This window comes from Rothia nasimurium, from assembly GCF_928382285.1.
GTDB classification, from domain to species: domain Bacteria; phylum Actinomycetota; class Actinomycetes; order Actinomycetales; family Micrococcaceae; genus Rothia; species Rothia nasimurium_E.
The window spans coordinates 56,925-154,405 of sequence record NZ_CAKMSS010000006.1 but is presented as its reverse complement, the minus strand read 5'-3'; the positions used below and the strand labels follow the sequence as shown (position 1 = coordinate 154,405).

Annotated in this window: 79 protein-coding genes; 36 read left to right on the top strand and 43 right to left on the bottom strand. The window is 59.4% G+C overall.

The genetic code is table 11. The annotated features are described in order from the left end of the window. Nucleotides 1–529 precede the first annotated feature (529 nt). The 10 genes from L6758_RS08200 to nhaA (L6758_RS08155) all read right to left on the bottom strand — a co-directional run bounded on the left by L6758_RS08200 (nucleotide 530) and on the right by nhaA (L6758_RS08155) (nucleotide 14,665). The gene (locus L6758_RS08200) at nucleotides 530–1,468 is read right to left on the bottom strand and encodes a DUF808 domain-containing protein (protein WP_237205362.1); all 939 of its coding nucleotides are present in this window, start codon (nucleotides 1,466–1,468) and stop codon (nucleotides 530–532) included. Between the two features lie 132 nt (nucleotides 1,469–1,600). Next, a complete protein-coding gene (locus L6758_RS08195) occupies nucleotides 1,601–2,665 on the bottom strand; it encodes an NAD(P)-dependent alcohol dehydrogenase (RefSeq protein WP_237205363.1) in 1,065 nt (354 codons plus the stop codon). Nucleotides 2,666–2,731: 66 nt separating this feature from the next. After that, a complete protein-coding gene (locus L6758_RS08190; protein WP_237218642.1) occupies nucleotides 2,732–3,067 on the bottom strand; it encodes a PLD nuclease N-terminal domain-containing protein in 336 nt (111 codons plus the stop codon). Nucleotides 3,068–3,221: 154 nt separating this feature from the next. Then, complete coding sequence (locus L6758_RS08185) at nucleotides 3,222–5,510, bottom strand: 5'-nucleotidase C-terminal domain-containing protein (RefSeq protein ID WP_237205365.1); 2,289 nt, start codon at nucleotides 5,508–5,510, stop codon at nucleotides 3,222–3,224. A gap of 102 nt (nucleotides 5,511–5,612) precedes the next feature. Beyond that, nucleotides 5,613–7,031 (bottom strand): TIGR01777 family oxidoreductase, encoded by a 1,419-nt coding sequence (locus L6758_RS08180; protein WP_237205366.1) that lies wholly within the window; start codon nucleotides 7,029–7,031, stop codon nucleotides 5,613–5,615. A gap of 233 nt (nucleotides 7,032–7,264) precedes the next feature. Continuing rightward, nucleotides 7,265–7,723 carry a hypothetical protein gene (locus L6758_RS08175; RefSeq protein WP_237205367.1) on the bottom strand — a complete coding sequence of 153 codons (459 nt, stop codon included), beginning with the start codon at nucleotides 7,721–7,723 and terminating at the stop codon, nucleotides 7,265–7,267. A gap of 455 nt (nucleotides 7,724–8,178) precedes the next feature. Then, nucleotides 8,179–9,681 carry an APC family permease gene (locus tag L6758_RS08170; protein ID WP_237205368.1) on the bottom strand — a complete coding sequence of 501 codons (1,503 nt, stop codon included), beginning with the start codon at nucleotides 9,679–9,681 and terminating at the stop codon, nucleotides 8,179–8,181. Nucleotides 9,682–9,859: 178 nt separating this feature from the next. Beyond that, nucleotides 9,860–11,413 carry an alanine/glycine:cation symporter family protein gene (locus L6758_RS08165; RefSeq protein ID WP_237205369.1) on the bottom strand — a complete coding sequence of 518 codons (1,554 nt, stop codon included), beginning with the start codon at nucleotides 11,411–11,413 and terminating at the stop codon, nucleotides 9,860–9,862. Nucleotides 11,414–11,724: 311 nt separating this feature from the next. Then, on the bottom strand, nucleotides 11,725–13,083 hold the full coding sequence (nhaA, locus tag L6758_RS08160; RefSeq protein ID WP_237205370.1) for a Na+/H+ antiporter NhaA: 1,359 nt from the start codon (nucleotides 13,081–13,083) through the stop codon (nucleotides 11,725–11,727). Between the two features lie 232 nt (nucleotides 13,084–13,315). Further along, nucleotides 13,316–14,665, bottom strand: coding sequence for a Na+/H+ antiporter NhaA (gene nhaA / locus L6758_RS08155; RefSeq protein ID WP_237205371.1), 1,350 nt, complete (start codon nucleotides 14,663–14,665; stop codon nucleotides 13,316–13,318). Between the two features lie 369 nt (nucleotides 14,666–15,034). Between nhaA (L6758_RS08155) and L6758_RS08150 the strand changes: the two genes are divergently transcribed. From L6758_RS08150 to L6758_RS08135, 4 genes are all read left to right on the top strand, one after another. Next, the gene (locus L6758_RS08150; protein ID WP_237196564.1) at nucleotides 15,035–15,553 is read left to right on the top strand and encodes a MarR family winged helix-turn-helix transcriptional regulator; all 519 of its coding nucleotides are present in this window, start codon (nucleotides 15,035–15,037) and stop codon (nucleotides 15,551–15,553) included. Between the two features lie 11 nt (nucleotides 15,554–15,564). Next, a complete protein-coding gene (locus L6758_RS08145; protein ID WP_237205372.1) occupies nucleotides 15,565–16,854 on the top strand; it encodes a polysaccharide deacetylase in 1,290 nt (429 codons plus the stop codon). Between the two features lie 586 nt (nucleotides 16,855–17,440). Continuing rightward, complete coding sequence (locus L6758_RS08140; protein ID WP_135012588.1) at nucleotides 17,441–18,073, top strand: superoxide dismutase; 633 nt, start codon at nucleotides 17,441–17,443, stop codon at nucleotides 18,071–18,073. Nucleotides 18,074–18,236: 163 nt separating this feature from the next. Next, nucleotides 18,237–19,268, top strand: a complete 1,032-nt coding sequence (locus tag L6758_RS08135) for a thermonuclease family protein (protein ID WP_237205373.1) — start codon at nucleotides 18,237–18,239, stop codon at nucleotides 19,266–19,268. A 96-nt stretch (nucleotides 19,269–19,364) separates the two neighbouring features. On the opposite strand, the gene L6758_RS08130 is transcribed toward L6758_RS08135, so the two are convergent. From L6758_RS08130 to L6758_RS11020, 8 genes are all read right to left on the bottom strand, one after another. Continuing rightward, on the bottom strand, nucleotides 19,365–20,186 hold the full coding sequence (locus L6758_RS08130; RefSeq protein WP_237212054.1) for a thermonuclease family protein: 822 nt from the start codon (nucleotides 20,184–20,186) through the stop codon (nucleotides 19,365–19,367). A gap of 38 nt (nucleotides 20,187–20,224) precedes the next feature. Next, nucleotides 20,225–21,046 carry an NUDIX hydrolase gene (locus tag L6758_RS08125; protein WP_237199674.1) on the bottom strand — a complete coding sequence of 274 codons (822 nt, stop codon included), beginning with the start codon at nucleotides 21,044–21,046 and terminating at the stop codon, nucleotides 20,225–20,227. A gap of 322 nt (nucleotides 21,047–21,368) precedes the next feature. Further along, nucleotides 21,369–21,689 carry a putative quinol monooxygenase gene (locus L6758_RS08120; protein ID WP_237205375.1) on the bottom strand — a complete coding sequence of 107 codons (321 nt, stop codon included), beginning with the start codon at nucleotides 21,687–21,689 and terminating at the stop codon, nucleotides 21,369–21,371. A gap of 126 nt (nucleotides 21,690–21,815) precedes the next feature. After that, nucleotides 21,816–22,667: an anchored repeat-type ABC transporter permease subunit gene (locus L6758_RS08115; protein ID WP_237205376.1), complete on the bottom strand. Its 852-nt coding sequence runs from the start codon at nucleotides 22,665–22,667 to the stop codon at nucleotides 21,816–21,818. 149 nt (nucleotides 22,668–22,816) lie between these two features. Next, complete coding sequence (locus L6758_RS08110) at nucleotides 22,817–23,608, bottom strand: anchored repeat-type ABC transporter ATP-binding subunit (RefSeq protein WP_237205377.1); 792 nt, start codon at nucleotides 23,606–23,608, stop codon at nucleotides 22,817–22,819. Then, on the bottom strand, nucleotides 23,605–24,645 hold the full coding sequence (locus L6758_RS08105) for a choice-of-anchor M domain-containing protein (RefSeq protein WP_237205378.1): 1,041 nt from the start codon (nucleotides 24,643–24,645) through the stop codon (nucleotides 23,605–23,607). Before L6758_RS08105 ends, L6758_RS08110 begins: the two co-directional genes overlap by 4 nt. A gap of 225 nt (nucleotides 24,646–24,870) precedes the next feature. Beyond that, complete coding sequence (locus L6758_RS08100) at nucleotides 24,871–26,475, bottom strand: anchored repeat ABC transporter, substrate-binding protein (protein ID WP_237205379.1); 1,605 nt, start codon at nucleotides 26,473–26,475, stop codon at nucleotides 24,871–24,873. Beyond that, nucleotides 26,441–28,537, bottom strand: coding sequence for a TIGR03773 family transporter-associated surface protein (locus tag L6758_RS11020; RefSeq protein WP_272878580.1), 2,097 nt, complete (start codon nucleotides 28,535–28,537; stop codon nucleotides 26,441–26,443). The genes L6758_RS08100 and L6758_RS11020 overlap by 35 nt, the downstream gene beginning before the upstream one ends. Before the next feature lie 124 nt (nucleotides 28,538–28,661). Here L6758_RS11020 and L6758_RS08085 point away from each other — a divergent pair, with 124 nt between their 5' ends. Together L6758_RS08085 and L6758_RS08080 are read left to right on the top strand one after the other, a co-directional pair. Then, on the top strand, nucleotides 28,662–31,415 hold the full coding sequence (locus tag L6758_RS08085; protein WP_237205380.1) for a choice-of-anchor M domain-containing protein: 2,754 nt from the start codon (nucleotides 28,662–28,664) through the stop codon (nucleotides 31,413–31,415). Nucleotides 31,416–31,601: 186 nt separating this feature from the next. Beyond that, nucleotides 31,602–32,837, top strand: a complete 1,236-nt coding sequence (locus L6758_RS08080; protein ID WP_237205381.1) for an NRAMP family divalent metal transporter — start codon at nucleotides 31,602–31,604, stop codon at nucleotides 32,835–32,837. Nucleotides 32,838–32,923: 86 nt separating this feature from the next. Here the strand turns inward: L6758_RS08080 and L6758_RS08075 are convergent, their stop codons facing one another. From L6758_RS08075 to L6758_RS08055, 5 genes are all read right to left on the bottom strand, one after another. Continuing rightward, a complete protein-coding gene (locus tag L6758_RS08075) occupies nucleotides 32,924–33,610 on the bottom strand; it encodes a GntR family transcriptional regulator (protein WP_237205382.1) in 687 nt (228 codons plus the stop codon). Nucleotides 33,611–33,728: 118 nt separating this feature from the next. After that, nucleotides 33,729–34,538 carry a hypothetical protein gene (locus L6758_RS08070; protein WP_237205383.1) on the bottom strand — a complete coding sequence of 270 codons (810 nt, stop codon included), beginning with the start codon at nucleotides 34,536–34,538 and terminating at the stop codon, nucleotides 33,729–33,731. A 176-nt stretch (nucleotides 34,539–34,714) separates the two neighbouring features. Further along, nucleotides 34,715–36,523: an acetyl/propionyl/methylcrotonyl-CoA carboxylase subunit alpha gene (locus L6758_RS08065; protein ID WP_237205384.1), complete on the bottom strand. Its 1,809-nt coding sequence runs from the start codon at nucleotides 36,521–36,523 to the stop codon at nucleotides 34,715–34,717. Between the two features lie 8 nt (nucleotides 36,524–36,531). Further along, the gene (locus tag L6758_RS08060) at nucleotides 36,532–38,298 is read right to left on the bottom strand and encodes an urea amidolyase family protein (RefSeq protein WP_237205385.1); all 1,767 of its coding nucleotides are present in this window, start codon (nucleotides 38,296–38,298) and stop codon (nucleotides 36,532–36,534) included. Between the two features lie 152 nt (nucleotides 38,299–38,450). Then, the gene (locus L6758_RS08055) at nucleotides 38,451–39,212 is read right to left on the bottom strand and encodes a LamB/YcsF family protein (RefSeq protein WP_237205386.1); all 762 of its coding nucleotides are present in this window, start codon (nucleotides 39,210–39,212) and stop codon (nucleotides 38,451–38,453) included. A 144-nt stretch (nucleotides 39,213–39,356) separates the two neighbouring features. Here L6758_RS08055 and L6758_RS08050 point away from each other — a divergent pair, with 144 nt between their 5' ends. Next, on the top strand, nucleotides 39,357–40,595 hold the full coding sequence (locus L6758_RS08050; protein WP_237205387.1) for an MFS transporter: 1,239 nt from the start codon (nucleotides 39,357–39,359) through the stop codon (nucleotides 40,593–40,595). A 40-nt stretch (nucleotides 40,596–40,635) separates the two neighbouring features. After that, nucleotides 40,636–41,124 (top strand): hypothetical protein, encoded by a 489-nt coding sequence (locus L6758_RS08045; RefSeq protein WP_237205388.1) that lies wholly within the window; start codon nucleotides 40,636–40,638, stop codon nucleotides 41,122–41,124. An 83-nt stretch (nucleotides 41,125–41,207) separates the two neighbouring features. Here the strand turns inward: L6758_RS08045 and L6758_RS08040 are convergent, their stop codons facing one another. Beyond that, entirely contained in the window at nucleotides 41,208–42,386 is a 1,179-nt protein-coding gene (locus tag L6758_RS08040) for a Gfo/Idh/MocA family protein (protein WP_237205389.1), read from the bottom strand. Between the two features lie 202 nt (nucleotides 42,387–42,588). On the opposite strand from L6758_RS08040, the gene iolC reads away from it, so the two are divergent. The 5 genes from iolC (at nucleotide 42,589) to L6758_RS08015 (ending at nucleotide 49,228) form a co-directional block, all read left to right on the top strand. Beyond that, nucleotides 42,589–43,560, top strand: a complete 972-nt coding sequence (iolC, locus tag L6758_RS08035) for a 5-dehydro-2-deoxygluconokinase (protein WP_237205390.1) — start codon at nucleotides 42,589–42,591, stop codon at nucleotides 43,558–43,560. Between the two features lie 17 nt (nucleotides 43,561–43,577). Then, nucleotides 43,578–44,486 (top strand): Cgl0159 family (beta/alpha)8-fold protein, encoded by a 909-nt coding sequence (locus L6758_RS08030; protein WP_237205391.1) that lies wholly within the window; start codon nucleotides 43,578–43,580, stop codon nucleotides 44,484–44,486. Between the two features lie 48 nt (nucleotides 44,487–44,534). Next, nucleotides 44,535–46,451, top strand: a complete 1,917-nt coding sequence (gene iolD, locus L6758_RS08025; RefSeq protein ID WP_237205472.1) for a 3D-(3,5/4)-trihydroxycyclohexane-1,2-dione acylhydrolase (decyclizing) — start codon at nucleotides 44,535–44,537, stop codon at nucleotides 46,449–46,451. Nucleotides 46,452–46,593: 142 nt separating this feature from the next. Then, complete coding sequence (locus L6758_RS08020) at nucleotides 46,594–48,099, top strand: CoA-acylating methylmalonate-semialdehyde dehydrogenase (protein WP_237205392.1); 1,506 nt, start codon at nucleotides 46,594–46,596, stop codon at nucleotides 48,097–48,099. A 214-nt stretch (nucleotides 48,100–48,313) separates the two neighbouring features. Continuing rightward, entirely contained in the window at nucleotides 48,314–49,228 is a 915-nt protein-coding gene (locus tag L6758_RS08015; RefSeq protein WP_237205393.1) for a sugar phosphate isomerase/epimerase family protein, read from the top strand. Between the two features lie 134 nt (nucleotides 49,229–49,362). Here L6758_RS08015 and L6758_RS08010 read toward each other — a convergent pair whose 3' ends face one another. The 3 genes from L6758_RS08010 to L6758_RS08000 are packed head-to-tail and all read right to left on the bottom strand — an operon-like array spanning nucleotide 49,363 to nucleotide 52,342. Continuing rightward, complete coding sequence (locus tag L6758_RS08010; RefSeq protein ID WP_237205394.1) at nucleotides 49,363–50,283, bottom strand: ATP-binding cassette domain-containing protein; 921 nt, start codon at nucleotides 50,281–50,283, stop codon at nucleotides 49,363–49,365. Then, nucleotides 50,280–51,311 (bottom strand): ABC transporter permease, encoded by a 1,032-nt coding sequence (locus L6758_RS08005; RefSeq protein WP_237205395.1) that lies wholly within the window; start codon nucleotides 51,309–51,311, stop codon nucleotides 50,280–50,282. Before L6758_RS08005 ends, L6758_RS08010 begins: the two co-directional genes overlap by 4 nt. A gap of 11 nt (nucleotides 51,312–51,322) precedes the next feature. Then, complete coding sequence (locus L6758_RS08000; protein ID WP_237205396.1) at nucleotides 51,323–52,342, bottom strand: substrate-binding domain-containing protein; 1,020 nt, start codon at nucleotides 52,340–52,342, stop codon at nucleotides 51,323–51,325. A 363-nt stretch (nucleotides 52,343–52,705) separates the two neighbouring features. Between L6758_RS08000 and L6758_RS07995 the strand changes: the two genes are divergently transcribed. Beyond that, nucleotides 52,706–53,581: a TIM barrel protein gene (locus L6758_RS07995; protein WP_237205397.1), complete on the top strand. Its 876-nt coding sequence runs from the start codon at nucleotides 52,706–52,708 to the stop codon at nucleotides 53,579–53,581. Nucleotides 53,582–53,683: 102 nt separating this feature from the next. Here the strand turns inward: L6758_RS07995 and L6758_RS07990 are convergent, their stop codons facing one another. Together L6758_RS07990 and L6758_RS07985 are read right to left on the bottom strand one after the other, a co-directional pair. Beyond that, nucleotides 53,684–54,460, bottom strand: a complete 777-nt coding sequence (locus tag L6758_RS07990; RefSeq protein ID WP_336603551.1) for a TIM barrel protein — start codon at nucleotides 54,458–54,460, stop codon at nucleotides 53,684–53,686. A gap of 73 nt (nucleotides 54,461–54,533) precedes the next feature. Continuing rightward, on the bottom strand, nucleotides 54,534–55,514 hold the full coding sequence (locus tag L6758_RS07985) for a Gfo/Idh/MocA family protein (protein WP_237186349.1): 981 nt from the start codon (nucleotides 55,512–55,514) through the stop codon (nucleotides 54,534–54,536). A gap of 243 nt (nucleotides 55,515–55,757) precedes the next feature. Between L6758_RS07985 and L6758_RS07980 the strand changes: the two genes are divergently transcribed. Beyond that, complete coding sequence (locus L6758_RS07980) at nucleotides 55,758–56,636, top strand: sugar phosphate isomerase/epimerase family protein (protein WP_237205398.1); 879 nt, start codon at nucleotides 55,758–55,760, stop codon at nucleotides 56,634–56,636. A gap of 43 nt (nucleotides 56,637–56,679) precedes the next feature. Further along, nucleotides 56,680–58,131 carry a sugar porter family MFS transporter gene (locus tag L6758_RS07975; RefSeq protein WP_237186345.1) on the top strand — a complete coding sequence of 484 codons (1,452 nt, stop codon included), beginning with the start codon at nucleotides 56,680–56,682 and terminating at the stop codon, nucleotides 58,129–58,131. Nucleotides 58,132–58,181: 50 nt separating this feature from the next. Here the strand turns inward: L6758_RS07975 and L6758_RS07970 are convergent, their stop codons facing one another. The 3 genes from L6758_RS07970 to L6758_RS07960 all read right to left on the bottom strand — a co-directional run bounded on the left by L6758_RS07970 (nucleotide 58,182) and on the right by L6758_RS07960 (nucleotide 60,663). After that, on the bottom strand, nucleotides 58,182–58,931 hold the full coding sequence (locus tag L6758_RS07970; protein ID WP_237205399.1) for a sulfite exporter TauE/SafE family protein: 750 nt from the start codon (nucleotides 58,929–58,931) through the stop codon (nucleotides 58,182–58,184). 86 nt (nucleotides 58,932–59,017) lie between these two features. Further along, nucleotides 59,018–59,911, bottom strand: a complete 894-nt coding sequence (gene iolB / locus L6758_RS07965; protein ID WP_237205400.1) for a 5-deoxy-glucuronate isomerase — start codon at nucleotides 59,909–59,911, stop codon at nucleotides 59,018–59,020. 14 nt (nucleotides 59,912–59,925) lie between these two features. Beyond that, nucleotides 59,926–60,663: a GntR family transcriptional regulator gene (locus L6758_RS07960; RefSeq protein WP_237205401.1), complete on the bottom strand. Its 738-nt coding sequence runs from the start codon at nucleotides 60,661–60,663 to the stop codon at nucleotides 59,926–59,928. Between the two features lie 167 nt (nucleotides 60,664–60,830). Between L6758_RS07960 and L6758_RS07955 the strand changes: the two genes are divergently transcribed. Further along, entirely contained in the window at nucleotides 60,831–61,235 is a 405-nt protein-coding gene (locus L6758_RS07955) for a tautomerase family protein (RefSeq protein WP_237205402.1), read from the top strand. A gap of 77 nt (nucleotides 61,236–61,312) precedes the next feature. Here L6758_RS07955 and L6758_RS11125 read toward each other — a convergent pair whose 3' ends face one another. Then, entirely contained in the window at nucleotides 61,313–61,765 is a 453-nt protein-coding gene (locus tag L6758_RS11125; protein ID WP_369126954.1) for a DUF805 domain-containing protein, read from the bottom strand. Between the two features lie 253 nt (nucleotides 61,766–62,018). Here L6758_RS11125 and L6758_RS07950 point away from each other — a divergent pair, with 253 nt between their 5' ends. From L6758_RS07950 to L6758_RS07935, 4 genes are all read left to right on the top strand, one after another. Continuing rightward, on the top strand, nucleotides 62,019–62,489 hold the full coding sequence (locus L6758_RS07950) for a hypothetical protein (RefSeq protein WP_237205403.1): 471 nt from the start codon (nucleotides 62,019–62,021) through the stop codon (nucleotides 62,487–62,489). Between the two features lie 217 nt (nucleotides 62,490–62,706). Continuing rightward, nucleotides 62,707–64,131, top strand: coding sequence for an efflux RND transporter periplasmic adaptor subunit (locus L6758_RS07945; protein ID WP_237205404.1), 1,425 nt, complete (start codon nucleotides 62,707–62,709; stop codon nucleotides 64,129–64,131). Nucleotides 64,132–64,133: 2 nt separating this feature from the next. Further along, entirely contained in the window at nucleotides 64,134–64,823 is a 690-nt protein-coding gene (locus L6758_RS07940) for an ABC transporter ATP-binding protein (protein ID WP_237205405.1), read from the top strand. Next, the gene (locus tag L6758_RS07935; RefSeq protein ID WP_237205406.1) at nucleotides 64,820–66,121 is read left to right on the top strand and encodes an ABC transporter permease; all 1,302 of its coding nucleotides are present in this window, start codon (nucleotides 64,820–64,822) and stop codon (nucleotides 66,119–66,121) included. Before L6758_RS07940 ends, L6758_RS07935 begins: the two co-directional genes overlap by 4 nt. A 109-nt stretch (nucleotides 66,122–66,230) precedes the next feature. Here the strand turns inward: L6758_RS07935 and L6758_RS07930 are convergent, their stop codons facing one another. Beyond that, the gene (locus tag L6758_RS07930; RefSeq protein ID WP_237205407.1) at nucleotides 66,231–67,061 is read right to left on the bottom strand and encodes a nucleotidyl transferase AbiEii/AbiGii toxin family protein; all 831 of its coding nucleotides are present in this window, start codon (nucleotides 67,059–67,061) and stop codon (nucleotides 66,231–66,233) included. Beyond that, a complete protein-coding gene (locus L6758_RS07925; protein WP_237205408.1) occupies nucleotides 67,051–67,608 on the bottom strand; it encodes a type IV toxin-antitoxin system AbiEi family antitoxin domain-containing protein in 558 nt (185 codons plus the stop codon). The genes L6758_RS07930 and L6758_RS07925 overlap by 11 nt, the downstream gene beginning before the upstream one ends. 121 nt (nucleotides 67,609–67,729) lie before the next feature. Here L6758_RS07925 and L6758_RS07920 point away from each other — a divergent pair, with 121 nt between their 5' ends. Continuing rightward, nucleotides 67,730–68,350: a hypothetical protein gene (locus L6758_RS07920; protein WP_237205409.1), complete on the top strand. Its 621-nt coding sequence runs from the start codon at nucleotides 67,730–67,732 to the stop codon at nucleotides 68,348–68,350. Nucleotides 68,351–68,420: 70 nt separating this feature from the next. Here L6758_RS07920 and L6758_RS07915 read toward each other — a convergent pair whose 3' ends face one another. Next, entirely contained in the window at nucleotides 68,421–70,070 is a 1,650-nt protein-coding gene (locus tag L6758_RS07915) for a thiamine pyrophosphate-binding protein (RefSeq protein ID WP_237205410.1), read from the bottom strand. A gap of 257 nt (nucleotides 70,071–70,327) precedes the next feature. On the opposite strand from L6758_RS07915, the gene L6758_RS07910 reads away from it, so the two are divergent. Further along, nucleotides 70,328–71,392 (top strand): sugar phosphate isomerase/epimerase, encoded by a 1,065-nt coding sequence (locus L6758_RS07910; RefSeq protein WP_237205411.1) that lies wholly within the window; start codon nucleotides 70,328–70,330, stop codon nucleotides 71,390–71,392. On the opposite strand, the gene L6758_RS07905 is transcribed toward L6758_RS07910, so the two are convergent. The 4 genes from L6758_RS07905 to L6758_RS07890 form a co-directional block, all read right to left on the bottom strand. Continuing rightward, on the bottom strand, nucleotides 71,289–72,326 hold the full coding sequence (locus tag L6758_RS07905; protein ID WP_237205412.1) for a GNAT family N-acetyltransferase: 1,038 nt from the start codon (nucleotides 72,324–72,326) through the stop codon (nucleotides 71,289–71,291). The genes L6758_RS07910 and L6758_RS07905 overlap by 104 nt on opposite strands. Beyond that, nucleotides 72,319–73,737, bottom strand: a complete 1,419-nt coding sequence (locus L6758_RS07900) for a sodium:solute symporter (RefSeq protein WP_237205413.1) — start codon at nucleotides 73,735–73,737, stop codon at nucleotides 72,319–72,321. Before L6758_RS07900 ends, L6758_RS07905 begins: the two co-directional genes overlap by 8 nt. A 203-nt stretch (nucleotides 73,738–73,940) precedes the next feature. Further along, nucleotides 73,941–75,350: an MFS transporter gene (locus tag L6758_RS07895; RefSeq protein WP_237205414.1), complete on the bottom strand. Its 1,410-nt coding sequence runs from the start codon at nucleotides 75,348–75,350 to the stop codon at nucleotides 73,941–73,943. A 27-nt stretch (nucleotides 75,351–75,377) separates the two neighbouring features. Then, a complete protein-coding gene (locus L6758_RS07890) occupies nucleotides 75,378–78,443 on the bottom strand; it encodes a glycoside hydrolase family 2 TIM barrel-domain containing protein (RefSeq protein WP_237205415.1) in 3,066 nt (1,021 codons plus the stop codon). Nucleotides 78,444–78,689: 246 nt separating this feature from the next. Between L6758_RS07890 and L6758_RS07885 the strand changes: the two genes are divergently transcribed. The 13 genes from L6758_RS07885 to L6758_RS07825 all read left to right on the top strand — a co-directional run bounded on the left by L6758_RS07885 (nucleotide 78,690) and on the right by L6758_RS07825 (nucleotide 93,135). Continuing rightward, nucleotides 78,690–79,460 (top strand): DeoR/GlpR family DNA-binding transcription regulator, encoded by a 771-nt coding sequence (locus tag L6758_RS07885; RefSeq protein ID WP_237205416.1) that lies wholly within the window; start codon nucleotides 78,690–78,692, stop codon nucleotides 79,458–79,460. Beyond that, nucleotides 79,457–80,581, top strand: a complete 1,125-nt coding sequence (gene galT, locus L6758_RS07880) for a galactose-1-phosphate uridylyltransferase (protein ID WP_237186316.1) — start codon at nucleotides 79,457–79,459, stop codon at nucleotides 80,579–80,581. The genes L6758_RS07885 and galT overlap by 4 nt, the downstream gene beginning before the upstream one ends. Nucleotides 80,582–80,593: 12 nt before the next feature. Continuing rightward, nucleotides 80,594–81,928: a galactokinase gene (gene galK / locus L6758_RS07875; RefSeq protein ID WP_237205417.1), complete on the top strand. Its 1,335-nt coding sequence runs from the start codon at nucleotides 80,594–80,596 to the stop codon at nucleotides 81,926–81,928. A gap of 6 nt (nucleotides 81,929–81,934) precedes the next feature. Next, nucleotides 81,935–82,867 (top strand): aldose 1-epimerase family protein, encoded by a 933-nt coding sequence (locus L6758_RS07870; protein WP_237205418.1) that lies wholly within the window; start codon nucleotides 81,935–81,937, stop codon nucleotides 82,865–82,867. A gap of 386 nt (nucleotides 82,868–83,253) precedes the next feature. Next, nucleotides 83,254–84,273 (top strand): agmatinase, encoded by a 1,020-nt coding sequence (speB, locus tag L6758_RS07865; protein WP_237205474.1) that lies wholly within the window; start codon nucleotides 83,254–83,256, stop codon nucleotides 84,271–84,273. A 2-nt stretch (nucleotides 84,274–84,275) separates the two neighbouring features. Further along, on the top strand, nucleotides 84,276–85,547 hold the full coding sequence (locus L6758_RS07860) for an aminotransferase-like domain-containing protein (protein WP_237205419.1): 1,272 nt from the start codon (nucleotides 84,276–84,278) through the stop codon (nucleotides 85,545–85,547). 269 nt (nucleotides 85,548–85,816) lie between these two features. After that, the gene (locus L6758_RS07855; RefSeq protein WP_237205420.1) at nucleotides 85,817–86,893 is read left to right on the top strand and encodes a Fic family protein; all 1,077 of its coding nucleotides are present in this window, start codon (nucleotides 85,817–85,819) and stop codon (nucleotides 86,891–86,893) included. Then, entirely contained in the window at nucleotides 86,890–88,458 is a 1,569-nt protein-coding gene (locus L6758_RS07850; RefSeq protein WP_237205421.1) for an McrB family protein, read from the top strand. The genes L6758_RS07855 and L6758_RS07850 overlap by 4 nt, the downstream gene beginning before the upstream one ends. Before the next feature lie 2 nt (nucleotides 88,459–88,460). After that, a complete protein-coding gene (locus tag L6758_RS07845; protein WP_237205422.1) occupies nucleotides 88,461–90,020 on the top strand; it encodes an McrC family protein in 1,560 nt (519 codons plus the stop codon). Between the two features lie 145 nt (nucleotides 90,021–90,165). After that, a complete protein-coding gene (locus tag L6758_RS07840) occupies nucleotides 90,166–90,897 on the top strand; it encodes a glycerophosphodiester phosphodiesterase family protein (RefSeq protein WP_237205423.1) in 732 nt (243 codons plus the stop codon). A gap of 50 nt (nucleotides 90,898–90,947) precedes the next feature. Continuing rightward, nucleotides 90,948–91,151, top strand: a complete 204-nt coding sequence (locus L6758_RS07835) for a type II toxin-antitoxin system HicA family toxin (protein WP_237205424.1) — start codon at nucleotides 90,948–90,950, stop codon at nucleotides 91,149–91,151. Nucleotides 91,152–91,155: 4 nt separating this feature from the next. Beyond that, a complete protein-coding gene (locus L6758_RS07830) occupies nucleotides 91,156–91,530 on the top strand; it encodes a hypothetical protein (protein WP_237205425.1) in 375 nt (124 codons plus the stop codon). A gap of 111 nt (nucleotides 91,531–91,641) precedes the next feature. Then, nucleotides 91,642–93,135: a DUF1846 domain-containing protein gene (locus L6758_RS07825; protein ID WP_237205426.1), complete on the top strand. Its 1,494-nt coding sequence runs from the start codon at nucleotides 91,642–91,644 to the stop codon at nucleotides 93,133–93,135. Between the two features lie 101 nt (nucleotides 93,136–93,236). Here the strand turns inward: L6758_RS07825 and L6758_RS07820 are convergent, their stop codons facing one another. From L6758_RS07820 to L6758_RS07810, 3 genes are all read right to left on the bottom strand, one after another. Beyond that, nucleotides 93,237–93,638, bottom strand: a complete 402-nt coding sequence (locus L6758_RS07820) for a cupin domain-containing protein (RefSeq protein WP_237205427.1) — start codon at nucleotides 93,636–93,638, stop codon at nucleotides 93,237–93,239. A gap of 82 nt (nucleotides 93,639–93,720) precedes the next feature. Next, nucleotides 93,721–94,338, bottom strand: a complete 618-nt coding sequence (locus L6758_RS07815) for a lytic transglycosylase domain-containing protein (RefSeq protein WP_237205428.1) — start codon at nucleotides 94,336–94,338, stop codon at nucleotides 93,721–93,723. Nucleotides 94,339–94,476: 138 nt separating this feature from the next. Continuing rightward, entirely contained in the window at nucleotides 94,477–97,317 is a 2,841-nt protein-coding gene (locus tag L6758_RS07810) for a multicopper oxidase domain-containing protein (protein ID WP_237205429.1), read from the bottom strand. Between the last annotated feature and the right edge of the window lie 164 nt (nucleotides 97,318–97,481).

Here is a 97,481-nt window from a genome sequence, read left to right as displayed (position 1 = left end):
GCGTCTTGGGTTGCTTGGTGGAATGCTGGTCGGTTGCATCAGAGTCTTGGTTATCGGACTCCGCAGGAGGTGGTTGATGGTGCTTTAGTGGTCTTATAATTGTCGGAACTAAAGCCAGTACATATCAATCCTTGCTATACCGGGCTAGTTTTAACGGTACAAATGACCCACAGAGAAGAAAAACCCGTTTTTCCTAGTAAGAGCTAGGGAAAACGGGTTTTTTCGTGCCTGAAAATGGGGCCGTGGTGCTTCTGTGATACTCGTTTATCCGGCAGCTGGGCGCCACGGCGGGTGCGGGCATTCTTGCTTGCCTCCCCCGGCGCTGGCCAGAAGGTATATGTGCCGACAGCCGCCAAATGTGGTGGTGTCAGTGCCACATGTGGCGGGCAGTGCCACAGTTACTGTTGAAATGTACCGTGCCCTGCCCGTTTTTAGCGTCAAAAACGGGCAGGGCACGGTACAAACTAGGGGAGGGGTTCGTAGGGGCGAGCGTGATCCTGCAGGACCCCTCCACGAGGAGCTACAAAGCCTAGTGGTGCTTCTTGCCGGGCAGGAAGTGAACCACAGCGGCAATAATGCTGCCCCAGATCAGGCCGATCACCATAGAGCAGAAGGTGTTGATCAGCCAAGCTGCTACTCCGCCCAGGGCGGGCAGGTGGTGGCCGTACTCCTCAAGATGGTGCACGAACTGATAGGGAGCCTCCCACCAGTGCATATCGTAAAGGCCCAGCAGAATAATGTGGCCACCCACCCAGAGCATGGCGAACGTACCCACGACAGAAATAACGTTCATGACCACGGGCATAGCCTTCACCAGGCCCATGCCAAACTTCTGCGCCCCGGCAGATTCACGCTGAGCCATGGCCAGGCCGATGTCGTCCATCTTAACCAGCAGGCCCACGGCACCGTACACCAGAATGGTGATGCCGATACCGACCACAGCCAGGATAACGGCGCGGGACCAGAAGCCCTCAGAGGCGACCTCGTTCAGGGCAATCACCATGATCTCGGCGCTCAGAATGAAGTCGGTGCGCACAGCCCCCGAGATAATCTTCTTCTCGGCGTCCTCACCCTGCACCACCGCGGGGGTTTCTTCCGCGGCGTGCTCCTTCTTCGAGAACATCTCGATGACCTTTTCGGCGCCCTCAAAGCAGAGGTAGGTGCCGCCCAGCATAAGCAGGGGGGTGAGCATCCAGGGCAGGTACTGGCTCAGCAGCAGGGCTGCAGGAAGAATGAAGACCAGCTTGTTGCGCAGGGACCCTACCGCAATTTTCTTGATGATGGGCAGCTCACGCTTGGGTTCGATATTGCGCACGTACTGCGGGGTGACGGCGGCGTCGTCCACCACCACACCGGCTGCCTTCACGCTGGCGCGGCCAGCCGCCGCTGCCACGTCGTCCACGCTTGCAGCTGCCAGCTTGGCAAGAGCCGCTACGTCATCTAAGAGAGCCGCTAAACCACCGGCCATAGAAATCTCCTCGGGAATGAAAGGTTGTCTTGTTCCTAAGAATACTGCCCGGCGGCCCTAGGCAGGCTAAGACCCCGCACACACTTTGGCGGGCGGGGTCTGAGCTATATAGATTAGGACGCCGGTGGTCGGCTAGGCGCTGACCTCAGCGCTGTCGAAGGTTGCGGTGTCGATAACCACGCGGAACTGCACATCACCGTCTACAACACGCTCATAGGCGGCATCAACCTCGTCCACGCCGATTTTCTCAATCACAGCGCCGATGCCGTGCTCGGCGCAGAAGTCCAGCATCTCCTGGGTCTCGGGAATACCGCCGATGTTGTTACCGGTCAGCACCTTGCCGCCGCCGACCAGGCTGAACATGTGAACGTCCAGGGATTCCGGGGGCAGGCCAACAACCGAGAGAATACCGCGGGGCTTAAGCAGACCCAGGTAGGCGTCCAGGCTGATGGGGGCTGAGATGGTGTTGAGAATCAGGTCGAACTCACCGCGGTGTTCGGTGAAGAAACCCTCGTCGGTGGTAGCCAGGGTGCGGGCGGCACCCAGCTTGGCTGCGGCGTCCGCCTTCTTGAGGTTGCGGGAGAGCACGGTGACCTCAGCGCCCATGGCGGCAGCAATCTGCACGCCCATGTGCCCCAGGCCGCCCAGGCCCATCACGGCTACCTTCATGCCGGGCTTAACGCCCCAGCGGGCCAGGGGTGAGTAGGTGGTGATGCCGGCGCAGAGCAGGGGCGCTGCCACGTCGAAGTCCAGGGCGTCGGGAATGCGCAGAACGAAGCGCTCATTGACGGTGACCTTCTGGGCGTAGCCGCCCTGGGTGATGGTGCCGTCTACGTCCTTGGAATTGTAGGTGCCCACAGAGCCGTTCAGGCAGTTATTCTCGAAGCCAGCGGCGCACTGCTCGCACTCGCCGCAGGAGTTGACCAGGCAGCCAACGCCCACGCGGTCGCCCACCTTGAACTTGGTGACGGCAGAGCCGACAGCCTCAACAGTACCCGCGATCTCGTGGCCTACGGCCAGGGGGAAGTGGGCTTGGCCCCACTCATTGTGGATGGTGTGAATGTCGGAGTGGCAGATACCGGCTGCCTCAATCTTGATGACGACATCGTCCTCGCGGGGGTCGCGACGCTCGATTTCGGTGACTTTGAAGGGCTGGTCGGGGCCAAATTTTTGCAGGGCCTTGACGGTGATAGGCACGGGGGTCTCCTTGAGTGAAGTGGTCTTGTCACCTCTCACTTTACGCCTGCCTGCAGGCTGCGCTACCTACTGCCCGTCCGGTTCGCTCTCAGAGTGAGCGGTTATGCCTTCGGTGCGCTCGCGTCGGTCAGAGCGCATGCGCAGCCAGTAGGCTAGGGGGCCAACGATAGGGATAAAAAGGGTGAAGAGCAGCCACTTGAGCTTCTGGATTTCACTCAGGTGGGGCTGGCGGTGCACGGTGAGCACGCAGAAAATGGCCAGGCCCATGGCAAGAAAGAGCAGGGGGTAGAAGAACCAGCCGAAGAGGCTGAGCTGGGTTCCGGTTTCTTCAGCGGCGCGGACGCCCGCAGCAAGTAGGCCTGTAGGGGAAAGGGCGGGGGTGGAAAAGACATCGAGGGGCATAGTGTCCATGGTAGCGGTCAGAGCAGAGAGAAAGGGACCAGATTACTCCCATAGTCCTTGTACACAACGCATACAATTCAGAGTAATCTGGTCCCTTTGTGAGGGCAGACTAGGTGTTCACCGTTCTAGGGCGTGGAGCCTGCGGTGTAAACCTCTAGGCCTTGCGGCGGCGGTTAGCTACCAGGGCAGCGCCACCGGCAAACAGGGCCAGGGCACCAGCACCAGCAACCATGGCTGCGGTGAAACCGGTGTTAGCGAGTGAGCTGCCGGTCGAAGAGGAAGAGCTGCTTGACTCCTGGCGTGAAGAGCCGGCATTGCTGATGTCGCTGCTGTCGGAGCTAGGAGCTACGGTCGGCTCGGTAGTCGGCTCAACAGAGGGGGCGGCAGTGGGCTCTTCGCTGGGAGCTACAGTCGGCTCTTCAGAAGGAGCGGGAGTAGGTTCCTCAGAGGGGGCAGGGGTGGGTTCGGCAACCGCACCGGTGAAGTTCGCAGAGAGGCGGACGGTGGTGCCAGCAACGCCGGTCGCATCAGTCAGAACAACCTCGTGGGTGCCGTTGGTGATGCCCTTACCTGCCAGGTCAAGGGAAACTGCCGCGGTGCCGTCCTCAGCAACAGCAACGGTGCCAACCTCAATGCCACCCACGGTGACCTTCAGCTCGGTCAGGGCGGGTACGCCGTAGCTACGGACGTTCAGGTCAGACAGGGAGAAGGCCAGGGTGCCGTTGACATCGTAGCTCTTAGCCAGGTCGGCAACGCGCACAGCCTGCTTAGCGAAGTTGGGGTCAACGGTGCCAGCGTTCTTGAAGTATTCAACGAAGGCGTCCGAATCTACCAGGGCGGTGTCCTTGGCGTTAGCGCCCTGGGAGAGGGTGCCGAAGTTGTCGCCGCCACCCAGCAGGAAGCTGGGGATAGCGACGGTGTAGGTGTCGGCGTCCTCAACCTTTGTGCCGTTGACGTACACATCGAGCACGTTGGAGCCGCGGCTTGCGTAGCCCTCAGCGTCGGGGGAGCCGGTGTAGGTGTAGGTGACGTTTGAGGAGAAGCCCAGCTGCAGGTAGGGGCGGGTTGCCATCTCGCCTGCCGAGTTCTGCTGCCACTGCTCTTCAAGCACGGTCTTGAGCTGGGCGCCGGTGAGCTCGGTGGTCCAGAGGTTGTTGGCGAAGGGGGTCACATTGATGATGTCCATGACGCGCACATTCTTGTTCACGGCCAGGCCCAGTGAGGTGCGCAGGCCGCCGGGCAGCTCATCGCGCAGGCCGCCGGGGTTGACGATGCCGATATCGGCGGGGGTGCGGCCGGTGGAGTTAGCGGCAGCCAGGTACATATCCGCTACCAGGTGACCCATGGTGGACTCGTAGTTGCGCATGTCAAAGCCACCCTGGGTGTCCTTGGCAGAGTCAAAACCGGTGGTGATGGGAGCACTGACCTGGCCAGCTACCACAGAGCCCTGCTCGGTGGCGTAGGCGTTAGCCTCTGTGACGATAGTGTTTACGTTAGCCAGGACGGGATCAACTGCAATCTGCTCGGCGGTGGGGGCGCTCATGCGCTTGACCAGCTCGGAGGAGTAGGCGGTGACGTTCTTGTCGGCATCCAGGGTCAGCACAACCTTGCCCAGGTTATCGCCGTAGTTGCCGGTCTGAATGACGGGGCGGGTCTTGCCAGTCTGGCCGGGAACCGCACCGTCAATGACGTATTCGGCGTGGGTGTGGCCGGTGAAAATAGCGTCTACAGCGGCGCTGGTCTGGTTGATGATCGCGTCTGACTCGGGGGCTGAGGTATCTACACCCTCGTGGTACTCAGCGATGATGACGTCGGCCTCGCCGTTGCTCGCATCGCCGTCGGAGAGCTGCGCGGCGTACTTGTTCACGGCCTCAATGGGGTCGGTGAACTGCACGGACGCCAGCGCCGACGGGTCGGTCAGTTGCGGGGTCTCGGTGGTAACAGCACCGATGACAGCCACGGTAGTGCCGTTGACCTCGGTGGTGTAGTAGGGCTCCAGGGCGGGGGTGCCGTCAGCCTTAAGGACGTTGGCGCCCAGGTAGGTGAAAGAGGACGCGGGAATGATGCGGTTAACCAGGTCGTCCATACCGGCATCGAACTCGTGGTTACCCACGGCGCTGGCAGAAAGGCCCAGTGCGTTCAGGTAGTCCAGGGTGGGCTGGTCCTTCTGAACACTGGAAACGTAGAGTGAGGCGCCCACGTTATCGCCAGCAGACAGCAGCAGGGAGCCATCGGTGGCAGCTGCGCGCTCGGTCTGGATGGTGTTGGCCAGGCCCATGGCGATGCTGGTGGAAATACGACCGTGGAAGTCGTTAATGTTCAGCAGGGTCAGAGTGGTGGTATCGGCTGCACCTGCACCCGGAACGGGGGCAACAACCAGGGCAACAACGGTCGTACCGCTGGCTGCCAGGCTAGCAAGGCGGCGGGAGAGAGAAGAAGACATGCTTATCTTTCGGTGAGAATGATGATGTGTGTCATTCAACAGAATAGCCCGCTTCGTGCCCTCCCGCCGCTGTTTTAGATGACATTTCAGTGAATTAGAAAACTAGCGGACGAGCTCATGGGCCAGGGCCTGCTCAAGTTCTGGCTCAAAGAAAACGTAACCGCTGGCCAGTAGCTTATCTGCGCTGGCGCGCTGGCTTGCTAGCGCTAATTCCTTAACCCCCTCCTGCCCCAGGGCCAGGGCAGGTACGGCAGCAGGGATAGGTAGCAGGATGGGTCGGCGCAGCACCTTTCCTACTGTCTTGGCCAGGGTCTTTGCCGTTACCGGCGTGGGGGCCACCGCGTTCACCGGCCCTTCTAACTTTTCAGTGAGAACAGCGTGCATGTAGATACCGGCAATATCGTCCAGGCTGATCCAGCTCTGCATCTGCTTACCTGAACCAATCCAACCACCGGTCCCGCTCAAGAAAGCCGGCAGCTGCAGGCGCAACATACCACCCAGGGCAGACTGCACCAGGCCGGTGCGCACGTTAACTACTCGAAGTCCAGCCTCACGAGCAGGTTGGCAGGCAGCCTCCCACGCCTGGCATACCTGCGCCAGGAAGCCGCTCCCGGCGTCCTGATCCTCGGTCAGCACCTCGTTGCCCCGGTCAGGGCCATAAAAACCTACCGCGGAGGCACACACAAAAACGTGCGGGGCGGCGTCCGCACTCCTCTGCCGCACCAGGCTGGCCAGGGTAGTTGCCAGCAGGGTCGTGGACTCAACACGGGAGGTAAGAATCTTCTTCTTATTCTCCTCGGTAAAGCGCTGGTTGATGCTGGCCCCGCCCAGGTGAATCACGGCGTCCGCACCCTCAAAAGCGGCGGTATCAATCTCACCAGCAGACGGATCCCAACGGAACTCGTGCTCGGCCTCGGGTGCGCGGCGCACCAGCGTACGCACCGTATGCCCGCCCCCGGTCAGCAGGGCAACCACCTGGCGCCCCACCATGCCGGACGCCCCAGCCACCACGACCGTCAGGGGGTCACTTTCATAGCGCTGCTGAAAATCAAGATCAGCACCGATACGGCGCTCGCGGGCAGCAAAAACCTTCTCAAGCTGTTTCTGAGCAGCCACCTGAGCCAGTCTCTCGGCGCCAGCCCCCACCTTTTCTACGGGGGTAGGGGCTGTGGGGAGCACCCTAAAAGTAATACTGTCACGCACCACCGTATCGCCCGGGGTGGGCAGGAAATCGTGGGTGTGCTCCCAGGCCGAAAGGGGTCCGCGGGTCAGCTCATCGGTAAAGGAATCGGCGGACGCCCGAGTGTGGCGAACTGCCCACGGCAGGGTCAGCAGGCCCGAGGTCAGCGGCAGGGCCACCCGGGTATGAGCGGTACTTCCCGGCTCCTGGGGACTGCCCTCCTCAACCACCGACCCAGCCCAGTGAGGGGTCGCCCGGGTCAGGGCACCCGGGCGCATAAACCAGGTGCGCACAGTTTCCTCGGCGTAGGGGTAGGCGGCGGTGTAGGTAAAGTCAGCCATGGAAGCCCTCCTGGAATCAAAGGAATTTTAAGCAACCTTACCTTTTGGGAGGGGTAATGCGTAGCAGGCACGCGCGATTGATAGAAAAGAAAGCCGACCTAGAGACCTATTCATTAAGGTGGGTGGAGCAGGCTCACAGCGAAGCTGCTGGCTCGGCGGCTGGCGTGAATCGCCTTGTGAGCGAAGCGAACCAGGCGAGAGGGTCGGCAGCGAGCGTGAGCCTGCGGAACCCCTTAGATAGCCAGAGCGGTTAGTTTCGCCTCCACAGCCTCAATCAGCTCAGCCAGCGTGGTGATGTAATACTTCTCAGCCAGGGTCACCGCATTCTCACCCGGCAGGCCATCCGTAGCGAAAGATCCCAGGCCAAAACCCGCCCCCGTACCAAAGCTGCTGGGTGCGGGTGCCTGGCCGCCCGCGTCCTGACCAAAAGCGCCCACACCAAAGGCGGACGCCGGGGCGCTCGCCGCCTCGCGCGTGAGGGTGTACCCGTAGGCGGTCGAATCGGCATAACTGATATTGAGCACATACTCCACCTGCACGCCGTCCTCGGAGCGCTCCACCGACAGGTCAGCATCGTCAAGAAACTCACCGTCGAGCTCCAGACCACCGTTGTACTCAAGGGCCCACCCAAACTTACGGGCCAGCGCAAAGGCGGTCTCTTTAATCTGGGTGTGCTGCGGATCAACGGCCATTGATACTCCTTGCCGAGGCGGATGTTTCGTATCTACTGTACTCGGAGTCAAAGAAAGGGGATAAAGAGAAGTGGAGACGAGCCCTTCCCAGGGGGCCCGCCTCCACTTCGATGCACTGCCCACACCCCTGCGGGCAGCTATCAGAGACGATAAATTTGAAACACACTCATACTCTGAATCGCAGGTCTGTCAGCCCAAACTCTTCCAGACCTACTACACCAAGTATGACATCTGAACCTCTGCAAAACCTGAGATTCTGTAGGTATAAAAGGGGATAAAAACTAGGCAGGCACATAGGGTTGCCCCCTGATTTGGGTCTGGCAAGGTCAAATAAAAGTACCCCTAAATAGTGCAAATTTTATCTATCTGTAAAAAATTTCTAGACTTTCAGGGCGTGTTGCCCTCTCTGTCACACGCTTGACCGGTGCTAGAGAGGGCATGGTGGTACAGTCGCTCTATTTCACCTCGTCCAGGTCAGCAGACTCGGGTACCTTGACCCGGGTATCCATATTCAGAGTCTCACCCCGGAAGAAGGGCTTGAACTCATCCCGGCCCATCAACAGCGCCATCAGGCCAAAACCAATCACAAACGAAGCTACCGCAGTGACAAAGACACCGCTGGTACCCAGCATCTGGGTATAGCCGTACTCCGGGTCAGCCATATTGACCAGAGAAATCACCAGAATCGCGGTCATCATCACGCCACCGGTTGCTGGAATGATTAAACGGAAGACCACATTGCGGGCGCTGGTGAAAATATCGCCCCGGTAGTACTTGATGCAGGCGAAGGACGTCACTGCGTAGTACAGGGCCACAGCCACGCTGGCGGCCTCAATCGTATCGGCCAGCATGTTCTCGCTGATGTAGGTCATGCCCGCGTAGAAGAGAGCCGAGCAAACACCCATGTAGACGGTAGAAGTCTTGGGGGTCTTGAACTTGGGGTGAACATCGCCGAACTTAGCCGGAATTGACCGGTAAACCGCCATAGCGAAAATACCGCGGGACGAAGGCAGAATCGTGGTCTGGCAGGTCGCCAGGGCAGAAACAGCCACCGCCAGAATAATAACCCAACCCCAGGAGCCCAGGGCGGCGTCCTTAAAGGGGGTGAAGACGTCGTCCGAATTATCGGGGTTAGCCAGGCCAATGCCGCCCGAACCGGCACCCGCATACATCAGGGCTACCACGGTCACGAAAACATAGGTGACCACCAGAATAGAGCTGGAGAGGACGGCCGCGCGGCCGGGAGTGCGGTGAGGGTCCTTGGTCTCTTCGGCAATGGCCAGGCAGGTATCCCAGCCCCAGTAGATGAAGATAGCAATCAGCACGGCCTGAATCATGCCGTCAAAACTCGCTTCAAAGGGGTTGAACCAGCTGGCTTCAAACTCATAGCCGGTCACAGCCCCCGATGCCAGGGAATTAAAGACACCCAGGGCCAGCAAAACAATCGCCACGTATTGAATGCCCACCAGCAGCCACTGGGTCAGTGAACCGGCCTCAATATTGCGGTAGGAAATCCAGGTGGTCAGGGCAATCACCAGAACACCGGTTGCCACAATGACGTGCTTGTTCTGGGCCAGGTCGTCCTGCCCCACCAGCAGCCAGAAGTAGATAGCCGCAATCTGGGTCTGATTCGCCATAGCAATCACACCCGCAACAATCACGCCCCAGCCAGAAATCCAGCCGGTCTTCGGCCCAAAAGCTTTAGCGCCCCAGGTGAAGACCGTGCCCGAATCCGGCACCGCCTCGTTCAGTTCCTTATAGGAGAGCGCCGTCAGGAGCATAGGGATAAAGCCCAAAATCAGGGCTATCGGGGCTTGATAGCCCACGGCTATCACGATGAAGCCGATAGAGGCAGCCAGTGAGTACATGGGGGCGGTTGATGCAACCCCGATGACGGTTGAAGAAGCTAGCCCCAGGCGCCCTGCGGCGAGGCCTTTGTGGCGGAAGTCGTTGGTCATTGTCGCTAAAGATCATCCTCTGCGGTGGAGCAGACCTAAGCAGCCTGCCCCGGTGGCGGTTAAGAACAGCTTTCAGTATAGGGGTTTAAAACCAGGACGCCGCCGCTCACCATCCCTGCTGCGGGGCAGGGTGGCGGGCGACGGCGTCCTTGCGGGTTAACTACTCGGGGGCTTGAGCCTACTTGCCGCGGGCGGCGCGCTTTTCAGCCTGCTCGCGGTCGAAGTTCTCCCAGTATTCGCGCTGGGTGAGCTCGTCGGTGCCGTCCCAGGCGTCCAGGTTCTTAATCTCGGGCAGATCAGATGCCTGGAAGATCGGCTCGAGGCCGGCCTTGCGCTGAGCCTCGTAGTTGCGGAGCACCTTCATGACCTTAGGCATCAGCAGGCAGACCGCGGTCAGGTTGACGATAACCATACCGCCGTTGAGCAGGTCAGCCAGGTTCCACAGCAGATCCAGCGAAGCGATAGCACCGAAGAATACGAACAGAATCACAATGACGCGGAAGATGTTCATGGGCAGGTGCTTCTCGGTGACGAAGCGGATGTTGGACTCGCCGTAGTAGTAGTTACCGATAATCGACGAGAAGGCAAAGAGGGCAATCGCTACGGTCAGGAAGTGAACTGCCCAGGGACCCAGGTGGGTTGAGAGAGCGGTCTGGGTGAGGGTGCCGGAGGCATCGCGGTTGCCGTAGGGGATATCGCCTGCAACGAGCACGATGAAGGCGGTCACGGAGCAGACCAGTATGGTATCGAAGTAGACACCCAGAGCCTGCACGAAGCCCTGCTTGGCGGGATGGGAGACGGACGCGGTGGCACCGGCGTTGGGGGCGGTACCCATACCGGCCTCGTTGGAGAGCAGGCCGCGGCGCATGCCGTGAATGATAATCATGCCGACGCCGGTGCCGGTGACGAATTCCTTCAGGCCGAAAGCACCTGCGAAGATATCTGCCAGGATGCCGGGGACGGCACCCAGGTTCATTGCAACAATGATTAGACCCAGAATTAGGTAGAGAACTGCCATGAAGGGAACCAGCACCTCGGTGACCGAGGAAATGGTGCGGATGCCGCCGAAGATAATAAAGCCTGCAATGACCGCGATGATAATACCGAGGGTGACGCGGAAGCCCATGCCGTTGGTGCCGGTGACGTCAATGCCGAACGAGCCTGCGGCCGCACCAACGATAGCGTTGGTCTGCACGGCGACGAAGACGAAGGCGTAGGTGATGACGATGAAGGCAACGAAGATGAGGCCTAGCCAGCGGGCGTTGAGGCCGCGCTGCATATAGTAGGCGGGGCCACCGATGTAGGAATCCTCGCCCTTGCGCTTGTAGAGCTGGCCCAGCAGGGACTCTGCGAAGGCAGAGGCAGCGCCGATGGAGGCGATGACCCACATCCAGAAGACGGCGCCGGGGCCGCCCAGGATAATAGCCATGGCAACGCCGACGATATTACCCACACCCACGCGGGAGGCTGCCGAAACTGTAAAGGCGCGGAAGGCTGAGATGCTCTTCTTGCCGTTGTACTCGGTGCCGGCGGGGTCCTTGAGGGTGCGGAACATTTCGCCGATGAGGCGGAACTGCACACCACGTGTGGCAATCGTGATGCCCAGGCCTGCTGCTACCAGGACAAAAAGAAGAAAGTAGGCCCAGAGTGCATCTGAGATGCCGGTGATAACCTCGGTTGCTCCAGCGGTGGATTCGTTGATCCAGTTCACTGCATTGAGCAGAGTATCCATGTGTACTCCAAATCGGTAAGAGGCCGGGCCGGCCCGGGGTATAGGTGGGCGCGGTGGCACGTGGTGGGGCGCCTTAGCTGCTGCATGGTGGGCAGCAAGGGCGGAGAATCACCGGCGCTAGGGCGGTGAACACTAGGGGTAATTCTCACAGCTCGCTTGCGATTGTGCAAAACAGGTACGGTGTGATGTTGCCGTTTCGCTCTTATGAATTCACCCTAGAAGGGGACCGCAAAACCTAAAAGGGACCACGTGATATGCGGTCCCTTTTAGGTTTTGCGGTCCCCTTGCAGGTGTGCTGGGGCGGACGGACGCTAGGCGCCGGGGCGGGGCGCGTCCGTATTGTCGGTGAAGACGTCGGGGATGCCGTCCTGGTTCTCGTCCACGCTTTCCTTCAGCGCAATTTCCTTGTAGTGCTTGTTGCGAATCGACAGGATGGCGGCACCCAGAAGTGCGGCAATGAGGGAGCCGATCATGATGCCGACCTTGGCGTCCTCGGTGTGCAGGGAGCCTGCCTCGAAGGAGAGTTCGGCAACCAGCATGGAGACGGTGAAGCCGATACCGCCGGTGACTGCCAGGCCAATGACATCGATCCACTTAATATCGGGGTCGAGATTAACCCCGCGGAAGCGGGTAATGAGCCAGGTGGTGCCGGTAATGCCAACGGTTTTACCCAGCACCAGGCCGACCATAATACCGATAGCAACGGAATCTGCCAGGGCGGTCTTAAGGCCGTCCCAGCCGCCAACGGCTACACCGGCGGAGAAGAAGGCGAAGACGGGGACGCAGAAGCCGGTGGAGAGCGGACGCAGGCGGTGCTCCAGGGTCTCGGCCAGGGAGGCGTGGGCGTCGGCCTGCTTAGCCTGGGCGGTCATGCGGACGGGGACGCAGAAGCCCAGAATGACGCCCGCGATGGTGGCATGAATACCGGACTCCAGGAAGAGGGCCCAGGTGATAAGCCCCAGGGGGAGCAGGATAACCCAGGCCGCCCACTTGTGATTGTGGAACAGCTTTTCGTGCTTGTGGGTCAGCCAGAAATATAGCCCGATAGGAATGATAGAGATAATCAGGTACCAGGCGTGGAAGTTACTGGTGTAGAAGAGGGCGATAATGACGATGGCAATCAGGTCATCGACCACAGCCAAGGTCAGTAGGAAGGTGCGCAGGGCCGCGGGCAGGAAGGTGCCCACACCAGCCAGGACGGCCACCGCGAAAGCGATATCGGTAGCGGCGGGAATAGCCCAGCCGTGCACAGCGGTCTCATTGCCGTGGTTGATGGCGAAATAGATAATAGCCGGGGTCATGGCACCGCCGAAGGCGGCCGCGATGGGGACGACGGCTTTACCCGGGTCACGTAGGTCGCCCACCACGAACTCTTTTTTGAGTTCTAGGCCGGTGAGGAAGAAGAAGACCGTGAGCAGGCCGTCAGCGGCCCACAGGTGCACGTTCATCATCAGGTGGCTGAAGCCGGGAATGTTCAAGCCCAGCTCGGTATCGCGCACACTCTCGTAGAAATGTGCGGCTTGGGAGTTAGCCAGAATAACGGCGAGCACGGTGGCGGCGAGCAGAATAAAACCACCCACCGATTCCTTGCGCATAATCTCTGAGACGCGGCTGGTCTCGGCGTACGATCCGCGGGAAAAGAGCGGGTCCTTGTGAGGCGCTTCAGTCATGCCTCTCCTTAGGTCAGGTGTGTCTTCGCTTGCTTCAGGTTCCATTATGCTCCTTTAGCCCAGCTAATGCCGGAATCTGAGATGCAGAACTGCACACCGGCGTCCGCCCCGTTTGAAAAGCCTCCGCGCATCTGACCCGCACACAAGGGGACCGCATAACCTAAAAGGGACCGCAGATTATGCGGTCCCTTTGAGGAAATAAGGTCCCCTTGAGGTAGCGGGTGGACGGATGCTAGGCGCCGGGGCGGGGTGCGTCCGTGTTGTCGGTGAAGACGTCGGGGATGCCGTCCTGGTTTTCGTCCACAGTCTCCTTGAGCGCAACCTGCTTGTAGTGCTTGTTGCGAATCGACAGGATGATGGCACCGAGCAGGGCGGCGGTGACCGAGGCAGTCAGAATCGCGACCTTAGCGGCGTCGTTGTAGTCTGAGCCCAGGCCGAAGGACAGCTCGGCAATCAGCAGGGAGACGGTGAAGCCGATGCCGGCCAGGGTGGCCACGCCGATGACGTCAATCCAGGCGATATCGGGATCGAGGTTGGCGCGGCGCAGGCGGGTAATGAGCCAGGTAGAGACCGTAATGCCAATCATCTTGCCGAAGATCAGGGCCAGAATGATGCCGTAGGCGATGGGTTCGGTTACTGCGTCCAGGAAGCCCTGGAAGCCGCCGATGGCCACACCGGCTGAGAAGAAGGCGAAGACAGGCACGCAGAAACCGGCGGAGAAGGGGCGCACACGGTGCTCCATGACCTCTGCCAGGCCGTGATGGGCGTCCGCTGCTTCGGTGCGCTTGTTCTTGCGCACGGGAATCATGAAGGCCAGAATGACGCCCGCGATGGTGGCGTGAATACCGGAGTTGAGGAAGAGTACCCAAACCACAAAACCGATGGGCAGCAGGATGAACCAGGACGCGGCGGGGGAGAGGTGGAAGAGCTTCTCGCCCTTGCGCGCGATGAGGGCGTAGAGGGCAATCGGAATGATAGAGAGCGCCAGGTAGCCAATCTGTAGGTCAGAGGTGTAGAAGAGGGCGATGATGGTGATGGCGATGAGGTCATCGACCACGGCCAGGGTGAGCAGGAAGGTGCGCAGAGCAGAGGGCAGGTGGGAGCCAATGACGGCGAGGACGGCCACGGCAAAGGCGATGTCGGTTGCCGCGGGAATAGCCCAGCCCCCGAGGGCCTCAGAGCTGCTATTGAGGTTGACCAGTACGTAGATGATGGCGGGCAGGGCAACGCCGCCTGCCGCTGCCACGATGGGTACCAGGGCCTTGCCGGGGTTGCGCAGGTCGCCCTCGACGAATTCTTTTTTGAGTTCTAGACCGACCAGGAAGAAGAAGACTGCTAGCAGACCGTCGGCTGCCCAGTGGCCGATGGAGAGTTTAAGGTGCAGGCCCCAGAAGTCTGCGCCCAGGTAGGTGTCGCGCAGGCCGAAGTAGTGCTCGGCGGCGGCTGAGTTAGCAAAAACGAGGGCGAGGACGGTGGCAACTAACAGGATGATGCCGCCGGTGGATTCCTTGGAGAGAATCTCTGAAATGCGCTGGGATTCCTTGTAGGATCCGCGCGATAGGACGGTGTTTTCTGATGACATAAACGCTCTTTGAGGTCGATGAGTAACGATAAACCGCCTACTCGCCACACGCTTCTGAAGGGGGAGCGGCGGTGAGTTGGGCGGGCCGACCAGTCTTCCCGGCACACCTTAGTAATCCAGCTTATCAAATGGATGGAGCGGTGAGGAACTAAATGACGTGAATAGGTTTTGGGAGCGAGCCATGCTAACAAACAGGGCCGGTGTAGGGTGTTCCACCAACTCTCAGGTGTAAAATTAGCGCTAAATAATCTATATTTTTCGTAAATCGCCTCAACACGGCTGCACCAGAAGCAGAAACCCTTTCGAAAGAAACTTAGACTGGGTATAGACAACCCCCACTTTTACCTACAAGTGTAGACCAGAGGAACCATGAGCGAAGAAACCCCCGCAGTCGCTAGCGACACCACTCGCTGGCTGAATGAAGAAGAGCGCGAAGGCTGGCTCTTTATCTCCTCCATTATGTTTAACCTGCCCGGTCAGCTTGAAAGCCAACTGCAGAAGGATTCGGGTCTCAGCTTTGTTGAGTACATGGTTCTTGCTATGCTCTCAGAATCTCCCCAGCACAAGCTCACCATGACCGATCTGGCTCGGCAGACCAACACCCTGCTGCCTCGACTGTCACGGGTGGTAACCCGCCTGGAGAAAGACAACCTTGTTGAGCGCAGCATCTGGGAGAAAGACCGCCGTGTCTCTATCTGCCACCTGCTGCCCGGTGGTCTGGCTAAGGTTCAGGAGGCTGCCCCCGGCCACGTCGAAGCTGTGCGGCGTATCATTTTTGACCAGCTTAACGCCCGCCAAGTGAAGTCCTTAGCTAAAATCGGTGAATCAGTACTGGGGGATAAGCCCAGCACGGTCATTAACGTCTCGAATGTAGCCTCTCTCGACTAAGTGAGTTATCTATGTTCTTTTCAACGTTTCCCACTCGTCTTGTAACTTCGGTTGCTGTTTCTGCCCTGGCTCTTGCAACCTTCTCTGGCTGCGGTGGTTCAGGTGCGCAGACAGCGGCAGAGCACAATAGCTCTGCCAGCGGTAACACTTCACCGTCCATCGCTCCTGAAGAAGCGGCGCTGAAGACCGCAACGACCCTAGCTGCTTCGTATGATTACGCTGAGGCGCTTGCTGCATTAGAGGGTTTCTCGGGTGAGAGCATTGACCGTGCCCGCTCTGAAATTAGCGCCGCTCGTGATGCCGCTGTCCTGTGGGAAGATAACTCAAAAATTGCGCATGTTTTTGTGCATTCGCTGATTGTCGATACGTCTTTGGCGTATGACGGAGACTATGAGTCGACAGGCTATGACGACTATATGGTGAGCATCGAAGAGTTCGAGGCTATTCTGGAGCAGCTGTATGCCAACGACTACGTGCTGATTAACCCCGAATACATCTCTCAGTCTGTCAACGGCGAGATGACCTACCAGGATATCTACCTACCTGCCGGTAAAAAGCCCCTGGTTCTCTCCCAGGACGACCCTAACTACTACGAATATATGGAGGGCGATGGCTTTGCCGCTAACCTCACCCTGAATGAGGAGGGACAGGTCAAGGCTACCTACGTTCACCCGGACGGGCGTGAGGAGGTTGGCGACTTTGATATGGTTCCTATCGTTGACCGGTTTGTAGAGGAACACCCCGATTTCTCATACCGGGGTTCTAAGGGAGTTCTGGCAGTAACCGGGTATAACGGAGTCTTTGGTTACCGCACTTCAGAGATCGCCTACCCAGATTCCACCACCAGGGAAGCCGATATTCAGAAGGCTACCGATGTTTCGGAAGCTCTCAAGGCAGATGGGTGGCGTATCGCCTCCCACTCATGGGGGCACCCGGGCTACGGCGATATTGACCCTGCAGCTCTAGCTGAGGACGCCCGCAAGTGGGATACAGAGGTTCGCCCGATTGTAGGGGACACGAACCTGCTGATTTACCCCTTCGGGTCAGATATCGCGGGGGTAGAACAGTACGCAGGGCCCAAGTGGGAGACTCTTTCAGGTTACGGATTTGATACCTACTTTAACGTTGATGCCTCGACCGTAGGGTGGGCTCAGCTTTACCCCGAATATCACCGCCAGGCCCGTATCAACCTTGACGGTATTCGCTTCAAGTACGCTTTGGACGGCAAGGAAGATATTTTGAATGAGATTCTGTCTGTTGAGGAAGTGGTGGACTACAACCGTCCTAGCCTGCAGGATTAGTGTGAGAGGTTCTATGCACAGCACTTATCCACAGATATAAGTCTGGATTATCTAGTAAAAGATGCCCCGGTCAGCCTGTTTAGGCGACCGGGGCATCTTTTATCCCCACCTGTGGATAACTCTGTGAACAATATCCACTTAAAACGTGGAAAACTCTGCTCCCTGTGGGTAAAAGTGCGGTATCCACAGAGTTAAAGTGCCTCAAAACCCTGTTTTCCACAGCACTTATCCACACCCGTGGATAAGTGACACCGATGTGATTTTCGAACAACACCGGTGTATTTTCGAACTTTGTACCCGCCAACCACCCCGTTTTGCCCCCTTGTCCCTCGAACATCTTCGAAACTCCCACTCGTGTAATTCGAATATCCCCAGTTTTATCCCCACCTGTGGATAACTTTCCTGGCTCTTAAGTGGAAAACTGTGGAGAACCTGCCTCGGGCGTCCGTCCGCCCAGATCCGGGTCATTTTGCCCACGGCTAAACAAGGGGACTTATCAAGTAACCTCCCGTGACCCCGCGCGCCCCAGTGTGTAGAGTTAAACCCAGAAAGACCCAAAGAAGGGCCTTCGACGAAAGGAATGACCATGTCAGAAAAGTACGTTCTCCCCGAACTCGACTACGACTACGCAGCCCTCGAGCCCCACATCTCAGCCCGCATCATGGAGCTGCACCACTCCAAGCACCACGCCACCTACGTTGGCGGCGCTAACACCGCCCTGGAGAAGATGGAAGAAGCCCGCGAAAAGGGCGACTTCGCTAACATCGGCAAGCTCTCCAAGGACCTAGCCTTCAACCTGGGCGGCCACACCAACCACTCCATCTTCTGGAAGAACCTCTCCCCCGAGGGCGGCGACAAGCCCGTCGGTGAGCTGGCAGCAGCTATTGACAACGACTTCGGCTCCTTCGACGGCTTCCGCGCCCACTTCGAAAACGTAGCCCTCACCATCCAGGGTTCCGGCTGGGCCATCCTGGCCTGGGACACCGTCGGTAAGCGCCTCGTCATCGAGCAGCTCTACGATCAGCAGGGCAACATCTCCGTTGCGCTGATTCCCGTCCTGCAGCTGGACATGTGGGAGCACGCCTTCTACCTGGACTACCAGAACGTCAAGGGCGACTACGTCAAGGCCTTCTGGAACATCGTCAACTGGGAAGACGTCGCAGCCCGCTTCGACCGCGCCGTCTCCCAGACCAAGGGCCTCATCATTCCTGAGGCCTAAACCCCTCGCACCCCGTGTGCGGGTAAAAAGCCGGGTGCCGGCGTCCGCTCCAATGAGAGAAGGACGCCGGCACCCGGCTTTTAAGGGCCGCACCGGCCCCGTAATACTGGCAGCTCAAGCGCTGGGGCACCTAGTATGGTGAGCAACACAAAGGAGTAGACCCATGCGCCCTGCCCGAATTTTCACGCCTGCCGTCCTGACCGCTGGCATGCTCATCCTTACCGGCTGCGGCCTCTTCGGCAGTAACGCCGAACCGGTCAGCACCGCCACCCCCAGCGCTACAGACAGCACCTCCGTAGCTCGTGTTGTACGCGTCATCGACGCCGACACCCTCAGCCTGGAAAGGGACGGCACTACTATCACCGTTAACCTGCTGAATATGGTTACCCCGCAGGCCATGCACGATAATGAGGATATGCGCTGCCTGGCTACAGAGGCCACCGAGTACCTGACCAAGCTGCTACCTATCGGCTCACCCGTCACCCTTACGTACGATGAGGCCCTAGGGGCGGGGGAAACCAGCCAGCCAGAGCCCTCCGCCAGCCCCACCGTTAAGGTTGCGGCGGGAGTCACCCTGCCCGATGGGCGACTACTTAACGCTGAGATGGCCAGAGCGGGCTTCGGCGTAGCCGTTACCGAGGGTAGCTCCACCCTCTATGAAACTATCAGCGCAGCCCAAGATGAGGCTGATCAGCAACAGGCAGGTATCTACAGTCGAAGCGTTGATTGCGCGCTCCCGGCCCAGCTAAATTCTGCTCTCACAAGTGTAAATAACACCCAGGGAATAGGTCTTAAAGAGCCCCTAGAAGCCGCAGATTCTCTCACTCGCCGCCTTGAAGAGTACGAAACTGCCAGCGACCTGCCCCTGCTCTCAGGTGTTGCCCAAACCCAATCCGTCAAAACCCTGCGTGATACCCTCCTGCGGGCTCGCGACAGCAAACGCATCGTCTACAACCTAGCCGAAGAAGCCGAACGAGAAAGACTAGAAGACGAAAAAGCAGAAAAGGACGCCAAGGGCGAGCCCCCGGCCGAAGCTAGCCAGCCGCCAGCTTCCGACAAGCCTGCTGCGCCAGAAGAGACCCCGGCGTCAGAGCAGCCGCCAGCTCCCGAACCCACCTCAGCCAACCCGGACAACACCCACCCGGGCGATACACCCCACCCCGAAGACCCGGAAAGCTCCACTTCAGCCCCCTAAATTCACCCACCAAACCAAACACAAGGACGCCGCCCCTCACCCTCCTGCCTACAGGCACGGAGGTGAGGGACGGCGTCCGCTACGTTCAAGCATTGTCTAGGAACCCGGGCGTACCGGAGTAGCCTCGGCCTCAGCCTTCTTCTGCTGATTCACGCTAGTACCGTTTTCAGGGTAGAAATCATCGCCCAGGAGCGAGCGAAGTTCATTCAGCTGTGTGTTTACAGCATCTAGGGTCACAATTGACCCCACCCACTGAGCAGGGGCTTTAGTCTGGTCTTCTAAATCCTTGTAGAGGGCAGAGGCATTTTGGTAGATGGTCTGGCGTTCAGCTTCACGTTGCCTCTGTTCTACCGGTGCTTCGGCTGACGTGTCTACTTCCCAGCTTTTAGCATCTTCTACAGCTGTTTTTTGTGCTTGAATTTGTGCGGGAATCGTGCACTCAATGTCTTTGGAGTATAGGCCGATACCTTCGTTGGCGGCATCCTGCTGGGCCTGAGAGATCTCGCCGTAGAATTCATCTGTGGCGGCAGTAAAAGTAGTCGCTACCATGCCGGCACGCGCCATATCACGGTTGATAAAAGCATCACCCGCATACACCGCAGCCTCAACATAGCCGGTTGCACCGCGCTGGGACTCATCAAAATTCAGAGTCACCTGGCTACCCTCGGGTAGCTTCTCCGAAAGAAGAGCTTTGGACTCATCAACAAGGCAGGTGCTTGATAAAGCAACGCCATTGCTGGAAGGAGCTGCGGTGTTGATTAACCGAATTTCCTTCTCAACTCCATCGATATTGGCGGTAAATGTGTTAGCGGACTCCACGGAAACTACAGTGGCGGTCATGCCATCGGTGTATGTAATGGTGGGGTTCGCTTCAGGGGTTGCTTCTGTGGATGAGCCGCATGCAGATAAAGCGAGCACAGTGACTGCTACTAAGGGCGCTAGGCGCTTCATAAATTTTATTTCCCCTGTTCGGCATGATAGGCGGCCTCGCGGTACATGCCCAGAGGGCCCTGGTCCGCAAAGGCGCGCGAGTGGTTGTAGCGGTAAAGGCGCGGCGGGCGGTGGCGGGTGCCCTCAACACGCTTACCTGTATCAATAATAGACTTGGACGCCGCAATCTGGCGGCGGAAGTTTGCCGGGTCAAGTGCCCGACCCAAAATCGCCTCGTAGACCTCACGCAGCTGGGCGAGCGTGAACTCCTCACCCAAGAAGGAGTGGGCGATACGGGAGTACTCCACCTTATTCTGCAGGCGGTAGAGGGCGTACTCAACGATTTCGTTGTGGTCAAAGGCCAGGATAGGGAGCTCGTCGATGGGGAACCAGCGGATATTCTCGTGCACGCGGGTACGGTTCACCTCGGTTTGGGGGATCGACGCCCAGTAAATCACCGACACCACCCGCTCATGCTTATCTTCCTCAGCAGGAACAGGCAGAGAGCCACCCTCACGCATAATCTTGTAATCCGGGGTACGGTGCACATCACCAAAAGCATAGAGCTGCTCAAGGTAACCCGGCACCAGGCCGGTTGCCCGCTGAAGGGTATAACCAGCAGCCTCTTCAAGCGACATATCGGGCTGAAGCGGGCCACCCGGCAGGGCCCATTGGCCCTTATAGGGCTCACGCAAGCGACGCACCAGCGGCAGCCACAGCGAATGGTGAGACTCGCCCTCCTTGCGGCGCAGAGCCAAAATCACGGTAGAAACAGCAAGCGAAACCGACGTATGGTCAGCATCAAGATGCTCATCGTGGTGGGCCTGGGCGGCGTTCGGCAAAGTCATATGGCTCCCCGGTCGTAGGCAGTAAAAATCAGGACGCCCCACGGCGACCTCTACACCCATTCTAGTCAATCGGTCAAGAGATAATCCCCGCCCAACACCCCGGGCGCAAGCCCGGGAACAAAAACAAGGACGCCAGCAGGCAGTTACCTGCCCACCGGCGTCCTGGCGCGGAGCAAGCTACGAAATTTTCCAGCCTCGCAAGCTTGGCTGATTCGGCCAATGCCTGCGGCTCCGCAGGCTCCGCCGATTCGCCAGAATTGCTATTTCGCTTCGCGGAAATTCTGGCTCATCCCTTCGGTCGAGCTGAAAATTTCTTCGCAAGCTACGAAATTTTCAGCTCTCCCATCTCATCCCAGTCGTTGCCGTCGATAGTGCGGGAAATGATCTTGGGGGTCTCGGTCAGCCAGGGCTTCATGGCTTCTAGCCCCTTGGCGAAGTGGTCTGACTCTACGTGAGCTGCCGCGGCGTTGTCCTCAAAAGCCTCAACGAGAACAACCTCGTTGGGGTCCTCCACGCTCAGCGACCACTCAAACCACTTATTACCCGGCTCGGCGCGGGTAGCCTCGGTGAACTCGCGGGTGGCAGCCAAAAAGCCCTCGCGGTCGCCGTCCTTAACCTGGTACTTCACAACAATGAAAATCACGGGTGCTCCTTCACTCGATTGATAACAGTTCACTTACTATCTTTCCGAGGTAAGGGGCCAAAAGCAAGCAGAGGGTAAATCTCCCCCAGAAGATGCCATCGGAAAAGTGCAGGTGCCTGTCACTTTTTAACGGGAAGTTGCACTTTTCAGAGGGAACTGCCCGCGGACCAGCCATGTTAGCAGGAACCCGGCAATCATGGTCAGCACGATGACGCCGCCGGTGGGCAGGTTGAAAGCCCAGGAAAGATAAAGCCCCACCGTGGATGTCACCGCCCCGAAGGCCGGTGCAAAGACCATCATGCGCCCCAGGATAGAGCAGAGCAGGCGGGCGCTCGCCGCCGGAACCACCAGCAGGGCCAGTACCAGCACATTGCCCAGGGTCTGCAGAGAAATCACAACAGATACGGTGACCACCACGTAGAGCAAGATATCCAGGGCCAGTACCGGCAGGCCCGCCGCTTTGGCGCTCTCCTTATCGAGTGATACCGCCACAATTTCCTTATGGAAGAGCCCCAACACAAGCGCCAGCACAGCAGCAATGGCTGCCGCCTGGGCGACGTCCGCCCCCGAAATACCCACGATGGAACCGAACAAAAAGTCCTGCACCGACCCCGAATACCCCGGGGCCAGGGAAATGATGGTGATACCCAGGGCGAAGGAACCGGCAAAGAAAATACCGATGACCGAGTCCTCTTTGAGCTTCTGGTTCTGGCTAAAAATCGCCACCAAAATAGCGGTGATGACGCCTGCCACCAGGCCGCCCACGACCAGCGACCCACCCACGACAAAGGCCACCGCCAGGCCTGGGAAGACCGAGTGGGCAACAGCGTCGCCGATGAAGACCATGCCGCGCATGACCACATGGCAGCCCACCAGCCCGGTAATCAGGGAGGCAAGGACGACCGCCGCCAGTGCTCGCGCCAGGAAAGCCAGGTTGGGGTTGAAAAGGTCTTGGATAAATTCGTAGGGAGTAATCATGTGTTTGTATCGGTGGGGAATCTGGAGATGAATCGTACGAGGCGTGAATGGACGCCCCCGAAAGCCGACTGGCTGGGGCTGGCATGAATTGCGTGTGAGCGCTAGCGAACCCGCAAGAAGGTTAGTCGGCGCGGGGGCGTCCTGAGCGCCTAACTTATATGCTTGGCATCCCTCTCACACCCTTCGTGCTGGCCGTGCAGGAAGGCGTAGAGTTCTTCGATGCTGTGTTGCTGGGTGGGGGCGTCCACGGCGAGGTGGCCGCGCACCCCGACGATGCGGGTGCACCAGGTGCGGGCGGCGATCATGTCGTGGGTGGACATCAGAATGGTCATCCCCTCGGCGGCTAGCGCCCGGTAGAGGCGGTTGAGGGAGTCCTGGGTGGGGGCGTCCACGCCGGTGAAGGGTTCGTCGAGAAGCAGGAGCTTGGGGGCTGACGCCAGGGCGCGGGCCAGCAGGACTCTCTGCTTTTGCCCGCCGGAGAGTTCGCCCACGGGGCGGTCTTTGAGGTCGGTCAGCTCTGCCTTGTCGAGGGCGGAGTAGACTGCCTGCCAGTCGGCGCGGCGGGGGCGGCGGAACCAGCCGATGGTGCGGGTGCGCCCGCTCATGACGGCGTTTTCAACGGTGATGGGGAAGTCCCACTGGAAGAGGTGCTTTTGGGGTACGTAGCCGATGTGGGCGCGGGCTTTGAGGGGCGGTTCGCCGAGAATGTCGATACGCCCTTTACTGGTCGGCACAAGCCCGAGTAGGGAGCGCAGCAGGGTGGTTTTGCCTGCGCCGTTTGCTCCGATCAGCCCGACAAATTCGCCGGGGTGCAGGGTGAGGTTGAGACCGGCGAGGACGGGCCGCCCCGGGTAGCCTGCGTGCAGGTCGGTGATGGTGACGGTGGGGGCGGACGCCGCTGCGCCGGTTTCTCGCACGGGGGTAGGTGAGGCGGTGGTCATGCGCGGCCCCCGGTGGACTGCTCGAAGGCTTCAGCCTTAGCGGCTGCGGAGCGACGGGCTAAGAGAACACCACCGACGATGAGGGCCAGAAGTAGCGCGCCACCACCGGCCATGAGGCCAACCGGCAGGGTTGAGTCGCTGTTCTCTGTTTCGTTGCTGGTGCTTGAATCGCTAGCCGCCGCAGCGGTGGAGGTTGCCTCGGTTGCCGGGGCGCTCGCGTCCTGGTCTTCCCCCTGGCTCTCGCCCCCTGCGCTGCCCTCGCCAACCGCACCGAGGGCGTCCGCCCCGGCAAAGACCTGCTCGTTAGTCACGGTCGAGCCAACGGCGAAGAGCAGGCGGGCGGTGTCGCTGACCACGGTGCCATCAGCCAGTTCAGCGTGGGCACGCACGGTCAGGTAGTAGGCCCCGGGCTGCGTGAAGACCCAGTTGGCGTGGGTGTGCACGTTGGGTTCTACGAAGATGTCCTGGGGGTTGGTGGTGTCGGAGGTCCACAGCACTTCCGGCGCCCCAAAGGTGCCGTTTTCCAGGTACATGGAGAAGCCGCCGGGGCCCTCTACCCCTTCAAGAGTGAAGGTAACACCGCGGCCCAGACGCTCCACCACCTGGGGGTTCTGGGTGTTCCAGCCGGGCCAGACCACACCGGCCAGCTCGGTCTGGGGGATCACATAGACCTGCTCACCGGCGGTTGCCTGCACAAAGGAGTAGCGGGGGTCATCGGGCACGGGCATCATAGCGGTGTCGTTACCGCGCAGCACCACATCGGCGGGGTCGCGCCAGACCGGCTCGGCAGTTGAATCGTCGCGGAACATGAGCTCCCAGGAGCCCTCAACGAAGGCCGGGCCCATATCAACGTGCCCGGCGGCAATCTCGTGCTGGCCGGTTACTACCGGCTCGTCAGGGGAGAGGGTCTGTTCCAGGGCACGCTCCTCGGCGCTCTTGTTCTCTTCGGCCGCGTAGGCTGCGGGGGTCAGCGCGGACGCCGGCACCAGCAGGGCTGCCAGGGCCAGGGCGGTAGTGAATCGGGGAGAGATTTTCATGGAAATCCTTGGGTTAGGTGGAACAGGCACTAGAGGCTCACAGCGAAGCTGCTGGCTCGATGGAGTGAGCGGGTGCGTCAGCACACAAGAGCGAACGGAATCCGCCGCAAGGCGGGGCGTGAATCGCCTTATGAGCGCTAGCGAATCAGGCGAGAGAGTCGGCAGCGAGCGTGAGCCTCTAGCGCCTATCTACATATCTTTTTTCTTTTTGACCATGCTTCGGCCTTATCTGGCAGTGGAACAGTCAGTAATAGCCTGCGCGTTGGCCAGCATCATCTGGGAGTAGCTGGGGGCATCTGCATCGAGGGAGTCGGAGTAGAGCTCGCACACCCGCACCCCGGCCTCCTGGCCTACCTGCTGGAGTACCGGCGTCCTGTTCATGGACCCGTGTTCGGTGTAGAGGGCGGGTACGGCCAGGTCGTCGATGGTGCGGCGTAGGCGCTCGCGTTGCTGGATGCTGGGTTCTACGCCCGCACCGGGGGAGACGTAACCGGCGACGGCCAGCCCGTAGGTTGAGGCTAAATAACGGTAGCCGTCGTGGGTGGTCACCAGATTTTTACTCTCTGCCGGTAGCTGCCCGTAGATGCGGTGGAGTTCCCGGTCGGTGTCTGCCAGTTCGGTGAGCAGGGCTTCGGTGTTGGCCCGGTAGGTGGCGGCCCCGGCGGGGTCGGCGGCGGTGAGGGTGTCGCGTATGAGCTGGGCTGCGGCCATAGCGTTGGGGATCGAGTGCCAGATGTGGGGGTCGATTTCGCCGTGGACGTGCTTGCCCAGCACCGCCTGGGCCAGCAGGTAGACCTGGTCGCCGGGCTTGCCGAGGAAGCGGTACTGGGGCCCGGCGGGGAGTTCCTGCAGGGTGCGGGAGGGTACCGCAATGACGGTGGTAGCGGGGTCGTGTTCGGTGACCTGCCCGTCGGAGTCGGTGCGAATCACCAGGCGGCCGGTGTCGAGCTGGGCGGTGAGGTCGGCATGCCCGGCATCGAGGACGGTGATGGGCTGGCCGGTGGCCTCCTGTAGGGCGCGTGCCTGGGCGTCGGGGGAGACGCCGACGGCAAAGTGCACGGTGGTTGGGCGGACGTCGGTGAGGCCGTCCAGGGCCGCGCCGTCAGCGTCGCGGGCCTGGGCTTCAAGCTCCAGGGAGTATATACCCGGTTGAGTATATGCCCATGAAAGATGGGTATGGGCCTGAAGGGGGAGGGCGGTTTCCCCCAGGTTTCCCGCCTGTGTGCCGCCGTCCGCACCGGAGTCCGCTACCTTCTCAACTGACCCGAAGGTGCCGGTAATAAAGGCGGCGAGCTGGCCCGGCCCGCTGGCAGCAGTGGCCCTGAATGTGACCGAGGCGTCACGACCCAGGTCGGCATCGCGCGGGGCGCCAGAGGTGCGCAGGCCCAGCCAGATGGAGTCGAGGGAGGCGTCCTCAACAATCGGAATCAGGCTGCCCCCGTAGCTCTCAATCTCTTCGGCAACCGCCACCGAAAGCGCCCCCTCGGGCAGGTTGGCGTCGACCGTGCGCACCAGCTTCTGCTGCTCCAACAGCAGGCCGTTGGTGAAGGCTATATCGGCGTAGGCTACGTCGCGAACATCGCGTAGGGAGGGCTCGTAGGTGTGGGGGTCAGCCCCGGCAGGGACCAGCGAGGTCACCCGGGCCCTGTCCCCGGCAACGGCCGAGGTCAGGTCGGCCACAATGGGGGTGGAAGCCACCACCTGCAGGCCCTCCCGGCCCCGATCCCCTGTACCGCCACAGCCGGTGAGGGTCAGCAGGGCGGTCAGCAGGAGAGGGGCGAAGCGGCGAAAACGGTTACGCTGCACGGCGGGCAGAGCGGCGACGAACAAAGAGCAGGACGCCCGCCCCGGCCAGCAGGGTCAGGGTACCGGCTGCGACGAGGGCGCCAGTGGAAGAGGTGCCGGTGTAGGCCAGCTCGCCCCGGGCTGAGGCCTGCTGGGCCTTGGCGTGCTCATCCTCGCTCAGGGTGCAGTCACGCCCGTCGGCGGTCTTGCCCACGATGCGTACCTGGGAACCATCGGGGCGGGTGACCAGGCCAGTGGCGCTATCAACCGAGCCCTGCCCATCGCCTGCGGGGGCCTGGGTGCTAGAGCCGCTACCGGCGTCCTGCTGCTGGGTCTGCTGTTGGGCCTGGGCCATGTCGCCCACCTCAAAATTCAAAGTGCCGCTAGCGGTTGCCTGCCCGCCGCTCTTGAGCGGCACCGTCCAGGTGAGGGTTGCAGAGTAGACACCGGGGGCCGTGAAGACCCAGTTGGCGTGCTGGTGAGTATTGAGCGGTACCGAGAAGGAGTCGCCCACCCCGTTAAAGACGGTGGTCCCGGCTGATCCAAAGTTGCCCGAGAGGAAAACCGACAGTCTGCCCGGGCCCTGCAGGTCGGTCAGGGTGAGGGTTGCTGGACCGGAAGCCTGGGCAACGAGCTCGGGGTTCTGGGTGTTCCAGCCGACCCAGGGAACGGTGGCCTGCTGGGTTGCCCCAATCAGGTAGACCTCGGCGCCTGCCGGGGCGATATGGCCCATGCCGCCGGGCATGGTGGTCTTGGCGCCGTCACCCAGCACAAAGGTCAGGGCGCCGGGCTGCTTCCAGGCTGCGGGGGAGGTGCGGTCGTCCTTGATCTGGGCCGAGAGGTTGCCGCCGCTCAGCACTGCCCCGAAGTCGAAGTGGCCGCTGGTGGCTTTGTTGGTGCTTGTATTGACGGCCTTTTGGATGGTGAAGGCGGGCTTATCCAGGGTGCGCGCGGACGCCCGGTTAGCCGTACCTGCCTCACCCTGCTGAGCCTGCTCGGCAGGTTTGACCAGTTCCTCGGTGGCCAGGCACTGCTGGGGCGCGGCGCCCCCGCTACCGCCTGCCGCTGAGTGCTGCTGGGCGGGGTGCTGCTGAGCTGGATTCTGGGCGGTCGGTGCTCGGTGAACCTGGTTGCTGCTTCCCGCCGCCGGGGCTGCATGCTGCTGGCTGGTCTGGGTGCTGGCGCTTTCCTGGCTACCGCCGGGGGCCGGTGCCGGGTTGAAGGGAGCGTAGCTTGGTGCTGCCGGTGCGGACGCCGGTGCTTCGGTTGTCTCTACCGGTGCGGGTGCGCTGGGCTCGGGGCTAGTAGATGAAGGTGTCTCGGGTGCCGTGCTGGGGGAGGGGGTGGCGGTCGGCTGGGTTGCCTCGGTTGGGCCGCCCAGTTCGGCGGGGAGCTGCCCCACCACAAAGGTGTAGGTCTGCTCGGTGCTGACGGGGGTGCCGTCCGCCCGGGTGGCGCTGGCGCGGAAGGTGAGCTCGTAGGTTCCGGTGGCGGTGAAAGCCCAGTTGGCGTGTACGTGGGAACCAACCGGCTGTTGCAGGGCGGGCAGTTTCTCGCGGGAGCTAAAGACCCGTTCGGTGCCGAAGGGGGAGGACTGGAAGACCTCGACCGCACCGCCTTCGGGGGCCTTGGTTTTTACGAGTTCTAGGGTCAGTTTGTCGCCGGCTAACTCACCGGGGTGGATCCCCTCGGTATTCCAGCCGGGCCAGAGCACCCCGGCTACCTGGGTCTGGGGTGCCAGCCAGATGGTTGACCCCTCGGCACCCAAAAAATCGAACCCTGCGGGCACGCTGACCCTGGTGTCAGCACGGTCTTGCAGGTTGAAGACTGTCTGGGCGGGGTCAAGGCGGGTGCGGGGGGCACCGGGTAGGTCGGCATAGGTGAAGAGGTCTAGCTGCCCGTTGGCTAGGGCCATAGCCAGGGCGTCGGTGTGCTCGACGGTGAGGACGGTGCGCGCCGCGGCTTCTTCGCCTGCGGTGGGGGTTGCCTGGCTGGCGGTAGGGGCAGGGTCGCCCTGTTCGGCTACTGCGGGGGAGGCTGCCAGGGGGCCTGCAAGCAGGGCCACGGAAAGGGCTGCAACCGAGAGGGCGCGGGGGAACTGGTGCATGGTGTGCTTTCTAGCTGTGTGTTGTTTGGCTTTTCTCGACACATAGAATATCGTTAATGATAATCATTCTCAACTTATGGGTGGTTTTCTCGCCACCCACCCCGCACACACTAGAAAGACCGCAATGCAGACCCAAGCACCCGCGTCCTCCCCCTCACTACGCCCAGTTGCCCGCCGGCGTCCTTACCGTGCCCTCACCCTCTCGGCCCTGGCCATCGCCACCCTGGTCGGCTCAGCCCTGCCCGCCACTGCCGGGCCCGACGACGGCAAAATCGTGGGCACCCAGGCCCACATCGACGCCCCGCAAACCGTCTGGGAAAACAACGGCTTTAGCCTCTACGGCAAGATGCCCCACGGCGACAAAAATGACGCCCTCGTGCCCTTTGATCGGTCGGTTCTCTGGCTGGGCAAGGGCTACTCCGCCCGCGCCGAGGCCAAAAACCAGTACATCTTCACCGTGCCCGATTCGCCCAACGCCAGCTTCCTGGGTAAGCCCGGCGACAAGCTCTATATGGCCCCCTCCCTGCCCTACGGCAACCACAACCCGGCCTGGATCGGCTTCGGGGCAGACACTAACATTCCCGTTGAAAACTTCCGCGACGGCACCTTCACTCTCGACCTGCTGAGCGTCAATGGCCCCGGCGTCATGGAGATGTTCACCTACCGCTCCAACTACTTCCCCAACGACGTGCGCCGCATGCTCAGCTCCACCGACCCCGATTTCCAGTCGGCCGTGCTCACCCCCGGTGCCCACACCCACAACTTCACCACCTTCTCCCGCCCCGGCCGCTACGAGGTCACCTACCGCACCGTAGCCCGCGGCCTCGACGGCCAAACCATCGAATCTAAACCCACTACCGCCATCTGGCAGGTGGGCGGCAACCGCCCCGTGGACGGCGCTGGTGTTGCAACTGAGGCACCCCTGATTGATACCTACAACAAGGCCCTGACTACCGCCCTCACCAGGGAAAACTACAGCCTGACCCTGGCTCCCAAGGCGAACCCTGAAAAGGACGGCGACGACGCCCTCACCGACATCACCTTCGATGCCGGGCGCACCGACGTCTCGGGCACCCTGACCCTCTACAACCAGGGCTACTTCCTCACCGACGTGCGCGTTGAGGGCGGTAAGGCCACCTGGTCAGAGATGCTGGGTTCCCTAGATTCCCAGATTCAGGGCATCTTTATTCCGGACGGCGCCGCGGCGGCTTCCGGTGCCAAAGCCGCCAAGTGGGTCACCCCCGCCCTGACCTACGCACCCGGGGGGAGCGCGTCCGTACGCTCAGATGCGGGTGAAGGACGCTGGCCCGCCCCCACCGCTGACCCCGGCAACACCGTGCTCCCCACCGGTCACCACGCCCTGACCAGCGGCGACTACACCGTCACCATCAAACCCTCAGACCATGAGGGCTACAACCTGGTGCAGATTAAATTTGCCGACCCCACCGTGCGCGGCTACGTTTCAGGCGGTATGTTCCGCCGGGCCGAGGACGCCTCGGGCGCCGCCAACTGCCACGCCCACATCGACAACGGAGTCGCCAGCTGCTACCTGAGCGCAGCCAGCTGGCTCAAGGGCTACCACGCCATCTTCAACATCACCCCCCACCCCGACATGGACGCCCGCACCGACCGCCACACCGTCACCAGCGACTATGTGCCCGGCCAGGAATATAGCTCCAGTGGCTCCCTTACACTCACCGACCCCGTGGTAGCTCCTAGCCAGCCTGCCCCTAGCCTCGAACCTAGCCCTGAGTCCAGCTCGCCTGCTCCTTCACCGAGCAACCCGGATCCAAGCCCGTCCGCCCCGGTTCAGCCTGAGCCCACCGCTAGCCCTTCCACCCCCGCCCAGCCTGAGCCTGATGCCCGCCAGTGCCGGGCACCTGAGCTCGAAGGTCGCTACCTGCTCACCGACGGGCACGTCGATATCAAGGCATCCCTGGCAGGCGGGGTGCTGAAGCTGGCGCTGAAGGACGAGACCGGGGCTGTCACCCGCGAAGCTGCCGAGCGCTCCCTGAATGATGTGGTGCTGGGCCTGGGTGATAACACCCGCTTTGCCCGCCAGGAGCAGATGATGGCCCCCGAGCTGGACTTCCTGGGCGAGGCCGGTAGCGAGTTCTACGGCCTGCCGCAGACCCAGCAGGCCGGTATTCTCTGGCCCGGCTGGAACACCCAGGACGTTGACTACGCCCAGCTTGCCGGGCCGGTCACCCTGCACCTGGTGCCGGTTGAGATGCCGGACGGCGCTGCCTACGGGGTCTACGAGCAGGACTTCGCCGGGGCCGTCACCCTGCACGCCGGGGGTGCTACCAAGGACACCACCATCGACATTGATTTTGCTACCCACGCCCATGCTAACTGGGTCTTTACCGATCCCGGGGTCTACGGGTTCGACGTCTACTACAGCGCCCCGCTGCCCGATGGAACCACAGCGCGCAGTGAGACCCAGCGCGCGGTCTTTGCTGTAGGTGGCGCGGCGATTGACGACTGCCTGGCTGCGGCTGAGAACGCCCCCAGCCCTGAGCCCAGCCAGCAGCCGACTGCCCAGCCCGCGGCGCAGCCCTCAGGGGAGTCTTCCGCACAGCCCAGTGATCAGCCTTCCGTACAGCCCGGTAATCAGCCGACCGTCGGGGTGGGTGGGCCTGGCTCCACCTCGCCGGGGGCAGGGGAGCCGGCGGACGGCGTCCGCGCAGCTGACAATGACGGCACAAGTGGCGGTGCCGGGGCGGCCACCGGCCAGTCTGGCACCGGTCAGAGCCAGCAGGCCTCGGGCAGTGGTGGCAGCCTGGCCTCAACCGGCGCGTCGGTGCTGGGTGTAGCTGCCGCCGGTGCCCTGGCACTGGGGGCGGGCGTCCTGACGCTGCGCCGCCGTCAGCGCTAACCCCCTGCTGAACCCGCCCCCTTAAAAGTGCAACTGCCCTTCACTAAGTGACGGGCAGTTGCACTTTTAAGATGGCACGTGCGCGAGCTCTCCTCTTGCGATTGTTCAACAATTGTGTAATCTATGTCTATGACCTAGCACGCACTATGACGCCCCCGTCGCGTGCCCGCACCCCCAAGGAGAGACATGGCAGACGCAAACGCCCTGATCACCCCCAAAGACCAGGCCGCCAAGGGGCGCCGTACAGCTCTGCTCGGCTCCCTCTTCCTCATGGCCACCAGTGCCATCGGCCCCGGCTTCATCACCCAGACCGGCCAGTTCACCTACCAGATGGGCGCAGCCTTCGCCTTCGCGATTCTGGTATCGATCCTCATCGACATCGCCGTGCAGCTCAATGTCTGGCGCGTTATTGGCGTCTCCGGCATGAAAGCCCAGGAACTTGCTAACTCCGTCCTTCCTGGCCTCGGCATCTTCCTCGCTATCCTGGTAGCCCTCGGCGGCTTCGTCTTCAACGTCGGTAACGTCGCCGGCGGCGGCCTGGGCCTCAACTCCATGCTCGGCATGGACGCCACCACCGGCGGCATCATCACCGCCGCCCTCGCTATCGGTGTCTTCCTTTCCAAGCGAGCCGGCGTCGCCCTGGACCGCATCGTCGTGGTACTCGGCGCCGTCATGATTCTGGCAACCCTCTACGTCGCGATTGTCTCCAACCCACCCGTCGGTGAGGCCCTCAAGAACACCGTTATTCCCAGTGAAGTGAACTTCACCGTCATCACCACCCTGGTCGGCGGCACCGTGGGCGGTTACATCACCTACGCCGGTGCCCACCGCATGCTGGACGCCGGTATCCACGGCCCCGAGTACGTCAAGGACATCTCCCGCTCATCCGTCACCGGCATCGTCATCACCGGCATCATGCGCTTCCTACTTTTCCTCGCCATTCTGGGCGTGGTCGCTACCGGCGTAGCCCTCGATACCGACAAGTCCATCGCCGGTCAGGCCTTCGGCATCGCCGCCGGTGAAATTGGAACCCGCCTCTTCGGTCTGATTCTCTGGGGCGCAGCAATCTCGTCCGTCATCGGTGCGGCCTTTACCTCGGTGTCCTTCCTGACCACCGCCAAGACTTCCGTAACCGTCAAGAACACCCTGACCATCGGCTTCATCGTCGTCTCAACCGTCGTCTTCATCGTTGCGGGCAAGGCCCCCGCCACCCTGCTAATCGTGGCAGGTGCCGTCAACGGCCTCATCCTGCCGGTAGGTTTTGCGGTGCTTCTCTTCGTGGCAACCTTCCGCGCCAAAACCCTGCTGGGCGGCTACCGCTACCCCGTCTGGCTTATCGTAATCGGCTGGATTTCCTGGCTGCTGACCATCTACCTGGGCTACAAGTCCCTCAGCGGTATCGCCGCCCTCTGGGCAGGCTAAGCCCCCGGGTCTGCCCCAGCCGTGGGTAACAAGGACGCCCCCGCCTCACCTTTCACCACGAAAGGCGGGGCGGGGGCGTCCTGACTTTAAAAACCCTGGGTGAAGTAGTTGCGGGACTCCGCCAGGTAGTCCCGCAGGTAGGCGCGGGCGGCCTCTCGCTGACCTGATTCGACCAGGTTCAAGAGGTGGGCGTTGCGCTCCACATAGGGGGCGTGGAAGCCCGGCACTGTCACCTGAGAAAAGAAGAGCAGACGCATTTCAGCTAGGATGCGCGACATTGCCTGGGTCAGGCGAGCGGAGCCTGCATGATCGACCAGGGCTCGGTGAAAATCCTGGTTGGCCCCCGCCATGCCCGCGACCGACCCGCGCTCCCGGGCCTCCTCAGCCCGGGCTAGGGCTCGGTGGGCCAGGGGGATAGGGCCGGTAGCTGCTACATCAAGGGCAGCAGCCTGAATCGCCCAGCGCTCAATAAATAAATCGGCCACCTGTTCCGGGCCGGGCTTAGCCACAAAAACCCCCCGATTAGGAACGCGCTTAACCAGGTTCTGGGCCTCCAGCAGGGTGAAAGCCGCTCGCAGGGTGTTGCGGGAGACCCCCATAGTAGCAGCCAGGTGCTCCTCGGTGAGCTTGGAACCGGGGGCCAGGGCGCCGGCGTCCATGGCAGTGCGAAGGGTCTCTGCTACCCAGTCGGTCGCCTGGGCATGGCTCGGCCGGGTGCGGGCAATCTCTGCCAGGGAAAGGGCAGTATCGATGCTGGTAGTCTCGGGATTCACCGTTTCATTCTACCGAGCAAGAACCCACGGCAGTTAAGCGCCCAGCCCCGCCCCTGGGGATGCGGGTAGGTGCAGAAGTTCGCTGATGTAGCGCGGGCACTCAGCGTGACAAGACCCGCTATCCATAGGGTTTTTGGGTGTAGACCTGCATAACACGAGAAGTGCCAGCTACCCAGCTTCCAAGTGCCGGATCGATAGCCTGAGTCAGGCGGACAGCGGAACGGAAGACCTTTTTAACATCGACGTTGAGCAGGCTTTCTTGATGAGCTATGCGGTTTCGAGCGGTACTTACTTGGTTGACTCGATGAGAGATGAGGTACGGATAGGCGTTCTGGTGGGGAAAGGCATATTTGATACTTTCATTCCAGAGTTTGATCTGTGCGTCGCGTATTCTCTGCTTGTCGCGGCTCAGATACCTTGGATGAGAAGAGTCGCTTCTATATCTCGCGTCAGGTAAGAGGCGTCCCCAAAGCCCCAGGGTTGTATGAGCGAGAATGTCGTCGTAGTTAACCGTGTGGCCGTATCTGGGGTGGGTAGCAATTCGGTTACTTTGGTCAGCAACAGCTCGCTGGTAGGCCGTATCGTAAGGGGAAGTTTTTCTGCCTCGGCCGGTGATGATAAGTGTGGCTAATTCTTTGGCGGGGTGCTTTAACCACTCCTCGCTAGCTCCACCGTATCGATATCTGGGGTCACGAGGGTGAACTTCAGGCATGGGATCTAAGTACGGTTGCTGTGAATTCCAAGTGCGCAGTTGAGTATCGATAGCGTGTCTCAAGAAAACTTCGACGTGACCTAGCGTCGTATTGAGGGCCTGGGCTAGCTCGATATTCCACAGATAAAGCGCTCTCTGCGCCTCTCTATTCGGGCTCCATGAAGCGTAGGAAGCAAATCGGGCAGGAGCCATATGAGCTTCAAAAGGGTAGGTCATGTATAGATAGTAACCTGCATCTTAGAAAATATGTTCTATTGATTCTCCTATTGTGCGCGCGTAGGCTTTAACCAGAAACCGGGCCGCCAACTTGCTATGTTGGTTATAAAAGTGACCCAGGTATTTTTGAATGAAGTTTAAATCCCCGCATTCGCTCATGAACGCGGGGACTTCTTTTATCCGAAGACCACCAGCACCTCACCTGCCGCTAGGCGCTCGCCTACCTGGGCGGGCAGCTCAGCCACGGTCCCGGCGGCTTCAGCCAGCACTGGCACCTCGGTCTTCATAGCCTCCAGCAGGGCTACCTGATCCCCTGCGGCAACCTCATCGCCCACAGCCACGGTGTACTTGAGCAGGGCCCCACCCATAGGGGCTAGTACCTGCCCGGCACCCGCCTGCTCCTGCCCGCTGGCGGGGGTGGCGGCGTCCGCACCTGAACCCAGTGAAGCAAACACCGAATCGGGCAGGCCCACCCGGTGCGGGGTGCCGTCAATTTCCAGGGTAAAGCGGGTGATACCGGTGCCCGGGAAAACGCTGGCCCCCACCGGCAGCAGGGGCTGACGGTAGGACGCCTGCGCCCCGCCCCCAGCCTCGGTGCTTGTAGAGGTGGTGGCGGCGTCCTCGCCCTGGGCAAGGGAGGTGAGGAAGACGTCCTCAATCCAGGTGGTGTAGACCCCGAAATCTCCGCCCTCAGAGGTAAAGGCGGGTGCTTCAAGCACCTGCCGGTCAAAGGGCAGCACGGTCGCCACCCCGGCAATATCCATCTGGGCCAGGGCAAAGCGGGCCCTGCGCAGGGCCACCTCGCGGGTCGGGCCGGTGACAATCAGCTTGGCCAGCATGGAATCGAACTCCCCGCTGACCACAGAACCTGGGCGCACCCCGGCGTCCCAGCGAATCCCGGGGCCAGAGGGTACGGTCATGGACTCAATGCGGCCGGCGGCAGGCAGGAAGCCCCGGGCCGGGTCCTCTGCATTGATACGGAACTCAAAGGCGTGACCAACCGGCTCAGGAGTCTCAGTAAAGGGCAGGGGCTTACCCGCCGCGATATCAAGCTGCAGGGCCACCAGGTCAACGCCGGTGACCTCCTCAGTGACCGGGTGCTCCACTTGAATACGGGTGTTGACTTCCAGGAAGGAAATGGTGCCATCAAGGGCCACCATAAACTCGGCGGTACCCACACCCACATACCCGGCAGCCCGGAAAATCTCAGCGGACGCCCGCTCAATCTGGGCCCGCTGCTCTTCGGTGAGGAAGGGGGCAGGGGCCTCCTCAATCAGCTTCTGATTACGGCGCTGCAAAGAGCAGTCGCGGGTGCCCACCACCACCACATTGCCGTGGGAATCAGCAGCCACCTGGGCCTCCACGTGGCGGGGTTTCTCTAGGAAACGCTCAATGAAGCACTCCCCGTTGCCGAAGGCAGCTACAGCCTCCCGCGAAGCTGCGACGAAGGCGTCCTCAACCTCGCCCAGTTCCCGCACGATACGCATACCGCGCCCGCCGCCGCCGTGGGCAGCCTTGATGATGGAGGGCAGGCCGTGTTCCTGGGCAAAGGTACGGGCCTCTTCGGGGGAGGCGACGGGGCCGTCCGACCCGGGTGCCAGGGGAGCTCCCACCGCCTGGGCCAGCTCGCGGGCCTTAACCTTATCGCCCAGGGCCTCGATAGTCTCGGGGGCAGGGCCAATCCAGGTCAGCCCCGCAGCGATTACAGCGCGGGCAAAGTCGGCGTTCTCCGCCAAAAAACCATAGCCGGGGTGAACGTCGGTAGCCCCCGAGGTCACCGCAACCGCCAGGACCTTCTCAATATCCAGGTAGGTTTCGGCTGCGCCGGTGCCCTCCAGGGCGTAGGCCTCATCGGCCAGGGCGGTGTGCAGGGCCTCGGCGTCCGAATCGGCGTAGACCGCCACCGACGCGATACCCTGGGCGGCGCAAGCACCAATAATACGGACGGCAATTTCGCCACGGTTGGCAACAAGAACTTTACGCATGCGGGGGCTCACTTTTCGGTCGGGGTAGGGGCGGTCTGGAGTGGGGTTAGCAGGGTGAAGCGCAGGCGGGCGCCGGGCGGGGCCTGGGCCAGTAGGCGCAGGTCAGCCGGGTGAACCGTGGCGATCACGGGGTAGCCGCCGGTGACCGGGTGGTCGGCCAAGAAGACCACGGGCTCACCGCTCGGCGGCACCTGAATCGCCCCGGCCACCATGCCCTCGCTGGGCAGCTCCCGGGTTACAGCCCGGGTGAGGACGTCGGTGGGCTGGGTATCTGTGGCCCCGTCGGTGGGGGTGCTCGGGACGTCCTGGCCCAGCGGGGCTCCCTGCACAGCGTCAGCCAAGATCAGCCTGACCCCGATACGGTCACTGGACTGGGAGACTTCCCAGGTCACATCGGTAAACCTACCCAGGGATTCGGGGGTAAACCAGTCCTCACGTGGCCCGGGCAGCGCTCGCACTGTCAATACAGTGCCCGGCTCCGGCAGGGGCAGAGCTGGCGCGGGATCAGCCACCACCGCTACGGGCGGGTTGGCGAGGGAGAGCCGTTCGCCCGCGGTGAGAGGTTCGGGGCCTAGACTAGCCAGAGTATCGCGGGAGGCGCTTGCCGCTTCGGTTCTAGCGGCAAGCCCTCCGCGTACTGCCAGATAGGTGCGTAAGCCTCGGGCCGGTGCGCCCAGGGTGAGGGTCTGCCCGGGTTTCAGGGCAAAGGGGGCGTAGGAAGGCACAGTCAGGGGAGTCTTTGCCGCCGGGACTGAACCTTCTGCGGGATCTGTGACCTGCTCAGGGGTGTCCTCGGTAATCTGTGCCGGGGTATCTGCCCCCGTCAGGGCTAGCTCCACATCGGCCAGGGCAGTCAGTTTCAGCCCGCCAGCGAGGTTTTCGAGCACGGTGGCAGCAGCCGAATTACCGACCAAACGGTTAGCTTCTGCTGCCGCAGCCCGGTCAGCAGGCCCAGAGGGGGAGACGCCCCAGTGGGTTAGTCCGGCTCGTCCCCCGTCTTGGAAGAGAGTCTGTAGCCCCGGCGTCTTCACCTCAAGTACGGGTCGGGCAGGCACCTGCCCGGCCTCAGCGGGGTGGACGGGGGCGTCCTTATGCTCAAGAGAAATAAGCTCCCGCACCGCCTCGAACTGCACCTGCATGCCCGGCTCTAGCAGGGCTGGCGGGTTCTGGGTGAGGTCCCAGAGGGGCGCATTGGTGTGACCGATCAGCTGCCAGCCGCCGGGGGAGGTGCGGGGGTAGATGCCCGAGAAGTCCCCGGCCAGACCCACCGCCCCGGCAGGCACCGAGGTGCGCGGGGTGGCTCGTCGCGGAACATCCAGCACATTATCGTGCCGGTGCAGGTAGAAGAAGCCGGGGGCGAAACCGGCGAAAGCCACCGACCAGTGGCCGGTGGTGTGGGCGTAGATAACCGCCTGCTCGCTGATGCCCAGGTGGGTTGCGACGTCCGCGAGGTCCTGGCCATCGTAGACCACTGGAATGGTCACGGCGCGCCCGTGGGTGCGCACATCGCCGGACGCCTGCGGCAGGTTGGGCGCTGTAAGAAAGGCAGCGGCCTGCTCGGCAGTAGCAAAGCGGACGAGCACGGTCTGAGCCGCCGGGACCAGCTCAACCTGACCCTGAGCCGGGTGCTGCTGCAGGTGCCCGTGCAGGTGTAGGGCGTTTTCGAGGGTGCGGCAGTCCACCATCACTGCCAGCAGGCCGAAGGGCTTGACCGTGTAGATATCGGCTGTGTGGCCGCCGGTGGTGATCCTGCCGGGTGTTTGCGCGGTGGCCATGGCGCCCCTCTCTACTAGCTTCGTTGGCGGGGGAGGGGTGGCAGGCTGTGCGTTATTGCGCTGGGTCTGGGCCGTGCCACCACTCCTAAGATTGTTCAACAATTCTGGCAGATGTGGCGCCGCCCACGCAAGCTGCGCCGCCGCCCGCCTTCCTAAGCGAAGGCGCGGACGTCCGCCCCGGCGTCCTCAAGGGCCGCCCTCACCTGCTGGGCGATGGTGACAGCACCGGGGGTATCGCCGTGAACGCAGATGCTATCGGCATGCAAAGGAACAACTGACCCATCAACAGCCACCACTTCGCGCTCCACCGCCATGCGCACCACGCGCTCGGCCACAGCCTGCGGGTCGTGGACGACCGCCCCGGCCTCCCGGCGAGACACCAGGGTACCTTCGGGGGTGTAACCGCGGTCGGCAAAGGCCTCATAGAAAACCGGAACACCCAGCGCCTGAGCCTCGCGGGCAACAGCTGAGTTCGGCAGACAGAGAATCGGCAGGTCACCGAGTTCGTGCAGGGCCTGTGCCACTGCCGCAGCCTGCACATCGTGGTGAACAATAGCGTTATAGAGCCCGCCGTGGGGCTTGCAGTAGCGCACTTCGGTGCCCTCAACCCGCGCTACCGCCTCAAGCGCGCCCACCTGGTAAATCACCGCGTCGGTGAGTTCGGTGGCGGTCATATCCATAAAGCGGCGGCCAAAACCAGCCAGGTCGGGGTAAGAAACGTGGGCCCCGATTGTCACGCCGTTCTCCCGCGCCGCCCGCACGGTAGCACGCGCAACCGACGGGTCACCGGCATGAAAACCGCAGGCGATATTGGCTGAAGAGACGGTTTGCATCATCGCAGCGTCATCTCCCATGGTCCAGGAGCCAAAAGACTCCCCAGAATCAGAATTCACATCAATACGTAGGGTGCTCATGGCACTAGCCTACCGCCGCAGCTGCCTGCCGGGTGCCCTGGGGGTGCCCTGCGGGGGCGCGGACGTCCGCCCCGGCTTAGCCTGCGCATGTTCCCTGGGCGGGGCAAGAGGGCTAGAATTGCTGAGGTCTACAAAGGAGTGCGCATGACACACGCTACCGACCCCCGCCGGGTCACCCTCTACACCTGGATTATCTCGGTGGGCGGCTTTCTCTTCGGCTACGACACCGGAATTATTAACGGCGCCCTTCCCTTCCTGCAGCAGGACTTTAGGCTGTCCCCAGCGGCAGAGGGTGTTGCGACGTCCGCACTGACCCTGGGCGCTGCTTTCGGCGCACTCCTCGCCGGGCAGCTGATTGACCGGTTCGGACGCCGCCGCGTACTCTTCGTGCTGGCTCTAGTTTTTGCCGCCAGCTCCCTGGGCCTTACCGCTGCACCCAGCCTAGGTATCTTCATTGTCTTCCGCGTGCTGGTGGGTCTAGCGGTCGGTGCCGCCTCAGCGGTTGTGCCGATTTACCTGGCTGAGATTTCCCCCGCCAACCGCCGCGGCGCGATCGTTACCCGCAACCAGTTCATGATTGTCTTCGGCCAGCTCACCGCCTACGTGGTCAACGCGATGATTGGCAATGTTTTTGCTCATCAGGTGATGATTTGGCGGGTCATGTTCGCTATTTCAATCATTCCGGCCCTGGTGCTGTTTGTGGGTATGTTCCTGGTGCCCGAGTCGCCGGGTTATAAGCGGGAGGCTGCCGCCGAACGCGGTGCCCTGAAACTGCTCTGGCGGGACCCGGCCCTGCGCACCACCCTGCTGCTGGCTGCCGCTATCGGTATTGTGCAGCAGGCTACCGGCGTCAATGCCCTGATGTACTACGGCACCCAGGTGCTGCGCGAGGCTGGCTTTTCCACCGACGCGGCTCTGACCGCCAACATCTCCAACGGTGTGCTGTCGGTTCTGGGCGCCGCTGTTGGTCTCTGGTTTGTAGGACGCTTCCCCCGCCGCCTGGTGCTGACTATTGGCCTGACAGGCACCACTTTTTCCCTGGTCATGCTAGCCGCCACCTCGCAGCTGCTGGACGCGTCCGCTCGGCCTTGGGCTACCCTCTTTATCTCTATTATTTTCTTGGTCTTCCAGCAGGGTGCCGTATCGCCGGTGACCTGGGTGCTCATGAGCGAGGTCTTCCCGGCCCGCGTGCGCGGCGCCGGTATGGGCGTGGCTACCTTTGTCTCCTGGATTGCTAACTTTATGGTCTCCCTCTTCTTCCCGCAGATGGTGGCAGCCCTTGGCTTGGGCATGACATTTGCGGTCTTCGCCGTCATCGGCATCGGCCTGATTGCCTTCACGCGCGCCGCGGTGCCCGAAACCGCCGGCCGCGATATGGACTAGCCGCCCGGCGTCCGTCCGCCCTACTACCCTAAGGAACCCTATGGCTCGCCCCGACTACGGCATTGGCCCGCTGGCCCACGCCCTGGCTACCGACTTTGGCTACGATTTTGAGTACGACGCCCCGGCTGAGGTCGATGGCCTCTGGCTAGAGACCGCCGAACTTGAGAAGACCTACATCGACCTGACCGGCCGCGTCTTTACCCTGCTGCTGAACATTTTTTATATCGGGGACGAGCGCCGCTACGGCTTCGCTCTCTTTGAGCTAGAGGACGCCGCAGAGCCGGGCCCTGAGCCGGGTGCGGACACTGGTGAGCAGCTCGTGCTACAGGAGGACGGCCTAGCCAGCGCGGCTGACTTGAAGACCCGGGTGGCGGACGTGCTAGCTGATTCTGCCCAGCTCTTAGCCGAGCAGGACGCCTACGACCTGGGCGAGGCCATTCGTACCGTTGATGCTACCTATACCCCGGAGCAGCAGGCGGCCATTCTTGAGGCTTCACAGGCGCAGAAGGGCAAATCTTTCTTCGCATAGCAGCTGCCCGCCCGCAGGGGTCGCAAGAAATGTGTGTGTTTGAGAAAAGGCGATCCAGAGGTGGCTCGCCTTTCTCGGTGAATTTAGCGGGTGACAGTTTCCCAGCGGCCGGAGGCTGCTGAGCGCTCAGCTGCGTCGAGGACGCGGGCTGAGGCTACGGCGTCCTCAATGCTGGCGTGGTCGCTGCCTTCGCCGAGGAGGGCGCGGACAAACTTTTGGGCTTCGATAATTTTGAGGTCGTCGTAGCCCATGGAGGTTCCGGCACCCGGTTGGAAGTGGGAGAAGTCGCCCATGGTGGGGTCGGCCATGACGCGGGTGTAGCCGGTGTATTCTGCTGAGTTGAGGGCGATCTCGAGTTCGTTCATGCGTTCGAAGTCCCACATGAGGGAGCCTTCGGTGCCGTAGATTTCAAGGGCGTAGCGGGCGCGGGGGCCGGAGGAGGCGCGGGAGGCTTCGAGGGTTCCAACGGCGGGGAGGCCGCTTTCGTCGGGGGTGAAGCGGACGAGCATGGCGGCGTAGTCTTCATTTTCTACGGGGCCCGTTTCTCCGTCTTCAATAATGGCGAAATGGGTGGCTTGGCCCATGGGGAGTACGGGGCGTTCGGTGTAGAAGGTGCTGGTGAGGGCGGTGACTTCTTCGATGGGGGCAACGATGTAGTGCATGAGGTCTACGAGGTGGCCCATGAGGTCGCCGAGGACGCCGCTACCGGCCTTGTCGCGGATAAATCGCCAGGAGAGGGCGCCCTTGGGGTTGGCTGAGTAGTCTGCAAAGAAGATTCCGCGTACATGGGTGATTCGCCCGAGTTTTCCTTCGGCGATGATTTTTTTTGCGTGTTCTAGGGCGGGGGCGTTGCGGTAGTTGAAGCCGACGGAAGTTAGGACACCTGCCTCGGCTGCGGCCTGGGCAATGTCAGCGGTTTCGTCGCCGGATCGTCCTGCGGGCTTTTCAATCCAGAAGGGTTTTCCTGCTTTGGCTGCAGCTATGCCCATTTCGCGGTGGAGGAAGTTGGGGGCGCAGATGGAGACGGCGTCTACGTCTGGGTTGGCGAGGACCTCGTGGTAGTCGGTGGTTCCGCTTTCGTAACCGAGGACTTCCTGGGCGTATTGGACGCGTTCTTCGCTGGTGTCTGCTGCTTGGACTAGGCGGGGGGTGACGCCGAGTTCGGGGTAGACGCTGGGTAGTTCGCGGTAGGCCTTGGTGTGGACTTTGCCCATCCAGCCGACGCTGATGAGGCCAATGCCGAGGGTTTTTTTGTCAGTCATGGGGTGTGTTTTCTTGGTGGGTGGGGGAGGCGTGTGCCGTCCGTCGGTGGAGACCTGCGTCATTCTTAATTCTTCATTTAAGTCCCAAATAACTTATTTTGTCAATATGTAAGTACAAACCTTGACATGGGGGTGTGCTGTGTAGCACTCTAGAGGGTAAGAACCTCCAACTCCCACGTTTCATACCAAGGACGGGCAGCACATGACACACTACGAACTACTGACTATGGGGCGTATCAGCGTTGATGTTTACCCCAATGACATCGGCGTTGGCCTTGAAGACGTCACCAGCTTCGGTAAATACCTGGGCGGCTCGCCGGCCAATGTCGCCGTAGCCGCAGCTAAGTACGGACATAAGACCTCTGTAATCACCCGCGTCGGCAATGATCCTTTCGGCACATACTTGCGCCGGGAACTCAACCGCTACGGGGCAGATGACGCAAACGTCACCGTCGATTCGAACCTCCAGACCTGCGTCACCTTCTGCGCGATTAAACCCCCAGAAGATTTCCCCCTCTACTTCTATGGGCGCTTCCCCACCGCGCCGGATCTTCAGATCACCGCCGACGACATCGATATGGAAGCCGTCAAAAATGCCACCATTTTCTGGACGACCCTGACCGGTATGTGCCAGGAGCCGGCCCGCTCCGCCCAGCTAGCAGCCCATGAGGCTCGTGGACGCGACAACCTGGCTGAGGGCCAGCACACGATTCTCGATCTGGACTATCGCCCCATGTTCTGGGAGAAGCTCGAAGAGGCAACTGCCGCAGCTCAGGAATTGCTCAAGTACGCAACCATCGCCATTGGTAACCGGGAAGAATGCGCTGTTGCCGTCGGCGATGGCACCCCGGACGAACAGGCTGACCGCCTCCTGGCTGCAGGCGTAAAAATTGCTGTGGTCAAGATGGGTGCTGAGGGTGTGATGGCTAAGACTGCCACTGAACGAGTTGTCTCAGCCCCCACCCCGGTCGAAACCGCCAACGGACTTGGCGCAGGAGACTCCTTCGGTGGGGCCTTCACCCACGGAATTCTCTCAGGCTGGCCCCTGGAAAATGCTCTGACCTTTGCGAATGCAGCTGGCGCTATCGTTGCCTCCCAGATTGCCTGCTCAGAGGCAATGCCCCAGGAACAGGACGTCATGGACTTCCTGAACGACCGTAATCGCGGATTCTAGAAAGGACGGGAACGACCATGACGATTGATCTCACCGCTGATCGGGATCCCCGTCGCTACGAGCACCTCACTAAAATCCGCCTGGAAGACCCTCAGGCAGTAGCCAGGGCTGCTGCAGCCCGACCCCGCCACGAGGGGCCGACCTACGGGCGTCAGAACTTCATTGTGGCAGCAGACCACCCAGCCCGGGGCGCTAACCGCGTAGGTTCAAACCCCATGGCCATGGCAGACCGTCGGGACCTTCTTGACCGCCTCCAGATTGCCCTGGCTAACCCGGCTGTTGACGGTGTCCTGGCTTCCCCCGATATTCTGGACGACCTCCTCCTACTAGGTGCTCTTGACGGAAAGCTCGTCTTCGGGTCTATGAACCGGGGTGGTCTTTCGGGGCTTGTCAATGAAATGGATGACCGCTTTACCGGCCACACCGCTGCCTACCTCAAATCCATCGGGGCTGACGGCGGCAAAATGCTGACCCGAATCCACTACGGTGACCCCAACACGGTTGCAACCCTCGAAGCCACAGCGCAGGCCGTGAACTCCCTTGCTGACCAGGGGCTCTATGCCATGGTTGAGCCCTTCATCTCTGAAACCATTGATGGGGCAATCCGCAATGACCTCACTCCCGACGCCGTCATTAAGTCAGTGGGCATTGCCAGCGCCCTGGGCACCAACAGCGCCTACACCTGGATGAAACTTCCGGTTGTTGATGAGATGGAGCGGGTCATGGCCTCCACCACCCTGCCTACCGTCCTGCTGGGGGGTGACCCCTCTTCGTCCCCCGATGAAGTTTTCGCCACCTGGGAAGCTGCCCTTAAGCTCCCCGGTGTGCAGGGGCTGACCGTAGGGCGGACCCTGCTTTACCCCGAGGACGGCGACGTCGCCGGGGCCGTTGCGACCGCAGCTTCCCTGCTCCACCACACCGCTTAAAAGAAGAATCACTCCGGTTAGAAAGAAACCCTCATGGCACATCAGAGAATGTCTGTCGCCCAGGCAGTCGTTACCTTCCTTGGCAACCAGTACACCGTCGATACCATCGGCGACGAAACTTTCCGGGCCTGCACCGTTCCGGGTATGTTCGGTATTTTTGGCCACGGCAACGTCGCCGGTATGGGACAGGCCCTGCGCCAGTACCAGGAAACCGCTCCGGGTCTTATGCCCTACTACCAGGGCCGCAATGAGCAGGCCCAGGTTCACCAGGCTGTTGGCTATGCCCGTCACACCCGTCGTCGTCAGACCTTCGCCGTGACTACCTCCATCGGCCCCGGCTCCTCCAATATGGTTACCGGCGCCGCCCTGGCGACCACTAACCGCCTGCCCGCCTTGCTCTTCCCCTCAGACCAGTTTGCAACCCGCACTCCCGATCCGGTGCTCCAGCAGCTGGAACGTTTTGATGCCGGTGATATCACGGTCAATGATATTTTCCGCCCTGTTTCCCGCTACTTCGATCGGGTCCAGCGTCCCGAGCAGGTCTTTTCAGCTCTCCTCAACGGTATGCGGGTGCTGACCGATCCGGTCGATACCGGTGCTGTCACCATTGCCCTGCCCCAGGACGTCCAGGCTGAGGTCCTGGATGTGCCGGAAGAGTTCTTGGCCCCCCGCGAGTGGCGGATCCGCCGTCCGGAACCTGAAGAGGTTGATATCCGGGCTGCTGTTGAGGCTATCCGGGCCGCCCAGAAGCCGGTCATTATTGCCGGTGGCGGTGTCCACTATGCCTTTGCAACAGATGAGCTCAAGAAGTTCGTTGAGGCAACCGGTATCCCCGTGGCTTACACTCAGGCAGCTGTAGGCGTCATGGACTGGGACCACCCCCTCTGCCTGGGCGCTGTCGGCTCCACCGGTTCTACCGCCTCAAACGCCCTGGTCCGTGAGGCAGACCTGATTATCGGTATCGGCACCCGCTACGAGGACTTCACCACGGCCTCCCGCACCGCCTTCCAGAACCCCGACGTAAAGTTCGTCAACATCAACGTTGCGGCCTTCGATGCCTACAAGCAGGGTGCTGCCGTATCTATGGTTGCTGACGCCCGCAAGGCCCTGGTGAAGCTCAATGAAGCGATGAGCGGCTTTAGCGTCTCGGACGCTGTCCGTCAGCAGGTTGCCGACGAGAAGCAGCGGTGGGACGGCATTGTGGACGAGGCTTTCGCCCAGCGCTTCCGCCCCCTGATGAGCCAGAACGAAATCATCGGTGCCGTCAATGAAGCGATGGATGACCGGGACGTCGTTGTGTGCGCTGCCGGTTCACTACCCGGTGACCTCCACAAGATGTGGCGGGTTAAGGACGCTTTCGGCTACCACGTCGAATATGCCTACTCCTGCATGGGTTACGAAATTCCCGGCGGTCTGGGCGTCAAGCGAGCCTCCCTGGATGCCCAGGACGGACGCGACGTCGTCGTCATGGTGGGGGACGGCTCCTACCTGATGATGCACACCGAACTGGTGACCGCAGTTGCAGAGGGAATCAAGCTCATTACCGTCCTGATCCAGAACCACGGCTACGCCTCCATTGGTGCCCTGTCTGAGTCCCTGGGCTCCCAGCGCTTCGGCACCAAGTACCGTATGCACGACGCCGAAAACCACACCTTCGACCACGGCGACAAGCTCCCAATCGACCTGGCAACCAACGCTGAGTCCCTCGGTGCCCGTGTAATCCGCGTCGAGCCGGGGGAGAACGTCCGCGAAGACCTGATGGCAGCTATCAAGGAAGCTAAGGCAGCCCCCGAAGGGTCAGGGCCCATCGTCATTCATGTTGAATCGGATCCCATGATTGACGCCCCCTCCTCGGAATCCTGGTGGGACGTTCCGGTCACTGCCGAGAGCGAGTTGGAATCAACCCGGCAGGCCTATCAGGGTTACATCAGCAACAAGGCCAAGCAGCGTCCCCTGCTCGGCTAGGCCACCTTCCACTGCCCCCACAGAGGGCAAAACTAAGCCTGGGTTCCAGCCCCAGATACCCCGCAAGTCTCCATGAGCGCCAGGCTCACGGGGCTGGAACCCGATCGATGTACATATCAACATCAAGAGAAAGAAAAAGTTCATGTCATACGAGGTCGTACACTTCATCCAGGGCTCCGAGGTTGCCAGCGCAGGCGACGCCCGCCAGGATATCTTCAACCCTGCTACCGGCGAAACCATTGGCACCCTGCACTTGGGTGGTCAGGACGAGCTGCAGGCTGCTGTTGCAGCTGCCAAGACTGCGGGCCAGAGCTGGTCTGAGGTCTCCCTGGCCAAGCGCACTGCCATTCTTTTCCGCTTCCGTGAACTGCTTGTTGAGCGGACTGACGAGCTGTCAGAAATCGTTGTTAGGGAGCACGGTAAGGTCTTCTCTGATGCCAAGGGTGAAATTGCCCGTGGCCAGGAAATCGTAGAGTACGCCTGCGGTATTACCAACATTATCTCTGGTGCCTACACCCCCCAGGCGGCAACCGGTATTGACGCTTACTCCATGCGGCAGCCCCTGGGCGTCGTTGCAGGCATCACCCCCTTCAACTTCCCCGTCATGATTCAGCTCTGGATGGCTCCTCTGGCTATTGCCTCAGGTAACGCTTTCATCCTCAAGCCTTCAGAGCGTGACCCCTCCGCCGCTAACTTCATTGCCAAGCTGTGGAAGGAAGCAGGTCTTCCTGACGGTGTCTTCAACGTCCTGCACGGTGGCAAGGAGATGGTCGATGGCCTGCTCACCCACCCCGATGTTGACGGTATCTCTTTCGTTGGCTCAACCCCCATCGCTAAGTACGTCTACGAGACCGGAACCGCTCACGGCAAGCGTGTCCAGGCCCTGGGCGGTGCCAAGAACCACGCCCTGATTATGCCCGACGCTGACATGGACGTCGTCGCTGACCACCTCAGCGCCGCCGCCTTCGGTGCTGCCGGCCAGCGCTGCATGGCAATCTCAGTGGCTGTTGCTGTAGGGGATGCTGCAGAAATCTCCATCGCCAAGGTGGCAGAACGCGCCCAGAAGATTAAGGTTTCGAACGGTATGGATCAGGACGCCGACATGGGCCCGCTGATTACTCCCGCCTCCCGCGACCGCGTCCAGCGTATTATTACCGAAGCGGAGCAGGCCGGTGCAGCTGTTGTGGTTGACGGCCGCAACCTCGTCGTTGAAGGCTACGAGGGCGGCAACTTCGTTGGCCCCACCATCCTGGACCAGGTCAAGACCGAAATGGCCGCCTACGGTGAAGAAATTTTTGGCCCCGTACTCGTAGTGGTTCGTGTTGAATCCCTGGAAGAAGGTATCCAGCTGATCAACTCCAACCCCTTCGGTAACGGTACCTGCATCTTCACCTCATCCGGTGCCGCTGCCCGTCGCTTCACCCGCGACATCAAGGTCGGTATGGTCGGCGTGAACGTACCCCTGCCGGTGCCCTTGGCTAACCACTCCTTTGGTGGCTGGAACGACTCCCTCTTTGGCGAGCACCACATCTACGGTGAAGAAGGGGTCCGCTTCTACACCCGCGCTAAGGCCATCACCCAGCGCTGGCCCGAGCCTAAGCAGGCTTCAGGGGCGTCCTTCAATTTTGAGTCCCGTTCTAACTCCTAGGGTGAGGTGCCCCCTCTGGGGGCTCTGCTTGAAAGAGTACTCCGGCCAGGATATTGACCTTTGGGTAGGTATCCTGGCCGGAGTTTTTTATGACTGAATAGCGGTTCTGGTGAGACTGGGCATACGGCTAAGTAGCAGATTTGATAGAATGTAAGGACAAATCTGTGGGGTTTCTGCCCCGCCCCTTCCCTTTCACCGCAGAAAGAAACTACACATGACAGAGAACAAGCTCATCATTGGCACCGCCCCGGATTCCTGGGGAGTCTGGTTCCCCGAAGACGACGCCCAGACCCCCTGGCAACGCTTCCTCGACGAGGTCGTAGAAGCAGGCTATAAGTGGATTGAACTGGGGCCCTACGGTTACCTCCCCGCAGACCCTGAAATCCTAGCCAAGGAACTCAAAGACCGTGACCTGCAGGTGTCTGCAGGAACCGTCTTCACCGCCTTCCACCGCGGCCTCGACCAGTGGGATATCGCCTGGGAACCCGCCCGCAAGGTAGCAGAACTTACCGCAGCTATGGGAGCCCAGCACATCGTCGTCATTCCCGCCCTCTGGCGCGACGACAAGACCGGCAAGGAACTTGAACCCTCCAGCCTCACCGACAAGCAGTGGGACGACCTCGCCGCAGGCCACAACCGCCTTGGTGAAACCCTCCAGAAAGAATTTGGCCTTTTCCAACAGTTCCACTCCCATGCCGACTCTCACGTCGAAACCATGGAAGAAATCGAAAAATTCCTAGCCGTAACCGACCCCAAGCTGGTTACCCTCTGCCTCGACACCGGCCACGCCGAATACGGTGGAGCGTCCTCCGTCGAACTGATCGAAAAATACCCTGACCGCATTGGTTACCTGCACCTGAAGCAGGTAGACCCCAAGATCGTCGCCCAGGTTAGGGCCGAAGAAATGTCCTTCTCCAAGGCAGTCCGCCTCGGGGCCATGTGCGAACCCCCCTACGGCCTGCCTGATCTCTCCAAGGTCATCGAAGCTGCAGAAGCCCTCGGCCGCCCCCTCTTTGGCATCGTCGAACAAGACATGTACCCCGTCGACTCCTTCGATACCCCCTTGCCCATTGCCAAGCGCACCAAGAACTACCTGCTCGGCTGCGGCTCCCGCACCACCATCGGCTAAACCCCTCAACAACATACTGCCCATGGCCCCTCCCCGGGACGTCCATGGGCAGTATTTTCTTGCCATGACATACAAACACAGTGGCCCCACAGGATCTTCCTGTGGGGCCACTGAGGCGTTGAATCTACCAGATACTACTGGTCTTCATCCACGTTAATCACCTTGATCGCAGAGGTGACCGGAATATGGCCAACTCCAGCGCTCTTATCATTGGAGATATCGTCGCGAACCTGACGGATCTCGCCGGTATCCGTGCCAGCTGCCCGGAGCTCATGCACCAGGGCTTCTAGCTCAGCGCCACCAGCCATCAGGGAAGTCAGCTCTTCAACAGTGATATCGCTCTTCTTGTGGTAGCCAATAGAACGACCACGCTTCAGGAGCAGGAAGCGATCACCCACCGGGTAGGCATGGTGGGGGTTGTGGGTAATGAAGATGACACCCAGACCCCGGTCACGGGCCTGCAGGATGTACTTCAGAACCACACCAGACTGCTTTACACCGAGAGCTGCCGTGGGCTCGTCCAGAATCAGCACCTTAGCACCGAAGTGGACGGCACGGGCGATAGCTACACACTGGCGCTCGCCACCAGACAGGGTGCCGATGGGCTGGTTGACATCGCGCAGGTCGATACCCATGTCCAGCAGTTCTTTTTTAGTGGTCTCGCGCATGTACTCAACGTCGAGACGTTTGAAGGGGCCCCAGCCCTTAGTCACTTCAGACCCGAGGAAGAAGTTGCGCCAGACGGGCATGAGGGGGGCTACAGCGAGGTCCTGGTAGACGGTTGCGATACCCCGGTCAAGGGCTTCACGGGGGGAGTTGAAGCGGACGTCCTCACCGCTGACCTCGTAGGTGCCGTGATCGTGCTTGTGGAGGCCAGCGATGATCTTAATCAGGGTTGATTTACCTGCACCGTTGTCGCCCAGAACGCAGGTGACTTCCCCGGCGCCTACTTCGAGGGTGATGTCTCGGAGGGCGATGATGTTGCCGTAGTCCTTGCCGACGGTGTCAAGTTTGACCAGCGGTGCTGCGGTAGCGGTTGCGGTATCTTGTGTCATTTCTTGCCACCTCGGGCTGCTCGACGTTGGAGGGTGAAGTTAAGGACGGTTGCAATCAGGAGCATGAGGCCCAGGAAGAACTTGAGCCAGTCCGGATTCCACTCGGCGTAGACAATGCCCTTGAGGGCCATGCCGTAGATGAGGGCGCCGATTGCGCCTCCGATAGCTGAGCCGTAGCCACCGGTCATGAGACAGCCACCGACGACTGCTGCGATGATGTAGAGGAACTCGTTGCCGATACCTTCACCGGATTGGACGGTGCGGAAGGCGAAGAGCTGGTGCATGCCCAGGAGCCAGGCGCAGAAGCTGACACCCATGTAGAGGGCAATTTTGGTGCGGACGACGGGGACGCCTACAGCGCGGGCCGCGTCGGGGGCTCCACCGGAGGCGAAGATCCAGTTACCTGCCCGGGTACGCTGGAGAATCCAGGTGGCAACAAGGACGAGAGCGATCCAGTAGAGGACAGTGATTTTGACGTTGACGCCAAAGAGATTGATGTCTGAGGCGAAAACTGCTTCTGCTGAAGAGAACCCTGCGCCAGAGCCGATGGAGGGAGTAGCGACGCCGCCGGTGAGCATACGGGTAACACCGAGGTTGATACCGGTCAGCATGAAGAAGGTTGCGAGGGTGACGATGAAGCTAGCTAACTTTGACTTGGTCAGGAGGTAACCATTGAGAGCGCCAATTGCTAGGGAGAGTAGTAAGGAGAAGAGGACACCCAGCCAGACGTTTGAACCGAACCAGTAGACGAAGATGGCTCCTGAGAGGGCGCTGGTGGTGACGGCGACACCTGCTGATAGGTCTACCTCACCGCCAATCATGAGGAGGGAGACGCCGACTGCCATGATACCTACGGTGGAGGCACCGTAGAGGACGGTGGCGATAGAGGTCGGTTGGAGGAACTGGCTGGAGGCCATCGCGAAGATGATGAAAAGGGCAACAGCTGCGGTGGAGGCGCCTGCGATGGGTTGGCTAAAGAACCTGACGAAGATGTTGGGGCGAGCGAGGCGCTCGTCAGTTGTGGTCATGAGTGTGCTCCTTAGCGGGTGCCGTTGGCTGCGTATTCAGCAACAACATCGGCGTTTTCGGAAGTGATAATCTGGGGGCCGGTGAGGACGGACTGGCCACCGCCGAGGACGTTACCGTTGGTCTTATAGAGCCAGATTCCGTCAACGGCTGAGTAGCCCTGCAGGTAAGGCTGCTGGTCAATAATGAAGTCCAAATCGCCGTTCTGGAGGGCTCCGATGGCATCTGCGTTCATGTCAAAGGTGGCAACGGAGGCCTCGGAACCAGCGTCTGCCACGGAGTCGATAGCGGTCATGGCGATGGGGGCACCCAGGGTCAGAACCGCATCGATATCTGAGTTGGTCTGGAGTTTAGAGGTGATGGTGGAGGCGACGTTGGTCATGTCGGTGCCCTGGACGTAAAGGACTTCGTACTGGCCAGAGAAGGTCTTGCTGACGCCTTCACAGCGGCTTTCAAGACCAATATTGCCCTGTTCTTGGATGACGCAGATAACGCGCTTGGCACCGCTCTCATTGAGGGCTTCACCGGCGGCTTCACCGGCGACGGATTCGTTCTGGCCAAAATGGGCCAGGGCGCCAACGGTGGCTGATTCTGCTTCGCCGGAGTTGATGGTGAAGACGGGGATTCCGGCTTCCTTGGCCTTGGCCAGGGCGCCTGCGAGGGCGTCGGGCTTGGAGAGGGTGACGACGATGCCGTCAACACCCTGGTCTACAGCCTGTTCGACGAGCTGGGCCTGGCGGGAGCCATCGGGGTCGGAGTTGTAGAGCAGTTCGATGTTGTCCTTGGCTGCTGCGGTTTCAGCACCCTTGCGGGCGATGTCCCAGAAGGTATCACCGGGGGAGGCGTGGGTAATGAAAGCAACCTTCATGGAGGGGGTGCTGACGGTGTTGGTCACGGAGGTGCCGGTTGAGCTTGAATTCTTGAGTTCACCGTTGACGCCGGCGGGGCCGCCGCAGGCGCTGAGGAGGAGAACAGTTGTTGCTGCGGTTGCAATTGCTGACTTGCGAGCAAGAGTGCTTGAGAAAAGTTTCATGATTTCCTCCCAAAGGGATAGTGGGTAGGTTAGTATGACCGTACAAAGGTTTGTTTCAGATAAAGCTACATCACATTAGTGAGATGGGCAACACTATTTTTTTGAGATCATTTGAGAGTGTCGCACGCAATATCGATTGTCACGGCAATGGTGTGGTGGGACATGATGGGTCGCAAGCTGGCCGCGTATGAAGAAAAAATTAATTGGTTGTTCCGCTTCCAGTGTGAAATAAGTGGGGTTTGGCTGGTTGAAACACTGAAGTTTGGACTTTTGCCCTCCGGGGTAAACCGGCCTTACCACCGGCATGCTGAAACAAGGAAAATATGAAAATCCTGTGGTTCCACCACAATGAGAGGAATGAAAATGGCATACAAAATTTCTGCTGCTCCCATCTCTTGGGGAGTTTGTGAGGTTGAAGGCTGGGGTCACCAGATGAATCCCCAGCGGGTTCTAGCCGAGATGAAGGAGCTGGGATTCGCCGCAACCGAATTTGGTCCGGAAGGCTTCCTGCCCGCCGAGCCGGCAGGTAAGGTTGAGGTTCTTGAAGAATATGGGATGAAAGCAATTGCTGGGTTCGTGCCCGTCGTACTGCACGATGTAGACAATGACCCCCTCCCTGCTATCAAGCGCGAACTGGAGAGCTTTGTTGCAGCTGGTGCGGAGACCCTGGTTTTGGCTGCGGCAACCGGTATCAATGGATATGATGCCCCCCGCCCGGTTCTCACCTCGGAGCAGTGGCAGACTGTGTACAGCAACCTTGAACGAATTGCTGAAGCGGCCTCTGCTGTAGGTATTGCAGTTTCCCTTCACCCTCATGCTGGAACCATGGTGGAGCAAGCTGAAGACCTTGATAAGATTTTGCAGAATACCACCGTCAATATCTGCTTCGATACCGGCCACATGTTTATCGGCGGAATCGACCCCGTAGAGTTCGCCGTTGACTACGCAAGCCGGGTGTCCCACGTCCATCTCAAGGACGTCCGCCTAGACCTGGCCCGGAAGGTGCAGGACGGCTCTATCACCTACTACGACGGCGTTGTGCAGGGCATGTACACCCCTTTGGGAGCCGGGGACGTTGATATTGCCCGAATCGTCTCTAGCCTGGTTGCCAGTGGCTACCAGGGGTGGTTCGTCCTAGAACAGGACAACGTCATCACTGAGGAACCGCAAGCTGGTCAAGGACCCCTCTTGGACGCTAAAGCATCCCTGGAATTCCTGCGTCAGTGCCTCCAAGCCTAGGTTGGTGGGGTAGGGCCGCCTCCTTTGGTAGTCACCCCTCATAAAAATGAGGCTGGCTGGCCTACTCGCATTGCCCGAGTAGGCCAGCCAGTCTTGTTTAAGCTAGGGAGTAAAGATGTCCCGGAAGATCTGGAGGGCCAGGTCTGAAGAAGTCTTCGCGTAGGACTCCAGGGCTATGACCCCCTGGTAGTCAACGGACTGGAGGTAAGAGGCAATAGCCTCGTAGCGGATCTCTCCTGTACCTGGTTCGCATCGCCCGGGTACATCCGCAATTTGTATCTCTCCTATCCAGGGCATGCAACGTTCAAGGAGCTGAATCAAGTTACCCTCCCCAATCTGGGCATGGTAGAGATCGAGGTTGAGTCGGATATTCGGGTGGTCTACTGCCTGGACGAGGGCCAAAGTATCCTCAGCCTTAGCCCACGGGGTTCCGGGGTGGTCTACCGCGGTATTGAGATTTTCGAGGATGAAGGTTTTATTGAATTTAGCTGCCTCATCTCCCAGCCGGCGGAGGGTGTCTGCAGCCTTGATCCAGTCGTACCCTGTGACCTCTTCCTGGGCCAGGACGGGAAGCCCCCCTTCTCCCAATCCTGTCCCGTGAAGGTTGAGCCGGGGAAGATCTAAGACCAGAGAGGCTTCTAAGGCCAGCCGGGATGTTTCGATGAGCTCCTGCCTACCGGCTTCCGTTGTAAAGTTTCCTCTGATGTACCCCGTCATGGAGGAAAAGGTCGCGCCTGTAGCAGCGAGCTCCGGCAGGTTTTTAGAGGTGAAATCCCAGATTTCAACCTGGAACCCCTGGTTGTGGATGGCGGAGATGCGGTCAAGCAAGGGTAAATCCAGATAGTGCATTTCAGCACAGACGGCCAATTGATAGGGCATGATGTTCCTTTGCGCTTAGGGGGGGGAGGTACAAGAAGAGCCCCGTAGGGACGGGGCTCTCTAAGGGGCGTTGTTACTTGTAGAGGTCAGGCTTTTCGTTGAGCTTGACGGTCACGGTGGAGCCGATATTTTCTACGGCCTCAATGCCGGCTTCACAGCAGGCGGTGGCGGCATAGCCGTCCCAGGCGGAAGGGCCAACCTGCTCACCGGCTAGGGTGGCGTCGATCCAGGCCTGGACCTCACGGTCGTATGAGTCCTGGAAGCGCTCAACGAAGCCTTCGGTGATCTGGTCGATTCCGGCGGTGAGGTGGTCTTTCTCGGTGATCGCCCGGGTGGTGACCTGGTAGCCGTAGTTTGAGACAACGTGGGTATTGACGGTTACGAGAACTCCTGAAGTGGTTTCCATAAGAACCAGGGCGGGGTCCTTGAGTTCAGGGTTGAGGACGTCTGCTGACTTCTTACCTGCGCGAACCTGGACGGTGGAGACCTCTTCGTTGGTGAAGTAGCGGACGGCATCAAACTCATGGACTACAGTGTCGTCGATGAGGTTGCGACCGGTGTACCAGTCGGGGACATCGGGGTTGACGTGTTCCAGGTTGAGCTGGAGAAGTTCACCGTATTCACCGGTGTCCAGCTTAGTCTTGATGTCCTGGTACCCTGCATCGAAACGGCGGTTGAAGCCTACCTGGACCAGCTTCTTGCCGGCCTTGACTTCGGCTTCAACAACTCGCCAGGCAGACCCCGAATCGGTAGTGAGGGGCTTTTCACAGAGGATGGGAAGCCCACGTTCGATAGCGGGAATCAGGACAGCTTCGTGGAGGAAACCGGGTGTTGCAATTAGGACGGCGTCAACGGTATCGGAGTCCAGAGCCTCAAGGAAATTAGTGTAGACCTTGGCGCCTTCGATACCTTCGATAGCCTGGGTTGCTGCTTCTTCATTGATGTCGATGACGGCGGTGAGGCGGGCCTTCTTCATGCGGTCGCGAATGCGGGAGATATGATCTGATCCCATGCGACCAGCGCCGACGACGGCGATACGGAGTTCTGCGCTCATGAGTGTCCTTTGTTGGTAGCCACCACATTACCTGTGATGAGCATAACTGTTGTTGCTCTTAAAGAGTGTCCTACGATACTTAGTCCTGTCAATTGTTTGTAAGAACAAAATCAATAATTGACCTGGTCTACCCATATTGTATATATGACCTAACAAAGCTATAGTGGTGTGTAGCACAGAACAATCCCAGGGGTGACCTGCAGAGTTGCACAAACCCTTCCATAGATATTTACGGAGAACACGGTGAAAATTGCGTTGGATCCCACCCCCTTCCACCACTCCCACAGCCTGCTGGAGTTTCCTCGTCTCGCCAAAGACCTGGGATACGACTACCTGCAGATGACACCCCACGCCGACTTCATTCCCTTCTTCAACCACCCCAAAGCCGACGACGAGCTTGTTCGCCAACTGGCTCAAGCCTGTAAAGACGCCGAAGTAGAAATTGCCTCCCTCCTGCCCGTCCTCCGCTGGTCCTCCCCAGACCCCGACGCCCGAGAAGCCGCCGTACGCTACTGGAAGCGTGTTCTCCGCATCGCCGTTGACCTCGGCGTCCAGCAAATAGGAACCGAATTCTCCGGCCGCCCAGAGCTCGCCGAAGAATCAGAACGAGCCTTCTACCGCTCCATGGAAGAACTCCTCCCCATCATCGAACGAGAGGGCCTACACGTCGCTATCGACCCCCACCCCGACGACTTTGTCGAAAAAGGCCTCGCCGCCTGGCGGGTCATCCGAGGGGTCAACTCCAAAAACCTGGGCATGGTCTACGTAGCCCCCCACACCTTCCACATGAAGGACGCCCCCCTCGACATCATGCGTGCAGCAGGAGACCGAATCCGAATCGTTCACGTTGCAGATACCATGGATCACCACCGCTCCCACGGTCTCCGCTACATCACCAATCCCCCGGGCAACCCCGTCCGCGTCCACCAGCACCTCAAAATCGGCGATGGAGACGTCAACTGGCAAGAGTTCTTCTCCGGCCTACAAGAAATCGGATTCCTCGATAACCCCGATACAGTGATGGCCTCATCAGTCTTCGCAGAAAACGAAAACGCCCACGAAGTATCCACATACCAACTAACCACCATGAAAAACATGGTCCAAGAGGCTCGTAAGGCATAGTTATTCAACGAAGATAACTTTTGAATAGAAAGATCATAAAAACATGAGTCATGCAGTTTCTGCCAGCGAGAGCAATCTGCCCCCGCTCACCAAAGGACCCCACACCCGCCGACTGGGTCAAGTAGCCACCGTCGCCACCCTCGGCGGCCTCCTCTTCGGGTACGACACCGGCGTGATCAACGGTGCAATCGACCCCATGACCGCAGAGCTCGGGCTAGAAGCATCAGGCATCGGCCTCGTCACCGCAACCCTGCTGGTCGGCGCTGCCCTGGGCGCAATCTCCATTGGCTACCTGTCAGACGCAATTGGCCGTCGCAAGACCATCCTCCTGCTAGCTACCATCTTCTTCCTCGGCGCAGTTTTATGTGCAGTTGCACCTAACTTAGGCATCCTCCTGGTTGGTCGTGTTCTCCTGGGCCTCGGCGTCGGCGGCGCATCCACCGTCGTCCCCGTTTTCCTCGCCGAACTCGCCCCCTACGAAATCCGCGGATCCCTCTCAGGCCGAAACGAAATGATGATTGTTGTCGGCCAGCTAGCTGCCTTCGTCGTCAATGCAATCCTGGGCACCACCATGGGCCACCTCGATCACGTCTGGCGAATCATGCTAGCCATATGTGCCCTACCTGCAGTCTTCCTCTTTATCGGCATGCTCCGCATGCCCGAATCTCCCCGCTGGCTACTCTCCAAGGGACGCAAGGAAGAAGCTATCGCCGTCCTCAAAACAATCCGCTCCGAGGACCGTGCTCTTGCCGAAGCCCGCGAAGTAGAGAAGTCCCTCGAACGAGACTCCAGCATGGTCACCCCCTCCTTGGGCTCCATGATCAAAGACAAGTGGATCTTCCGTATTCTGCTCGTCGGTATCGCCCTGGCTGTATTCCAGCAATTCACCGGTATTAACTCCATCATGTATTACGGAACCATCGTCCTGCAGGACGCCGGTTTCTCCCATCAAGCAGCCCTCATCGCTAACGTAGCTCCCGGCGTGATCGCCGTCCTCGGTGCCTTCGTAGCCCTCTGGATGATGGAAAAAATTAACCGCCGCACCACCGTCATCACCGGCTACTCCCTGGTCACCCTCCTCCACCTCCTCATTGGCCTGGCTTCCCTCGCCATTCCCGCAGATTCCGCCGCCCGCCCCTGGATTCTGCTTGTTCTTATCGTTGGCTTTGTCGGCTCCATGCAGACCTTCCTCAACGTCTCCACCTGGGTGCTACTCTCTGAAATCTTCCCCCAGCAGATTCGCGCCTTCGGTATGGGTACCGCAGTATTCTGCATGTGGATCGCCAATGCAGCTATCTCCTTCACCTTCCCCATTGTTCTTGAGGCTGTTGGCTTGAACACCACCTTCTTCGGCTTCGCCGCCATCAACGCCGCAGCCGTCCTCGTGATGGTCAAGTTCCTGCCTGAAACCCGCGGAAAGTCCCTGGAAGAAGTAGAAGTCGGAGTAACAACCGGCGCTATCTACATCGTCCAGCCCAAGGACATCAAGCGCTAAAACCCCCGAAGCGCAGGCCGCCCACCAGAAATCTGGCGGGCGGCCTTTCTTTAACCGAGAAGAAGATAGAGAGCTCCAAACAAGGTCGTCACACCGACAAGACGATCAAATACGGTCTGACTAATTATTCCTGCCAGAAACCTACCCAAAAAGGCACCAATTACCACAGCAGGAGCAAGAAAAGAAGCCACAGCTAAGGAATCAGGAGTAATGATCCCCAGCCCCAGGGAAAAAGGGAGCTTACAGAGGTTAACCACGGCAAAAAACCAGGCAGCCGTTCCCAAAAAAGCCTTCACATCAAACTGTGCAGCGAGAAAATACATACTCATCATGGGGCCACCAGCGTTAGCGACCGTCGTCGTGAAGCCAGCAAGAGCCCCGTACCCTAGACGACGGGCCCGTGACCCTCTCTGAGAGCTGACGACTCCAGCCCTCTGTTGGGTATGCCGCTGCCAGAAAGTCACACCGAGAGCCGCAAGGAGAATCCCCCCAATCAGCTGTTTAACCCCGCTATCTGTTGCCTGAGCCAGGAAGAGAACCCCAGCCAGAAGACCTACCAAAACGGCAGGAATCATACCGAGTAGGGTGGGCCAATGGGCGTGCTTGCGGTACATAGCTAGAGCGAAAACGTCACCCACCATAAACAAGAGAAGGACGATTCCGGTTGACGCCTTAGCCGGGAGCAAAGCTGCCACAAGGGCCACAGAAACAGTATTAATTCCCGGGATAGCCGTCTTTGACAGACCGGTAAGAAAGGCTGCTAGCGCGAGAAAAGTCCAGGTAAGAGCTGGGAAATCCATGATGCCCCTTTATGTGCGATATGGCCAGGCAGAAAATAGACGCACCACGCCCGGGATGGGCGGGGTGCGTCCGATGAAAGGAAGGGCTACTGGTCAGCGGTAAAGGGCAGGCGGGGGTCGATATCTTGCCCCTCCCAGGTGTTCCGGACCCAGCCGTGGTGGGGGTCGTCGCTAATGAGCCAATCACGGACAGGGCCGGGGCCTGCCATGACATTCAGGTAGTAGAGATCGTAGCCTGGCGCTGCCATGGCCGGACCGTGCCAACCGTAGGGAACCAAGATAACATCGCCGGTACGGACTTCTTCATTGACATCAATGGGACGGTCATCTGAGGCATAAACCCTCTGATAGCCAATCGCGTCAGTCGCTTCAGCCGGAGCGCCGGGGGTGGGTCGAGTTTCGAAGTAATAGATTTCCTCAAGGGCCGTTTCGCCGTCCTTTTCCTCATCGTGCTTGTGGGGAGGGTAGGAAGACCAGTTGCCACCAGGAGTAATCACTTCGCAGACAATAATCCGGTCTGCTTCGAGAGACGCCGGGGTGCCAAAGTTATGTACCTGACGGGAGCTGGTGCCGGCGCCCCGGAGTTCAACGGGAATTTCGTCCTTGGTGATATGGCGCGTGGGGTAGTCCTTGTTAGCCGGGCCAGACGCAACCGCGACCCTCACGCCGGGGGCTGCAGTTAAGGTGACTTCGGCGTTCACTCCGGTGTAGAGGACGTCGGCGGGGCCGTGAAAAACACTGGGGCGCCCGGAGAGGTGGTAGGTATGACCTTTGACGGTTACGCTGACATCACCGGTCAGGGGGACGATGATTCGTTCCTCGTGGGTGGCCTCTAGGGTAAGAGGTGCATCGGTAAAGGTTGCGGTTTTAACGCCGGTATGCTTCCAGCCGTCGACGGTAGTGGATGAGTCAGATGCTCCAAGGGAAACATCCCAGGGGCCGTCCTGGGCAGTGCCGGCAGGGTAGAACCAGTTGGTCATTTTGCTTTCCTTCCTTACTGGGAGAGGGTCATCTCAAAGGTGTAGAGGTCTGCACGGTAAACGTGGGAACCCGTTTCAATGCGCGTTCCTACGTCGTTCATGATGGTGCGCTTCATGGTGACGAGGGCAGCACCGGGGGTGGTTTCAAGGTGCTCCGCTTGTTCGGCGGTGGCGACGGTTGCGCCAACTTTTTGGTGGCCGACGCTGAATGTTGCGCCTAGGCTTCTCATCGTTTCGTAGAGGCCGTTCTCTTCAAGCATGGCGGGGGTGATGTCGCCGATGGATGTGGGTACCCAGTTTTCCATGAGGGCGAGGGGGGTCTTGTTCTCATAGCGGATACGGCGGATGTAGTAGACCCTGGCCTTATCATCTACCCCTAGCTCTTCTGCGATGAAGGGGGGAGGGACGATGGTATCAAAGGTGAGGACGCGGGTGCTGGGGTCGATGCCGCTGCGGGCTAGGTCGTCGTAGAGGGAACTGAGGGAGAGGGGGCGTCTGATCTCGTTAGAGACGACCTGGGTGCCTACTCCGCGCTTACGGACGAGCAGACCAGACCGGACGAGCTCGTCCATGGCCTTGCGGACGGTTGGGCGAGAGAGGTGGAGGGTTTTGGCGATATCTAACTCATTGGGAAGCATTGACCCAGCACTGAGGGTGCCTTCGGAGATAGCGTTGCGGATACCCGTAATGAGCTGGTGATAGAGGGGAACCGGGGAGCTGCGGTCGATGCTTATGGGGGGTAGGAGCGTCATAGTTCGAGTCTTCTCGATAATGTTACTTTGTAATTACAAAATCAGATTACAGGATTTTCACGGAATATTCGCATGGATGAAGGAGTTCTTTTCTGGAAATTTTTCGTAATGATTGAACTTTGTAAGGACAAAATGTAGGGTGGGTATGGCTACAGAAAGGAATGGCTATGCCCCTTGTTCGAATCGACCTCAATGAATCTCATACTCCCGAGCGTGCTCGTACTATTGCGGATGCTGTTCATGAAGCTATTGTTGAGGTCTATGGCATCCCTGTCCGTGACCGTTTCCAGATTATCAATCGTCATCAGCCCGGAGAAATTATTGCTGAAGATGCTGGTCTGGGGTTTGATCGTAGTGAGGGTGTAGTTATGATTCAGATTTTCACCCAAGAAGGTCGCTCACCAGAGGCTAAGCAGGAACTTTATGCTCGTATAGCGGAGAAGCTGGGGCAGGTGGGAATTGCTGGTGAAGATGTGTTCATTGGTTATGTTGAGAACACATTTTACGATTGGTCCTTCGGCTTCGGGGTCGCCCAATATGTTACCGGGGAACTGGGAGTGCCCAAGGCCTAGTGTCTCACTATGTTGCCTCTGAGTGGAGGAGAAGGCGAGCCGATCGGCTCGCTTTCTCTCGTTAAAAGTCGTTTGCTCTAGTCAAATCTCTCACCCTTGGGGTTACTGGGTAGGGCTGAGAGCGCGAAGGCTGCGAGGGAACCTATAAAAGGGAATGCATGAATCCACATCCAATGACCTGACAAATTAGCATCATGGAGGCGTCGAACCGAAAGCGACAACGTAGGCACGCCAAGTGCTACAAGCGCCGGAGCACTAAAAGCCAAGGAAGTCATCTCAGCTCTGTTAAAACGTTGTTTACGCGCTGCCTGTTCTTCTTGCGTCTCGGGCATGCCTGGGGCCGGTCGATCAGGGAAGGGCCAGAAGGCATCCTTATTGTGAGGCCCTGTATAGGAACCAGGGTTTCGGGATCGGTCGTAACGTCGTGCCGCAATATCGCATGCCATCAGCACACTCAAGGCAAGCATATTGGGCCACCAGAACTCACTACGAGATGCCCGCCCCGAGAAGGTGAAGGTCTTGGCGAACATGCGACGTGTTGCTAGAAGGGGGCTTGCTCCTGGAATAGGCTCAGGGGAAGAGAAAAGAGGAGTAGTCACGGAAAACCTCCTTGTTAGTCCGTCTACCATATTCTACAGAGGAAACGTGAGGGGCCAGCTTTCATTGGCGCGTCTGTGGATAACTTCTGCAATACTCGGTCATAAATCCGCCGGGCACCCCGGAGTTATCCACAGATTTTTAAAAGACCTAGTGGGAACATGAATTTTTGCCCATACTGGTGCCATGAATAATACCTTTCAGCACCCCGAACGTCCGCCGCGCCCGCTACCTACCGCCCCGCCTTATCCGGCCCACCCCGGTCAGCCCAACGCATACCCGCCCCCGGGTACCGGGCAACATGCAGGCACTGTCCAGCACCCAGCTGCCCATTACCCTCCAGCGGTTCACCTGCCGGAACAGACAAAGAAGCTCAATCCCTACGGCACGATCTCCCTGGTCATGATGCTACTCATGACCTGCATAGGGCTCGCCAACTTCATCTTCTTCGACTGGGAACTCAGCATAGCCCTGCCCACAGGGTTTACCTGGCTTGGAGCCATGGGGCTGGCAATAGGGGCCCTCTTCGTGAGAGGCCGAGAGAAAATAACCGCGATTTTTGCCCTGATTTTGGGGGTGTTGATTATCGTTGCTGCCCCGCTGTTCTTCATTCTCGCCATAACCTTCATCATGTGGGTGGGAGGAGGCTTCGCCTAGAGGATGAGGTTGCAAGCCTACCCCTCATACCCCGGTATGATTTGTCGTTTTCTGGGCATCAACCGGGTGTTGTCTGGGCAGGTTAGCACTTACACTAAAAAGAGAACTGCACCACATTTATCTCCGCTAGTGAAGGGCCAGCACCATGAGCACAACCCCCACACCCCCGACCCAAGCACCGGAAGCTGCGCACCGGCGTCCGCCTGCCAAAAAGAAAATGAGCACCCTCACTAAGGTTCTCATCGGCCTTGCTGTAGGCATCATCGCGCTCATCGCCATCGGTGCGCTGTTTGTGGGTAGCATCTTCGGCAGCAGCAACACCGCCCAGAATTCTATTCCCTCCACCGACTACCTGATTCTGAGCGACGACGGTGTCAGCAACAAGGTGCGGGTGGACGGCACCATCGCCCCCGGTGAGGTCCGCTCCATCACCACCCACCTGACCAGCCCCATTAGCTCCGTTGAGGTAGAGGTAGGCGACCGGGTTGAGCTCGGCCAGACCCTAGCCACCATCGACACCTCCGCTGTGCAGGGCGATCTCGACACCCAGCGCGCCCAGCTCGACGGGGCCGTCACCAGCGCTCAGGGCGCCCTGACCGCAGCGCAAACCGCCTACGACCAGTACAACCAGGGAATCGCCAACGGCACCAACCCTGAAATTCTGGCAGCCCTCGCCACCCAACGCTCCGCCAACGAACAGGCATCCCTGGCAGCCACCGACCTGAACGCCAAGTACCAGATGCGCGACCAGGCCGCTGCCGCCGGTGAAGACCTCACCATGATCAACGCTGAAGTCGCCGCCGCTGAGTCGGCCCTGCGCCTGGCAAACGGAGCAAAGGCGGACGCAGATACCAGCGTCACCACTGCCCGCAACTCCGCCAACACCCAGCTCGCAGCCCTCGAAACCGAGCTCAACAGCGCCCGCACCGCCCTGACCAGCGCAGAAACCACCCGTGACCAGACCCTCGGGGCCCTGCAGGGCGACCTCACCTCGGCCACTCTCACCTCGCCTATCAACGGCGTGGTCATGAGTGTTGCCAAGCCCGGTGCGCCTGCGACCGGCCCCGTCGTTACCATCGGTGACGACTCCAAGCTCACCATTACCACCAGCGTCCGCGAGGCTGACGTTGCCACCATCAAGGAAGGTAACCGCGTCACCTTCACCGCCGGAGCAACCGGAACCAAGGAATACTCGGGCACCGTCACCTCGGTAGCCTCCATCGCTGACTCCGCCCAGCAGACCGACCCTGAGGCCGCAGCAGCGGGCATGGCAGCCGGTGGTTCACCCACCTTTACCGTCACCATCGAAGTTACCGGTGACCGCGACGGCCTCTATCTGGGATCCTCCGTCAAGGCCAGCATTATCACCGCTGAAGAAGAGAGCTCACTGGCTGTACCCCTCGATGCGGTCTACACCAACGACCTGGGGAGCGAGAGCGTTGTAGTAGCTGTGCCCAACGACGACGGCTCCTTCACCCTCGAAGAGCGCTCCGTTGAAACCGGCCTGGCCAACGAATTCGACATTGCCATCACCGGCGGCGACGTAGCCTCTGGCGACATGGTGCTCACCTACGGTGAGGCCTACCGCTACCGCGTGGGTGAAACCGTCACCCTCAATGCCGGCACCAGCTTCGGGTGGTAGCCATGAGCACCCTGCTCGATATGCAAGGCATCGTTAAAACCTTCAACGCGGGCACACCCAGTGCCATTACGGTGCTCCCCGGCGTTGACTTTCACGTCGACCGCGGTGAGTTTGTGTCGGTGGTGGGCCAGTCCGGCTCGGGTAAAACCACACTGATGAACATCATCGGCCTGCTCGACCGGGCCACTTACGGCTACTACACCTTCGCGGGCGAGAATATACCCTCGCTCAGCGACGATGAACTGGCCTACTATCGCAGCCAGAACATCGGGTTCATCTTCCAGAGCTTCAACCTGGTGGGCCGTATTTCTGCCCTCAAGAATGTGGAAATGCCCATGATGTACGCCGGCATCAACCCCCGTGACCGTCGCGAACGAGCTGCTCACCTGCTAGAGCAGATGGGCATGGCCGACCGCATGAATCACAGCCCCGCGGCTCTCTCGGGCGGTCAAAAGCAGCGCGTTGCTATTGCCCGCGCCCTGGCCAACGACCCGCCCCTGCTCCTGGCAGATGAGCCCACTGGCGCCCTGGACTCCCAAACCGGCCGTATGGTCATGGACCTCTTCCACGAGCTCAACCGCGAGCAGGGCAAGACCATCGTCTTCATTACCCACAACCCCGAACTGGCGGCTGAGACCGACCGTATCGTCACCATGGTCGACGGTCGGATTACAGAGGAGGTTACGCAATGAACGTGCGTGAATCAATCTCCCTAGCCCTGGGGAGCCTGCGCAACAACAAGATGCGCTCCTTCCTCACCCTGCTCGGTATCATCGTGGGTATCGCTTCGGTCATTACGATTCTGACCCTGGGGCATTCGCTCAAAACCCAGGCCTCTGAGTCGATTGTGAGCTCCGGTGCCAACGACCTGATGGTGAACGTGGTGCAGCGCCCCACCGAGGAGCAGGAAGAAGCGGGGCTGACCTCCGGCCCCATGCCCATGGGTATGCCGAACGGGGAATACATCGAGCCTACGGCTGAGTCCAAGTTCGACGAGGATGACATCGCCCGCCTCAAAGAGGCCCTGGGCGATAACATCGCGGGTATTCCCCTCGGGGCAAACTCTTACACCAGCGTAGATCTCAGCGCTGGTGGGAGCGAGGCTCCTTACGCCAGTGCCCAGTTCGTCAATATGGACTACCTGGAGCTCAACCCGGTCAGCCTGGTGGCGGGGCGTTCTCTGACGCAAGCCGACATGGATGCCAAACGACCGGTTATCCTGCTTTCAACTGATCAGGCGTACCAGCTCTTTGGCGACCCCCAGGCAGCAGTGGGAAGTGAAATCGATGCGCAGTTTGGCATGACCTCGCGAAGCCTTATGGTGGTCGGGGTCTATCAAACCGAGTCTGTGGGCAGCGGTATCTTCGCCTACACAGGGCCGGGCACAGTCTACCTACCGATTTCGCTGGAGTCTGACTTCAACTCCTATAACAGCGACGGCTGGAATAGCATCACCGTGCGCCCGGCTGAGGGCAAGGACCTGGGCCAGGTCAAGGCCCTGCTCCAGGCCCACCTGACCAGCATGTACCGCAGCGATGACCAGTTCATGGCCGAGATTCAGGACTTCTCGGCGATGACCGAGCAGTTCAACGCGGTTCTGGACGGCATCAGTGCAGCCATCTCGGCTATCGCCGGTATCTCGCTACTGGTGGGCGGTATCGGCGTTATGAACATTATGCTCGTGACCGTCACCGAACGTACCCGCGAAATCGGTATCCGCAAGGCCCTGGGGGCAACGCGAGGGGCAATCCGCCTACAGTTTGTGGTCGAGGCCATGATGGTCTGCCTGGTTGGCGGTATTCTGGGCGTCCTTCTGGGCGGTGGCCTGGGTATGCTGGGTGCCAACATGCTGGGCACCTTCGTCTTCCCGCCGCTCAGCGCCGTCCTCCTAGCCCTGGGTTTCTCCCTGGCTATCGGCCTCTTCTTCGGCTACTACCCGGCTAACAAGGCAGCCAAGCTCGACCCCATCGACGCCCTGCGCTACGAATAAGTAGAAGCAAAATCTCTGTAGGGGTGGTTGGAAATCTACCGCAGATTTGCCATTACTACAAACCTGCGGTAGTTAACCCCATGAATGAGTTATACAGCTTTTTATGAAATTATGATTGGGTTTGATCTATTTTCTGAATTAAATTATTAGCCCACTCCACTGCTTCAGCTACAGTTTCAAGGACGTTAAGATCAGTATGAGCTTCTTCGTAAAGGCTATGCCAGTCCTCTCCCACTTCGATGGTTGGAGGCCATTCCTGAGCTTTGCGATAGCCGAAAAGTCGGCAACAGGTTTGCCGAAGAGATTTGTAGTCAATTTTCTCTTCGTTGATTATCAACTGTAAATCAACCAAGTCACGCGCACGATCACTATTGACTGCTGATACGGCATGAAGTTTCTGAGCGATTTGATGATCTAGCTGCATAACCGGTACAGGATTTGGCTTTGGTAGGCCCACATCAACAAATAGTTGGGTTAACGCATCTGAAATTTTAAGTTCAGGGTCTACGGCGGCGTCTATTTCGTTATGCCCTAGCTCAAACGGAACTGTGCACCAAGACTTGCCTTTATATTGCAGTTTTATCTCAAAGGGTTGCATAACATAGCCTGTTGGGACACCAGCAGGTCGAGGTGGGGACTTCTCTACAAGGTTACCTGTAAAGCCATTCCAACCCTGCTCTAAAGATTCTTCAAACTTTTCTTGAAAGGTCTCTAGCTCGTTACGGCGGGCCACATCAAGGTCTCGGGTAAATCTGGCGCCTTGTCCGTACCGTATAGCCATCGAGCTGCCGCCCTTGATGGCTCCATCAGGAAGCATTTGACCAACGATAACTAGTGCCAATGCCGTCCGATAACGCATCTCTGTTTGGCCTTGCTTCGTTGCAGCATTTTTTATTCGATCTTTGAGAGCTCGTAAATTATTTGGACGGTTATCTTCCATAGCTTATCTCCTGTATTATTTTTTTCCACTCCTTTGATGTTATCAGTCCCTGTTGTCTAGCTTCTTGAGCAGCTTCTTTAAGTCGACTAGGCTCAATTCTCCTTCGGCACTCGATGATTGCATCAGCTACTGTCTGTGCTGGTATGCCCTCATATTCCGTGATTTTTAGACCAAATTTAGCTTTCGACAGTTTGATATAAGAAGGTAGGGAGGGTCTAGCCGGACGCGGTGAGGCTACGTGTATATAACGAGGGTTGACTAATGCAAGCTGGTGCATAGCGAGTACACTTTCTCCGTGGATGTATGCCCCTTTGCCCACTCTTAATACGGCTTCTGCTAGTTGGTCATACCCTCTCGGGTCTTCGGGAATGCTTTCATCTCGATATAGACCGTAGGATATGTTTCTCAGGCCCCCCTTTTTTCTGTGTGCAAGCTTTGCTAACTCACCTGCTGGTATGCTCAATTCCAAGGCATCTTGGGTTGTGATATATCCGTAGTTGTCCATTGCAACCTCGTGCAGGATTTCTCTATAACTTTGCTGATTCATCCTTACCTTTGTGGTGTTAGACCTTAATAGGGTACTTTTATGTATCCTGTTCTTGACGCAATAATACCACTAACGGTAGTCTTGTGTTAAGAACAGGATACATTCAGAAAGGGAGAGGTAGATGGTTACTACACGTTCACAACTCGCTCAGCAAATGAAGGTGCGACCAAATGGAATTGACCGCATGATTCGGGAGGGGACGTTGCCCGTTCCGTCTGGCCTAGCGTCAAGGACGCCTTACTGGGATGACAAAGTGCTTGATGACTGGTTCTCTCACCTCCAGCCGGAGCAGTCGGCCTATGCTCCTGCTAAAGGTGTTGGAACCTGGGAGTTCCAACGATTCAATGCGTATATCTGTCCCGTTGTTCAGGGAACCCCGGACACAGCAGGTTGGATTAGCTCTCGTCGCCCCAGCTATCTAGCTTTAAGTCTTGAAAAATACTCAGCTATTCAGGTCTTTGAGGTGCTCTGGATGGAAACCCAAAGTGGGGTTAGGGGAGAAGGCCTTGTGCGGAAACAAGGTGATACCTCTGTTTACAGTGCCCCGTGGAAGGAAATCCAAGAAACACGACAGGACATAGATATACCCCTTGTTTATTTTCAGCTGAATTCGGACAGTATTGGTGAAGTGGAGCTTGAAACCTCTTTTCGTCGCGGCGGCACGATTGCGACCAGCCACCTTTTCGAAGCAGTCGAACGGGGGCGTGCTACTGGTTTTAGGGGTGGCAGGGTCATTTACTAGGGAGGCCTAAAAGCCTCCTTAATCTAGGGAAGTGGGGGGCGGCGTCCTTATCTCTATGCGCTAGCTGCGCCTAGCGCAGGGTCTCACCAATCTTCAGATGGACGACCGAGGGGCCGCTGGTAGCAAGAGCCTGCTGGACGGTCTCTGCCAGGGTCTCCATGGTGGCTGAGAAGCCGGTAGCGCCGAAGCCCTCGGCTAGCTTGACCCAGTCGGGCTGTACCAGGTCCACAGCCACAGGGGCGATGCCGCGGTCGCGCTCGTTCTGGCGGATCTCGCCGTAGCCGCCGTTCTCCACACAGATGATGGGCAGGTCGAGCTGCTGCTCAACGGCGGTCATGAGCTCCTGAATGGCGAACATGAGGGCGCCGTCGCCGAGTAGGCAGACCACAGGACGCTCGGGGGCGGCTACCTTGGCGCCAATAGCGGCAGGCAGGCCGTAGCCCAGGGTGGCGTAGGTTGCCATGTAGAGCAGGGAGTTGGGGCGGGCCGCCCGGTAGAAGGTGGTGGTGCCCATGTAGGTGACCTGGGAGGAGTCACCGGCGATGATGGTGTCCTCAGGCAGGATCTCCATGATCTTCTCGTTGAGCTCTGCCAGCTCGGGAGCCAGCGCCCGTCCCTCGTTGTCGAGGGCGTCAAAGATGTTTTGCAGGTCGCGGGGCTCGCGGGAGCCGGGGGCCAGGCCGAGCTCGGCGAGGGCGTCCAGAAGCTGCGGAATGACGGCCTTGGAGTTGCCCGGCAGCTCAATGTCGGGGGTGATGTTGGTCAGCATCTGGTCACGCGTAATATCGATGCGAATGACGGGGCCAGCGGGGCGGATGTCGCCGTCCCAGAGCTCTGCTTCACCAATCTTGGAGCCGATAATCAGCATGGCGTCGGCCTCACGGCAGAAGGCGTGGGCTGCGCTCAGGCGCAGGTCGGCGCCGAGGGAGAGGCGGTGCTTTTCGGGGATGGCGCCCTTGCCGTTGACCGAGGTGATGACGGGAGCTTCCAGGGTTTCTGCCAGGCGGAGCAGGTCGGCTGCTGCGCCGATAGAGCCGCCACCTGCGACGATGATGGGTTTCTTTGATTCAGCCAGCATGCGGGCTGCTTCACGCACGTCGTCGATGGGGGCGGGCTGGGGCTTGCCGAGGGGGCGGGCCTGCAGGATAGCGGGGTCGAGTTCGACGTCGCGTTCGAGCACGTCGAGGGGTACTTCGATGTGGATGGGGCGCGGACGGTTGTGGGCGAAGGAGCGGAAGGCGTTGTGGATGATGTCCACGGCTTCTTCGGCGGAGTTCACGCGGCGGGAGAACTCGACGATGGAGTTGACGGCGCCGGTGGGGTTCTTGGTCTCGTGCAGGGCGCCGATGTCACGGAATTCGTGGCCCACGGGGCGGCCGGGGGACAGGATAATCATGGGGCGCGACTCGGCGTAGGCGGTGGCGGCACCCGAGAGGGAGTTGAGCAGGCCGGGGCCCGAAGTGGTGATGACGACGCCGGGCAGTCCGCGGGTCAGCGACCAGCCGTCCGCCCCGTAGGAAGCACCCTGCTCGTGGCGGGTGGTGACGGGGTGGATATCGAGCTCTTCGAGGTGGCGGTAGAACTCGAGGTTGTGGGTGCCGGGAATGCCGAAAACGGTGTCGATGCCGTAGCTGCGCAGGGTCGCCAGAATGGCGTAGCCGGCGTTGCGGCGGGGCTCGGTGGTTTCACCGGAACGGTCGGGGAGTGAGGGGTGAGTCATGGGGGCCTTTCGTGGGCGCGGGGTGCGGGCTTCCGCTTTAGCATACGGGGTCAATGCATAGATATGCGGGATTTTCGTGCCTGAAATGTTATGCGGAGCACAGTATGTTTATGAGTGGACGCCCGTGGCGGCTTGGCTGCATCGGGTGGCTCTGGTGGCAGATGCCCCGTTATGGTTTCATGCTGCGTCATAGAAAGACATTGAGGGCAAATATTCAGTAGACTGATTAAACATTTGCAGTCAACTCCCAGGACACCATGCCTACTCGTCACGCTCATCTTCTTGCCCTTACAACTCTCTCTGCCCTCGTCCTGACAGGGTGCTCAGCTACTCCAGCTGATAACTCTGCGAGCGAAACCGCCACCCCCACAACGGCCGTAAGCAGTTCTGTAACCCCCAGCCCCACACGCAGCGCTAGCGCGACGGCGTCCTCACTCGCTCCTACCGCATTGGCCGCTACCCCCTCGGCAAGTGCTAGCGCGACCGCGTCCGCCTCCGTGCAAGCCCAACCGCGGGCTAACGCCCCCAAGAGCGAGGTACTCGGTGGCGGCGACCAGATTTTTGCCCACCGCTACGTGGCACTCTACGGCAACCCCGGCGGCCCGTCCCTGGGAGTGCTTGGTGAGCAGGGACCGGCTGAATCTGTTGCTCGCGTCAAAAACCTTGCCGCTGAATACCAGGTGCACAGCGACGAAAAGGTCATCCCCGCCTTTGAAATCATTGCTACCGTGGCAAGCTCTGCCCCCGGACCTGACGGCGACTACTCCGATGAGGCAACCATAGACAGCTTGCGCCCGCTCATCGACGAAGCCCGTAAGAGCGGGGTTTACGTTATCTTGGACTTCCAGCCCGGTCGCAGTACCTTCACCGAGCAGGTCAAGCAGTATGAGGAGTTGCTCAAGGAACCCCATGTTGGCCTGGGTATCGACCCTGAGTGGCGTATCTACCCCGGCCAGGTGCACCTGCAACAAATCGGGACCGTCGATGCCTCAGAAATTAATGAAACCCTGGACTACCTGGCGGCTCTGACCGATAAGCACCGCCTGCCCCAGAAGATGGTGGTGTTGCACCAGTTCACGCACTCCATGATTACTAACCGGGCGACACTCGATACGAGCCACCCCGAACTGGCCCTCACCCTGCATGCAGACGGTCACGGCACCCCCGAGCTCAAGGACTCAACCTACCAGGAGCTCATTCGCAATCTCGACCCGGCTATCAAGCCCTCGTGGAAGAATTTCTACGACGAGGACACCCCCACTCTGACCCCCGCCCAGACCTACGCGTTGACTCCCAAACCCTATGTGGTGACCTACCAGTAAATACGGCGGGGTGTGCAGGTTTCTTGGGCTCTGTGCAGGTTTTTCTGTGCACAGAGCCCAGGATGCCTGCACAAGCTGATGCTATGGTTCGGCAGGTATCTCCACTAGCCGGTACCAGCGTCCGCTTGCCCCGGTTTTGGCCCAGGCAGGGAAGAAGTGGGGGGGCTGAGATATGCCCATCGGCCTCGACTGTGCTGTGCCCCGCTTCACCTAGTTTTTCGAGGGAGCGCCGCAGGCAGGCCTCTAAGAGCAGCTCCCCCTGATCAGGGGCTGGGGTGGTCGTCTCTCCGCAGAGTTCAGGCTGGTCACCGGGAAAAACCGCTATGACCGCGTGCACCTGCCCGGCGGCATCCACCGCGATTGATGAGTAGTCGTTGTAGGCTTCGGCGGCATGACGGGCCAGCACCGGCCGGTGGTCGCCCGATACGGGGTGCCAGCTGGCGTGCGTCCACTCATAAAAATCGACGTAGGCCTGTTCAAATTCCGGGTAGCTTACGCTTTGGGCAGAGTGGACGGACGCGTGCTCCCGCAGATTCTGCGCCGAGTCGGTGGGCATAGTGGCAGGTGGCACCATCTGAATAGTCTGGGCGCCCAGCGAATCAGCAAAATGTAGGGTTGCTTCGCCCAGGTAGTCACGCATGAAGAAGGGTAGGGGTGCGGACGCCTGTGCCCGCGCCTGCTGGTAGAGGGCAGTACCTATACCTTGACGCCGCAGATGGGGCGCCACCGCAAGCTGGAGTTCATAGCGGGTGTGGTGGGCGCGGGCCGTCCACCAGGCAACAATCCCTACCAGCTGCCCATTGCTATGCGCCAGGAGGCAGCGGGTGTGGTTATCGCGCGTGAAATCCTCAAAATACACGGCTTGCGCCCAGTCGGGTAGTTGCTCCCGGTGGTTGGCCGGGGCGCTGGAGAAGGTCAGCTGCATACTAGCCATTCAGCCGCTCCTGCCAGGCATTCATTACCTCGGGCGAGGTGGGTTTGGTGGCCAAGGACGCTACCACATACACCACCAGCGACACTGCCAGGCCGTAGTAAATCGGCTCGTTCGCCAGCACGCCAAAGATCGGCATGCACCCTAGGGTCACCAGGGAGCCTGCCGCCATAGAAAGCGCCGCACCCATACCTGTGCCGCGCTTCCACACCAGCCCGCCCAGGATTGCAACCATCAGGCCGCCCACCAGGATGTCGTAGGCAATGGTCAAAGAGGTCACGGTGTCGGTCAAGAAGATGGCAATAAAAGTAACCAGCACGCCCAGAACCAGCAGGTACAGGCGGTCAGCCTTGAGAGTGGCATCGGTTTCCTCGCCTTCCTCAAGCGCAGGGCGCCCGGTGATAAAGGGAATTACATCTACACGGGCTACGGTGGCAGAAGCAATCAGGGCACCCGAGGCCGTTGACATCATGGCGGCCACACCGGCGGCCAAGACAACCCCTCCCACACCCGCAGGCAGGTAGTTCTGCGCAAGAGCTGCGAAGGCGTCGTCCTGGCTCTCAAGCTGAGGAGCTAGCACCGCAGCCGCCATACCGATCACCGCACCGGCTACGCCGTAGAGGGCGATGTAGATACCGGCGCTCGCACCGCCCCAGCGGGCGACCTCGGGGGAGCGGGCTGAGAAGACACGCTGCCAGATGTCCTGGCCAACCAAAATACCCAGGGTGTAAATCACGAACATGGTGATGATGGAGTTCATGCCCATAGAACCTAGCTGGAAGAACTCGGCGTCCAAGCGTTCAGTGAGGCCCTGCCAGCCGCCAGCCTGGCTCAGCGAGAAGGGCAGCATCAGCAAGAACATGCCCACGGTCATAATCGCGAACTGCATCATGTCGGTCAGGGTAATGGACCACATGCCGCCCAGCAGCGAGTAACCAATGACCACCAGGGAGCCGAGCAGAATAGCCCAGGTGCGATCCATATCAAACATCACGCGGAAGATTGAAGCGTAGGCGGCGGTTGAGGTCACCGCAATCATGACGGTGTATGCCAGCATGACAATAGAAGAAACCTGGGTCGCTCGTACCCCATAGCGTAGGGAAAGCATTTGCGAGACGGTATAGATCTTGAGCCGCGAGATAATGGGCGCAAAGACTAGGGAGAGTAGTAGAACACCCGCCGCAATAGCCACGACCAGCCACATACCTGACAGGCCATAGGTGTAGCCCAGGCCCACACCGCCCACGGTTGAGGCCCCGCCCAGCACTACCGCGCTCATGGTGCCGGTATAAAGGAGCGGGCCCAGGCGGCGACCTGCAACACGGAAGTCTTCGGTACTGTTGGCGCGGCGCTTGCCGAGGTACCCGAAGAAAACGAGGGCACCGAGGTAAAGCAGGATAATGGCGAGGTTCATGGGTCGCCATTCGTGGTGATACGGCTTTAAGGTCGTGATGTAGCATACGCGATGGTTGTCACATATAGAAATTGTTGGTGAGCCTAGGAAGGCGTTTGTAGATCCCCCGCTGACCTCGATACGAGGAATACCTAATAACCGCATAAAAGCGTTGCACACCAGGGGAATGGCGTGCAACGCTTTTGGGGTTCAGCAGAATACTTTTACCTATCGAGCACCGTGTAATTGATAGGTGCGTTTTCCCTTAGTTCCTTGTTGGCTTTCTCCACCTTAAGCTGGGTGAGCAGGAGAAGAATGATGAGGTTGACCGCTGCCGGGATCCATAGGTACATGATGTAGAGCATCTGTAGTGCAGATTCTGATTGCTCCGGTGCGTTAGCGACGTAGCCGCTGAAAGCGAGTAGCCAGCCAGCGAGCGCAGTGCCTACACCGCCACCGATCTTGACGCCCAGTGAGGTTGCGGAGAACATGGTTCCATCTACCCTCTTCTTTTTGGAGAGGAAGGTGTATTCCGAGGCTTCAGCGATGAGTGCGTTGATGGTGCCCTGGAGGGGGCTCATTCCGATGGAGGCAATACCGGAGAAGACCAGCATCAGGGGGATATTGCCCATGTAGGCTGCCACGATTACAAGAACGCGGGCAACGAACGCGATGATGTAGCCGATGACGTTGATTTTGTACATGCCTTGGAATTTTTTCACCACGATGGGGGTGAAGAGCAGGCCAATGATGAGGGGGACGTTGATAGCCCAGGCGAAGGGGCCGAGGAGCTTGGCATCACCCAGGATATAGGTCATGAAGTAGATGCCCATGCTCAGTGTAGTGTTGAAAATTTGGTTGAGCAGGAAGACTGCAAGAATCAGGAGATAGAACTTGTTGCTTCCGAGCAGGCCGAGGGATTCTTTGAAGCTGTACTTCTCGGGAACAGGGTTGTTCCTCTCGTGAATGATGGGGATAGCCTGGGTTTCTTCTTCAAGGACTGATTTGGGGAGCTCCTTGACGGAGAAGACGGAGAGGGTATTGACGGCGAGGCCGATGAGGGCGTAGATGATGGCGATGGTGCGCCAGCCTTCTGCGCCGCCGCCGAACATTTCGACGCCTTGAACGGTGATGCTTTGAATGAGGAGGCTGGTGCCGAACGCAAACATGAAGCGGGTTGAACCCATCTGTACGCGCTCGTTACCGTTCTTGGTGATGAGTGAGGTGAGTGCGGAGTAGGCAATGTTGTTGGCGGTGTAGAACACGCCGTTGAGGAGGGTGTAGGCGATGAAGAACCAGGCGTACTGGGCGAAATCACCGAGTGATGGCGGAATCGCGAAGATGGCGATAATCATTGCGGCGCAGCCGACGTAGCCCCAGAGCATCCAGGGGCGTGCTTTACCCATGCGGGTGTTGGTTTTGTCGATCATTGCCCCAAAGAAGAGGTCGGAAACGCCGTCAAAAATCTTGGAGGCAAGAATGAGGGTGCCGATAATTCCTGGGTTGAGTCCTACCGTGTCGGTAAGGTAAATCATCACGAATGATGCGAGGAAGGCGTAGACCACGTTGCCGGCAACATCGCCGGAACCGTAACCTACTACGTTGTACCATTTCAGGTATTTTGTTTCTTTCATTGTGTTACCTTTTGCCTGTTTCTCGCGCTATAGGGTAGGGGCGAGAGTGAAACCGAAGTTGATGTTTTGTGCGTTGAGTTTGTACTCGTCTAAGACTTCGGGGCCGCAGCTGTTGGACCCGATTCCGTTGTGGGCGTAGTCGAGGCAGAGGACTGTTGAGTCGGCTTCGACCAGCTCGAAATTATGGTTTTTGTTCGTCAGCTCTTCCTGCGTGTAGTGGGAGGCGCTGAACGAGAAGGGGTGTTCGGAGGCTACAGAGAGCTGATGGTGGGGGCTTGATAGGTGGACGTAGTCGCAGTCGAATCGGCTACCGTTTTCCTGCGGCATGATGTAGTCCTCGTGGAGATCTTCGACGGAAGATTGGAAGGTGCCGTGGTAGCTTGCTTCGTGTTTGTCGCTGTAGCTTTCATGGGGACCCATGCCGAAGTACTCAACATCGGCAAAAGACTTGTCGAGGAAGAGGCGAACTCCGAAGCGGGGGAGATCGGGGAATTCTGGGGCGCGTTCGATGTTGAATCGAGCGGTGATTTTTCCGTCGTTTGTGATGTTCCAGAGGACGGTGCCGGTGAAGATGGGTTGCACTGTGGGGGCTACCATGCTCAGGGTGCAGGAGATGGTGACACCGTTTTCGGTGTGTGTGTATTCGCTGGTGTAGACCCTTGAGTAGGCCTGGTGGTAGTGCGCTTCTGCCCATTTGAGTTTGATGTACATGTCATTATCTGTGGGTGCCCGCCAGATATTGATGTTCATGGGCTGGGTGAGGAGGTTGTGGTCTTTGGTGGAGAGCTGGTCGAATACACCGGTTCGTCGGTTGAAGGTGTAGGTGAATCCATCGCCTTGGACGGTGTAGTGCTTACCTGTTTCGGTTACAGCGAGGTTCTGTGCGTTGTTGGTGGTGCCTAGAATATCTAGTGCCTTGGCATGGGTGGGGTTGATGGTGTGGACGGGTACTTCGTCGCGGCCGAGGAAGAGGCCTGTGGGAAGTAGGGGGAGGTCCTTCTTGAGAATGTATTCGATGTGGAGGTAGCAGCGTCCGCTGGTGAGCGAAGGTGCCTCAAGGTTAATGGTGGTTTCTTGGTGGGGGAGGAATGCCTGCTCAAAGTGGTAGGTGCCTGATGCTACTTCTACGCCGTCCTGGCTGAAGGTGTATTTCAGTTCTATGGCTTCTTGTGCGTCGGTGAAGTCAAGGTAGTTCTTGAGGGTGAGGGAGCCGGATACGGTGTCGAAGGAGACGACTCTGAGGGGACGGTAGACGTTGCGGTATTCGAAGAGACCAACGTGGGGAGTGCGGTCGGGGTAGACAAGGCCGTCCATGCAGAAGTTTCCGTCGTGTACTTCTTCGCCGTGGTCGCCGCCGTAGAGGTATTTGGGTGTGCCATTTTCGGTGGTACCAGCGTAGATGGCGTGGTCGCACCATTCCCAAACGAAGCCGCCGCACATTGCCTGGTTCTGGTCGATGACCTGGAAGTAGTCTTCGAGGTTGCCGGGGCCGTTGCCCATAGCGTGGGCGTACTCGACGAGGAGGAAGGGCTTATTGGGGTTGCTGTTGAGGTACTGTTCGATGTCCTCGAAGGGCGGGTACATGCGGCTGTAGAGGTCGATGTTGGAGTAGTCGTAGCGGCGCTTTTTGTCGTCGTAGTAGGCGCTTTCGTACTGGGTGATTCGGGTGGTGTCGTAGGACTTGACCCAGGCGAGGGACTCTTCGAGGGTAACGCCGTAGCCGCATTCGTTACCTGCTGACCAGGAGACAATGCTGGGGCGGTTCTTTTCGCGGAGCACGCAGAGCTGGACACGGTCGAGTGTTGCTTCAGTCCATTCTGGGTTGTCTGAGATGCGTTCGTTCCAGTGATTTACCTGGTTGTCGAAGGAGCCATCTTCGAGGTACTGGACCTGGGGGCCGTGGCTTTCGTTGTCGGCTTCGCTCATGACGAGGAACCCGTACTCATCGCACATTTGGTAGAAGTAGGGGGAGTTGGGGTAGTGGCTGCTACGGATAGCGTTGAAGTTGTGCTGTTTGATGAGTCCGAGGTCGCGTTTGATGTGGTTGTAGTCCACGGTTGGGCCGGTGACGGGGTCGGAGTCGTGGCGGTTTACGCCGCGGAAGGTGATGGGCTTGCCGTTGAGCAGAATGACATTGTGTTCAATGCGAATGGTGCGGACGCCCACGCGTTCGGTGATGACCTCGTCCTGGGTTTTTAGGTGGAGGGTGTAGAGGTAGGGGTTTTCTGGGTTCCAGGTGTGGGCGTTAGGGATATGAAGGGTTGCTGAGTGAGTGAAGTTGGGGTTGGCAGCACTGGGTGTGAGCGTGGAGCTTGCTACCTCTTCGCCTTCAGCGTTGGTGAGGGTGAGCGTGGTGTGTGTTTCTTGGCTGAGGAAGCGTGCCGCGATGTTGAGGGTCGCGTCGCTGGTTTTTTCGTTGAGGTTAGTGGTGATGAAGTAGTCGTAGAGGGCGTGGCGGGGGCGGCTGAGAATGTAGACGTCTCGGAAGATGCCACTCATGCGGAATTTGTCCTGGTCTTCGAGGTAGGAGCCATCGCACCACTTGTAGACGAGTACGGTGAGGCGGTTTGAGCCGTTTATGAGGTATTCGGTGATGTCGAATTCGCTGCTTGCGTGGGATACCTGGCTGTAGCCGATGTAGCTTCCATTGACCCAGAGGTAGAAGCATGAATCAACGCCTTCAAAGGTGAGGTGGGCGAGCGGGGCCTGCTGATCCTGGGCGTACTGGAAGTCTAGAGTGTAAAGACCGCAGGGGTTTTCGTGGGGTACGAAGGGTGGGTCTAGAGGGAAGGGGTATTTGAAGTTGGTGTACTGGTGGGTGTCGAAGCCCTGGGTTTGCCAGGCGCCCGGGACGATGATGGGGGACGCGTCGGTGTGGGCGTATGCGGCAGTGTGGAAGTCCTGTGGTAGTTCGGAATCGTCGTTGAAGTAGGAGAACTGCCAGGTTCCATTGAGGTTGAGGAAGCGGTCGGAGGACTCACGGTTGTTCACCAGCGGGCCCATGTCATGGGAGGCAGGGACGTAGTAGGCCCGGGGGGCGAGGACGTTCTCGTGGAGAACGTTGAGGCTCTCGTGGTGCTTGGTGGGGTACATGCTCTCTTGTCCTTCCTGATGGAATTGGCTGAACCTCGGGTCCTGTTGCTATCGAGAGGGCTGAGGTTCAAACCCTACGGTGTTCATATTAGTTCAAAATTGTTGCTTTGTGTAGATATGTGAACAAAAAATCGTTCCTTTTTGTTCAAAAGACTCATTTTGAGCATGTTTCAGCTCTGGAAATGCTTGTTTTTGTTTGATATTGTTCAGTTTAGAAGAAGTCGTTACAACCGGAATGAGGTTTAAGTGCTGGCTCAGCAACGCCACAACGCAATCGTTGCAAAAGTACAGGAAAAAGGCACTGTTCAGGTTCAAGATCTGGCTGGCCTGCTGAATGTATCTGCGATGACGATTCGCCGTGACCTGGCAGAACTAGAAGAACAGGGGTTACTGAGCAGGGTTCACGGAGGTGCAACCATCTCTGAATCTACCCATGAGCCAATCTTTGCTGAGAAGACCACGCTCAACGCAGAGTCGAAAGCAAAAATTGCAAAGGCCGCAGCCCAGCTAGTCCGCAGCGGCCAGTCAATTGCAATCGGCGGAGGGTCAACCAGCGCACGCCTTGCCCAAGAAATAGCTGCCCGTACAGAGCTTGAGAACCTCACCATCGTCACGAACTCCCTCCCCGTCTCTGACTTCTTCCACGGGTTAGCTGATACAAAGAACAAGCCCAAAGTGCTCCTTATCGGCGGTGAGCGCACACCCTCTGACGCCTTCGTTGGACCGCTTGCGGACGCAACCCTGGCAAACCTCAACATCGATGTTCTGTTTCTGGGTGCTCACGGGGTGACTCTGAAAGGCATGTACACCCCCAACATGAACGAGACCAGTACTAACAGAACTTTTATCGCAAACGCCCACGACACCGTGGCTGTTTTCGACTCCAGTAAATGGAATGTGGCTGGGCTATCCCGGTTTGCCTCCTGGGCAGACATCGACACCGTCGTCACCGACGAACTCACCCAGGAACGACACAACTTCCTATCCGACAACGTAGCTAAGGTGATTACCGCATGACCAACGTAAAAGTTACTAAAGGAACCCTCGCAGACGGGCGAGAAATCATCTTCTTCGATGACTCTGAACCCTACGTCTCAGGCCGGAAAACCCGAACCATCCGCGATACCCGCCCCCTGGAACCTCGCACTCTGCCTCCCCACGAAGCTGCCTGCGTGCGTACCGACCCTCTGACCGGCGAATCAATTGCTATCGCCGCTCACCGCAACAACCGAACCTTCCTGCCGCCTGCTGATGAGGACCCCCTGGCACCTGCTGGCGTAGGAACCGTACCCGGTGAAATCCCGGAAGAATCCTACGACGTTGTTGTCTTTGAAAACCGTTTCCCTTCACTGCAAGGGCCGCTAGAGACCCTCCGAGACGAGCCCCTTTTCAAGGAGACCACACCAGGCGGCCGTTGCGAGGTTATCAGCTTCACCTCAGACCAGTACGGTTCTTTTGGCTCCCTCAGCTATGAACGGGCACGCACCGTTGTAGAAGCTTGGACCCACCGCACCAAGGAGCTCTCAGCCCTCGACGGAGTCGTACAGGTCTTTCCTTTCGAAAACCGTGGAGAAGAAATTGGTGTAACCCTGCCCCACCCCCACGGTCAGATCTACGCCTACCCCTACATGCCGTCCTATACAGCTTCTGTTGCACGGCGAGCAGACGCATGGGCATCAGAAACCGGTGGAGACCTCCTGGGAGATGTTCTCGCTGCGGAACTTGCAGCAGAAGAACGAATCATTAGGAAAACCGACTCCTTTGTGGCGTATGTACCGTATGCCGCCAAGTGGCCTGTAGAACTTATGGTCATGCCCAAACGCCCGGTTCGTGACTTCACAGAACTTACCGAAGCAGAAAAAGACGAACTCACCGAGCTGTACCTAGACCTGTTGCATCGACTCGACAAATTCTTCGAAGGGGTAGACAAACTCCCCTACATCTCAGCCTGGCACCAGGCCCCCATCATCGGCGGAAAAAACGTCTCACGCATGTATCTCCACGTTTTCTCCCTCCTGCGTGCCCCCGGAAAGATGAAATACCTGGCTGGCTCAGAATCCGCTATGGCCGCGTGGGTATCTGACACCACACCCGAGCGTATCGCCACCCGATTCAAAGAACTTGCTTCTGACGCATAAAGGAAACACACCATGCCTGCTATCTGGAAGAACACCGTACCTGCACAGACACTCCGCAAGAACGTCGAAGACCGCTTCTATACTTCCTTTGGGGAAGCCCCTTACGGAGTGTACTCAGCCCCTGGGCGCGTCAACCTTCTGGGCGAACACATCGACTACTGCGGTGGCACCGTCCTTCCCTTTGCCCTCCCCCAACGCACCTTCGTAGCAATGACCCCCCGCCAAGACGGAAAAATTACGGCAGTCACCGCTCAGGGTGATGCCGGTTCAACCGCCCCTGATAACAATACTGAAACCGTTCAGTTTGCTGAGGTGGGCACCCAGCCCCTCTCCGGCTGGCTCTCCTACGTTGCAGGTGTTCCCTGGGCTATGCAACAGCAAAAGCAGGGCGATTTTGCTGGTTTCTCGCCGGAAGGGTTCGGCGCCAACATCGCCATCGACTCTTCCGTCCCCCTGGGTGCAGGACTCTCATCATCAGCTGCCCTAGAGTGCGCTGTAGCTCTCGGTGTTGACGACCTGCTAACCGCCCAACAGCCCACTAGAGAACTTCTCGCCAGCACCGACCAGGGACGTGCCGCACTGGCCTCAGCCTGTATCCAAGCAGAAAACGACATCGCAGGGGCCTCAACAGGGGGCATGGACCAGTCAATTTCCCTCCGTGCAGAAGAAGGCTCCGTCCTCGCCATCGACTGCCGCGACTTCTCCACCCGCCCTCTTACCATCGATGTCGCCTCAGCCAACCTCTCCGTACTCGTGATAGACACCCGTGCCTACCACAACCTCTCCGACGGGCAATACGCCGCCCGACGGGCAGCAACCGAGGTTGCCCGCGAAGCCCTGGGCGTGAACTACCTCCGAGACGCTTTCCAAGGAACCCCCACCCTCAAAGAAGCCCAAGAACTCATCGAACAGTGGGATAACAACGTAGACTCCTACAACCTGCCCGACGGAACAGACCGGGCAGTAATCCGTGATGCCCTACGCCATGTCTGGACCGAAATTGCCCGCGTTGAAGAATGTATCGCCCTCTTCGACAACGTAAACTCACCAGCCGATGACGTATGGGAAAAGCTCGGTGAACTCCTCAACGCCTCCCACGACTCCCTCCGTGACCAGTACCGAGTCTCATGCCCCGAACTAGACACCGCAGTGAACGCCGCCCGCGAAGCAGGAGCACTAGGAGCCCGCATGACAGGAGGTGGCTTCGGTGGCTCTGCTATTGCACTGGTTCCTACTGAAAACCTGACGAACCTCGCTGAAGCAGTTGCAGAAGCATTCGACCGTGAAGGCTTCAACCCCCCAGAGTTCTTGGTAGCCACCCCCTCCCGATCCGCGGAGAAGGAGTAAGACCCCATGTCCACCTCCACCCAGAACCAGCTACAGGGAGCCGCAGTCACCCTCAAACACTCCGGCTACCAAGCAACAATTACCGAAGTCGGTGCAAACCTCTCATCGCTTACTTCCCCCAAAGGGCGCCAGCTCGTACTCCCCGCCCCACCACACAAAATACGAGAAGCCGCCCGAGGCGCCCTCCTCGCCCCCTGGCCCAACCGCATAGCAGAAGGCCGATACACCTGGAAGGGCGCCGAGTACCAGCTGCCCATCAATGAACCCACCCTTAGAAATGCAATCCACGGACTCGCTGACTGGACCCGCTGGGAACTCAACCAAGCAATTAACACCCCCGACTCATCATCAGTCACTGCCAATCTCCACCTAGTACCCCAACCCGGCTACCCCTTCCCCCTCAAACTCACCGCAACCTACACCCTCACCGCCCAAGGGCTCACCACAACCTTCACCGCACTCAATACTGGAGAAACAACAGCCCCCTACGCCCTCGGCGCACACCCCTACCTCATGGCAGGCACAGAACAGGAAACCCCCGGCGCAGTCGACTCATGGAACCTCACTGCTCCTGTCTCTACCTACCTCAAGGTCAACGAATCCATGATTCCCACCCAGGAACTCCCCCTCACCGAAGACCTCAATCTCACAGATACACTCCCCCTCAAGGGCATAAATCTCGACCACGCCTTTGGAGGAATCCAAAAAACTGCTGGAGAAGCACACATCGTCCTCACCGCTCCCAACGGTGAAGCCACCCGACTAACAATCGGAGACGGTATCGAATGGTTGCAGTTCTATACAGACGGAACTCAGCGGCGAGCCCTTGCTGCTGAACCCATGACAGCCCCCGCAAACGCCTTCAACAGCGGCACAGACCTCATTGAACTAGAACCACACCAAAGCCACACCAGCTGGTGGCGAATCCAAGAAGACTAGGGGCAAACCGGCTGCATATAAAAGTGTGGGACTTTGCGCCATAGTGCCCTCATATTTTTTATGCCCGCCCTGCTGCAAATTTATGCACCCCCGCCCCCGCCTTGAGCGGTAAGGACGCTTGCCCCCGCCCGGGTGCCCTCGGCGGCTTGGCATAGCTTTACTAGCACCTGAATAAGTATCGGTAGCGCAGGCCTGCCAGCTGGAGAACCTGCCCCGCCGCTGCCCCGCAGGCGGGTTATAGTGGTAGCGATTCTAGTGCGCCCGGCCACACTAACCCCGGGCCCAGCCCGCACCCAACCTGCCCCGCGCACTAAGCCAGCTACCCGCGTCCTACCCCTGGAGAACCCGTGACTCAAGCTTTCTTCTCAGCTGACCCCAACCGCGTCATCGCCACCGGAGCCGACGGCGTCGAACGCGTCGGCCCCGTCAACGCCGCCGAAGTACCCCGCTGGGCCGGCCTTGCCACCTTCGCCCGCCTGCCCCGCCTGGACGAGGTCGAGAAAGCCGACATCGTCGTGGCCGGTATGCCCTGGGACTCCGGCGTCTCCTACCGCCCCGGCGCCCGCTTCGGCTCCAACCACGTGCGCGAATCCTCCCGCCTGCTGCGCCCCTTCAACCCGGCTGCCAACATCTCCCCCTTCAAGGAAGCCCAGGTGGCCGACGCCGGTGACATCATCGGCAACCCCTTCAACATCGAAGAAGCCCTCGCCATGTTTGAGGCAGGAGCCCACGAACTCACCAAGGACGGCGCCCGCCTGGTCACCATCGGCGGCGACCACACCGTCGCCTTGGCCAACCTGCGCAACCTGGCCAAGAAGCACGGCAAAATCGCCCTACTACACTTCGACGCCCACCTGGACACCTGGGACACCTACTTCGGTGCTGAATACACCCACGGCACCCCCTTCCGCCGCGCCTTCGAAGAAGACCTGCTCGACACCGACGCCCTCTGCCACGTAGGCACCCGCGGCCCCCTCTACGGCACCGAAGACCTTGAGGACGACGCCCGCTTCGGCTTTGGCATCGTCACCAGCGCGGACGTCTACTACCTGGGCGTGCAGAAGGTCGTTGAGCTCCTGCGGGAGCGCATTGGCGATAAGCCCCTCTATGTCTCCATCGACATCGACGTGCTCGACCCCGCCCACGCACCTGGCACCGGCACCCCCGAAGCAGGCGGCATCACCTCCCGCGAACTGCTGGAAATCCTGCGCGGCCTGCGCGGGCTCAACCTGGTGGGTTCCGAGGTCGTTGAGGTGTCCCCGGCCTACGACCACGCCGAACTGACCGGCATCGCCGCCGCCCACACCGTCTACGAACTCATCTCCCTACACGCCGCCGGTGTGGGCGCTGAGCCGACCTCACCGGCGTCCGGCGTTGCTGATATTACCTACGGCGGCAAGGAGTAACCATGAGCAAGATTGCAGCCCTACTGGCCGAAGCTAACCCTGCCGAAGCCCGCATCATGCGCCACTTCGCTGACCGCGCCGCCGGGTTCCGCCCGTCCGCTGTGCGCGACGTCTTCGAGGTGGCCATGCGCCCCGGCATTATCTCCCTGGCCGGCGGCAACCCCGATCTTGACCTGCTACCCCTCGACCGACTTGGGGCTATGAGCGCCCGCATTATCGAAGAAGAGGGCCTGGAAGTCCTGCAGTACGGCTCAGGTGCCGGCCTTGAAGCCCTGGCCGAGCTGGTGTGCGACTTCATGGAATCTGAGGGCGCCCGCCCGGCCGTCGATGACATTCAGATGACCGCGGGTTCTCAGATGGGTCTGGACCTGGCCACCAAACTCTTCGTCAACCCCGGCGACGTAATCCTGGCGGAGGGCCCCACCTACACCGGCGCCCTCGGCGTATTCGAGGGCTACCAGGCGGACGTCCGCCAGGTACCCCTGGACGCGGACGGCCTCGACCCCGCCGCCGTCGCTCGGGCTATTGAGGCGATTCGGGCTGAGGGTAAGCAGGTTAAGTTCCTCTACACCATCCCTAACTTCCAGAACCCCACCGGCATTTCCCTGTCGGATGAGCGCCGCGCCGAGCTGGTGCGCGTCTGCCGTGAAGCTGACGTGCTGATCGTTGAGGATAACCCCTACGGCCAGCTCTCCTTCACCGGGGAACGCCGCCGCTCCCTCTACTCGCTTGACCCCGAGAACGTGCTCTATCTGGGCTCCTTCTCGAAGGTTTTCTCGCCCGGCGTGCGCGTGGGCTGGATGGTCGCGCCCTTCCGCGTGCGTAAGTTCCTGCAGATTGCGGGCGAAGCCGTGACGATTTGCCCATCGGTGCTCTCGCAGCGCCTGGTGCTGGGCTTCATGAGCGAGGGCCTGTGGGAGTCCCACACCCGCGCCACCGCAGCCCTCTACGAGGCCCGCTGCAAGGCCGTGCTGGACGCCTGCGAGAAGTACATGCCCGAAGGCACCACCTGGACGGTACCCGAGGGTGGTTTCTTCACCTGGCTGACCCTGCCCGCCGGCGGCAAGTACGAGGACGCGACGGACGCCCTCGCCCCCGCAATCGACGCCGGTGTGGTCTTCATTCCCGGCTCGGCTTTCTACGAGCCGGTGGTTGGTTCAGATGGTGTTTCGCGAAACCCCGGTGCCAACCAGCTGCGCATCGCCTTCTCGGCGATTGAGCCGGACGCCCTGACCGAGGGTGTGAAGAGACTTGCTGAGGTGCTGAAGGGCTAGAGTTCTTTGCCGAATGCGACTTCTTTTCCCGAGTGGGTGATGTTTGAACACCCGTTCGGGAAAAGAAGTCGCATTCGTGTGTGCAGGGTTCTTGGGCTGTGTGCAGAGTTTTCCCTGCACACACCCCAAGAACCCTGAGCGGGTGGGGGCGACCCTGGAACCTGTCAAAAGATTGAACATGTGACCTGGATCTGTCAAAAAACCCAGAAATTTTTGACATATCAGCGGTTTTTGGGGCTTATATGTCAAAAAATGGGTAGATTTTGTACATGACCTGGTCTGCTGATGAACCCTACAACGATCTGCCACTGCTACCGCCAGCCGACTACGTGGAAACTACCCGCGTACTCAAGGCGGTCATTGAGGCGCGGGCAACTATGGCCGGGTTGAACGAGGCCCTGGTGTCCCTGCCTAATCCGGGTATCTTCCTGCATTCTCTTGCCCTGCTTGAGGCCCAGGCAAGCTCTGAAATCGAGAACATTGTAACTACCACCGACGAACTCTTTAAGGCAGCAACGGTATCAACGGACGCCAGCGGAGCGACCCGGGAGGCCCTGCGCTATCAAAAAGCCCTCTTTGCTGGGCTTGAAGCGATGCGGGAGCGTCAGGGCGTTATCACTGCTAACACTGCCCGGGAAATCTGCAGTACTATCCGTGACGTTGATACCCGGGTCAGACACGGGGACGGCGTGTATATCGGTAACCCGGTAACTCGCCGTCGTATCTACACCCCGCCTCAGGGTGCTGACGTGATTTCTGAGAAACTACGCAACTGGGAAGAGTTCGTGAACTCTGCTGGTAGTTTTGACCCACTGGTGAAGGTTGCGCTTGCCCATTACCAGTTTGAGGCTATCCATCCTTTCGATGACGGCAACGGGCGTACCGGGCGAATTCTAAACGTGCTGATGCTGGTATCTTCTGGGCTTTTGAGTGAGCCTATTCTTTATATTTCTCAGAGCATCATTGCCCAGAAGAATGACTACTACCGCCTCTTGAACGCGGTGACCTCTAAGGGGGCCTGGGAAGACTGGACGCTCTACATGATTGAAGCCATGAGGTTAACGGCGGTGAGCACTCTGCAGAAGATTAAGCAGATTCAGGCCTTGCAGGAGCAGGTGAAAGAACGGGCTGGCTCTCAGATGCCGGTAGGTGTAGTGGATGTTCTTTTTGAGCAGCCCTACTGCCGTATTAAGGACGTGGTGGGCCGCTGCTCGGTGACCCGCCAGACCGCAACCAAATACCTGGGGGAGCTTGTCTCAGCCGGGGTGCTGCGGGAAGAAAAAATTGGTAGGGAAAAGCTCTTTGTGAATGAGGGGCTGATGGATATTCTAAAGAGGTCAATATGATTCACTTAAATTTTTCTGAATATAATAATATTTCTTCTGACAATAAGTCGGAGGAGTATTTGCAGCTGAGAAAATTATTAGATAAAGGTCGAAAACATAATCTTTATTTAAAATTTAAAGATGGGGTAGAATTTGCTGAAAATAATAAAGGGCAGATATACACATCACTAAAAATAGTAGTCCCTCAGATTGTCGATTACTTGCTGGGTAGGGGAGTTCCAGAAGAGGCCGAGATAGGTGACTTGTATAAGGTCTGTAGACTGGATGGTTGGGGGAAGGGCGTGCCTGCGGATATAGCTATCTTGCGGAACCTTATTTTGTACCTTACCGGTGAAACTGTTGAGATAAGACGCCAACCCCCTCCTAATGAGTTCTATCAGGGATTTGATTCTGGGCTTGATCTTAGTGAAAGCTTCATCGAAATTTGGAATAATAATGTAGAAGATTTCAGTTTGAATCGCTTGAATGAATTGAGTGGAGAAAATAGTGATAGTTCGATGGAGTTAGAAAGAGCTGAAGAAAGGTGGAGGTTTACAGGTGCAATGGAGCAACACTTGAACCTGATTGTGGAAGGTGTTGCTGGCTCTGGTAAATCTCATATGCTCCAGGAACTGCGTGAAAGTGGGGTTTATGGTGAGAACGGTAGTCAAATTGAAGTAGTGGTTTTCCACCCCTCCACTTCTTATGAAGAATTTGTTTCTGGTATCCGTCCTAACTTCATGAAAAATAAAGGTGAGGGAGACTTTGTTTCTCAGGAGGGCATCTTCGTGCAGATGTGTAATTGGGCTGCCTTAAATCCCAGTCATAAGTTCCTCATATTTATTGATGAAATCAACCGCGCTAACACTGCCCGTGTCTTCGGTGACCTCATGCTAGTACTTGAAAAGAGCAAACGCCAAGAATTTAAAGACCTGGCAGAAGACGGTAGAGACGGTGCTCTCTTTGAAGCCTCTATGCAAAAAATGCCGGGTGACTACGTCCGCCTGCAAACCCCCGTCTTCAAGAATGGCAAAGAGTATAACAAGCTGGCAGTGCCCACTAACCTGCACGTCCTGGGCACTATGAACACCACTGATCGCTCTGTGGGCACCATTGACCTGGCCCTACGCCGCCGCTTTCATTGGGTATCTCAGCCTCCCTACACGGATGATGAACTGAAGACAGCTATGGAGAAGGTTGGGGAAGTTTGCCCAGATAAGGTAGCTACCTGGTACTCAGACGCCAACGCTATTTTGCTTACTGAAGTTGGTCCCGACGCCCGCCTAGGTCACGCCTACTTCTTCGGTAAAGACGGCAAGGCTGAAGCTATCGCTGAAGCCCTTGTTACCCAGCTCCTAGAGATTATCTTTACCTTTAATATCAAGGAAGATGTTCTAAAGAAAATTGGGCTTCCACCTATTAGCATGTATGTCGGTAGCAAACTCGACTACGAAGGTCAGGGTCTTGGCCGCCGTCCCATCGTTAAAGAAGATAAAGGTAAATCTCCAACAGTCGACGGGGGCAGTGACTCTGAGAACGAGGTTTCTGACAACACTGATTCTGAAAATAGCCAGGGCGACCAGTAGTCATGACCGCCTACCGCTATTTCCGTGTGAGCGGGAAGGGCAACGGTATTGGAATCACCGTGCTGAGGCTGGTGGGGGAAGAAAACCCCACCGGCCCAACCACCCTTACCCTGCACGTCCTCCCCAAAATCTGGTCAGAAGGGAATCAAAGCGACAAGGAGAAAGACTCCAAACCCCTGTGTACCCTCCCAGACCTCAGCACCTCAGAGCACGAGGGGAAAGATACTTGGCACAGCTACCTCTACGAGATGGACACCCTCCAACTTCCGGACGAATGGGCTAAATGCCTAGCTGTCGCCACCCCAAACTCCCCCGAGTTTGAAGAGGACGACCAAGAAACTGAGCTTGTACCAGATGTAAAACAACACGATGAGGAAGACGGCGAGGTAGATCCCCTCTGGGAGGAAGTCTCAAAGCCTGGCCCCGGCCACCGCGAAGTCGAACTCAAATCACTAGAGGACGACCAGGCCAAATTCATGTGGGATATGCTCTCCCACTACGACCAGTACCCCAGCAGGGTTGCCGGTCACCGCGACTTCCCACCATCAGATGCGAATCTTTTCCCCCATATTCCTGCTATACGTGAAGTTTTTTACGCCCAGTTCGTCCGCTACGCCCTTGAAGCTGTCCGCCACCGTAAACCCACCTTCCTGCCCGTCCAAGAAGAACTAGGCTTTGTGCGCGGGCGCATGGTGCCCCAGGGTTTGATAAGCCGTAAGGTCAAACAGCAACTACCCATTCTCTGCGAATTTGACGCCCTCACCACAGACAGCTACATCTGGCAGGTCATTCGTGCCGCTACCCAGCTTGCTGCCACCAGCAACAACCAAAAGACCCTGGACGCCGCTGTCGAAGTTGATGCCCACATTCGAGATGTCCGCCTGATTCAGCCTTCAACACTCCTGACGAGCAGTATCGCCGCTAATGAACTAGCTCGGCTGAGCACAGACTTGAAGAAGGCCTACTTCCTGGGACGGGCAATCATCAGTGAACAGTTCGGTATCGGTGTTGAAGAACCCCTCACAGAGGGAGGCGTCATCGCCAACATCAAATACACCACCAGTGACCTTTGGGAAAAGATTGTTGCGGGTTATATGTGGCAAAGCATCCCAGGGGCTAAGGTCCATGAGCAGGAGAAGCTCTACCTCTACTACACAAACAAGGACAAGAAGAGCCATAAGGGAAGCCCTAAGAAACCCGATATTGTTGTCTCCAAGGAGCAACAAACAGTGGTTTTTGATGCTAAATACAAGTTTGCCAAGAGTTCAATTACTGAAGCAGGCATGGGCGATCAGTATCAGCTCACCACCTACTCCTACCGGATGGGTTGCAGTGCTTTTTTGGTTTATCCTGGGTGCACCACCATCACCATTAAAGCAATAAGTGTGAAGGAGAATTCTCTGCTGCTACCCCCACCCGGTTACGGGTATCCGGACTACACAGAAGAGGGCTGGAACCGCATCGGCGTCCTTTCCCTGCCCTTTCCTAGTCCTGGTGCTGCTGATTTCAGCTTGGCTGAGGTATATCGGGAACGTATTCGTGAGATCTTTCGTGGCTCTTAGCCAGCTGTTCTTCTGAGAGTCATATCCAATTTGTGCAGGGTTCTTGGGCTGTGTGCAGAGTTTTCCCTGCACACACGCCAAGAAACCTGCACAGAGGCCTGTGCTGGGGCACCTCCCGTTAACCTCCCTGCCCCATACTGGTGCCATGCGTATTTTTGCCCACCGCGGGGCGTCCGGAACCCGCCCTGAAAACACCCTCGCCGCCTTCGTCGCAGCAGCTGACTCCGGTGCGACCTGGGTCGAAACCGACGTCGATATCGCCGCCTGCGGCACGCCCGTACTGTTGCATGACACCGACCTGGACCGCACCACCAACCTCTCCGGCCCCCTCTACGGCTACACCGCCGAGCAGCTTGCGGGTGCGGACGCCGGTGCCTGGTTTTCGCCCGACACGGCGGGGGAGCCGGTGCCCACCCTGGCCCAGCTCATTGACCTGGCCAATGAGCGCGGGCTCAACCTCAACATCGAACTGAAATCCAACGAGCAGGGGGCAGAGCGCTCCCGCCTGCTCATCGACAGGGTTAGTGAAGAGCTGGCCCGTCTACAGCCGGGCCGGGGCGTCATTGTTTCTTCCTTTAACCACCTGCTCCTGGCCGAGTTCAAGCGCAGGGCCCCGCAGTATGCGGTGGGGGCTCTCTTCGTCACCGAGATGTTCCAGCCCGACTGGCGCTCTGTGCTAGAACTCATCGACGCTAGCGCAGCCCATCTGGAAGACCGGGGTCTGACCCGAGCCACCATCCGCGCCCTGCGTGAGGCCGGGTACGAGGTTAACGTCTGGACGGTCAACAGCCCCGCCCGCGCCAACGAGCTGAAAAACTGGGGCGCCACCGGTGTCTTTACCGACTACCCCGAGCGGCTACTGCACCTTGAACCATAATTTATCTATACCCCCTTGATTAAGAAATCAAGGGGGTATAGATTTAACGAATGACCAAGGAGCAAAAGTACCGCGATGTTATCAAGGTTCTTAGGTCTCTCGGTTGGCAGAAACTCAGAGTGAAAGGCTCTCATGAAATCTGGCAAAGCCCAGATGGAGAGCGTTTTGTTGTCCCACGGCACCGCTCTATCTCACCGGGAGTAATGCAAAAGCTTATTAAGATATTGCCGCCTGAGGCTCACGACTGGAGGTAGAAAAATGCAAGAAATTAAAGCAGTGGCCCGTAAGGACGGGCGGTGGTGGCTGGTTGATATCCCTAGCCTCGATAGCGCGGGGCAGGCGGCTAAACTCGATGATGTTGAACGTGCCGCTCAGGAGGTGATTGAGCTGGTGACCGAGCAGAAGCCCGGTAGCTACAGGCTGCTCATTGACTACATCATGCCCGCTGATATCAGAGTTGTCTGGGAGGGCTCAAAAGAGCGTGACCGTAAAGCTCGTGAGGAGCAGGCTATCGCCGCTCGTCTAGCTCGGCAGACTGTTCAGGGTCTTCTCGACCGAGGGTATAACCAAAAAGAAACGGCAAAGCTGCTTGGTCTATCGAATCAGAGAGTCAACCAGCTGACTCATAGCTAGAAGAAACATACAGTAGACACAGCTGGAGGCGCTGTACGTGCCCGCTCTCACCGCCGCCACGCGGTCAGTGTGCGGGCGCTCGCACCCATGGTCTTGATAAGCTTAAATTCCATGGTGAACAAAATTGGTTTTGACCGTGAGAAGTACATCGAGATGCAGTCTCGACACATCCAGGAGCGCCGCGAAGAAATCGGCGGCAAGCTCTACCTCGAAATGGGTGGCAAACTCTTTGACGACATGCACGCCTCCCGTGTGCTGCCCGGCTTCACACCCGACAACAAGATCGCGATGCTGGAGCAAATCCGCGACGAGGTAGAAATTCTTATCTGCCTCAACGCCAAAGACCTGCAGCGCAACAAAATCCGTGCTGACCTGGGCATCACCTACGAGGACGACGTGCTGCGCCTGGTCGACGTCTTCCGAGACCGCGGCTTTCTGGTCGAGCACGTGGTGCTTACCCAGATGGAGGACGACAACGCCAAGGCTGTTGCCTTCAAGCAGCGCCTAGAGCGCCTGGGCCTGAAAGTCTCCCGCCACCGCGTCATTCCCGGCTACCCCACCAACACCGACCTGATTGTGAGCGAGGACGGCCTGGGCCGCAACGAGTTTGCCGAAACAACCCGTGACCTGGTGGTTGTTACCGCTCCCGGCCCCGGTTCCGGCAAGCTGGCAACCGCCCTGTCGCAGGTGTACCACGAGAACAAGCGCGGTGTGAAGGCAGGCTATGCCAAGTTCGAGACCTTCCCCATCTGGAACCTGCCCCTAGAGCATCCCGTCAACCTGGCCTATGAAGCAGCCACGGTTGACCTGGATGACGCTAACGTTATCGATCACTTCCACCTGACTGCTTACGGCGAGTCCACCGTCAACTACAACCGCGACGTTGAGGCCTTCCCGCTGCTCAAGGTGTTGCTGCAGAAGATGACCGGCACTACCCCCTACCAGTCACCCACCGACATGGGAGTGAACATGGCCGGTAACTGCATTACTGATGATGCCGCCTGCCGTTATGCCTCTGAGCAGGAGATTATCCGCCGCTACTTCAAGGCCCTGGTGGACGAGGCCCGCGGCGGCCTGGATTCCACCCAGTCGGACCGCGCTGCCGTGGTCATGGCCAAGGCCGGTATCAAGGAAACCGACCGCCCGGTTGTCACCCCCGCCCGTCTGCGCGAAGAAACCACCGGTGCCCCCGGTGCGGCGATCGAGCTGGCAGATGGAACCATTATCACCGGTAAGACCACCGACCTGCTTGGCTGCTCGGCTGTTGCCCTGCTCAATGCGCTCAAGCACCTGGCAGGCCTGGACGACAACAAGCACCTGCTGTCCAACGAGGCCCTGGAACCCATCCAGCGCCTGAAGACCCTGCACCTGGGTAGCCAGAACCCCCGCCTGCACACCGACGAGGTGCTGATTGCCCTCTCAACCTCTGCGGCCCACGACGAGGATGCCCGCGCTGCCCTTGAGCAGATTAAGAACCTGCGTGGCGCTGACGTACACACCACCACCATTTTGGGTTCGGTGGACGAGGGGATCTTCCGCTCCCTGGGCATGCTGGTTACCTCTGACCCCAAGTTCCAGAAGAAGGCCCTCTACCAGAAGCGCTAGGCTTCCCCGGTAGGGCTTCTGAGTAAGGACGCCGCCACCCGCTTTTCCTGCCTGAGGGCAGGGGAGCAGGTGGCGGCGTCCTTGGTGAAGGTGTATCGGGTCTAGCCGGTGTAGGTGGCGTCGTCGACGGGTTCGCCCCAGTTAACGAATTCGCCGTCCTCGTTGAAGGGGGTAACTGCGATGTGGGTCATGGGCCCGTCGCTGGTGGCCCCGTGCCAGTGGTTGACGCCCGGTTCAAAGAAGAAGGCTTCACCGGGTGTGAGGGTCTGGGGTTCCTGGCCTTCAAGCTGGTAGATGCAGATGCCGGAGGTCACCACGATGAGCTGGCCAACGTCGTGGGTGTGCCAGTTGGTGCGGGCTTCAGCCTCGAAGGTGACGGCAAGCGACTGTAGCTGGCTGCTGGGTGCCAGCGGGTGCATATAGGCCTGGCCGGTGAAAGAACCGGCAGGGGCAGGCTTGCCCTGGGGGAAGAGCTGGTCTGAGGGAAGGGATGATGCGGTCATGGGAATCTCCTGTGGTTGGCTTCTCCCATTATGACTCGCAGAAACTAAAATTTGTAGACCAGATATGTATTTTACGGCTCTCCTAGCGCACCAGGGTAGCCTGCTTGAACTCGGGGTCAGGCGCGCAGGTGACCGCGTATTTAGTGGCGGCGAGCTCGTCAATTTTGACCACGTAGTTCTGGGTCTCAAAGTAGGGTGGGATGCCGCCGAATTCCTCGACTGCGCCGGGCCCGGCGTTGTAGCCAGCTAGAACAATATCCTGAAGCGAAGCTTCATCCGATACATAGGGGGCTAGGCGCTCGGAAAGGTAGGCCAGGTAGCGGCCCTGGGCAGCGATGGAGTCTTCGGGGCTGTTGATGTCCCCCTCGCCCCAGATATCCCAGGTGCCTTGGGTGAACTGGGCTAGGCCGTGGGCGCCTGCGTGGGACTGGGCGGTGGTGACCCAGCCTGATTCGGTTTCTAGCTGGGCTGCCAGCACGCCTGCGCGGAAACCGGAAACTTGGGCGGCAGCTTCAATATCGTCCCGCAGCTCGGTGGGGGCGTAGGCCAGGTCGGTTTGCCCGCAGTAGTCCTCATAGGTAGCAGAAAGCCCCGCGACACCGGCTGTCATCAGCACAGCTGATGCCACAATCTGCCAGTGCGCGACCAGTCCTGCGCCGATGCGCAGAGCGAGGTTGGGCTTGGTGCGTTCACTTGTCATCAGGTCAAGACTACTGGATAACCGTCCTGCCCGTCAGGTGCTCACCTGCCGTACACGCCCTAGGGTGATGCACTCAACCCGGCAGGCGGCTCCTGCCCGGTGTTGCCTGCCACTGGCGTCCGCGCTGCCCGACCTGCTCTAGTTGCCGGTGACGATAATCTGCCCGCGGGCCCCGCGTTCGGCGGCGGCAAAGTTGTGGTTGACGAAGGTGTAGGTGCCCGGTTCGGTAAAGACCATTTCGACGAAGCCGCCCTGGGCGGCTGAAAGGTCGAGGGACTGGGCGCCACCCCCGCTGGAACCAAATGCGTCTACGCCGTCCTGGAGCAGGTAGCCTCCTTCCTTGTAGACCGTATCGAACTGGCTACCCACCACATGGAAGCTCAGTTCCCCGTTGGGCCCGGCATTGAGCACCCAGATGCGCACGCGCTCGCCGACGCGGGCGGTGAGCGGGTCGCGTAGGTACTGGGTGGCGTGGCCATTGAAGAGGGTGAGGGTGGGGGTGCCAGCGGCGAGGCCTTCGGGGGAGATGTCGGTGAGGACGCCCTCGCTCGGCTCAGCGGCGGGATTCTGGCTACCGGCAGCTTCGGTGAGGGCCACCTCGGACTGCACCAGCAGGTATTCGCGCTCTACCTCGGGTAGGTCGGCGGGGTCGATAATGACCGCTCCAAACATTCCCGCTGCCAGGTGGGTGCTCATGGGCATGGTGGAGCAGTGGTAGAGCCAGATGCCCGAGCGCACAGCCTCGAAACGGTAGGTGAGGGATTCGCCGGGGGCGATGGTGCGCATAACCTCGTCGGGGGAGACGGTTCCGGCGTGGAAGTCTACCGAGTGGCCCATGTTGCCATTGTTGACGAGTGTAATTTCAAAAATATCGCCCACACGTCCGCGCAGGGTGGGGCCCATGTAGGAGCCGTTGAAGGTCCAGGCGTTAAGCGTGACCCCGGGGGCAATTTCGCGGGGGAGTTCTTGCACATCGAGGGTCTGGCGGTGCACGGTGCGGCCGTCCACGGTTTCTCCCTCGGGTGCGGGGGCGAGGGCGGCGTCGCGGGTCTGGTAGTCATCAGAGATATCGCCCTGCAGGTCAATATCGGTGGGGGCTAGTACCGAGTCGGTCGACCCGCCGGTGCTGTGCCCGGCGTGGGCTGAACTATCGGCGGCGCTGGTGCCCGCCTGGGCGGCGTCCGCCCCGCTTGCTACCACCGTGAAGGTCATACCCATAGCCTTGTGCCCGACCACCGAGCACCAGCCCTCTAGGTCACCGGTGACGATGCCGACGTCCACGCTCTTGGTTGCCCCGGGGTCGATGCGGCCGGTGGAGGTTCCGTTGGAGAAGGTCAGGTCGTGGGCGTTCTTGGTGTCGGTGTTGGTGACCTCAATGACCAGGCGGTTGCCCACCGGCACCTCCACGGTATCGGGGGTAAAGCGCATGTCGGCGGTGGCTTCGACGGCCAGGGTGGTGGTTTGGCCGGTGGCACTCCCGGCGGACGTGGGCGCGGCAAGTCGGGCGCGGGCCGCCGGGTCAACCGCGACCCCTAGGGCTACGATCAGAGCCACAGCCAGGGCACCGATGAGGGCATTGCGCAGGTGGGGTACGGGAGTCGGCGCGAGCGCCTCGGGGTCGGGGGTGGGCGCCTCGCCGCGGGCTCGGGCCTGAATCATGGCCTTGCGCGCACTGACGGAGGCCCGCACCCCGCGCATCATGAGGGGGATGAAGGCGAAGAGGGTAAAGGCTCCGAGCAGGGAGGCGCCGGTGCGCACCCAAGAGCCGGTGAGCGCAACCGGCAGGATGAAGATGAGCAGGGAGAGATTGACCATGACGGTGCGGCCCGCCGCGAAACGGTTGAACTCCTTGTTAGCGGCGCGGACGGCCTTGGGGCCGCCGCCCATACGGGCGGGCAGTAGGTAGGTCATGGCACCCAGCAGGGTTTGAGCCAGGAAGCCGGCAACAAACATGGGGGTGACCGGGCGCAGGGTCAGGGAGTCAAAGGGGGAGGTGGCCACCAGGTAGGCAGAGAAAAGGACGCCCGCGGTCAGCCAGACCATACCGGCAGCTACCGAGAAGGTCGCGTAGTCGGCAGGCTTCTTGGCGGCAGCGGTGCGCACCATGAGGGTAAGAACTAGCCCCAGGGCACCGGCGTAGAGCAGTAGGCCAGTAACAGCCAGCCAGGTGAGACCTGCCAGGGCACCGGTCACAGTGAGCCCCAACCCCGCACACAGGCCTGCCAGGGCGCGGGTGGAGCGGACGACGGCGTCCGGCACCATGACCGTGCGCAGCATGGTCGGCCAGAGGGTCATTAGGGTACCCACCACCGTGATACCCACAAAGCCCAGCACATTGATAGCCTCGTGGGCCAGCAAAAGACGACCGTGCCAGGTGGCACTCAACCCGTCATAGGCCAGCAGGGCACCAAAAGTAGCACCCACCGGCAGAAGCCAGGAGGCCGCAATATAGTAGCGAATCGTCACCCCAAAGCGGGCAGGTAGGGCAGCACGCATCTGCTGCAGCAGGGCAACCCCGTGCCAGGTCACCGCAGCGCCCACGCCCACCGATCCGAGCACCGTCAGCGGGTAAAGGGAAAAGACCACACCCACCATCAGCACCACCATCGAGGCGTTGAGGGCATAGATACGGACCAGCTGCACCGGTCGAGCGGTATCGGGGAGCTTGTGCTTGAGCAGGGCCTCGGTGAAATGCTGGGACCACACCAGAATCGAGTTGGTGATGAGACCCAGGGTGACCATGTGAACCATCAGCCAGAGGGATTCAGGGATCCACCTGTGGGTCATGAGCACGATGAAGAGGGCGAACATCCACACTGATACCGGCTTAGATGCCTTCCGGTGCCAGGTGCGGCGGCCGGTGGCGATATCGCGGGCCTGCCGGTCGGTGATAGGTGCGCCGGGGGCGTCGAGCGGACGCGCCCCCAGGGTCAGCTGCTCGCGGTAACCGGGGCGGGGGGTGGCGTCCTTATCTGGCATCTCTACTCCAAAACTTGTATGCGTAATGCTGATTATATCAGTGTGGTTTTACGATGAGATAGCTAAGCATTGGGCATACCTCTGCCTATCGACCCTCTTGCTCCTCGCCTGGGGGCTCGTCGCAATTCACGCCAGCCCCGGCCAATAGGCTTCGGCATGCCCAA

Excerpts from the sequence above, each read along its gene's own strand:
- L6758_RS08200 (WP_237205362.1), bottom strand. The coding sequence starts at position 1,468 with ATGGCCGGTGGTTTAGCGGCTCTCTTAGATGACGTAGCGGCTCTTGCC.
- L6758_RS08190 (WP_237218642.1), bottom strand. The coding sequence starts at position 3,067 with ATGCCCCTCGATGTCTTTTCCACCCCCGCCCTTTCCCCTACAGGCCTA.
- L6758_RS08185 (WP_237205365.1), bottom strand. The coding sequence starts at position 5,510 with ATGTCTTCTTCTCTCTCCCGCCGCCTTGCTAGCCTGGCAGCCAGCGGT.
- L6758_RS08180 (WP_237205366.1), bottom strand. The coding sequence starts at position 7,031 with ATGGCTGACTTTACCTACACCGCCGCCTACCCCTACGCCGAGGAAACT.
- L6758_RS08175 (WP_237205367.1), bottom strand. The coding sequence starts at position 7,723 with ATGGCCGTTGATCCGCAGCACACCCAGATTAAAGAGACCGCCTTTGCG.
- L6758_RS08170 (WP_237205368.1), bottom strand. The coding sequence starts at position 9,681 with ATGACCAACGACTTCCGCCACAAAGGCCTCGCCGCAGGGCGCCTGGGG.
- L6758_RS08165 (WP_237205369.1), bottom strand. The coding sequence starts at position 11,413 with ATGGATACTCTGCTCAATGCAGTGAACTGGATCAACGAATCCACCGCT.
- nhaA (WP_237205370.1), bottom strand. The coding sequence starts at position 13,083 with ATGACTGAAGCGCCTCACAAGGACCCGCTCTTTTCCCGCGGATCGTAC.
- nhaA (WP_237205371.1), bottom strand. The coding sequence starts at position 14,665 with ATGTCATCAGAAAACACCGTCCTATCGCGCGGATCCTACAAGGAATCC.
- L6758_RS08150 (WP_237196564.1), top strand. The coding sequence starts at position 15,035 with ATGAGCGAAGAAACCCCCGCAGTCGCTAGCGACACCACTCGCTGGCTG.
- L6758_RS08145 (WP_237205372.1), top strand. The coding sequence starts at position 15,565 with ATGTTCTTTTCAACGTTTCCCACTCGTCTTGTAACTTCGGTTGCTGTT.
- L6758_RS08140 (WP_135012588.1), top strand. The coding sequence starts at position 17,441 with ATGTCAGAAAAGTACGTTCTCCCCGAACTCGACTACGACTACGCAGCC.
- L6758_RS08135 (WP_237205373.1), top strand. The coding sequence starts at position 18,237 with ATGCGCCCTGCCCGAATTTTCACGCCTGCCGTCCTGACCGCTGGCATG.
- L6758_RS08125 (WP_237199674.1), bottom strand. The coding sequence starts at position 21,046 with ATGACTTTGCCGAACGCCGCCCAGGCCCACCACGATGAGCATCTTGAT.
- L6758_RS08115 (WP_237205376.1), bottom strand. The coding sequence starts at position 22,667 with ATGATTACTCCCTACGAATTTATCCAAGACCTTTTCAACCCCAACCTG.
- L6758_RS08110 (WP_237205377.1), bottom strand. The coding sequence starts at position 23,608 with ATGACCACCGCCTCACCTACCCCCGTGCGAGAAACCGGCGCAGCGGCG.
- L6758_RS08105 (WP_237205378.1), bottom strand. The coding sequence starts at position 24,645 with ATGAAAATCTCTCCCCGATTCACTACCGCCCTGGCCCTGGCAGCCCTG.
- L6758_RS11020 (WP_272878580.1), bottom strand. The coding sequence starts at position 28,537 with ATGCACCAGTTCCCCCGCGCCCTCTCGGTTGCAGCCCTTTCCGTGGCC.
- L6758_RS08085 (WP_237205380.1), top strand. The coding sequence starts at position 28,662 with ATGCAGACCCAAGCACCCGCGTCCTCCCCCTCACTACGCCCAGTTGCC.
- L6758_RS08080 (WP_237205381.1), top strand. The coding sequence starts at position 31,602 with ATGGCAGACGCAAACGCCCTGATCACCCCCAAAGACCAGGCCGCCAAG.
- L6758_RS08070 (WP_237205383.1), bottom strand. The coding sequence starts at position 34,538 with ATGACCTACCCTTTTGAAGCTCATATGGCTCCTGCCCGATTTGCTTCC.
- L6758_RS08065 (WP_237205384.1), bottom strand. The coding sequence starts at position 36,523 with ATGCGTAAAGTTCTTGTTGCCAACCGTGGCGAAATTGCCGTCCGTATT.
- L6758_RS08060 (WP_237205385.1), bottom strand. The coding sequence starts at position 38,298 with ATGGCCACCGCGCAAACACCCGGCAGGATCACCACCGGCGGCCACACA.
- L6758_RS08055 (WP_237205386.1), bottom strand. The coding sequence starts at position 39,212 with ATGAGCACCCTACGTATTGATGTGAATTCTGATTCTGGGGAGTCTTTT.
- L6758_RS08050 (WP_237205387.1), top strand. The coding sequence starts at position 39,357 with ATGACACACGCTACCGACCCCCGCCGGGTCACCCTCTACACCTGGATT.
- L6758_RS08045 (WP_237205388.1), top strand. The coding sequence starts at position 40,636 with ATGGCTCGCCCCGACTACGGCATTGGCCCGCTGGCCCACGCCCTGGCT.
- L6758_RS08040 (WP_237205389.1), bottom strand. The coding sequence starts at position 42,386 with ATGACTGACAAAAAAACCCTCGGCATTGGCCTCATCAGCGTCGGCTGG.
- iolC (WP_237205390.1), top strand. The coding sequence starts at position 42,589 with ATGACACACTACGAACTACTGACTATGGGGCGTATCAGCGTTGATGTT.
- L6758_RS08030 (WP_237205391.1), top strand. The coding sequence starts at position 43,578 with ATGACGATTGATCTCACCGCTGATCGGGATCCCCGTCGCTACGAGCAC.
- iolD (WP_237205472.1), top strand. The coding sequence starts at position 44,535 with ATGTCTGTCGCCCAGGCAGTCGTTACCTTCCTTGGCAACCAGTACACC.
- L6758_RS08020 (WP_237205392.1), top strand. The coding sequence starts at position 46,594 with ATGTCATACGAGGTCGTACACTTCATCCAGGGCTCCGAGGTTGCCAGC.
- L6758_RS08015 (WP_237205393.1), top strand. The coding sequence starts at position 48,314 with ATGACAGAGAACAAGCTCATCATTGGCACCGCCCCGGATTCCTGGGGA.
- L6758_RS08010 (WP_237205394.1), bottom strand. The coding sequence starts at position 50,283 with ATGACACAAGATACCGCAACCGCTACCGCAGCACCGCTGGTCAAACTT.
- L6758_RS08005 (WP_237205395.1), bottom strand. The coding sequence starts at position 51,311 with ATGACCACAACTGACGAGCGCCTCGCTCGCCCCAACATCTTCGTCAGG.
- L6758_RS08000 (WP_237205396.1), bottom strand. The coding sequence starts at position 52,342 with ATGAAACTTTTCTCAAGCACTCTTGCTCGCAAGTCAGCAATTGCAACC.
- L6758_RS07995 (WP_237205397.1), top strand. The coding sequence starts at position 52,706 with ATGGCATACAAAATTTCTGCTGCTCCCATCTCTTGGGGAGTTTGTGAG.
- L6758_RS07990 (WP_336603551.1), bottom strand. The coding sequence starts at position 54,460 with ATGCCCTATCAATTGGCCGTCTGTGCTGAAATGCACTATCTGGATTTA.
- L6758_RS07985 (WP_237186349.1), bottom strand. The coding sequence starts at position 55,514 with ATGAGCGCAGAACTCCGTATCGCCGTCGTCGGCGCTGGTCGCATGGGA.
- L6758_RS07975 (WP_237186345.1), top strand. The coding sequence starts at position 56,680 with ATGAGTCATGCAGTTTCTGCCAGCGAGAGCAATCTGCCCCCGCTCACC.
- L6758_RS07970 (WP_237205399.1), bottom strand. The coding sequence starts at position 58,931 with ATGGATTTCCCAGCTCTTACCTGGACTTTTCTCGCGCTAGCAGCCTTT.
- iolB (WP_237205400.1), bottom strand. The coding sequence starts at position 59,911 with ATGACCAACTGGTTCTACCCTGCCGGCACTGCCCAGGACGGCCCCTGG.
- L6758_RS07960 (WP_237205401.1), bottom strand. The coding sequence starts at position 60,663 with ATGACGCTCCTACCCCCCATAAGCATCGACCGCAGCTCCCCGGTTCCC.
- L6758_RS07955 (WP_237205402.1), top strand. The coding sequence starts at position 60,831 with ATGCCCCTTGTTCGAATCGACCTCAATGAATCTCATACTCCCGAGCGT.
- L6758_RS11125 (WP_369126954.1), bottom strand. The coding sequence starts at position 61,765 with ATGTTCGCCAAGACCTTCACCTTCTCGGGGCGGGCATCTCGTAGTGAG.
- L6758_RS07950 (WP_237205403.1), top strand. The coding sequence starts at position 62,019 with ATGAATAATACCTTTCAGCACCCCGAACGTCCGCCGCGCCCGCTACCT.
- L6758_RS07945 (WP_237205404.1), top strand. The coding sequence starts at position 62,707 with ATGAGCACCCTCACTAAGGTTCTCATCGGCCTTGCTGTAGGCATCATC.
- L6758_RS07940 (WP_237205405.1), top strand. The coding sequence starts at position 64,134 with ATGAGCACCCTGCTCGATATGCAAGGCATCGTTAAAACCTTCAACGCG.
- L6758_RS07935 (WP_237205406.1), top strand. The coding sequence starts at position 64,820 with ATGAACGTGCGTGAATCAATCTCCCTAGCCCTGGGGAGCCTGCGCAAC.
- L6758_RS07930 (WP_237205407.1), bottom strand. The coding sequence starts at position 67,061 with ATGGAAGATAACCGTCCAAATAATTTACGAGCTCTCAAAGATCGAATA.
- L6758_RS07925 (WP_237205408.1), bottom strand. The coding sequence starts at position 67,608 with ATGAATCAGCAAAGTTATAGAGAAATCCTGCACGAGGTTGCAATGGAC.
- L6758_RS07920 (WP_237205409.1), top strand. The coding sequence starts at position 67,730 with ATGGTTACTACACGTTCACAACTCGCTCAGCAAATGAAGGTGCGACCA.
- L6758_RS07915 (WP_237205410.1), bottom strand. The coding sequence starts at position 70,070 with ATGACTCACCCCTCACTCCCCGACCGTTCCGGTGAAACCACCGAGCCC.
- L6758_RS07910 (WP_237205411.1), top strand. The coding sequence starts at position 70,328 with ATGCCTACTCGTCACGCTCATCTTCTTGCCCTTACAACTCTCTCTGCC.
- L6758_RS07905 (WP_237205412.1), bottom strand. The coding sequence starts at position 72,326 with ATGGCTAGTATGCAGCTGACCTTCTCCAGCGCCCCGGCCAACCACCGG.
- L6758_RS07900 (WP_237205413.1), bottom strand. The coding sequence starts at position 73,737 with ATGAACCTCGCCATTATCCTGCTTTACCTCGGTGCCCTCGTTTTCTTC.
- L6758_RS07895 (WP_237205414.1), bottom strand. The coding sequence starts at position 75,350 with ATGAAAGAAACAAAATACCTGAAATGGTACAACGTAGTAGGTTACGGT.
- L6758_RS07890 (WP_237205415.1), bottom strand. The coding sequence starts at position 78,443 with ATGTACCCCACCAAGCACCACGAGAGCCTCAACGTTCTCCACGAGAAC.
- galT (WP_237186316.1), top strand. The coding sequence starts at position 79,457 with ATGACCAACGTAAAAGTTACTAAAGGAACCCTCGCAGACGGGCGAGAA.
- galK (WP_237205417.1), top strand. The coding sequence starts at position 80,594 with ATGCCTGCTATCTGGAAGAACACCGTACCTGCACAGACACTCCGCAAG.
- L6758_RS07870 (WP_237205418.1), top strand. The coding sequence starts at position 81,935 with ATGTCCACCTCCACCCAGAACCAGCTACAGGGAGCCGCAGTCACCCTC.
- L6758_RS07860 (WP_237205419.1), top strand. The coding sequence starts at position 84,276 with ATGAGCAAGATTGCAGCCCTACTGGCCGAAGCTAACCCTGCCGAAGCC.
- L6758_RS07855 (WP_237205420.1), top strand. The coding sequence starts at position 85,817 with ATGACCTGGTCTGCTGATGAACCCTACAACGATCTGCCACTGCTACCG.
- L6758_RS07850 (WP_237205421.1), top strand. The coding sequence starts at position 86,890 with ATGATTCACTTAAATTTTTCTGAATATAATAATATTTCTTCTGACAAT.
- L6758_RS07845 (WP_237205422.1), top strand. The coding sequence starts at position 88,461 with ATGACCGCCTACCGCTATTTCCGTGTGAGCGGGAAGGGCAACGGTATT.
- L6758_RS07840 (WP_237205423.1), top strand. The coding sequence starts at position 90,166 with ATGCGTATTTTTGCCCACCGCGGGGCGTCCGGAACCCGCCCTGAAAAC.
- L6758_RS07835 (WP_237205424.1), top strand. The coding sequence starts at position 90,948 with ATGACCAAGGAGCAAAAGTACCGCGATGTTATCAAGGTTCTTAGGTCT.
- L6758_RS07830 (WP_237205425.1), top strand. The coding sequence starts at position 91,156 with ATGCAAGAAATTAAAGCAGTGGCCCGTAAGGACGGGCGGTGGTGGCTG.
- L6758_RS07825 (WP_237205426.1), top strand. The coding sequence starts at position 91,642 with ATGGTGAACAAAATTGGTTTTGACCGTGAGAAGTACATCGAGATGCAG.
- L6758_RS07820 (WP_237205427.1), bottom strand. The coding sequence starts at position 93,638 with ATGACCGCATCATCCCTTCCCTCAGACCAGCTCTTCCCCCAGGGCAAG.
- L6758_RS07815 (WP_237205428.1), bottom strand. The coding sequence starts at position 94,338 with ATGACAAGTGAACGCACCAAGCCCAACCTCGCTCTGCGCATCGGCGCA.
- L6758_RS07810 (WP_237205429.1), bottom strand. The coding sequence starts at position 97,317 with ATGCCAGATAAGGACGCCACCCCCCGCCCCGGTTACCGCGAGCAGCTG.